General features: G+C 71.0%; 97 protein-coding genes and 4 pseudogenes (2 of these 101 cut by a window edge). 70 read left to right on the top strand and 31 right to left on the bottom strand.

The window, feature by feature from the left end; all coding sequences use genetic code 11:
* Positions 1–996, top strand: the final stretch of a protein-coding gene (locus tag ACWGKJ_RS22360) for a [protein-PII] uridylyltransferase (RefSeq protein ID WP_453315800.1). The gene continues 1467 nt to the left of window position 1, outside the view; only the last 996 of its 2463 coding nucleotides appear in the window; the start codon falls outside the window, past its left edge; its stop codon occupies positions 994–996.
* A 180-nt stretch (positions 997–1176) separates the two neighbouring features.
* Positions 1177–2721, top strand: coding sequence for a signal recognition particle protein (gene ffh, locus ACWGKJ_RS22355; RefSeq protein ID WP_385021710.1), 1545 nt, complete (start codon positions 1177–1179; stop codon positions 2719–2721).
* Positions 2722–2836: 115 nt separating this feature from the next.
* Here ffh and ACWGKJ_RS22350 read toward each other — a convergent pair whose 3' ends face one another.
* The 3 genes from ACWGKJ_RS22350 to ACWGKJ_RS22340 form a co-directional block, all read right to left on the bottom strand.
* On the bottom strand, positions 2837–3697 hold the full coding sequence (locus ACWGKJ_RS22350; protein ID WP_385021713.1) for a methyltransferase domain-containing protein: 861 nt from the start codon (positions 3695–3697) through the stop codon (positions 2837–2839).
* 398 nt (positions 3698–4095) lie between these two features.
* Entirely contained in the window at positions 4096–4500 is a 405-nt protein-coding gene (locus tag ACWGKJ_RS22345) for a hypothetical protein (RefSeq protein WP_385021716.1), read from the bottom strand.
* Entirely contained in the window at positions 4487–4681 is a 195-nt protein-coding gene (locus ACWGKJ_RS22340; RefSeq protein WP_385021719.1) for a helix-turn-helix transcriptional regulator, read from the bottom strand. The genes ACWGKJ_RS22345 and ACWGKJ_RS22340 overlap by 14 nt, the downstream gene beginning before the upstream one ends.
* Positions 4682–5192: 511 nt before the next feature.
* On the opposite strand from ACWGKJ_RS22340, the gene ACWGKJ_RS22335 reads away from it, so the two are divergent.
* The 17 genes from ACWGKJ_RS22335 to ACWGKJ_RS22255 all read left to right on the top strand — a co-directional run bounded on the left by ACWGKJ_RS22335 (position 5193) and on the right by ACWGKJ_RS22255 (position 18109).
* Positions 5193–5786, top strand: a complete 594-nt coding sequence (locus ACWGKJ_RS22335; RefSeq protein ID WP_164265902.1) for a hypothetical protein — start codon at positions 5193–5195, stop codon at positions 5784–5786.
* A gap of 163 nt (positions 5787–5949) precedes the next feature.
* Positions 5950–6396 (top strand): 30S ribosomal protein S16, encoded by a 447-nt coding sequence (gene rpsP, locus ACWGKJ_RS22330; RefSeq protein WP_385021722.1) that lies wholly within the window; start codon positions 5950–5952, stop codon positions 6394–6396.
* A gap of 2 nt (positions 6397–6398) precedes the next feature.
* A complete protein-coding gene (locus ACWGKJ_RS22325; protein ID WP_164265900.1) occupies positions 6399–6638 on the top strand; it encodes an RNA-binding protein in 240 nt (79 codons plus the stop codon).
* Between the two features lie 138 nt (positions 6639–6776).
* A complete protein-coding gene (gene rimM / locus ACWGKJ_RS22320; RefSeq protein WP_385021725.1) occupies positions 6777–7322 on the top strand; it encodes a ribosome maturation factor RimM in 546 nt (181 codons plus the stop codon).
* The gene (trmD, locus tag ACWGKJ_RS22315) at positions 7322–8143 is read left to right on the top strand and encodes a tRNA (guanosine(37)-N1)-methyltransferase TrmD (RefSeq protein WP_385021728.1); all 822 of its coding nucleotides are present in this window, start codon (positions 7322–7324) and stop codon (positions 8141–8143) included. The genes rimM and trmD overlap by 1 nt, the downstream gene beginning before the upstream one ends.
* Before the next feature lie 131 nt (positions 8144–8274).
* On the top strand, positions 8275–8625 hold the full coding sequence (rplS, locus tag ACWGKJ_RS22310) for a 50S ribosomal protein L19 (protein WP_385021731.1): 351 nt from the start codon (positions 8275–8277) through the stop codon (positions 8623–8625).
* A 33-nt stretch (positions 8626–8658) separates the two neighbouring features.
* Positions 8659–9426, top strand: coding sequence for a signal peptidase I (lepB, locus tag ACWGKJ_RS22305; RefSeq protein WP_385021734.1), 768 nt, complete (start codon positions 8659–8661; stop codon positions 9424–9426).
* Complete coding sequence (gene lepB / locus ACWGKJ_RS22300) at positions 9419–10486, top strand: signal peptidase I (protein WP_385021737.1); 1068 nt, start codon at positions 9419–9421, stop codon at positions 10484–10486. Before lepB (ACWGKJ_RS22305) ends, lepB (ACWGKJ_RS22300) begins: the two co-directional genes overlap by 8 nt.
* The gene (lepB, locus tag ACWGKJ_RS22295) at positions 10401–11411 is read left to right on the top strand and encodes a signal peptidase I (RefSeq protein ID WP_385021766.1); all 1011 of its coding nucleotides are present in this window, start codon (positions 10401–10403) and stop codon (positions 11409–11411) included. The genes lepB (ACWGKJ_RS22300) and lepB (ACWGKJ_RS22295) overlap by 86 nt, the downstream gene beginning before the upstream one ends.
* Positions 11412–11456: 45 nt before the next feature.
* Positions 11457–12206 (top strand): signal peptidase I, encoded by a 750-nt coding sequence (gene lepB, locus ACWGKJ_RS22290; protein ID WP_385021741.1) that lies wholly within the window; start codon positions 11457–11459, stop codon positions 12204–12206.
* Positions 12196–12684, top strand: coding sequence for an NUDIX hydrolase (locus tag ACWGKJ_RS22285; protein ID WP_385021744.1), 489 nt, complete (start codon positions 12196–12198; stop codon positions 12682–12684). Before lepB (ACWGKJ_RS22290) ends, ACWGKJ_RS22285 begins: the two co-directional genes overlap by 11 nt.
* Positions 12685–12739: 55 nt before the next feature.
* Positions 12740–13048, top strand: a complete 309-nt coding sequence (locus ACWGKJ_RS22280) for a DUF2469 domain-containing protein (RefSeq protein WP_003965949.1) — start codon at positions 12740–12742, stop codon at positions 13046–13048.
* Between the two features lie 231 nt (positions 13049–13279).
* Entirely contained in the window at positions 13280–13639 is a 360-nt protein-coding gene (locus ACWGKJ_RS22275; RefSeq protein ID WP_385021747.1) for a YraN family protein, read from the top strand.
* Positions 13639–15261 (top strand): YifB family Mg chelatase-like AAA ATPase, encoded by a 1623-nt coding sequence (locus ACWGKJ_RS22270; RefSeq protein WP_385021750.1) that lies wholly within the window; start codon positions 13639–13641, stop codon positions 15259–15261. Before ACWGKJ_RS22275 ends, ACWGKJ_RS22270 begins: the two co-directional genes overlap by 1 nt.
* Positions 15258–16433, top strand: a complete 1176-nt coding sequence (gene dprA / locus ACWGKJ_RS22265; RefSeq protein WP_385021753.1) for a DNA-processing protein DprA — start codon at positions 15258–15260, stop codon at positions 16431–16433. The genes ACWGKJ_RS22270 and dprA overlap by 4 nt, the downstream gene beginning before the upstream one ends.
* A 208-nt stretch (positions 16434–16641) precedes the next feature.
* On the top strand, positions 16642–17478 hold the full coding sequence (gene whiG / locus ACWGKJ_RS22260) for an RNA polymerase sigma factor WhiG (protein WP_356832688.1): 837 nt from the start codon (positions 16642–16644) through the stop codon (positions 17476–17478).
* A gap of 73 nt (positions 17479–17551) precedes the next feature.
* Positions 17552–18109, top strand: a complete 558-nt coding sequence (locus ACWGKJ_RS22255) for a TetR/AcrR family transcriptional regulator (RefSeq protein ID WP_385021769.1) — start codon at positions 17552–17554, stop codon at positions 18107–18109.
* Positions 18110–18495: 386 nt separating this feature from the next.
* Here ACWGKJ_RS22255 and ACWGKJ_RS22250 read toward each other — a convergent pair.
* Positions 18496–19149, bottom strand: a pseudogene (locus tag ACWGKJ_RS22250) (M23 family metallopeptidase); the annotation flags it as partial.
* A gap of 276 nt (positions 19150–19425) precedes the next feature.
* On the opposite strand from ACWGKJ_RS22250, the gene rpsB reads away from it, so the two are divergent.
* From rpsB to ACWGKJ_RS22205, 9 genes are all read left to right on the top strand, one after another.
* Positions 19426–20361 (top strand): 30S ribosomal protein S2, encoded by a 936-nt coding sequence (gene rpsB, locus ACWGKJ_RS22245; RefSeq protein WP_453315799.1) that lies wholly within the window; start codon positions 19426–19428, stop codon positions 20359–20361.
* A gap of 93 nt (positions 20362–20454) precedes the next feature.
* A complete protein-coding gene (gene tsf, locus ACWGKJ_RS22240) occupies positions 20455–21291 on the top strand; it encodes a translation elongation factor Ts (protein ID WP_385029745.1) in 837 nt (278 codons plus the stop codon).
* A gap of 157 nt (positions 21292–21448) precedes the next feature.
* Complete coding sequence (gene pyrH, locus ACWGKJ_RS22235) at positions 21449–22231, top strand: UMP kinase (RefSeq protein WP_385029742.1); 783 nt, start codon at positions 21449–21451, stop codon at positions 22229–22231.
* A 167-nt stretch (positions 22232–22398) separates the two neighbouring features.
* Positions 22399–22956, top strand: coding sequence for a ribosome recycling factor (gene frr / locus ACWGKJ_RS22230; RefSeq protein WP_164266826.1), 558 nt, complete (start codon positions 22399–22401; stop codon positions 22954–22956).
* Complete coding sequence (locus ACWGKJ_RS22225) at positions 22956–24056, top strand: phosphatidate cytidylyltransferase (protein ID WP_385029739.1); 1101 nt, start codon at positions 22956–22958, stop codon at positions 24054–24056. Before frr ends, ACWGKJ_RS22225 begins: the two co-directional genes overlap by 1 nt.
* 102 nt (positions 24057–24158) lie before the next feature.
* A complete protein-coding gene (rlmN, locus tag ACWGKJ_RS22220; RefSeq protein ID WP_385029736.1) occupies positions 24159–25265 on the top strand; it encodes a 23S rRNA (adenine(2503)-C(2))-methyltransferase RlmN in 1107 nt (368 codons plus the stop codon).
* Positions 25266–25594: 329 nt separating this feature from the next.
* On the top strand, positions 25595–26674 hold the full coding sequence (locus tag ACWGKJ_RS22215) for a thiamine ABC transporter substrate-binding protein (RefSeq protein ID WP_385029754.1): 1080 nt from the start codon (positions 25595–25597) through the stop codon (positions 26672–26674).
* 71 nt (positions 26675–26745) lie between these two features.
* Positions 26746–28359 (top strand): ABC transporter permease, encoded by a 1614-nt coding sequence (locus ACWGKJ_RS22210; protein WP_385029751.1) that lies wholly within the window; start codon positions 26746–26748, stop codon positions 28357–28359.
* Positions 28359–29384: an ABC transporter ATP-binding protein gene (locus tag ACWGKJ_RS22205; protein WP_385029733.1), complete on the top strand. Its 1026-nt coding sequence runs from the start codon at positions 28359–28361 to the stop codon at positions 29382–29384. Before ACWGKJ_RS22210 ends, ACWGKJ_RS22205 begins: the two co-directional genes overlap by 1 nt.
* A 30-nt stretch (positions 29385–29414) precedes the next feature.
* On the opposite strand, the gene ACWGKJ_RS22200 is transcribed toward ACWGKJ_RS22205, so the two are convergent.
* The 5 genes from ACWGKJ_RS22200 to ACWGKJ_RS22180 all read right to left on the bottom strand — a co-directional run bounded on the left by ACWGKJ_RS22200 (position 29415) and on the right by ACWGKJ_RS22180 (position 34410).
* The gene (locus ACWGKJ_RS22200; RefSeq protein ID WP_385029730.1) at positions 29415–30521 is read right to left on the bottom strand and encodes an LOG family protein; all 1107 of its coding nucleotides are present in this window, start codon (positions 30519–30521) and stop codon (positions 29415–29417) included.
* Between the two features lie 26 nt (positions 30522–30547).
* Positions 30548–31675, bottom strand: coding sequence for a hypothetical protein (locus tag ACWGKJ_RS22195; RefSeq protein WP_385029727.1), 1128 nt, complete (start codon positions 31673–31675; stop codon positions 30548–30550).
* The gene (locus tag ACWGKJ_RS22190) at positions 31657–32394 is read right to left on the bottom strand and encodes an ABC transporter ATP-binding protein (protein ID WP_385029724.1); all 738 of its coding nucleotides are present in this window, start codon (positions 32392–32394) and stop codon (positions 31657–31659) included. The genes ACWGKJ_RS22195 and ACWGKJ_RS22190 overlap by 19 nt, the downstream gene beginning before the upstream one ends.
* 148 nt (positions 32395–32542) lie before the next feature.
* Entirely contained in the window at positions 32543–33904 is a 1362-nt protein-coding gene (locus ACWGKJ_RS22185; RefSeq protein WP_385029721.1) for an aspartate aminotransferase family protein, read from the bottom strand.
* A 2-nt stretch (positions 33905–33906) separates the two neighbouring features.
* On the bottom strand, positions 33907–34410 hold the full coding sequence (locus ACWGKJ_RS22180) for an Lrp/AsnC family transcriptional regulator (protein WP_385029718.1): 504 nt from the start codon (positions 34408–34410) through the stop codon (positions 33907–33909).
* A 211-nt stretch (positions 34411–34621) separates the two neighbouring features.
* Between ACWGKJ_RS22180 and ACWGKJ_RS22175 the strand changes: the two genes are divergently transcribed.
* The 3 genes from ACWGKJ_RS22175 to ACWGKJ_RS22165 all read left to right on the top strand — a co-directional run bounded on the left by ACWGKJ_RS22175 (position 34622) and on the right by ACWGKJ_RS22165 (position 39099).
* Positions 34622–36061 carry a gamma-aminobutyraldehyde dehydrogenase gene (locus ACWGKJ_RS22175; RefSeq protein WP_385029715.1) on the top strand — a complete coding sequence of 480 codons (1440 nt, stop codon included), beginning with the start codon at positions 34622–34624 and terminating at the stop codon, positions 36059–36061.
* A gap of 242 nt (positions 36062–36303) precedes the next feature.
* A complete protein-coding gene (locus tag ACWGKJ_RS22170; protein ID WP_385029712.1) occupies positions 36304–37482 on the top strand; it encodes an ABC transporter substrate-binding protein in 1179 nt (392 codons plus the stop codon).
* Between the two features lie 630 nt (positions 37483–38112).
* Entirely contained in the window at positions 38113–39099 is a 987-nt protein-coding gene (locus ACWGKJ_RS22165; protein WP_385029709.1) for a TauD/TfdA dioxygenase family protein, read from the top strand.
* A 112-nt stretch (positions 39100–39211) separates the two neighbouring features.
* Here the strand turns inward: ACWGKJ_RS22165 and ACWGKJ_RS22160 are convergent.
* From ACWGKJ_RS22160 to ACWGKJ_RS22150, 3 genes and pseudogenes are all read right to left on the bottom strand, one after another.
* Positions 39212–41005, bottom strand: a pseudogene (locus ACWGKJ_RS22160) (ABC transporter permease/substrate binding protein); the annotation flags it as partial.
* 418 nt (positions 41006–41423) lie between these two features.
* The gene (locus tag ACWGKJ_RS22155) at positions 41424–42119 is read right to left on the bottom strand and encodes a glycerophosphodiester phosphodiesterase (RefSeq protein WP_385029703.1); all 696 of its coding nucleotides are present in this window, start codon (positions 42117–42119) and stop codon (positions 41424–41426) included.
* Positions 42120–42153: 34 nt separating this feature from the next.
* Positions 42154–43179, bottom strand: a complete 1026-nt coding sequence (locus tag ACWGKJ_RS22150) for an adenosine deaminase (protein WP_385029700.1) — start codon at positions 43177–43179, stop codon at positions 42154–42156.
* Positions 43180–43336: 157 nt separating this feature from the next.
* Between ACWGKJ_RS22150 and ACWGKJ_RS22145 the strand changes: the two genes are divergently transcribed.
* Complete coding sequence (locus tag ACWGKJ_RS22145) at positions 43337–44251, top strand: DUF4190 domain-containing protein (protein ID WP_385029697.1); 915 nt, start codon at positions 43337–43339, stop codon at positions 44249–44251.
* A 94-nt stretch (positions 44252–44345) separates the two neighbouring features.
* On the opposite strand, the gene ACWGKJ_RS22140 is transcribed toward ACWGKJ_RS22145, so the two are convergent.
* Positions 44346–44906, bottom strand: coding sequence for an NADAR family protein (locus ACWGKJ_RS22140; RefSeq protein ID WP_385029694.1), 561 nt, complete (start codon positions 44904–44906; stop codon positions 44346–44348).
* A 176-nt stretch (positions 44907–45082) separates the two neighbouring features.
* On the opposite strand from ACWGKJ_RS22140, the gene ACWGKJ_RS22135 reads away from it, so the two are divergent.
* From ACWGKJ_RS22135 to ACWGKJ_RS22100, 8 genes and pseudogenes are all read left to right on the top strand, one after another.
* Positions 45083–46588, top strand: a complete 1506-nt coding sequence (locus ACWGKJ_RS22135) for a gamma-aminobutyraldehyde dehydrogenase (protein WP_385029748.1) — start codon at positions 45083–45085, stop codon at positions 46586–46588.
* A gap of 18 nt (positions 46589–46606) precedes the next feature.
* Positions 46607–47854 (top strand): polyamine ABC transporter substrate-binding protein, encoded by a 1248-nt coding sequence (locus ACWGKJ_RS22130; RefSeq protein ID WP_385029691.1) that lies wholly within the window; start codon positions 46607–46609, stop codon positions 47852–47854.
* Positions 47855–47955: 101 nt separating this feature from the next.
* The gene (locus tag ACWGKJ_RS22125; RefSeq protein ID WP_385029688.1) at positions 47956–49107 is read left to right on the top strand and encodes an ABC transporter ATP-binding protein; all 1152 of its coding nucleotides are present in this window, start codon (positions 47956–47958) and stop codon (positions 49105–49107) included.
* Positions 49104–50036 carry an ABC transporter permease gene (locus ACWGKJ_RS22120; protein ID WP_385029685.1) on the top strand — a complete coding sequence of 311 codons (933 nt, stop codon included), beginning with the start codon at positions 49104–49106 and terminating at the stop codon, positions 50034–50036. The genes ACWGKJ_RS22125 and ACWGKJ_RS22120 overlap by 4 nt, the downstream gene beginning before the upstream one ends.
* The gene (locus tag ACWGKJ_RS22115; RefSeq protein ID WP_385029682.1) at positions 50036–50845 is read left to right on the top strand and encodes an ABC transporter permease; all 810 of its coding nucleotides are present in this window, start codon (positions 50036–50038) and stop codon (positions 50843–50845) included. The genes ACWGKJ_RS22120 and ACWGKJ_RS22115 overlap by 1 nt, the downstream gene beginning before the upstream one ends.
* Before the next feature lie 77 nt (positions 50846–50922).
* Positions 50923–52353, top strand: a complete 1431-nt coding sequence (locus ACWGKJ_RS22110) for an NAD(P)/FAD-dependent oxidoreductase (RefSeq protein WP_385029679.1) — start codon at positions 50923–50925, stop codon at positions 52351–52353.
* A gap of 186 nt (positions 52354–52539) precedes the next feature.
* On the top strand, positions 52540–53007 hold the full coding sequence (locus tag ACWGKJ_RS22105; RefSeq protein WP_385029676.1) for a bifunctional DNA primase/polymerase: 468 nt from the start codon (positions 52540–52542) through the stop codon (positions 53005–53007).
* A gap of 212 nt (positions 53008–53219) precedes the next feature.
* Positions 53220–54245 (top strand): annotated as a pseudogene (locus ACWGKJ_RS22100) (chitinase); the annotation flags it as partial.
* Here the strand turns inward: ACWGKJ_RS22100 and ACWGKJ_RS22095 are convergent.
* Positions 54196–54777: a phosphatase PAP2 family protein gene (locus ACWGKJ_RS22095; protein WP_453315798.1), complete on the bottom strand. Its 582-nt coding sequence runs from the start codon at positions 54775–54777 to the stop codon at positions 54196–54198. The pseudogene ACWGKJ_RS22100 and the gene ACWGKJ_RS22095 overlap by 50 nt on opposite strands.
* A 342-nt stretch (positions 54778–55119) precedes the next feature.
* Positions 55120–56451: a 4-aminobutyrate--2-oxoglutarate transaminase gene (gene gabT / locus ACWGKJ_RS22090; protein WP_385033594.1), complete on the bottom strand. Its 1332-nt coding sequence runs from the start codon at positions 56449–56451 to the stop codon at positions 55120–55122.
* Between the two features lie 247 nt (positions 56452–56698).
* Here gabT and ACWGKJ_RS22085 point away from each other — a divergent pair, with 247 nt between their 5' ends.
* From ACWGKJ_RS22085 to ACWGKJ_RS22035, 11 genes are all read left to right on the top strand, one after another.
* Positions 56699–59077 (top strand): type IV secretory system conjugative DNA transfer family protein, encoded by a 2379-nt coding sequence (locus tag ACWGKJ_RS22085; protein WP_385033591.1) that lies wholly within the window; start codon positions 56699–56701, stop codon positions 59075–59077.
* A gap of 103 nt (positions 59078–59180) precedes the next feature.
* Positions 59181–60767 carry a PucR family transcriptional regulator gene (locus ACWGKJ_RS22080; protein ID WP_385033588.1) on the top strand — a complete coding sequence of 529 codons (1587 nt, stop codon included), beginning with the start codon at positions 59181–59183 and terminating at the stop codon, positions 60765–60767.
* A 246-nt stretch (positions 60768–61013) separates the two neighbouring features.
* A complete protein-coding gene (locus tag ACWGKJ_RS22075) occupies positions 61014–62459 on the top strand; it encodes an aldehyde dehydrogenase family protein (RefSeq protein ID WP_385033585.1) in 1446 nt (481 codons plus the stop codon).
* A gap of 198 nt (positions 62460–62657) precedes the next feature.
* Entirely contained in the window at positions 62658–64595 is a 1938-nt protein-coding gene (locus ACWGKJ_RS22070) for an acyl-CoA dehydrogenase family protein (RefSeq protein WP_385033582.1), read from the top strand.
* A 144-nt stretch (positions 64596–64739) separates the two neighbouring features.
* Positions 64740–66002, top strand: a complete 1263-nt coding sequence (gene aroA / locus ACWGKJ_RS22065; RefSeq protein ID WP_385032743.1) for a 3-phosphoshikimate 1-carboxyvinyltransferase — start codon at positions 64740–64742, stop codon at positions 66000–66002.
* A 109-nt stretch (positions 66003–66111) separates the two neighbouring features.
* Positions 66112–67371, top strand: coding sequence for a 1-deoxy-D-xylulose-5-phosphate reductoisomerase (dxr, locus tag ACWGKJ_RS22060; protein WP_385032746.1), 1260 nt, complete (start codon positions 66112–66114; stop codon positions 67369–67371).
* Positions 67368–68672, top strand: a complete 1305-nt coding sequence (locus tag ACWGKJ_RS22055; RefSeq protein ID WP_385032749.1) for a M50 family metallopeptidase — start codon at positions 67368–67370, stop codon at positions 68670–68672. Before dxr ends, ACWGKJ_RS22055 begins: the two co-directional genes overlap by 4 nt.
* 184 nt (positions 68673–68856) lie before the next feature.
* Positions 68857–70011 carry a flavodoxin-dependent (E)-4-hydroxy-3-methylbut-2-enyl-diphosphate synthase gene (gene ispG, locus ACWGKJ_RS22050; protein WP_385032752.1) on the top strand — a complete coding sequence of 385 codons (1155 nt, stop codon included), beginning with the start codon at positions 68857–68859 and terminating at the stop codon, positions 70009–70011.
* Between the two features lie 348 nt (positions 70012–70359).
* Complete coding sequence (locus ACWGKJ_RS22045; protein WP_385032755.1) at positions 70360–71205, top strand: GNAT family N-acetyltransferase; 846 nt, start codon at positions 70360–70362, stop codon at positions 71203–71205.
* Positions 71206–71235: 30 nt separating this feature from the next.
* Complete coding sequence (locus tag ACWGKJ_RS22040) at positions 71236–71787, top strand: GNAT family N-acetyltransferase (RefSeq protein ID WP_385032758.1); 552 nt, start codon at positions 71236–71238, stop codon at positions 71785–71787.
* A gap of 101 nt (positions 71788–71888) precedes the next feature.
* Positions 71889–73583: a proline--tRNA ligase gene (locus ACWGKJ_RS22035; RefSeq protein WP_385032761.1), complete on the top strand. Its 1695-nt coding sequence runs from the start codon at positions 71889–71891 to the stop codon at positions 73581–73583.
* Between the two features lie 136 nt (positions 73584–73719).
* On the opposite strand, the gene ACWGKJ_RS22030 is transcribed toward ACWGKJ_RS22035, so the two are convergent.
* The 3 genes from ACWGKJ_RS22030 to ACWGKJ_RS22020 are packed head-to-tail and all read right to left on the bottom strand — an operon-like array spanning position 73720 to position 75589.
* Positions 73720–74622, bottom strand: a complete 903-nt coding sequence (locus tag ACWGKJ_RS22030) for an aminoglycoside phosphotransferase family protein (RefSeq protein WP_385032764.1) — start codon at positions 74620–74622, stop codon at positions 73720–73722.
* Positions 74619–75071 carry a ferritin-like domain-containing protein gene (locus ACWGKJ_RS22025; RefSeq protein WP_385032767.1) on the bottom strand — a complete coding sequence of 151 codons (453 nt, stop codon included), beginning with the start codon at positions 75069–75071 and terminating at the stop codon, positions 74619–74621. Before ACWGKJ_RS22025 ends, ACWGKJ_RS22030 begins: the two co-directional genes overlap by 4 nt.
* Positions 75071–75589 carry a hypothetical protein gene (locus ACWGKJ_RS22020; protein WP_385032770.1) on the bottom strand — a complete coding sequence of 173 codons (519 nt, stop codon included), beginning with the start codon at positions 75587–75589 and terminating at the stop codon, positions 75071–75073. The genes ACWGKJ_RS22025 and ACWGKJ_RS22020 overlap by 1 nt, the downstream gene beginning before the upstream one ends.
* Before the next feature lie 181 nt (positions 75590–75770).
* Between ACWGKJ_RS22020 and rimP the strand changes: the two genes are divergently transcribed.
* From rimP to ACWGKJ_RS21975, 9 genes are all read left to right on the top strand, one after another.
* Positions 75771–76268, top strand: coding sequence for a ribosome maturation factor RimP (gene rimP, locus ACWGKJ_RS22015; protein WP_385032773.1), 498 nt, complete (start codon positions 75771–75773; stop codon positions 76266–76268).
* 2 nt (positions 76269–76270) lie between these two features.
* Entirely contained in the window at positions 76271–77284 is a 1014-nt protein-coding gene (gene nusA, locus ACWGKJ_RS22010) for a transcription termination factor NusA (protein WP_385032776.1), read from the top strand.
* A gap of 163 nt (positions 77285–77447) precedes the next feature.
* Positions 77448–77681 carry a YlxR family protein gene (locus ACWGKJ_RS22005; protein ID WP_385032779.1) on the top strand — a complete coding sequence of 78 codons (234 nt, stop codon included), beginning with the start codon at positions 77448–77450 and terminating at the stop codon, positions 77679–77681.
* A gap of 147 nt (positions 77682–77828) precedes the next feature.
* A complete protein-coding gene (gene infB, locus ACWGKJ_RS22000; RefSeq protein ID WP_385032782.1) occupies positions 77829–80921 on the top strand; it encodes a translation initiation factor IF-2 in 3093 nt (1030 codons plus the stop codon).
* 176 nt (positions 80922–81097) lie between these two features.
* Positions 81098–81394: a DUF503 domain-containing protein gene (locus tag ACWGKJ_RS21995; RefSeq protein ID WP_453315797.1), complete on the top strand. Its 297-nt coding sequence runs from the start codon at positions 81098–81100 to the stop codon at positions 81392–81394.
* 26 nt (positions 81395–81420) lie between these two features.
* Positions 81421–81900 carry a 30S ribosome-binding factor RbfA gene (gene rbfA, locus ACWGKJ_RS21990; RefSeq protein ID WP_453315796.1) on the top strand — a complete coding sequence of 160 codons (480 nt, stop codon included), beginning with the start codon at positions 81421–81423 and terminating at the stop codon, positions 81898–81900.
* The gene (gene truB, locus ACWGKJ_RS21985; RefSeq protein WP_453315795.1) at positions 81897–82796 is read left to right on the top strand and encodes a tRNA pseudouridine(55) synthase TruB; all 900 of its coding nucleotides are present in this window, start codon (positions 81897–81899) and stop codon (positions 82794–82796) included. The genes rbfA and truB overlap by 4 nt, the downstream gene beginning before the upstream one ends.
* 204 nt (positions 82797–83000) lie before the next feature.
* Positions 83001–86687 (top strand): serine protease, encoded by a 3687-nt coding sequence (locus ACWGKJ_RS21980; protein WP_385029932.1) that lies wholly within the window; start codon positions 83001–83003, stop codon positions 86685–86687.
* 48 nt (positions 86688–86735) lie between these two features.
* Positions 86736–87689 carry a bifunctional riboflavin kinase/FAD synthetase gene (locus ACWGKJ_RS21975; RefSeq protein ID WP_385029935.1) on the top strand — a complete coding sequence of 318 codons (954 nt, stop codon included), beginning with the start codon at positions 86736–86738 and terminating at the stop codon, positions 87687–87689.
* 32 nt (positions 87690–87721) lie between these two features.
* Here the strand turns inward: ACWGKJ_RS21975 and ACWGKJ_RS21970 are convergent, their stop codons facing one another.
* A complete protein-coding gene (locus ACWGKJ_RS21970; protein WP_385029938.1) occupies positions 87722–88687 on the bottom strand; it encodes an ArsR/SmtB family transcription factor in 966 nt (321 codons plus the stop codon).
* A gap of 59 nt (positions 88688–88746) precedes the next feature.
* Between ACWGKJ_RS21970 and ACWGKJ_RS21965 the strand changes: the two genes are divergently transcribed.
* Positions 88747–89934 carry an MFS transporter gene (locus ACWGKJ_RS21965; RefSeq protein WP_385029941.1) on the top strand — a complete coding sequence of 396 codons (1188 nt, stop codon included), beginning with the start codon at positions 88747–88749 and terminating at the stop codon, positions 89932–89934.
* 162 nt (positions 89935–90096) lie between these two features.
* On the opposite strand, the gene ACWGKJ_RS21960 is transcribed toward ACWGKJ_RS21965, so the two are convergent.
* On the bottom strand, positions 90097–91026 hold the full coding sequence (locus ACWGKJ_RS21960) for a helix-turn-helix transcriptional regulator (RefSeq protein ID WP_385029944.1): 930 nt from the start codon (positions 91024–91026) through the stop codon (positions 90097–90099).
* A gap of 169 nt (positions 91027–91195) precedes the next feature.
* Here ACWGKJ_RS21960 and ACWGKJ_RS21955 point away from each other — a divergent pair, with 169 nt between their 5' ends.
* Positions 91196–91888, top strand: a complete 693-nt coding sequence (locus ACWGKJ_RS21955) for an SDR family oxidoreductase (RefSeq protein WP_385029947.1) — start codon at positions 91196–91198, stop codon at positions 91886–91888.
* Between the two features lie 32 nt (positions 91889–91920).
* On the opposite strand, the gene ACWGKJ_RS21950 is transcribed toward ACWGKJ_RS21955, so the two are convergent.
* The 9 genes and pseudogenes from ACWGKJ_RS21950 to ctaD form a co-directional block, all read right to left on the bottom strand.
* Positions 91921–92928 (bottom strand): oligopeptide/dipeptide ABC transporter ATP-binding protein, encoded by a 1008-nt coding sequence (locus tag ACWGKJ_RS21950; RefSeq protein ID WP_385029950.1) that lies wholly within the window; start codon positions 92926–92928, stop codon positions 91921–91923.
* Entirely contained in the window at positions 92925–94010 is a 1086-nt protein-coding gene (locus ACWGKJ_RS21945) for an ABC transporter ATP-binding protein (RefSeq protein WP_385029997.1), read from the bottom strand. The genes ACWGKJ_RS21950 and ACWGKJ_RS21945 overlap by 4 nt, the downstream gene beginning before the upstream one ends.
* Complete coding sequence (locus ACWGKJ_RS21940; RefSeq protein ID WP_385029953.1) at positions 93956–94861, bottom strand: ABC transporter permease; 906 nt, start codon at positions 94859–94861, stop codon at positions 93956–93958. The genes ACWGKJ_RS21945 and ACWGKJ_RS21940 overlap by 55 nt, the downstream gene beginning before the upstream one ends.
* Positions 94858–95928, bottom strand: coding sequence for an ABC transporter permease (locus ACWGKJ_RS21935; protein WP_385029956.1), 1071 nt, complete (start codon positions 95926–95928; stop codon positions 94858–94860). The genes ACWGKJ_RS21940 and ACWGKJ_RS21935 overlap by 4 nt, the downstream gene beginning before the upstream one ends.
* Before the next feature lie 3 nt (positions 95929–95931).
* Positions 95932–97818 (bottom strand): ABC transporter substrate-binding protein, encoded by a 1887-nt coding sequence (locus ACWGKJ_RS21930; protein ID WP_385029959.1) that lies wholly within the window; start codon positions 97816–97818, stop codon positions 95932–95934.
* Between the two features lie 177 nt (positions 97819–97995).
* Positions 97996–101481: an SCO5717 family growth-regulating ATPase gene (locus tag ACWGKJ_RS21925; RefSeq protein WP_385029962.1), complete on the bottom strand. Its 3486-nt coding sequence runs from the start codon at positions 101479–101481 to the stop codon at positions 97996–97998.
* A 310-nt stretch (positions 101482–101791) separates the two neighbouring features.
* Entirely contained in the window at positions 101792–102115 is a 324-nt protein-coding gene (locus ACWGKJ_RS21920; protein WP_385029965.1) for a DUF397 domain-containing protein, read from the bottom strand.
* Positions 102116–102234: 119 nt separating this feature from the next.
* A complete protein-coding gene (locus ACWGKJ_RS21915; RefSeq protein WP_385029968.1) occupies positions 102235–102576 on the bottom strand; it encodes a hypothetical protein in 342 nt (113 codons plus the stop codon).
* 81 nt (positions 102577–102657) lie between these two features.
* A pseudogene (ctaD, locus tag ACWGKJ_RS21910) lies at positions 102658–104316 on the bottom strand (aa3-type cytochrome oxidase subunit I); the annotation flags it as partial.
* A gap of 405 nt (positions 104317–104721) precedes the next feature.
* On the opposite strand from ctaD, the gene rpsO reads away from it, so the two are divergent.
* From rpsO to ACWGKJ_RS21885, 5 genes are all read left to right on the top strand, one after another.
* Positions 104722–105012: a 30S ribosomal protein S15 gene (rpsO, locus tag ACWGKJ_RS21905; protein ID WP_250297433.1), complete on the top strand. Its 291-nt coding sequence runs from the start codon at positions 104722–104724 to the stop codon at positions 105010–105012.
* 332 nt (positions 105013–105344) lie between these two features.
* On the top strand, positions 105345–107561 hold the full coding sequence (locus tag ACWGKJ_RS21900) for a polyribonucleotide nucleotidyltransferase (RefSeq protein WP_385030000.1): 2217 nt from the start codon (positions 105345–105347) through the stop codon (positions 107559–107561).
* A gap of 112 nt (positions 107562–107673) precedes the next feature.
* On the top strand, positions 107674–108984 hold the full coding sequence (locus tag ACWGKJ_RS21895; protein ID WP_385029975.1) for a M16 family metallopeptidase: 1311 nt from the start codon (positions 107674–107676) through the stop codon (positions 108982–108984).
* 87 nt (positions 108985–109071) lie between these two features.
* The gene (gene dapB, locus ACWGKJ_RS21890; RefSeq protein WP_385029977.1) at positions 109072–109827 is read left to right on the top strand and encodes a 4-hydroxy-tetrahydrodipicolinate reductase; all 756 of its coding nucleotides are present in this window, start codon (positions 109072–109074) and stop codon (positions 109825–109827) included.
* Between the two features lie 4 nt (positions 109828–109831).
* Complete coding sequence (locus tag ACWGKJ_RS21885) at positions 109832–110284, top strand: tetratricopeptide repeat protein (protein WP_385029980.1); 453 nt, start codon at positions 109832–109834, stop codon at positions 110282–110284.
* Between the two features lie 53 nt (positions 110285–110337).
* Here ACWGKJ_RS21885 and ACWGKJ_RS21880 read toward each other — a convergent pair whose 3' ends face one another.
* Together ACWGKJ_RS21880 and ACWGKJ_RS21875 are read right to left on the bottom strand one after the other, a co-directional pair.
* Complete coding sequence (locus ACWGKJ_RS21880) at positions 110338–110898, bottom strand: hypothetical protein (RefSeq protein WP_385029983.1); 561 nt, start codon at positions 110896–110898, stop codon at positions 110338–110340.
* A gap of 93 nt (positions 110899–110991) precedes the next feature.
* Entirely contained in the window at positions 110992–111231 is a 240-nt protein-coding gene (locus ACWGKJ_RS21875) for a hypothetical protein (RefSeq protein ID WP_385029986.1), read from the bottom strand.
* Between the two features lie 196 nt (positions 111232–111427).
* Here ACWGKJ_RS21875 and thyX point away from each other — a divergent pair, with 196 nt between their 5' ends.
* The 3 genes from thyX to ACWGKJ_RS21860 form a co-directional block, all read left to right on the top strand.
* Positions 111428–112168 carry an FAD-dependent thymidylate synthase gene (gene thyX / locus ACWGKJ_RS21870; RefSeq protein ID WP_385029988.1) on the top strand — a complete coding sequence of 247 codons (741 nt, stop codon included), beginning with the start codon at positions 111428–111430 and terminating at the stop codon, positions 112166–112168.
* Between the two features lie 178 nt (positions 112169–112346).
* Positions 112347–113246: a 4-hydroxy-tetrahydrodipicolinate synthase gene (gene dapA / locus ACWGKJ_RS21865; RefSeq protein WP_385029991.1), complete on the top strand. Its 900-nt coding sequence runs from the start codon at positions 112347–112349 to the stop codon at positions 113244–113246.
* A 108-nt stretch (positions 113247–113354) separates the two neighbouring features.
* Positions 113355–114622: the 5' portion of a ribonuclease J gene (locus ACWGKJ_RS21860; protein ID WP_385029994.1), read on the top strand. 418 nt of this gene lie beyond the right edge of the window; the window shows 1268 of its 1686 coding nt (coding positions 1–1268); its start codon is at positions 113355–113357; its stop codon lies beyond the right edge, outside the window.

Here is a 114622-nt window from a genome sequence, read left to right as displayed (position 1 = left end):
ATGGCCGCCCGGATCGGCTTCGATGCCGCCGACACCGAGGTGCTCGCCACGCTCGTACGCCACCATCTGCTGCTGGCCGAGACGGCCACCCGGCGCGACCTGGACGACCCGGCGACCGTGCGCGCGGTCGCCGCGGCGGTGAAGTCCGCCGCCACCCTGGAGCTGCTGCACGCGCTGACCGAGGCGGACGCACTGGCGACCGGCCCCGCGGCCTGGTCGTCCTGGCGGGCCTCGCTCGTGGCAGAGCTGGTCGCACGGGCCGCCGCGGTCCTGGCGGGGGAGGAACCCGAGGAACCGGAGACCGGAGCGCCGGGCGCCGAGCACGAACGGCTGGCCGTCGAGGCCCTGCGCACCGGCGGTCCCGCGCTGGCCCTGCACACCAGGGCCGAGGAGCCGCAGGAGGACGGCGCACCGGAGCCGGTGGGCGCGGAGCTGCTCATCGCGCTCCGCGACCGGCCCGGCGTCCTGCCCGCCGTCGCCGGGGTCCTGGCGCTGCACCGGCTGACCGTACGCGCGGCCGATCTGCGCACCGTCGAGCCGCCCGCCGGCCCCGACGACGGCCGGTCGGCGGTGCTGCTGCTGACCTGGCGGGTGGCGGCCGAGTACGGGTCGCTGCCGCAGGCCGCCCGGCTGCGCGCCGATCTCGTACGGGCGCTGGACGGCTCACTCGACGTACGCGCCAGACTGGCCGAACGCGAGGCGGCCCACCCGCGCCGCCGCGGCATCCAGGCCCCGCCGCCCAGCGTGAGGGTGGCCCCGGCGGGGTCCCGGCTGGCCACGGTGATCGAGGTCCGCGCCCAGGATGCCCCGGGCCTGCTGTACCGGATCGGCCGGGTACTGGAGGCGGCCGGGGTGACGGTGCGCAGCGCACATGTCTCCACGCTGGGGGCGAGCGCGGTGGACGCGTTCTATGTGACGGGACCCGACGGGGGCCCGCTCGGGGCGGACGCCGCGGCCGGTCTTGCCCGGGAGGTGGAGGCCGGGCTGCGGAAGTGAGCGGCGGGGCGGCGGCAGCCACGGTGGCCCCGGTCCACCCGCTGGTCACCCTGGTCCCGCCCCGGTTCCGCCCCCTGCTCAGGACCCCGGTCGGGGGCAGGGGCAGACCCGACCCGCCGCGTCCGGATACCCTGGGGTCCAACCGTCCCCCCGCCCCCGACCCGAGGATCCGCGACCGCCGTGTTCGATACCCTCTCCGACCGCCTTGCCGCGACTTTCAAGAACCTCCGGGGCAAAGGGCGCCTCAGCGAGGCGGACATCGATGCCACCGCGCGCGAAATCCGTATCGCCCTGCTTGAGGCCGATGTCGCGCTGCCCGTCGTCCGTGCCTTCATCAAGCAGATCAAGGAGCGCGCGGCCGGCGCCGAGGTCTCCCAGGCGCTGAACCCGGCCCAGCAGGTCATCAAGATCGTCAACGAGGAGCTCATCGGCATCCTCGGTGGCGAGACCCGCCGCCTCCGCTTCGCCAAGCAGCCGCCGACCGTGATCATGCTCGCGGGCCTCCAGGGCGCGGGCAAGACGACCCTCGCCGGGAAGCTCGGCCTCTGGCTCAAGGGCCAGGGCCACACCCCGCTGCTGGTCGCCTGTGACCTCCAGCGTCCCAACGCCGTCAACCAGCTGAGCGTGGTCGCCGAGCGCGCCGGCGTCGCCGTGTACGCCCCCGAGCCGGGCAACGGCGTCGGCGACCCGGTGAAGGTCGCACAGGACTCGATCGAGTTCGCCAAGTCCAAGCAGTACGACGTCGTCGTGGTCGACACCGCGGGCCGTCTGGGCATCGACCAGGAGCTGATGCAGCAGGCCGCGGACATCCGCGACGCCGTCAGCCCCGACGAGGTCCTCTTCGTGGTCGACGCGATGATCGGCCAGGACGCGGTCAACACCGCCGAGGCCTTCCGCGACGGCGTCGGCTTCGACGGTGTGGTGCTCTCCAAGCTCGACGGTGACGCACGCGGTGGTGCGGCGCTCTCCATCGCGCATGTCACCGGCCGGCAGATCATGTTCGCCTCCAACGGCGAGAAGCTGGACGAGTTCGACACGTTCCACCCGGACCGCATGGCGTCCCGGATCCTCGGCATGGGCGACATGCTCAGCCTGATCGAGAAGGCCGAGCAGACCTTCAGCCAGGCCGAGGCCGAGCAGATGGCCTCCAAGCTGGCGAGCAGCAAGGGCGGCAAGGACTTCACGCTCGACGACTTCCTGGCTCAGATGGAGCAGGTCAGGAAGATGGGCAGCATCTCCAAGCTGCTCGGCATGCTGCCCGGCATGGGACAGATGAAGGACCAGATCAACAACATCGACGAGCGGGACGTGGACCGCACCGCCGCGATCATCAAGTCGATGACCCCGGCCGAGCGCCAGGACCCGACGATCATCAACGGCTCGCGCCGGGCCCGGGTGGCCAAGGGCTCGGGTGTCGAGGTCAGCGCCGTGAAGAGCCTGGTCGAGCGGTTCTTCGAGGCACGCAAGATGATGTCGCGGATGGCCCAGGGCGGCGGCATGCCGGGGATGCCGGGGATGCCGGGCATGGGTGGCGGCCCCGGCCGCCAGAAGAAGCAGCAGAAGCAGGCCAAGGGCAAGCGCAAGAGCGGTAACCCGATGAAGCGCAAGGCGGAGGAGCAGGCCGCCGCGGCCCGCCGGGAGCAGGGGAGCGCGCCGGGCCTGCCGTCCGGTGAGGATGCGAAGAACTTCGAACTCCCCGACGAGTTCAAGAAGTTCATGGGCTGACCCGTCCCGGACGCCGAAGCGGCCCGTACTTCCCGGACATCCGGGGGCACGGGCCGCTTCCGCGTGGTGCGACGGTGGTGGGGCGGCTACGGGGAGGTGCCCCGGCGTCCGGTGGTCAGGCGGTCCGGGCGACCACGTAACGGAAGATGTTCGGCAGCCACACCGTGCCGTCGCGCCGCAGATGGGGGTGGAGCGCCTCGGCGACCTCCTTCTTCACCTGGTCCTGGCCGGTCGCCCGTATCGCCGCGTCGAACAGCCCGGTCGACAGCAGCCCGCGTACCGCGCTCCGGATGTCCGCGTAGCCGAACGGGCAGGCCACCCGGCCCGATCCGTCGAGCTTCAGCCCGGCACGCGCCGCCACCTCCTCCAGATCGTCCCTCCGCGGCCTGCGCACGGCATCGGCCAGTCGGGTGGCGACCCGCAGGACGCCCGCCGCCGCGCAGCGCTCGGGCGGCCCCCAGCCGGTCAGCACCACCGCACTGCCGCGCTCCATCAGCGGCACCGCGTCCTCGACGGCCGGCACCGGCCCGTCCGGGTCGTCCGTGACGCCGCCCATCGGCTCGAAGGCGGTCAGCAGGTTGTACGGCGCCGCCATGCCGCCGGAAGCGTCGGCGGGGCTGCCGTGCACCAGCCGGGCCCGCCCGCGCGGGGCGCCCGGCGCGGCATCGGTGCTGTTCGTGCTGTCGGGGCCTTCGGGCAGCAGCCGCTCGCGGGCCAGCGCGATGCGCTCGGCGTGCGTGTCCACACCGGTGACGCTCGCGCCGCGGGCGGCGGCCATGAGCAGGGCGAGCCCCGAGCCGCAGCCGATACCGAGCAGCCGGGTGGCGCTGCCCGCGTCAAGGCGCTTGTAGACCGCTTCGTAGAGCGGCACCAGCATCCGTTCCTGGATCTCGGCCCAGTCGCGGGCGCGTGCGACCGCTTCCTCCGGGGAAGTCGCAGCCACGGACCGGTGGTTCCGGACGAGTGTTGATGACATCGAAGCGCCCCAATTCGCCGAGAGATCAGTTGTGCCCTGTGTGCCAAACCCCCGTGCAGATGTGCGCGCACTGTCCCGTTGCCAGAGAACTCCGCATCCGCGCGCAAGTCCAGGGGTGGCGAGGCAATGCTTGCGTTCCCGGAATATGCGGTCCGGCCGTGCGCCTCCGGGCGAGCGGATGCGGCAGGAGCCGGACGCCCGCATCAAGGCGGCGGGCCCTCGGAACGCCTGCGTCCACGCCCCGCTCCCGGCCCCCAGTCTTACCCGACTCGCGCGCTCGGGCATGTCGGGAGATCCGTGCCACCGGGCGCCCCGTTGAGCCGGACGGGTGATCCCGGCGAGGGGCCGACGGGCACGGCGGGGCAGAGGAACGCGCTCGGCTCCGGGCCGGTCCCGCCTCAGGTCTGCCGGCGGAGGATGGCGACGAACGTGATGTACGAGAGGGCGGCGGTCGCCAGCAGCCAGTAGTACGGATCACCGCTCCGCCCGGAGGCCAGGTCACCGATGAACGCGCAGAGGTTCCCCAGGGTCAGCACCACGCCCGTGCCCGCCCAGGCGCGCCGGCCGATCAGGGCGAAGCGCTCGTCGGGCTCCTCGGTGAGGCCCCGGTAGGTCTCGCTCCGGCGGCGCAGCACGACCAGGACAAGGCTGCACACCGCCATCACCCCGAAGACCGCCAGGCCGACTCCGAGGTGGCCACCGACGGTGGCGGTCACCAGGCAGACCACTCCGATCCCGAGGAAGAAGGCGGGGATCGACCCCTTCGCCGGGGCTCTGTCCATCCGCTGGTCACCTGTCGACATGGAACATCTCCTCAACGCTGACTTCGAAGAACCTGGCCAGGGAGATGGCGAGCGGCAAGGACGGTGTGTACCGCTCGGTCTCGATGGCGTTGACCGTCTGACGCGAGACCCCGAGGGCCGTGCCCAACTGCCCCTGGGAGAGCCCTCGTGACGACCGCAGTGCTCTGACCGTGTTTCTCACCTGTCAAGCTTACTTGTCACCCATCGGCGAATGTCAAGCCTGCTTTACACGCATACCGGGCCGGTCGATCGTGCGAGCCATCCGCGGTTCCGTCCCGCGTGGCCGGGCCGGTGCCGGACCCGTGCGGTGCTCCCGGTACGGTCGCTGTGGCGGGCCGCGTGTACGGGCGGCGGCCCGGATCCGGCCGGACCGCGGTGCTTGTGTACGGCGGCCGGCGTGAACGGCGGCAGGTGGGAACGGTGGCCGCCGATGACCGGCCGATCCGGCCGTCGAATCGGCCGAAACGCCCCTTGCGCGGCGGCCGGTGCGATGCGGCAGGCGCGGTACCCCTGGCTACGCGCCGGGGCGCACGCGACCCTACGTACCACCTTGGTGCGAGCTGTGAGGCTTCTCCGCAGATCAGCGCACCCGCCCTCGTCCGGACGCATCAAGGGCAACTGACGGGTACGTGCAAATTATTTGGGATGCCCCGGAATAGGAACACAGCGGTACCCCGGCTCGTTGTCACGACGTGAGCACGACACCAACTGTCCTCGCCGCAGAGCTGGCGCAGGCGTGGGCCGACATTCAGCGGTACCACCCCGAGCTGCCGGATCTAGCCGCGCCCGAGTCCCTGATCGGTGAGTCCTCGTCCGCCTGCGGCGCTGAACTCTCCTTCGAGCGACTGCTCCATGAGGCAGTCCACGGCATCGCCGCAGCGCGAGGTGTCCGCGACACCTCGCGCGCCGGCCGCTACCACAACCGCAGGTTCCTGGCGATCGCCGAGGAGATGGGCCTCGACCACCCCGAGGAGCCGCACCCCAGCAGCGGCTTCTCGCTGGTCTCGCTCAACCCCGAGGCGAAGCGCCGTTACCGGCAGACGGCCGAACGGCTGCAGCGTGCGCTCAAGGCGCACACCGCGGCGACGGCCGCCGACACCAAACGCTCCTTCCGCGGGCCTGCCGCCCGGCACGGTTCATCCGGTGGCGGGGTGCGGGTGAAGGCGGTCTGCGACTGCGGCCGCAACGTCCGGGTCGTCCCGTCCGTACTGGCCCAGGCGCCCATCGTCTGCGGTGGCTGCGGAAAGGCGTTCCGTATCCCGGAAGTGGTGGCCGCGGCCGGCTGACCCGGGGTCCCGCAACGTATGGCACAATGGCTAGCTGTACTCGACAGCCGCACAGGAACCCTCTCGTCCTCCGGCTGACGCGTCCATCGGGCACCCGAGTACCGCAACCCCACGTGGCATCTCGTTGTGCCCAACCACGTCAAGACCAGGAGACACCACTTCCGTGGCAGTCAAGATCAAGCTGAAGCGTCTGGGCAAGATCCGTTCGCCTCACTACCGCATCGTCGTCGCCGACTCCCGTACCCGCCGTGACGGCCGGGCCATCGAGGAGATCGGCCTGTACCACCCGGTGCAGAACCCCTCGCGCATCGAGGTCAACTCGGAGCGTGCGCAGTACTGGCTGTCCGTCGGCGCCCAGCCGACCGAGCCGGTCATGGCGATCCTGAAGCTCACCGGTGACTGGCAGGCGCACAAGGGCCTCCCGGCCCCCGCGCCGCTCCAGCAGCCGGAGCCGAAGGCCGACAAGCGCGCCGCGTTCGAGGCGTTCGCCAAGTCGATCGAGGGCGACGAGCCGAAGGGTGAGGCCATCACCCCGAAGGCGAAGAAGGCCGACAAGAAGGCGGACGAGGCGGCTCCGGCTGCTGACTCCACCGAGTCGACCGAGGCCTGAGCATGCTCGAGGAGGCTCTCGAGCACCTCGTGAAGGGCATCGTCGACAACCCCGACGACGTACAGGTCGCTTCACGCAACCTCCGTCGCGGGCAGGTGCTGGAGGTCCGGGTGCACCCCGACGACCTCGGTAAGGTGATCGGCCGCAACGGCCGCACCGCGCGCGCCCTGCGCACCATCGTGGGCGCCATCGGCGGCCGTGGCATCCGGGTCGACCTCGTCGACGTGGACCAGGTCCGCTGAGCAGTAGCTGAACACCGGCTCGGGCCGGGGAGGGCTGAGAAGCCGTCCCCGGCCTTTGTCGTCCGCGGTGAGCGCGGCAACACTTGGACCACCCCGGCCGGCAGGACCGGCAGGAACCAGCGGAATGAGGAGCGAAGCGTGCAACTGGTAGTCGCACGGATCGGGCGCGCCCACGGGATCAAGGGCGAAGTCACCGTGGAGGTGCGCACGGACGAGCCCGAGCTGCGGCTCGGACCCGGTGCGGTACTCGCCACCGACCCCGCGGCCACCGGGCCGCTGACCATCGAGACCGGCCGGGTGCACAGCGGCAGGCTGCTGCTGCGCTTCGCGGGGGTCACGGACCGGACGGCCGCCGAGGCGCTCCGCAACACCCTGCTGATCGCAGACGTCGACCCGCGGGAGACCCCCGAGGACCCCGAGGAGTTCTACGACCACCAGCTGATGGACCTCGACGTGGTGCTGGCGGACGGCACCGAGGTCGGCCGGATCACCGAGATCACCCACCTGCCCTCGCAGGACCTCTTCATCGTGGAGCGGCCCGACGGCAGCGAGGTCATGATCCCGTTCGTCGAGGAGATCGTCACCTCGATCGACCTGGATGAGCAGCGGGCCGTCATCGACCCGCCGCCCGGCCTGATCGACGAGAGCCGGGCCGAGATCGCCGGCGCCCGGGACGACGACTGATGCGGCTCGACGTCGTCACGATCTTCCCCGAGTACCTCGAACCGCTGAACGTCTCGCTGGTCGGCAAGGCACGCGCCCGCGGCCGGCTCGGTGTCCACGTACACGACCTGCGCGACTGGACGTACGACCGGCACAACACGGTCGACGACACCCCCTACGGCGGCGGCCCCGGCATGGTCATGAAGACCGAGCCCTGGGGTGAGGCGCTGGACGAGGTCCTGGCCACCGGTTACGAGGCGGGTGCGTCCGGCCCGGTCCTGGTCGTGCCCACCCCGAGCGGCCGCCCCTTCACCCAGCAGGTCGCGGTCGAACTCTCCGAGCGCCCCTGGCTGGTCTTCACACCCGCCAGGTACGAGGGCATCGACCGGCGGGTGGTCGACGAGTACGCGACCCGGATGCCGGTGTACGAGGTCTCCATCGGGGACTACGTCCTGGCGGGCGGGGAGGCCGCCGTCCTGGTGATCACGGAAGCCGTCGCCCGGCTGCTGCCCGGCGTGCTCGGCAACGCCGAGTCGCACCGCGACGACTCCTTCGCCACCGGCGCGATGGCCGACCTCCTGGAGGGGCCGGTCTACACCAAGCCGCCCGAGTGGCGCGGCCGGTCCATCCCGGACGTCCTGCTCAGCGGCCACCACGGCAGGATCGCCCGCTGGCGCCGGGACGAGGCGTTCCGTCGCACGGACCTCAACAGGCCGGATCTGCTGGAGCGCAGCGACCCGGCGTCCTTCGGCAAGAAGGACCGCGAAATGCTCTCGATCCTGGGCTGGAAGCAGGGGCCCGGAGGGCGATTTGGGCGAGAGCACGAGGACGTGGAAGAATAGGCCGCTGCTGTACGTCCGGCGTGCGCCCCTGCCACAGGGGGAACGACGACCGTCCGACGCGATCAGCTCTCGAAACTCATCACGATGATTCCGTCGATGACCTGTGGCATCGGCGAAGAAAGCAGAAGATCATGTCCAGCCTGCTCAACAGCGTCAACACCGCTTCGCTCCGGTCCGACCTGCCGGCCTTCCGCGCCGGTGACACGGTCAACGTCCACGTCCGCGTCATCGAGGGCACCCGCTCGCGTATCCAGCAGTTCAAGGGTGTCGTCATCCGCCGCCAGGGCGCGGGCGTCAGCGAGACCTTCACGGTCCGCAAGGTCTCGTTCTCGGTCGGCGTCGAGCGTACCTTCCCGGTGCACAGCCCGATCTTCGAGAAGATCGAGCTCGTCACCCGCGGTGACGTCCGTCGCGCCAAGCTGTACTACCTCCGTGAGCTGCGCGGCAAGGCCGCGAAGATCAAGGAGAAGCGCGACCACTGAGTCCACAGGGCGGCCGGATAAGCTCTGGCCCCGATGGACACCGAAGCACAGCAGACAGAGCGCGACGGCTCACCCGAACCGGACACGTCCGGCGAGGAGCAGCGGTCGCGCTCTGTGCGTCTCGCCGCGCTGATCGAGGGGCCCTGGCGCAAGGCCGGGCTGCTGGCCCTCGTCTGTGTGGCGTTCCTGCTGCTGCTGAGTACGTATGTGATGCAGCCGTTCCTCATCCCCAGCGGCTCCATGGAGCCCACCCTCCAGGTCGGGGACCGGGTGCTGGTGGACAAGCTGGCGTACCGGTTCGGCGGTGAGCCCCGGCGCGGGGACGTCGTGGTCTTCGACGGCACCGGCTCCTTCGTACGGGAGGCACCCGCGCAGAACCCCGTGACCCGGGTGGCGCGCGGCGCGGCCTCCGCGCTGGGGTTCGCGGCGCCCGCCGGTACCGACTACGTCAAGCGTGTGGTGGGGGTGGGCGGCGACCATGTGGTCTGCTGCGACAAGCGGGGGCGTATCGAGGTGAACGGGCGGCCGGTGGACGAGACGTATGTGTATCCCGGCAACCCTCCGTCCCAGGTGCCCTTCGACATCGTGGTGCCCGCCGGAACCCTCTGGGTGATGGGCGACCACCGCTCACGCTCCAGCGACTCCCGCGACCACCTCGGGGATCCCGGGGGAGGGATGGTACCGGTGGAGCAGGTGATCGGCCGGGCCCGCTGGATCGGCTGGCCGTTCAGCCGCTGGACCGCGCTGGAGAGGTCCGGGGCCTTCGCCCGGGTACCGGCGTCCGGCGGCGGCCATGGGTAACCGGGGAAGGGCACGAGGCGGCGGGCCGACGGGCGAACGGCCGGCGTCGGCCGGCGGCCCCACCGGTGCACGGTCCCTGCCCACCAGGGCCGAGCGGCGCAGACTCGCGCGCAAGGTCCAGCGGCGGCGGCGCAGATCCACAGCGCGTGAGATACCCGTTCTGATCATCGTGGCGATCGTGATCGCGCTGGTGCTCAAGACGTTCCTGGTGCAGGCGTTCGTCATCCCGTCGGGTTCGATGGAGGAGACGATCCGGATCGGTGACCGGGTACTGGTGGACAAGCTGACGCCGTGGTTCGGCTCGAAACCGCAGCGCGGCGACGTCGTGGTCTTCAAGGACCCCGGCCACTGGCTGCCGCCCGAGGAGACCAGGACGGAGAGCTCGCCGTTTCTCGTCAGACAGCTCAAGACCGGCCTGACCTTCATCGGACTGCTCCCTTCGGACAATGAACAGGACCTGATCAAGCGGGTCATCGGGGTGGGCGGGGACACCGTCAAGTGCTGCGACAAGGACGGCAGGGTCACCGTCAACGGCACCCCGCTGAACGAGCCGTATCTCCATCCGGGGAATCCGCCGTCCCAGCTGAAGTTCGATGTGAAGGTCCCGCCCGGGCGGCTCTTCGTGATGGGGGACCACCGGTCCAACTCGGCGGATTCGCGGTACCACATGGACGGTCCCTACCAGGGGACTGTGCCGGTGAGCGGGGTGGTGGGACGGGCGGTCGTCATCGCCTGGCCGCTGGGGCACTGGAGCCGGCTCAAGGAGCCCGCGGCCTTCGGGTCGGTGGCGTCCGCTCCGGACCAGGGCGGTCCGGACCGGGCCGGTTCCGGTCGGCGGAGTCTCGCCGCTCAGGATCGGCACGTAAACTTCCCGCTCCCGACTCCTGCGGAACTTCCGCTCGTTATGGGAGTGGTGGGCCTGCGTCTCCCCGGAGGCAGGCGACGGCACGGAGTGAGGAGTGGATGTGGGGGACGTGGCGGTCGGCGCGCGATCCGGACACGAAGAGCCAGAGGACCGGCCAGGGCCGCCCGTTGGTGGCGAGGGAACCGAAACCTCTGACAGCGGGTGGCCGGACGGGTCCGACAGGGCCGGTGGCCAGTACAGGGCACCGGGCCCGCAGAACGGTCCGGGTGGACCGGGCGGCCCCGGCGGCCCGGACGGCCTCGACGGGGAAGGCGAGGACGGCGGGAGCACCCGGGACAAGGCGCCCAAGAAGCAGCGCTCCTTCTGGAAGGAGCTGCCGCTCCTCATCGGAATCGCGCTGGTCCTGGCCCTGTTGATCAAGACATTCCTGGTCCAGGCGTTCTCGATCCCCTCGGACTCGATGCAGGACACGCTGCAGCGCGGGGACCGGGTGCTGGTGGACAAGCTGACACCGTGGTTCGGCTCGGAGCCGGAGCGGGGTGACGTCGTGGTGTTCCACGATCCGGGCGGCTGGCTCGAAGGCGAACCGACGCCCACCCCGAACGTGGCGCAGAAGTTCCTGAGCTTCATCGGCCTGATGCCGTCGGCGGAGGAGAAGGACCTGATCAAGCGGGTCATCGCGGTCGGCGGGGACACGGTCTCCTGCAAGAAGGGCGGCCCGGTCGTCGTCAACGGCAAGGCGCTGTCCGAGAAGTCGTACATCTACCCCGGCAACACCCCGTGCGACGACCAGCCGTTCGGGCCGATCCATGTGCCCAAGGGCCGGATCTGGGTGATGGGCGACCACCGGCAGGACTCGCTCGACTCCCGCTACCACCAGCAGCTGCCCGGTGGGGGCACGGTCTCCGACAAGGAGGTCGTCGGACGGGCCTTCGTCGTGGCCTGGCCGGTCAACCGGTGGGCGTGGCTGGGTGTTCCGAGCACCTTCGACCAGAAGGGCATCAACGCCGCCGGCTCACTCGCTCCCGGCGCGCTCGGGCTCGCGGGAGCGCTGCCGCTGGTGATCAGGCGCAGGCGCAGGCTGACCCGTGACGGTACCGCTGACGGTACTGCCGGGTAAGGTGCCCTCCCAGATCGTCGATCTCCGATATGGGGGAGCGCTGGGATGAGCGGAACAGTACGTACGAGTGGCGGCGGTGGCCGGCTCGGCAGTGCGCTGTCGGGTCTGGCCGTGGCCCTCGGCTGCGTGCTCTTTCTCGGAGGGTTCGCCTGGGGTGCGGTGGAGTACAAGCCGTACACCGTACCGACCGACTCGATGACCCCGACCGTGCAGGTGGGGGACCGGGTGCTGGCACAGCGAATAGACAGCAGCGCGGTGCGCCGCGGGGACGTGGTGGTCTTCAAGGATCCCGCCTGGGGCGATATGCCGATGCTGAAGCGGGTGGTGGGAGTCGGCGGCGACGAGGTCGCCTGCTGCGACTCCAGGGGCCGGCTCACGGTGAACGGCAAGGGGATCAACGAGCCGTATCTGAAGGCCGATTCGTTCTCCGGGGGCCGGGCATCCGCGACCGCCTTCACCGTGAAGGTGCCCGAGGGCCGGCTCTTCCTCCTCGGTGACGAGCGCACCAACTCGATGGACTCCCGTGTCCACCTCCAGGACGCCGACCACGGCTCGGTACCGCGCTCGACGGTGTCCGCGCGGGTGGACGCCATCGCCTGGCCGCTGAGCGGCGGGACCATCGAACGCCCGAAGGGTTTCGCGGCGCTGCCCGGCGGGGTCTCGCAGCCCGGACCGCTGAAACTGGTGGTGGCGGCTGTGCTGGCCGGGATCGTGCTGATCCTGGGCGGTTGCGTCTACGGACCGGTCGCCCGGCGGCGGGGCCGCAGCCGGAAGGTGACCGCCGATGTCGGCTGAGCTGCGCAGGGTCGCACGCGTCATCCTGCTCGATCCGGCCGACCGGGTGCTGCTGATGCACGGGTTCGAGCCGGATGATCCGACACGCACCTGGTGGTTCACGCCCGGCGGGGGCGTCGAGGCGGGGGAGACCGACGAGGAGGCCGCGCTCCGCGAGGTACGGGAGGAGACCGGCATCGACACGGTCGAACTCGGCCCTGTGCTGTGGACGAGGGTGTGCTCCTTCCCGTTCGACGGGCGGCGGTGGAACCAGGACGAACAGTATTTTCTGGGTCGAACCACTCGGACGGCGACCGCCATGGACGGGCTGACCCCGCTGGAGCAGCGGAGTGTCGCGGGGCTGAGGTGGTGGACTTCCGCCGAACTGTCCGCGACGCGTGAGACGGTGTACCCGACCAGGCTCGCCGGGCTGCTGCGCACGCTGCTCGACGAGGGTCCCCCGGCTGCACCGGTGGTCCTGGCCCCGGAAATCGTCTAGGGGCGCAGGCGGGCGGCGCACAATAGGGGGACGCACGGCTGAAGGGGAACATGCCATGAGCGCCGAGGACCTCGAGAAGTACGAGACCGAGATGGAGCTGAAGCTCTACCGGGAGTACCGCGACGTTGTCGGCCTGTTCAAATATGTGATCGAGACCGAGCGGCGCTTCTACCTCACCAACGACTACGAGATGCAGGTGCACTCAGTACAGGGCGAGGTCTTTTTCGAGGTGTCCATGGCTGATGCCTGGGTCTGGGACATGTACAGGCCGGCCAGGTTCGTCAAGCAGGTACGCGTACTGACCTTCAAGGATGTGAACATCGAGGAGCTCAACAAGAGCGATCTCGAACTTCCGGGTGGCTGAGGTCGTCCCGGTCGGCTGACTTCTTGTGAGTGGCTGAGCTCTTGCCGGCCGACTGAGCTTCTGCCAGGCCGCTGGGCTCTTGCAGGTACCCGCGTCTGTGCGGGTGCCTGCGCTTTTATGCGTGGCCGCGGCTCTTCCGGGTGACCGGGTTTTCCACAACCGGCGAGTAGTCCACCAAGATCCACACGGTGGCGGCCCGGACGGCAGAGTCGGTGCCGGAGGTGGTGCCGGATGAACGCACGGGGGGCACTCGGGCGGTACGGCGAGGAACTGGCGGCAAGGACGCTGGCCGGGTCCGGAATGACCGTCGTCGAGCGGAACTGGCGGTGCAGGTCGGGCGAGATCGACATCGTGGCGCGCGACGGCGACGCGCTGGTCGTCTGTGAGGTGAAGACCCGCAGAGAAGGCGCCTTCGAGCATCCGATGGCCGCGGTCACCCCGGTCAAGGCCGACCGGCTCAGACGTCTCGCCGAGCGCTGGCTCGCGGCGAACGGCGGGCCGCCGCCCGGCGGGGTGCGGATCGATCTCATCGGCGTGGTGCTGCCCAGGCGCGGTGCGCCGCTGGTCGAGCACGCACGGGGGGTGGCCTGATGGGTTTCGCCCGTGCGTGTTCGGTCGCGCTGGTCGGCGTGGACGGTGTGGTGGTGGAGGTCCAGGCGGACCTCGAACCGGGAATCGCCGCCTTCACGCTGGTGGGGCTGCCGGACAAGAGCCTGGTCGAGAGCCGGGACCGGGTCAGGGCCGCCGTGGTGAACTCGGGCGCGGAGTGGCCCCAGAAGAAACTCACGGTGGGGCTGAGCCCCGCATCGGTACCGAAGAGCGGCAGTGGCTTCGATCTGGCCGTCGCCTGCGCCGTCCTGGGGGCCGCCGAGCGCGTCGACCCGAGGGAGATCGCCGACCTGGTGCTCATCGGGGAGCTGGGGCTCGACGGCCGGGTCAGACCGGTGCGCGGCATTCTGCCCGCCGTGCTGGCGGCGGCCGAAGCGGGATACCGCCGGGTCGTGGTCCCCGAGCAGACCGCGGGGGAGGCGTCACTCGTGCCGGGCGTCTCGGTGCTCGGGGTGCGGAGTCTGCGGCAGCTCATCGCGGTGCTGAGCGGTGAGCCGGTCCCCGACGAGGCGCCCGCCGCACAGGGGCGGCCGGACTCGATGCTGGCCGGTCTGATGGTGCCGGGCGCCGGGGCCGGCACCGGGCTCGCCCTGGGCGGGGGGACCGGTGCGGGGGCCGACCTCGCGGACGTGGCGGGGCAGCCCGCCGCCAGAAAGGCGCTGGAGGTCGCCGCGGCCGGGGCCCACCATCTGCTGCTGCACGGGCCTCCGGGCGCGGGCAAGACCATGCTGGCCGAGCGGCTTCCCGCGATCCTGCCACCGCTGAGCAGACACGAGTCGCTGGAGGTGACCGCGGTCCACTCGGTGGCCGGCATCCTCCCGCCGGGCGAGCCACTGATCGGCACCGCTCCGTACTGCGCGCCGCACCACTCCGCGACCATGCAGTCGCTGATCGGCGGCGGCAACGGCCTGCCCCGGCCGGGAGCCGTGTCCCTGGCCCACCGCGGTGTGCTCTTTCTCGACGAGGCACCCGAATTCTCCGTCCGGGTCCTCGACGCGCTGCGCCAGCCGCTGGAGTCCGGGCACGTGGTCGTCGCGCGCAGCGCGGGGGTCGTGCGGCTGCCCGCGAGATTCCTGATGGTGCTGGCCGCCAACCCCTGCCCCTGCGGCAGGCACACGATGCACGGCTCGGGGTGCGAATGCCCGCCGTCGGCGGTCCGGCGCTACCAGGCCAGACTCTCCGGACCGCTCCTCGACCGGGTGGACCTCCGGGTCGAAGTGGAGCCGGTGCGCCGCTCCGACCTGATGGGACAGGGCGATGCGGGCGAATCGTCGGCGGCCGTTGCCGCACGGGTGCGGGAGGGCCGGGAACGGGCCGCGAAGCGGCTGGCCGGCACGGAGTGGAGCACCAACAGCGAGGTGCCCGGCCATGAGCTGAGGACCCGCTGGACGGCCGCGCCCGGAGCGCTCGCGGTGGCCGAGCGTGAGATGGAGCGCGGGCTGCTCACCGCCCGCGGTCTCGACAGGGTGCTGAGGGTGGCCTGGACGGTCGCCGATCTGGCCGGCCGGGACCGGCCCGGCGCCCAGGATGTCGGGCTCGCTCTCCAACTGCGTACCGGCGTGGACCGGGGGGCGCTGCTCGCCGCCGGGAAGGACCACGGATGAGTACGGGTGCGGGGCCGGGCGGTGACGAGCGGCTGGCACGGGCCGCGCTGACCCGGGTCCTTGAGCCGGGCGACGAGCCGGGCGGACGGTGGCTGCGCGAACTGGGCGCCGTGGAACTGTGGCGGCGGCTGCGTACCGTGGCGGGCGGCGGGGATGCCGTCTTCCCCGGTATGAGCGCCAGGCGGCTCGCCGGATACCGGTTGCGGGCGGCGGCGGCGCGGCCGGATCAGGACCTGCGGGACGCGGACGCGGGGGGCGGACGGTTCGTCTGCCCGGGGGACCAGGAGTGGCCGGGACAGCTCGACGACCTGGGGGACGCGCGGCCGATCGGGCTCTGGGTGCGGGGACGGCCCCAGCTGAGGATATGGGCGCTGCGATCCGTCGCCGTGGTCGGCGCCCGTGCCTGTACGGCCTACGGCGCGCATATGGCGGCCGCACTGGGCTCGGGCCTCGCCGAGCTCGGCTGGGTCGTGGTGTCGGGCGCCGCGTTCGGTGTCGACGGGGCCGCTCATCGCGGCGCGCTCGCCGCGGGCGGGGCCACCATCGCGGTGCTGGCCTGCGGAGTCGACACGGTCTACCCGCGCGGTCACGCCGAGCTGATCGGGCGGATCGCGGAACAGGGGCTGCTCATCGGCGAGTTGCCACCGGGGGACCATCCCACGCCCAGCCGCTTCATCCTCCGCAACCGGGTGATCGCCGCCCTCACCCGGGGGACCGTGGTCGTCGAGGCCGAGTACCGCAGCGGCTCACTGGCCACCGCGCGCAGCGCCCAGAAGCTGGGCCGCTACACGATGGGGGTCCCCGGGCCGGTCACCAGCGGGCTCTCGGCCGGGGTGCACGAGTTGCTGCGCGGCGGCGGCGTCCTGGTCACGGATGCGGCCGAAGTCGCCGAGCTGGTAGGGAACATCGGCGATCTGGCACCCGGCAGACACGGCCCCGTCCTGCCCAGGGACCTGCTCGGTCCGGCCGCCGCCCGGGTGTTGGAGGCACTTCCGGGCCATGGCGTGACGGACGCACGCGAGGTGGCCCGTGAGGCGGGGACGACCGCCGACGAAGCGCTCGCCAGGCTGTACGAACTCCACTCGTTGGGGTTCGTTGAACGGCGAAGTGAAGGATGGCAGTTGGTGCCGGGGGCGCCACAGATCGCAGGCGCCCGGCGAGGCGATGCTTGACCTGGGGCAATCGGGTGAAAAGGTGATGTCCCAGCCTCGGCGGGGGCCTTCCGGCATCACCTCCGGGACACCGCCCGCGTGAGGGCGTCGCACAGGTGCCATGACGCACTCATTGCGCCCTGCAATGCTTCAGTCACGCTACGCTCACAAGGAATCCGGCTCAAAACAAGTCCTACGCAGGTCCCAGCAGAACGGCTCAAGGCAACGAATGCCCCAGCACACGTCCGGTTCCGACCGCGCGGCAGCGCCACCGGCGGCACGTGGCCATATCCGGCCCCCCGCGCCGTCGTCGCTCGATGAGCTGTGGCGGTCGTACAAGTCGACGGGCGACAAGCGGCTGCGCGAGCAGCTGATCCTGCACTATTCGCCCCTGGTCAAGTACGTCGCCGGCCGGGTCAGCGTGGGGCTGCCGCCCAACGTCGAGCAGGCCGACTTCGTCTCCTCCGGTGTCTTCGGACTGATCGACGCCATCGAGAAGTTCGACATCGAGCGGTCCATCAAGTTCGAGACCTACGCGATCACGCGGATCCGCGGCGCGATGATCGACGAACTCCGCGCGCTCGACTGGATCCCCCGCTCGGTCCGGCAGAAGGCCCGCGCTGTCGAGCGTGCCTACGCCACGCTGGAGGCCCAGCTGCGCCGCACGCCCTCCGAGGCCGAGGTCGCGGCCGAGATGGGCATCGCGGTGGAGGAACTGCACGCCGTGTTCAGCCAGTTGTCACTGGCCAACGTGGTGGCCCTGGACGAGCTCCTGCACGTCGGCGGTGAGGGCGGCGACAGGCTGAGCCTGATGGACACCCTGGAGGACACCGCGGCGGACAACCCGGTCGAGCTGGCCGAGGGCCGCGAGCTGCGCCGGCTGCTGGCCCGTGCCATCAACACTCTCCCGGACCGGGAGAAGACCGTGGTCACGCTCTACTACTACGAGGGCCTGACCCTGGCCGAGATCGGCCATGTCCTCGGAGTCACCGAGAGCCGGGTCAGCCAGATCCACACCAAATCCGTCCTGCAGCTGCGCGCCAAGCTCTCGGACGTCGGACGCTGATCCCGCAGGCGAATCGTCCCTGCCCGGAGTGGGTCCGTAAAGTGACCCCGTGCCCAGGATTCGAGCGGCCTCCGTGGCCGAACACCGAACCATGCAGCGCGGCGCCCTGCTGGACGCCGCCCGCACCCTCCTCTCCGAAGGCGGTACGGAGGCGCTGACCTTCCCCGCCCTCGCCGAGCGCACCGGACTCGCGCGCTCCTCCGTGTACGAGTACTTCCGCTCACGCGCCGCCGTGGTGGAAGAGCTCTGCGCCGTCGACTTCCCGGTCTGGGCTGCGGAGATCGAGTCCGCGATGGAGCGGGCTCCTGACCCCGCGGGCAAGGTCGAGGCGTATGTCCGCCAGCAGCTCGCCCTGGTCGGGGACCAGCGGCACCGGGCCGTGGTGGCCATCTCCGCGGGGGAACTCGACGCGGGCGCCCGGGAGAAGATCCGTGCCGCGCACGGCGGTCTCATCGCGATGATCGTCGAGGCGCTCGAAGCCCTGCGTCACGAGCACCCGAGGCTCGCGGCGATGCTGCTCCAGGGGGTGGTGGACGCGGCGGTGCGGCGTATCGAGGCGGGTTCGTCCGAGGACCCCGCCGTGGTGGCCGACGCTGCCGTCGCGATGGCACTGGGCGGCGTCCGGGGCTGAGCCCCACCGGTCCCGGACTTGTGCCGTCCCCGGGCCGCCGTCGTCGCCGGGGCCCCTGTGACGGACCCCTGTGGTCTCCGGGAGCTGTCGCCTACCGGGCGCGCTGTGGTCCCCGGGCGGGCTGCGATCTCCGGGCGCGCCGTGGTCCCCGGGCGGGCTGCGATCCCCGGGCTTGCTGAGGTCTCTGGGAGGGCTCCGATCTTCGGACTCGCTGTGGTCCGCGGGCTCCCCGTGATCTCCGGGCTCCCTCTGATCTCCGGGATCCCGAACACCGGCAGCAGTCTGGACGGTCCCCGGTGCAGCAGTCCGGGTGGGAGCAGCGACAGCGGGTTCAGATAGTGGTCACCGTGCAGCAGTCCCCAGTGGAGGCAGCCCGACGGGCAGTGGGACGGTCCGCTCTCCCGTACGGCGACCGGCCGGCCTGCGGTGACCTCGTCCCCTTTCCGGACGAGCGCCCGGACCGGTTCGTACGTCGTGCGCAGGGACGTGCCCGACACCGCGAGGGTGAGCACCCCTTGCCCCGCCACCCGCCCCGCGAACGTGATCCGGCCGGAAGCGGCGGCCAGGACCGGTGTGCCGGCGGGGGCGGCCAGATCGACCCCGCGGTGGCCCGGCCCGTAAGGAGAGGCGGGAGGATCCCAGCCGTGGACGATCCGCGGGCGGCCTGCCAACGGCCAGCTGCGGTCGCCGTGGTCGGCGGCCGGTAAGGGCGCGGGCCTCGGCGCCGGCTCGGTGAGCGCCGCCGTGACCGTGGTCGTGGCCGTGGTTCTCGCCGACAACGGCGACGACGGCGACTGCGACGGCGTGGACGGCCGTGAGTACACGGCGCTCGAATGCCAGGAGGGCACCGCGGCCGAGTACCCGGAGCACAACGCCGGGACGGCGGCCGACAGCAGTACGCACACCACCGCGAACAACCCGGCCAGCCATGTGTTCCGGCCCTGGCGTCTCACGTTCGGGGCGTTACGGTCCGGGCAGAAGCGGTGCAGGGCGTTCGGCCGGCGGGCGCCGTGGCCCGGGGCGGTCTCGTTCAGGCGCATGGGGAAACCGTCCCCCGTCGCACGGATCCGCGGGGATCATGGCCGGTATCTGTGGACCACCAGGCGGTTGTGGATATCGCCGTCACCCGGCGCTCACCGGGTCCCGTACACTTCTGGTGGCGATCCGGGTCACCGGGTCGACTTCGCACGCCCCCCATCACCCCATCAGCGGTCGATGGACGCGCCTCTCGGTCCCTCGTGGCACGGCGCGTGTGGGCGTCAGGCGCGACAGCAAACCTGCGGTCGCGACAACCGAGTACATCAAGGAGTACGGCCATGGCCGTCGTCACGATGCGGGAGCTGCTGGAGAGCGGCGTCCACTTCGGTCACCAGACCCGTCGTTGGAACCCGAAGATGAAGCGCTTCATCTTCACGGAGCGCAACGGCATCTACATCATCGACCTGCTCCAGTCGCTGTCGTACATCGACCGCGCCTACGAGTTCGTCAAGGAGACCGTCGCGCACGGCGGCTCCATCATGTTCGTGGGTACCAAGAAGCAGGCCCAGGAGGCCATCGCCGAGCAGGCGACGCGCGTGGGCATGCCCTACGTCAACCAGCGCTGGCTCGGCGGCATGCTGACCAACTTCTCCACCGTCTACAAGCGCCTTCAGCGTCTGAAGGAGCTTGAGCAGATCGACTTCGAGGACGTGGCCGCCTCCGGCCTCACCAAGAAGGAGCTCCTGGTCCTCTCGCGCGAGAAGGCCAAGCTGGAGAAGACCCTCGGTGGTATCCGCGAGATGCAGAAGGTGCCCAGCGCCGTCTGGATCGTCGACACCAAGAAGGAGCACATCGCCGTCGGTGAGGCGCGCAAGCTCCACATCCCGGTCGTCGCGATCCTCGACACCAACTGCGACCCCGACGAGGTCGACTACAAGATCCCGGGCAACGACGACGCGATCCGCTCCGTCACCCTGCTCACCCGCGTGATCGCCGACGCCGCCGCCGAGGGCCTCATCGCCCGCTCCGGCGCTGCGACCGGCGACCAGAAGCCGGGCGAGAAGGCCGCCGCCGAGCCGCTCGCCGAGTGGGAGCGTGACCTGCTCGACGGTGAGAAGAAGGACGGCGCCGAGGTCGTCCAGACCTCTGCCGAGACCGAGAAGGTCGCGGACGCCGAGGCTCCGGTCGCCGAGGCCGCCACCGAGGCCCCGGCCGCTGAGGCCCCTGCCGCCGAGGCGCCCGCCGCTCCGGCCGCGGACGCCGAGCAGGCCTGACCCTCACCGGTCCGGTAGTCGACGGCGGAGGCCTCCGGGCCTCCGCCGTCCACCCGTAAGATCTTTCAGACTTCGAGAGAGAATTTCACGATCATGGCGAACTACACCGCCGCTGACGTCAAGAAGCTCCGCGAGCTCACCGGCGCCGGCATGATGGACTGCAAGAAGGCGCTCGACGAGGCCGACGGCAGCGTCGACAAGGCCGTCGAGGCGCTCCGTATCAAGGGCCAGAAGGGCGTCGCCAAGCGCGAGGGCCGCTCCGCCGAGAACGGCGCCGTCGTCTCCCTCATCGCCGACGACAACACCTCCGGTGTCCTGGTCGAGCTGAAGTGCGAGACGGACTTCGTCGCCAAGGGTGACAAGTTCCAGGCCGTCGCCAACGCGCTCGCCGCTCACGTCGCCGCGACCTCCCCGGCCGACATCGCGACGCTCCTCGCGTCCGAGATCGAGGCCGGCAAGACCGTGCAGGCGTTCGTCGACGAGGCCAACGCCAACCTCGGCGAGAAGATCGTCCTGGACCGCTTCGCGCAGTTCTCCGGCGTCTACGTCACCTCGTACATGCACCGCACCATGCCCGACCTGCCCCCGCAGATCGGTGTCCTGGTCGAGCTGGACAAGGCCGACGCCGAGCTCGCCCGCGGCCTCGCGCAGCACATCGCCGCCTTCGCGCCGAAGTACCTGGACCGCGAGGACGTCCCGGCCGAGGTCGTGGAGGCCGAGCGCCGCGTCGCCGAGGAGACCACGCGCGCCGAGGGCAAGCCCGAGGCCGCCCTCCCGAAGATCGTCGAAGGCCGGGTCAACGGCTTCTTCAAGGAGGCCACGCTCCTGGGCCAGCCGTACGCGCTGGACAACAAGAAGTCCGTCCAGAAGGTTCTGGACGAGGCCGGTGTCACCCTGAAGCGCTTCTCGCGCATCAAGGTCGGCATCTGAGTCTGTACGCGATCCACCGAAGACCCCGATAGGGTCTGACGCAGCCGCCCGGGTCCGCGCCGGACGGCCGCAGATCTGACGAGGAGGCCATTGCCGCACAGGGAACCGCAAGGACCCCCGGCAATGGCCTTCTTCGTATGCGCACGAGGAGATCTCCATGGAACAGGCCGACAGGAACGCCGGCAAAGCCGACGACGGCAGTACCGGCGACGGCAAGAGGCACGGCCGCTTCATGCTGAAGCTGTCGGGTGAGGCCTTCGCCGGCGGCGGCGGCCTCGGCGTCGACCCCGACGTCGTGCACGCCATCGCCCGCGAGATCGCGGCGGTCGTCAGGGACGGCGCCGAGATCGCCGTCGTCATCGGCGGCGGCAACTTCTTCCGCGGCGCCGAACTCCAGCAGCGCGGCATGGACCGGGCACGCTCCGACTACATGGGCATGCTCGGTACGGTCATGAACTGCCTCGCCCTCCAGGACTTCCTGGAGAAGGAGGGCATCGACTCCCGCGTCCAGACCGCCATCACCATGGGGCAGGTCGCGGAGCCGTACATCCCGCTGCGCGCCGTCCGCCACCTGGAGAAGGGACGCGTCGTCATCTTCGGTGCGGGCATGGGCATGCCGTACTTCTCCACCGACACGACCGCGGCGCAGCGTGCCCTGGAGATCGACGCCGAGGCGCTGCTCATGGGCAAGAACGGGGTGGACGGGGTCTATGACTCCGACCCGAAGAAGAACCCCGACGCGGTGAAGTACGACGCGCTGGAGTACAGCGAGGTACTGAACCGCAACCTCAAGGTCGCCGACGCTACGGCCATCACCCTCTGCCGTGACAACAGCCTGCCGATCCTCGTCTTCGAGCTGCTGGCCTCGGGCAATATCGCGCGGGCCGTCAAGGGTGAGAAGATCGGGACTCTTGTGAACGACCAGGGCACCCGGGCCTGAGAACCGGGGACTGGCCGCTCAGGAGAGCCGAGGGGCCACGCGGTCACGAGGCCGAGAGGCCAACAGGACCGACAAGAACCTGCCGGTCGGACACCGGTCAGGGCAAGACGCGGGTTTACTCCAGGGCCTGAGAACGCGGGCCCACTCAAGACATGCAGGAGCAAGTGGTGATCGAAGAGACCCTCCTCGAGGCCGAGGAGAAGATGGAGAAGGCCGTCGTGGTCGCCAAGGAGGACTTCGCCGCGATCCGCACCGGCCGTGCGCACCCGGCGATGTTCAACAAGATCGTGGCGGAGTACTACGGCGCGCTGACCCCGATCAACCAGCTCGCCTCGTTCTCCGTGCCGGAGGCCCGGATGGCTGTGGTGACCCCGTTCGACAAGACCTCGCTGCGCAACATCGAGCAGGCGATCCGCGACTCGGACCTCGGCGTCAACCCGAGCAACGACGGCAATATCATCCGGGTGACGTTCCCCGAGCTGACCGGTGAGCGCCGCAAGGAGTACATCAAGGTCGCCCGGACCAAGGCCGAGGACTCCAAGATCTCGATCCGCTCCGTCCGCCGCAAGGCCAAGGAGACGATCGACAAGATGATCAAGGACGGCGAGGTCGGCGAGGACGAGGGCCGCCGTGCCGAGAAGGAGCTCGACGACACCACCGCGAAGTACGTCGCGCAGGTGGACGAGCTGCTCAAGCACAAGGAAGCCGAGCTGCTCGAGGTCTGATGAACGACTCTTCCTGGGGTGCCCCGCAGAGCGGCCACCCCGTCGGGGAATGGCGACCCGCCCCCGACCAGGGCGCTGTCCCGGCGGGTCCCGCGTACGGCGAGCATGAAGTTGAGCAGACTCGGCCCATGCCCATCGTGCCCGACGCAGGCGGAGAAGCCGAGGACGGCGGCCGTGGCCCCCACGGCCCCGCCGACCACTTCCGGGGGGCCGCTCGCCCGAGTGGCCCCCCGGTCCGTGACGAGATGCCGCAGGAGCCCATGCCAGCCCCGCCGCCTCCGCAGAAGAAGAAGGCCGGCCGCGATCTGCGTTCGGCGATAGGGGTCGGTCTCGGTCTCGGCGTGGTGGTGATCGCCTCCCTCTTCATCTGGAAGGCCGCCTTCGTCATCGTGATCGCCGTCGCGGTGGTCGTCGGCCTCTGGGAGCTCACCTCCCGGCTCGGTGAGCGCAAGGGCATCAAGGCGCCGCTGGTCCCGCTCGCGGTGGGCGGCGCCGCCATGGTCGTCGCCGGGTACGCGTGGGGCACCGAGGGCGCCTGGATCGCCATGGCGCTCACGGCGCTCGCCGTCCTGGTCTGGCGGATGGCCGAGGCGCCCGACGGCTACCTCAGGGATGTCACGGCCGGTGTGTTCGCCGCGTTCTACGTGCCGTTCCTCGCGACCTTCGTGGCGCTGCTGCTCACCGCCGACGACGGGCCGTGGCGGGTGCTGACGTTCCTGGTGCTGACCGTGGTCAGTGATACGGGTGCGTACGCGATCGGCTGGCGCTTCGGCAAGCACAAGCTCGCACCGCGCATCAGCCCGGGAAAGACCCGCGAGGGCCTGTTCGGAGCGGTCAGCTTCGCGATGGTGGCGGGCGCCCTCTGTATGCACTTCCTGATCGACGACGGGCAGTGGTGGCAGGGTCTGCTGCTCGGCCTCGCCGTCGCGGCCAGCGCCACCCTGGGCGACCTGGGCGAGTCCATGATCAAGAGGGATCTCGGGATCAAGGACATGGGCACACTGCTGCCCGGCCACGGCGGGATCATGGACCGGCTGGACTCCCTGCTCCCCACCGCGCCCGTCGTCTGGCTGCTGCTGGTGCTCTTCGTCGGGTCCTGAGACCGGAGAGCTACCCGTCCGACCTGCGTCTTCACCGGAGGGAGGGCCGTCGTCCACAGGGCGGCGGGCCCTCCCTCCGGTGTCTGCGACACTGGATGGACCATGCCTAAGCCCGGAGAACTCACTTTCGTCGCGCCCCGCGGAGCCAAGAAGCCCCCGCGCCACCTCGCCGACCTCACGCCAGCCGAGCGCAAGGACGCCGTGGCCGAGACCGGCGAGAAGCCGTTCCGTGCCAAGCAGCTGTCGCAGCACTACTTCGCGCGGTACGCCCACGACCCCGCCGAGTGGACCGACATCCCGGCCGCCTCGCGCGAGAAGCTGCGGGAGGCGCTGCTCCCCGACCTGATGAGCGTGGTGCGTCACATCAGCTGTGACAACGACACCACCCGTAAGACGCTCTGGAAGCTGCATGACGGCACGCTGGTCGAGTCGGTGCTGATGCGCTACCCGGACCGGGTCACGATGTGTATCTCCTCGCAGGCCGGCTGCGGTATGAACTGCCCCTTCTGCGCCACCGGCCAGGCCGGTCTCGACCGCAATCTCTCGACGGCCGAGATCGTGCACCAGATCGTCGACGGCATGCGCGCGCTGCGTGACGGCGAGGTGCCCGGCGGGCCCGCGCGGCTCTCCAACATCGTCTTCATGGGGATGGGCGAGCCCCTCGCCAACTACAAGCGGGTGGTCGGCTCGATCCGGCGGCTGACCGACCCCGAGCCGGACGGCCTCGGGCTGTCGCAGCGCGGGATCACCGTGTCCACGGTCGGCCTGGTGCCCGCGATGCTGCGCTTCGCCGACGAGGGCTTCAAGTGCCGCCTCGCGGTCTCGCTGCACGCCCCGGACGACGAGCTGCGCGACACCCTCGTCCCGGTGAACACCCGGTGGAAGGTCCGTGAGGTGCTGGACGCGGCGTGGGAGTACGCGGCGAAGTCCGGCCGCCGGGTCTCCATCGAGTACGCGCTCATCCGCGACATCAACGACCACGCCTGGCGCGGCGACCGGCTGGGACGGCTGCTCAAGGGGAAGCCGGTCCATGTCAATCTGATCCCGCTCAACCCGACACCGGGCTCCAAGTGGACCGCCTCCAGGCCGGAGGACGAGAAGGCGTTCGTCGCGGCCATCGCCGCCCACGGGGTTCCCGTGACCGTACGGGACACCCGCGGCCAGGAGATCGACGGAGCGTGCGGGCAGCTGGCGGCCGCCGAGCGGTAGCGCCCGGCCCGGTCACGGTCACCGCCCGGTCGCCGAGCGGTAGTGCCCGTGGCGCCGAGGGAGGGGCCGTGTAACGTGGGCGGCACATTTTCATATTCCGACAGGGGAGCGCCACAGCGCTGAGAGTGCGGCCACGCCGCAGACCCTCTGGACCTTGCCCGGGTCATTCCGGGTAGGAAGTTCGGTCACTACTCAAGCTGTTCAGCCCTGCCCGCTTCCCGTGGGCAGGGCCGCGTCTCTTCCTGGATGTCCCATCCCAGGAGGAATCAGTGAGCACCACCAAGCGGGCGCGTGAGTCCGGCAGAACGCCGAGCACCCGAAAGCCCGGCATCACCAGGCCGGCCGCGACCGCGCTGGCCGCCGCGCTGGGCGTCACGGCGCTCGCCGCCTGCGGGAGTTCCGGCGACTCCGGTTCGGACGCCGGGAGTTCGAAGGTCGTGACGCTCGTCAGCCATGACTCCTTCGCCGCGTCTCCCGCCGTACTCAAGGAGTTCACCAAGGAGACCGGCTACACCGTCCACGTCCTCAAGAGCGGGGACGCCGGTGCCGCGCTCAACCAGGAGATCCTGAGCAAGGGCTCCCCGCGCGGCGACGTCTTCTTCGGCGTCGACAACACCCTGCTGTCCCGGGCCCTGAGCAACGGCCTCTTCACGCCGTACCGGGCCAAGGGCCTGGACCAGGTCGAGCCCGCCGCCCAGCTCGACGCCGGAAAGCACCGGGTCACGCCCATCGACAGCGGCGACCTCTGCGTCAACTACGACAAGAAGTACTTCGCGGACCACGGCATCGCCCCGCCCCACAGCTTCGACGACCTGATCAAGCCCCAGTACAAGAACCTCCTCGTCACCGAGAACGTGGCCACCTCCTCACCCGGGCTCGGCTTCATGCTCGGCACGGTCGCCCGGTACGGCAACGACGGCTGGCAGGCGTACTGGAAGAAGCTCAAGGCCAACGGCGTCAAGGTCGACGACGGCTGGGAGCAGGCGTACAACAACGACTTCTCCGGCTCGGCCGGCGGCAGAAAGGCCAAGGGCGACCGGCCGCTCGTCGTCTCGTACGCGTCGAGCCCGCCCGCCGAGGTGCTGTACGCCAAGCCGCAGCCGAAGACCGCCCCGACCGGCGTGGCCACCGCCACCTGCTTCCGGCAGACCGAGTTCGCCGGGCTCCTCGACGGCGCGAGGAACGCGGCGGGCGGCAAGGCGCTGATCGACTTCCTCATCAGCAAAAAGTTCCAGGAGGACATGCCGCTCAACATGTTCGTTGACCCGGTGGTGAACGGGGCGAAGGAGCCCGCGGTCTTCACGCGGTTCGGCGCGAAGGTCGGCCACCCCGAGACGGTCGCACCGGGCACAATCGCCAAGAACCGTGATCAGTGGGTCAAGTCGTGGTCCTCGATCGTCCTGAAGTAGCCACCCCGCCGCACGCCGGGCCGTCCGCGCGGGGGACGGCCCGGCGCGGGACCGCGGTGCGGCTCGCGCTGATGGCCGTGCCCGCCGCCTTCTTCGCGGTCTTCTTCGCCTACCCGGTGGCAGCAATCGTCGGCCGGGGCCTCAGGGCGGGCGGCTCGTGGCAGCTGGGGCGGTTCGGTGAGGTCCTCGACCGGCCCGACATCCTGCACGTCCTGTGGTTCACCACCTGGCAGGCGTGCGCGTCGACCGGGCTGACGCTGCTGATCGCGCTCCCCGGCGCCTATGTCTTCGCCCGCTTCGACTTCCCCGGCAAGCAGCTGCTGCGCGCGGTGGCGACGGTGCCGTTCGTGCTGCCCACCGTCGTCGTCGGGACGGCCTTCCTCGCGCTGCTCGGCCGCGGCGGGTTGCTCGACCAGCTGTGGGGCGTACGCCTGGACACCACCGTCTGGGCGATCCTGCTCGCGCACGTCTTCTTCAACTACGCGGTGGTCGTACGGACCGTGGGCGGCCTCTGGTCGCAGCTCGACCCGCGCCAGGAGGAGGCCGCGCGGGTGCTCGGCGCCTCCCGGTTCGCCGCCTGGCGGCGGGTGACTCTGCCCGCACTGACGCCCGCCCTCGCGGCGGCCTCGCTGATGGTCTTCCTCTTCACCTTCACCTCCTTCGGTGTGGTGCAGATCCTCGGCGGACCCACCTTCTCCACGCTGGAGGTGGAGATCTACCGGGAGACCGCCGAACTGCTCGACCTGCCGACGGCCGCCGTGCTGACCCTGGTGCAGTTCGCCGCGGTCGGGGCGATCCTCGCGCTGCACGCCTGGACCGTGCGGCGCCGGGAGAGCGCGCTGAGCCTCGTCGACCCGGCGCTCACCTCGCGCCGTCCGGCGGGCACGGGCCAGTGGACGCTGGTCGGCGGGGTGCTCGCGGTGATCGCCGTACTGATCCTGCTGCCCCTGGGGGTACTGGTCGCGCGCTCGCTCGACGGGCCCGGGGGGTACGGCTTCGCTTTCTACCGGGCGCTCCAGTCGCAGGGGGCGAGCGGTGGAACGTTTCCGGTCCCGCCCCTCGAAGCGGTCTGGAACTCCGTGCGGTACGCCGTGGTCGCGACCGGGATCGCCCTGGTTGTCGGCGGACTCGCGGCCGCCGCGCTCACCCGGCGGGCCGGCCGGCTGGTACGCGGGTTCGACGCCCTGCTGATGCTTCCCCTCGGGGTCTCCGCGGTCACCGTCGGCTTCGGGTTTTTGATCACCCTCGACAGGCCGCCGCTCGATCTGCGCTCGTCCTGGCTCCTGGTGCCGCTCGCGCAGGCGCTGGTGGGGGTGCCCTTCGTCGTACGCACGATGCTGCCGGTGCTGCGCGCCGTGGACGGGCGGCTACGGGAGGCGGCTGCGGTGCTCGGGGCCTCGCCGCTGCGGGCCTGGCGCGAGGTGGACCTGCCGCTGGTGCGCAGGGCGCTGCTGGTCGCCGCCGGGTTCGCGTTCGCCGTCTCGCTGGGGGAGTTCGGGGCGACCGTCTTCATCGCGAGGCCCGACAACCCGACGCTCCCGGTCGCGGTGGCGCGGCTGCTCGGGCGGGCAGGTGAGCTCAACTACGGGCAGGCGATGGCCCTTTCCACGATCCTGATGCTGGTGTGCGCCGTATCGCTGCTGGTGCTCGAACGCGTCCGTACCGACCGCTCTGGAGAGTTCTGATGCTGCAACTGGACGGTGTGACGGTCCGCTTCGGGCAGCGGACGGCGCTGGACGCGGTGGACCTGTCGGTCGCCGAGCACGAGACGGTCTGTGTGCTCGGGCCGAGCGGGAGCGGCAAGTCGACGCTGCTGCGGGTGGTGGCGGGGCTGCAGCCCGCTTCCGCCGGGCGGGTGCTGCTCGACGGCGCCGAGCAGGGCGGGGTGCCGGCGCACCGGCGCGGAGTGGGTCTGATGTTCCAGGACCACCAGCTCTTCCCGCAGCGTGATGTGGCGGGCAATGTGGCCTTCGGGCTGCGGATGCGGTCCGTTCCCCGGGCCGAACAGGCGCACCGGGTCGAGGAGTTGCTGGAGCTGGTCGGGCTGCCCGGTGCGGGGCGGCGCGCGGTGGGCGCGCTCTCCGGCGGCGAGCAGCAGCGCGTCGCGCTCGCCCGCGCGCTGGCCCCGCGCCCGAAACTGCTGATGCTCGACGAGCCGCTCGGCCAGCTCGACCGCAGTCTGCGCGAACGTCTCGTCGTCGAACTGCGCGCTCTCTTCGGCCGGTTGGGTACGACGGTGCTCGCCGTCACCCACGACCAGGGTGAGGCGTTCGCGCTGGCCGACCGGGTCGTGGTGATGCGGGACGGGCGGATCGCCCAGACCGGGACCCCGCTGGAGGTCTGGCAGCGGCCGGCCTCGGAGTTCGTGGCACGGTTCCTCGGCTTCGACAACGTGGTGCCCGCGACGGTCACCGGCCGGGCTGCCGACACCCCCTGGGGCAGGATCCCGGTGCCGGACGGCTCGGCGCAGGGGGAGGGCCTGCTGCTGGTGCGGCCCGCGGGGGTGCGGCTCGCGGCGCCGCAGGAGGGGCTGCGCTGCACGGTGGAGGCGCGCACGTTCCGGGGCAGTCATGTGGCCGTACGGCTGCGCCCGGAGCACGGGCCGCAACTGGAGGCCGAGTGTCCGCTGCTGACGGCGCCGGACGCGGGCGAGGCGGTGGGGGCGGTCTTCCAGGAGGCCGATGTGGTGCTGCTGACCGCGGAGGAGTGAGGGCGGCCCCCGGAGCCCGGCCCGGGTCCGTCAGAAGCCCATCCGGGCCAGTGCGTCGGGCGCCTCGTCGACCGTGTCGACCAGGGCGATACGTGACTCCATCGGCCGGCCCTTGGCCAGCGCCCTGAGCAGCGGCCAGGCAGGCAGGTCCTCGGTCCAGTGGGCGCGGTCCACCAGGACCATCGGGGCCGGTCCGCCGTGCGAGCCGTAGTAGTTCGGGGTCGCGTTGTCGAAGATCTCCTGGACGGTCCCGGCGGCACCGGGCAGGAAGACCACGCCCGCGGTCGAGCGGGCCAGCAGCCCGTCCTCGCGGGTGGCGTTGGCGAAGTACTTGGCGATGTGCCCGGCGAAGGCGTTCGGCGGCTCATGGCCGTAGAACCAGGTGGGGATACCGACGGAGTCCCCGCCGTCCGGCCAGCGTCCGCGCACCTCGAAGGCCGCGTCCGCCCAGTCGGAGACGGACGGGTCGAACGACGGTGTCTTGCCGAGGAGTTCGAGCGCCTCGTCCAGCATCCCGTCGCGGAAGGGCGCCGCGTACGCACCGAGGTTGGCGGCCTCCATGGCGCCGGGCCCGCCCCCGGTGGCGACGGTCAGACCGGAGCGGGCGAGCGTACGGCCCAGCCGCGCCGCCCCCGCGTACCCGGCCGTGCCGCGGGCCATGGCGTGACCGCCCATGACGCCCACCACCCGTGCGCCGTCGAGGTGTTCGTCCAGCGCGTCCGACATTGCGTCGTCATGGAGGGAGCGCAGCATCGAGGCGAATATGTCGCCGTCGTTCCCGGTCCGCCGGAACCAGGCGTACGCGCGGGCGTCCGGGGTGGCGTCGTAACCGCCGTCGTCCAGGCCCGCGAACAGCTCGTCCGCCGAGTACAGCAGCCCGCGGTACGGGGCGAAGGGCAGACCGGGGACGGTCGGGAAGACGAGTGCGCCGGCCGCGCCCACCGCGGATTCGGCCTCGGGCGCCATAGGGCAGCCGAGGAAGACCGCGCCCGCCGTGTCCGCGGTGAGCAGTGTCTCCGTACGGCCCGTCAGGTCGACGGCCTGAACGCGGTAACCGCCGAGCGGCCCCCGGGCAGCGGCCCGGTGGAACGCGTCCAGGGTCTCGATCTCGCGGTCACGCTCAGGTGTGGTGGGCATCCGGTCATCGTAGGGGTGCGGCCCTCTCACCCGGACAGGGGTGTCGCGGCGAGCACCGCGACACCCCAGGTCACCGGGGCGAACGCCACCAGCAGGGCGGCCACGCGCAGCACGGCGGCCGACCGTGCCAGCCCCGCGGGGGCGAAGCCGCGCACCAGCGCGGCGGTCGTCGCCGCGCGGTCCTGACGGGCCTCGACCGTGACGCTGAGCAGCGTGGCCGCCGAGCAGGCCACCACGAGCGAGGCGGCCAGCAGGGGCAGCGGACCGGCGAACCGGGAGCCCGCGCCGTGCAGTGAGACGGCGACGGCCCCCGATGCCACCGCGCAGCACACCCCGAGCGGCCGGCCGATCCGGGCCGAATCGGCCTGGAGCACCCGGCCCGCGAGGAGGCGTACGGCCCCGGGCCGTACGGACTGCAGAACCCGCCCGCACAGATGGGCCAGCGCGGGAGCCGTGACGGCCAGCCCCAGCGCGGTCAGGGACCAGCCGGCCGCCACTACCGCGTGGCCGCTGCCGAAGCGGCCAGGGACCGGCAGCGCCGCACCGCCGGACCTGGCCCTTCCGTACGCCTCGGCCGCCAGGCCCGCCAGGATCAGCAGGGTCCCCCCGGTGAGCCCCCGCGGGCCTGAGCCCTCGGGCACCGGCCTGCGCCGCCGCACCGCGCAGGCGCTGCTCACCGCGGCGGCGACCGGGACCGCGGCCAGCAGGAGCAGAGCCGCGGGCAGCGGAAGCGGGCCGCCTGCCCCCGGCACCCGGGGGGCGGCTCCGTGGAACCGCACCTCACCGGCGCCGTGCCGCAGATGTGAGAAGAGGAGCAGCGCCACCGCGCTGCCCAGTGCGCAGGTCAGCGCTGCCGACACCGCGGACAGGACGGCGCGCCCGGCCGTCCCGAGCCCGGCGGCCGCTGCCCCGCGACTCGGGCGGATGCCCGGATCGGTACGGGCCACCGCCGCCGCGAGACGCACCGTCGCCGCCAGCGGGACCAGGCACCCCAGCAGCCGCAGCCCCGCTCCGGCCGTGCGCGCCGGGTGCCCCACCGCGTAACCGAGCGCACAGAGCAGCAGCAGCCCCACACCGGCCGACGCCACGGCGACCAGCAGTCTGCGCAGCAGGATGAGGGGTCCGGAACCGCGGGCTAGACGGAGAGCGAGCACGCGGAGCGCCCCTCGTCGCCGATGGCACCCGGGCCGTCGAGTGAGGCGGTGAGCCGGCCGTCCCTGAGCATGACCGTGCGGTCGGCGCAGGCGGCGACCTCGGGGTCATGGGTGGCGAGCACGACGGTGATCCCGTGCGAACGGGCCGCCGCGACGAGCGTGCGCAGCAGCCGGATGCCCTCCGCTCCCCGCAGCACGGCCGTGGGCTCGTCGGCGAAGAGCACCGCGGGCCCGGCCGCCAGCGCGCGGGCGACGGCGACCCGCTGGCGCTGCACCTGGAGCAGGGCGTGCGGGCGCTTGCCGGTGTACGCGCCCAGGTCGAGCCGCTCCAGCCACTGGACAGCCGTGTGCTTGGCGGCGCGGTGCGGAGCACCGGTCAGCAGCAGCGGCAGGGCCGTGTTCTCCCAGGCCGTCAGTTCGGGTACGAGCAGGGGCTCGGGGTCGATCCAGCTGAACCGGGAGACCCGCAGCCGCTCGCGTGCCACCCGGCCCAGGGTGTGCACGGGGCTGCTGTTGAACCACACCTCGCCCTGCTGGGGAACGAGCTGGCCCGACAGGCAGCGCAGCAGCGTGGTCTTGCCGCTGCCGCGCGGGCCGAGCACCGCGAGGATCTCCGCGTCGCGCACGCCGAGCGAGACACCGGCGAGCGCGGGCGAGCCGCTGTGGGAGTAGTGCGCGGAGCGCGCCCAGAGCACGTCGTTGTCCGGTGGGGCCACCATGGCGAGCACACCTCGGTTCGGTTCCGATGGGTCACTGGGCACCGTAGGGACTCGGGACCTTGGTGCGCGGACAGCACGCGGCCCGGCCGCACCCGTGTCCACTCGTACGGGTGCGGCCGGGCCGCGTCGCTGCTGGGCAGGGGTGCGGTCAGATCTTGGCCCAGGCCTCGGTGAGGACCCCGCGCAGGATCGACTCGATCTCGTCGAACGTCGACTGGTCGGAGATCAGCGGCGGCGCGAGCTGGACGACCGGGTCGCCGCGGTCGTCGGCCCGGCAGTACAGACCGGCCTCGAAGAGGCCCTTGGAGACCGCGTTGTAGAGGATGCGCTCGGTCTCGTCCTCGTTGAAGGTCTCCTTGGTCGCCTTGTCCTTGACCAGTTCGATGCCGTAGAAGAAGCCGTTGCCCCGGACATCGCCGACGATCGGCAGGTCGGTCAGCTTCCGCAGCGTCGAGTAGAAGGCGCCCTCGTTGTCGAGGACGTGCTGGTTGAGGCCCTCGCGCTCGAAGATGTCGAGGTTGGCGATGCCGACAGCGGCGGAGACCGGGTGGCCGCCGAAGGTGTAGCCGTGCAGGAAGGTGTTGCCGTCGCGGTAGAACGGCTCGGCCAGCCGGTCGGAGACGATGCAGGCGCCTATCGGGGAGTAGCCCGACGTCATGCCCTTGGCGCAGGTGATCATGTCCGGCACGTAGTCGAACTTGTCGCACGCGAACATCGTGCCGAGTCGGCCGAAGGCGCAGATGACCTCGTCCGAGACGAGCAGCACGTTGTACTTGTCGCAGATCTCGCGCACGCGCTGGAAGTAGCCGGGCGGCGGCGGGAAGCAGCCGCCGGCGTTCTGCACCGGCTCCAGGAAGACGGCGGCGACCGTCTCGGGGCCCTCGAAGAGGATCTCCTGCTCGATCTGGTCGGCGGCCCAGCGGCCGAAGGCCTCCGGGTCGTCGCCGTGGATCGGGGCGCGGTAGATGTTGGTGTTGGGGACCTTGTGCGCACCGGGCACCAGCGGCTCGAAGGGGGCCTTGAGGCCCGGAAGGCCGGTGATGGACAGGGCACCGGCCGGGGTGCCGTGGTAGGCCACCGCGCGGGAGATGACCTTGTACTTCTGGTGGTTGCCGGTGAGCTTGTGGTACTGCTTCGCCAGCTTCCAGGCGGTCTCGACGGCCTCGCCGCCGCCCGTGGTGAAGAAGACCTTGTTGAGGTCGCCGGGCGCGTAGTTCGCGAGCCGCTCGGCCAGCTCGACGGCCTTCGGGTGGGCGTACGACCAGATCGGGAAGAAGGCCAGCTCCTGGGCCTGCTTGTAGGCGGTCTCGGCCAGCTCGTGGCGGCCGTGGCCGGCGTTGACCACGAACAGGCCGGAGAGACCGTCGAGGTAGCGCTTGCCCTTGTCGTCGTAGATGTAGGTGCCCTCGCCACGCACGATGGTGGGAACGGGCGCGTTCTCGTACGACGACATGTCCGTGAAGTGCATCCACAGGTGGTCGTACGCGGTCTGGCTCAGGTCCTTGGTCATGACTATCGGGTGCCCCACTGGTAGGTCTGTTTCTTCAGCTTGAGGTAGACGAAGCTCTCGGTCGCCCGCACCCCCGGAAGCGCGCGGATCCGTTTGTTGATCAGGTCGAGCAGGTGGTCGTCGTCCTCGCAGACGACCTCCACCATCAGGTCGAAGGAGCCCGCGGTCATCACCACGTAGTCGACCTCGTTCATGGTGGCCAGCGCGTCGGCGACCGGGTCGAGATCGCCCTCGACCGTGATGCCGACCATGGCCTGGCGCCGGAACCCCACGGTGAGCGGGTCGGTGACGGCGACGATCTGCATGACGCCCTGGTCCTGGAGTTTCTGCACCCGCTGGCGGACGGCCGCCTCGGAGAGGCCGACGGCCTTCCCGATAGCGGCGTACGGCCGCCTGCCGTCCTGCTGGAGCTGTTCGATGATCGCCAGGGAGACGGCGTCGATCGGGGGGGTGCCGTTCCCGTTTCTGGAATCTGCGCTGCGACTGGCCACGCCCACACTGTGCATGAGGTCTCGCCCGTCATGCAAGCCCGGAGCGATGTAATTCGTTGTCGAAAGCTATTTTGGGAACTGAATCCGAAGTTCCGGGTGGCTGGGTATGTCGAAAGCGTCGGCTTTGCGATTAGGGTGGTGTCTCACCCATCGGGACATCCGCCGGGCATCACCGGGCACCGTCCGTCGGGACATATCCATCGGGCATCGGAGAGGGAGAACCACTGTGACCACCGAGCTGCGCCGGCTGCGTAACTACATCAACGGGGAGTTCAGGGACGCCGCTGACGGCCGGACCATCGACGTGGTCAACCCGGCCACGGGCGAGGCGTACGCGACATCGCCGCTCTCCGGGGAGGCCGACGTCGACGCCGCCATGGAGGCCGCGGCCGCGGCGTTCCCCGCGTGGCGCGACGCGACGCCGTCCGAACGCCAGCGCGTGCTGCTGAAGATCGCCGACGCCTTCGAGGAGCGGGCCGAGGACCTGATCGCGGCCGAGAGCGAGAACACCGGCAAGCCCCTCGGGCTGACCCGTACCGAGGAAATCCCGCCGATGGTGGACCAGATCCGCTTCTTCGCGGGCGCCGCACGGCTCCTGGAGGGACGCTCGGCCGGTGAGTACATGGAGGGGCTGACCTCCATCGTGCGCCGCGAGCCGGTCGGTGTCTGCGCCCAGGTCGCGCCGTGGAACTACCCGATGATGATGGCCGTCTGGAAGTTCGCCCCGGCGCTCGCCGCGGGCAACACCGTCGTCCTCAAGCCCTCCGACACCACGCCCGCCTCCACGGTCCTGATGGCCGAGATCATCGGGGCCGTCGCACCCAAGGGCGTCTTCAACGTCGTCTGCGGCGACCGCGACACCGGCCGGGCGATGGTCGAGCACAAGGTGCCGGCGATGGCGTCCATCACCGGATCCGTACGGGCCGGGATGCAGGTCGCCGAGTCCGCGGCCAAGGACATCAAGCGGGTCCATCTGGAGCTGGGCGGCAAGGCCCCCGTCGTCGTCTTCGAGGACGCGGACATCGCGAAGGCCGTCGAGGACATCTCGGTCGCCGGGTACTTCAACGCCGGGCAGGACTGTACGGCGGCGACCCGGGTGCTGGTCCACGCCTCGGTCCACGACGAGTTCGTGACGGCGCTCGCCAAGGCGGCCGACGACACGAAGACCGGGCAGCCGGACGACGAGGACGTGCTGTACGGGCCGCTCAACAACGCCAACCAGCTGGCCCAGGTCAGCGGCTTCATCGACCGGCTCCCAGCACACGCCAAGGTCGAGGCGGGCGGCCACCGGGTCGGCGACCGGGGGTACTTCTACGCCCCGACCGTCGTGTCCGGCCTCAAGCAGGACGACGAGATCATCCAGCAGGAGGTCTTCGGACCGGTCATCACCGTCCAGCCCTTCCAGGACGAGGCGGAGGCCCTCGCGCACGCCAACGGCGTGGAGTACGCGCTGGCTTCGTCGGTGTGGACCAAGGACCACGCCCGTGCCATGCGGATGTCCAAGAACCTCGACTTCGGCTGTGTGTGGATCAACACCCACATCCCGCTCGTCGCCGAGATGCCGCACGGCGGATTCAAGAAGTCCGGCTACGGCAAGGACCTCTCGGCCTACGGCTTCGAGGACTACACGCGGGTCAAGCACGTGATGACCTCGCTGGACGGCTGAACACCCGGGCGCCCGGCGCCCGTTCAGGCCGCTTGCTCCGGCAGCTGCCCGCCGCCGCACCACTGCTGTTCGGCCGCTGGTCCACCGCTGTTCCGCCGCCCCCGTACGGTCCGCCGTACGGGGGCGGCGCACGTCCGGGCACCCCGTGGACGCCAGGCCCCGACAAGGTGTCGCGGCCGGGGCCGGTGCTCCGTACGCAGCGTCCATTGCCCGCCGCCGCCCGCGGAGGTGAGGGTGGGCGCATGGCAGATCTTGGTGTTTCCCGGCGCTCCCTCCTCCGTGGTTCCGGCGCGGTGGGCGCGCTGGCCGCGCTCACCGGATGCGGGGTCCCCGCGGCGTATGTGAAGCCGGGGGAGCGGGCGGGGCGCGACAGGTCGGCGCAGGACAGCAGCCTGGTCTTCGCCAACTGGCCGCTCTACATCGACACCGACGACCACAACCCCTCGAAGCGGCCCACGCTCGACACCTTCCAGAAGCGGTCCGGGATCAAGGTCAAGTACACCGAGGAGATCAACGACAACGACGAGTTCTTCGGGAAGATCAGCCCCGCGCTGATGAACCACCAGGAGACCGGCCGGGACCTGATCGTCATCAGCGACTGGATGGCCGCCCGGTTCGTCCGGCTCGGCTGGGTCGAGGAGATGGACCGGGCCAAGCAGCCCAACGTCGCCCGCTACCTGGACCCGCAGCTCCGCTCGCCCGCCTTCGACAAGGGGCGCAAGCAGAGCGTCCCCTGGCAGTCCGGGATCACCGGTATCGCGTACAACCGGCGCAAGGTCGGCCACGAGATCAAGCACCTGAGTGATCTCTGGGCCCCCGACCTGCGCGGCAAGGTGACCCTGCTCTCCGGTCTCGACGAGGCGTTCGCCCTGCTCATGCAGGGCAACGGCACCGACATCACCCGCTGGACCGCCAAGGACTTCGACGCCATGTGCGACCAGGTCGAGAAGCTCGTACGGGAGAAGCAGATCCGCCGCTTCACCGGCAACGACTACATCAAGGACCTGTCCACCGGCGATGTGCTCGCCTGCCAGGCGTACTCCGGTGATGTGATCCAGCTCCAGGCCGACAGCCCGGACATCGAGTTCGTCGTGCCCGAGGAGGGCGGCGAGCTGTGGGCCGAGTCGATGATGATCCCCAACCTCGCCCGCCACAAGGCCAACGCGGAGAAGCTGATCGACTACTACTACGAGCCCGCGGTGGCGGCGAAGCTGGCGGCCTGGGTCAACTACGTCTGCCCGGTGCCCGCCGCACGCGAGGTGCTTGCCTCGTCGAAGGAGAAGGAACTGGCGGACCTCGCCGATGACCCGCTGATCTTCCCCGACGACCGGATGCGCCGGCGCCTCGCCATCGCCCGCGACATCACATCGGCGGAACGGGTCGAGTACGCGAAGCGCTGGAACCGGATCGTGGGGCTGTAGGCGGGGCCGCGGTGGGTCGCGACCAGGGTCCCCGGCCGGCCGGCCGGTCGGCTCGGTCACGGCCGTCGGGTGGCCGGGCTGTCGTCACGGCAGTTCCGGGCGTCGTGCCGGGGTGGTGGCGACCGCGGTGTCCGGAAGCGGGTCGTGCCAGGGGCGGTCTTGACCGCATGGACGGAGGCCACCCACAATGCGCGCATGACCCTGCACTCGCTGACCACCGTCGCCCTGCGGATGACGGAGCCTCGCGGCGAGTGTGCTCCGCGGTCCGCCACCTGTCTGTGCCGCCGCGGCCGTATCGGCTCGCCGCCCGGACGGGACGGCGTTCACTCGCGCTGAGCGGTCGTCAGCCGCTCGGCCACTTCCCGGAATGAAGCCGGGACCGGAACGCCGGTGTTGTCTCTCCCCGGTCTCTCGCGATCCGTGGACGACCCGCCCTGCCCCGCACCGGCAGGCACCCGGTGCGAACGCCCATGAGCCACCTCGTCGCCCGCCGCCCTCACCGCACCGCACCGCCAGAAGCCTCGGCCCAGAAGCCCTCGGCCGTTGTCGCGGGCCCCGCCGTTTCTCCGGGTACCCGGGACCCGCTCGCCGGGGCCCCTGGCGGTTCGCCTTCCCGCAAGGAGGAACCGTATGACCACCACCATCCCCCAAGTGACCGCCGGGCCCGGCGCCGCCACGACCACCGGCCGGCCCGCCGCCACCCCGCCTGTCCTGCGTGAGGCACGCATCCCGCAGGACGGCCTGTACGAGGGGGACCGCGTCCTGGAACGGCTGCCGGCCGGCGCGACGGCGCACCCGTACACCCTCTTCGACGTCGTCCCGCAGGCCCGCACGATCGGCGCCGAGATCCACGGAGTGGACCTCTCGCAGCCGCTGGAGCCCGCGCTGCGCGAAGAGTTGAACCGTGCCCTGCTGGAGTGGAAGGTGCTCTTCTTCCGAGGCCAGGACCTCACGTCGGCCGCCCAGCGCGATTTCGCACGCAACTGGGGCGAGCTTGAGGTCAACCCGCTGCTGGCCAGGGGAGACAGCGAAGACGTCGTGCGCTTCGACAAGGCGGCGGGCGCACCGAGGACCTTCGAGAACGTGTGGCACACGGATGTCACCTTCCGTGAACGCCCGGCGCTCGGTGCCGTCCTGCAACTGCGCGAGGTGCCTCCGCTGGGGGGAGACACCCTGTGGGCCGACATGGCTGCCGCGTACGACAACCTGCCGCAGGAGGTGAAGGACCGCATCGACGGGGCGAGCGCCGTCCACGACTTCATCCCCGGCTTCGCACGCTTCTACCGGCCCGAGCAGCTCGCCCCCCACCAGGAAGCGTTCCCGCCGGTCGAGCACCCGGTCGTGCGCACGCACCCGGAGTCGGGACGGCGGATGCTCTTCGTCAACACCTCATTTACGACCCGGATCGTCGGTTTCGACCGGGCGGAGAGCGACCGTCTGCTGCGCTTCCTGTTCCAGCAGGCGCATATACCCGAGTACCAGGTGCGCTTCCGCTGGCAGCCGGGCGACATAGCCTTCTGGGACAACCGGGCCACCCAGCACTACGCCGTGAACGACTACGCCTCGCACCGGCGGGTCGCCGAGCGGGTCGCCATCGCGGGAGACCGCCCGTTCTGAGCGGACGGCTGCTGCCGGGGGCGGGCGCGGCACGGCGCCCGCCCCCGGCGGGGATGTACGACCAAGTGGCCTGCCCCGGTTCGTTACCGCAGGCTCCGGGTCAGGAGGAGAGCGGCGCCATCTTGTCGACTATGCCCGGATTCTTGGCGATCCACTTCTCCACGGCTTTCTCCTCATGGCCGGTGCCCTCGTCCTGGATGGCTGCCTCCAGGTCCGCGAGTTGCGCGTCCGACATATGCATGTGCTTGAGCCAGCCGTAGAACTCGGGGAACTTCTTCGGGAAGGACTTGTGGCCGAGCGAGCGGATCTGGTTGACATCGCCCCACAGCTTCTTCGGGTCCTTGAGCTTGGTCAACTTGTACTTGCTGTAGGCCCAGTGGGGTGACCACAGGACGACCGCGACCGGCTCGTGCTTCTTCAACGCCCTCTGGAGTTCCAGGATCATGCTGGGGGAGCTGCCGTCGGTGACCTTGTACTCCTTGTCGAGCCCGTATCCGGGAAGCACCTTGTTCTTGAGCATGTTCATCTGGCCGGTCCCGGGCTCGATGCCGATGATCCTGCCGCCGAACTCCTTCGACCTTCCCTTGAGGTCTGCCATCGTGTGGATGCCCTTGACGTAGCTGGGCACCGTCACTTCCAACGTGGTCTTGTCGTACCACGGGCCGATGTCGACCAGGTTGTCCTTGTATTTGTCCCAGTACTGCTTCTGAGCGTTCGGCAGCCAGGCATCGAACTCCACGTCGACCTGGCCGCCGGCCATCGCGGTGAACATCGACCCGACGTCGTACTGGTGAATGCTGGGCTTGTAGCCGCGCCGCTCCAGGATGTTCTTCCACAGGTACGTCATGGCCACGTCCTCGTCCCACGGGAAGAAGCCGATGTCGGGAGCCGCGCCGGCGTCCTTCCCCAGGTCCTTCTCCTTCACCCCTGGGTGGCCGTCGTCCGAGCCGGAGAACTGCAGCCCGCCGGCGACGAGCGCGAGGACCAGCACACCGATGCCCGCGAATGTCGTGCTGGGCCTCCACCGCAGGGCATGGCCCGACCTGACAGCGGCAGCCTTCGCCAGCGCACGGCGGCCGAGAGGCGAGACGCGCTGGTTGAGCGCACCGGTCATGCGGTCGAGATACATGGCGAGGATGACCACCGCGAGGCCGGCCTCGAAGCCGAGGCCGATGTCCACCGAGCTGATGGCCTGGAAGACGACGGTGCCCAGACCGTCGGCGCCGACCATGCCCGCGATGACCACCATGGACAGGGCGAGCATGATGATCTGGTTGATGCCGGCCATGATGGTCGGCAGGGCCAGTGGCAGCTGTACGCGCAGCAGAATGGAGCGCGGGGTGGCTCCGAACGCCGACGCGGCCTCCACCAGTTCCTCGTCCACCTGCCGGATACCGAGTTCGGTCATCCGTACGCCCGGCGGCATCGCGAAGATGACCGTGGCGACGATGCCGGGCACCACGCCCACCCCGAAGAAGGTGATGCCGGGAACCAGGTAGACAAAGGCCGGCATCGTCTGCATGAAGTCGAGAACCGGGCGGAGGGCCGCGCTCACCGACTTGTTACGGGCCGCCCAGACGCCGAGCGGGACGGCTATCACCATGGTGATCGTGACTGCCACGACGAGAAGCGACAGCGTCTGCATCGCCTGTTCCCACAACTCGATCGAGTCGACCAGGAAGAAAGCCGCGAACGTGAGGACGGCCGCCACCGTGCCCCGCAACCACCAGGCGATCAGGGCGAGGATCGCCGCCATCATCAGCGCGTCGGGGCCGGAGAGGACGAAGTACACGCCGTTGTACATGCCTTGGCCGACGGAGTGCAGGAAGTCGAAGAGCCAGGGCAGCCGGTCTTCCAGGAAGTTGACGGCGCTGTTGACGCCGGCGCCTATGGGGAGTCTAATCACGGCTCTCCGCCTTCCGCAGGCCCTGACGGTCCGTTCCGGCGGCGCCGGACTCAGCTGCGGTTCGCCCGGCCCTCCCGGTGACGCCGTACCTGCATCGGTGTTCTGTTGTCAGCCTGGTCACGTGTGCCTTTCGCGTTGGCCTGAGGCCTGGCGAAAGAGACATAGCACCGCCGGGCCCCTTGGTGGTGCGACGTACGGGCGCGCGGCACATGGCCATGGCAGCGCCCCAGTCGGGCGGATATGCGTCCTGGCAGCCGGTCTCGACATGCTGCCGTGCGATCCGCGCGGCTGCCCGGAGGGCGTCCGCGCCCGGACAAGGTGGTTCGGGCTGCGGCTACCCCGTGCCCCGGAAGGTAAACGGCGGATTTTCGCAGCCGGACCGCCACGCCCTTGGGCTCCCGCCGGTCCCCGTATCGGATCAGCGTCCGGGGCGCGTCCGGCGGCGGAGTGTGCGCAGGGCGTCGACGCGGTTGGTGGTGATCGAGTCGGCGCCGATGCCGATCAGCCGGCGCATCGACCGCCTGGTGTCGGGGGTCCAGGCCGAGACCAGCAGCCCGTCCCGGTGGACGCGGTCGCAGAGCTCCTGACTCAGCAGCCCGAAGCGGTAGTTGAGCCAGCGCGGCTTCACCGTGTCGAGCAGGGCGGGCCGCGGGGGTGCGAGCGTCGTCCAGGTCATGGCGATCTCGGCGGCCGGGTCGGTCTCGCGCACGGCCAGCATGGTGGTGGGCCCCGCGCAGTAGTACGTACGGTCGCCCGCGCCGCACTCGTGGACCACGCCGACGACCGTGCGCACCGCCTCCGTGGTGGCGCCCGGGAGATCGATCATGACGCGGTGGCCGCCGGTGGCCGCGAGCGCTTCCCTGAGCGTCGGGACCCCGCCGTTCGTCAGTCCGCGCAGCTCGTCCGCCGTGATCAGCCCGAGCGGCCGGTCGTGGCCCCACAGCCGCTCCAGGGTCGCGTCGTGCAGTAGTACGGGCACGCCGTCCCGGGTCAGCCTGACGTCGATCTCCACCGCGTCGGCGCCCCGTTCCAGTGCGGAGCGGACGGAGGGCAGGGTGTTCTCGCGGAACAGATAGGGGTCGCCGCGATGGCCCACGGCAGTGACGGTACGCATGGGCCCCATCCTTGCCGACCGCCGGAGGGTGCGGCTACCTGGCGGTCCACTCCGCGGTGTAGGTGTCGATCTCCGCGGCCAGCTTCGCCTTGCCCGGTGCGTCGAGGAACGACGCGTCCACGGCGTTCTTCGCGAGTTCTGCGACGCCGCGCTCGTCCAGCCCGAGCAGGCGGGCCGCGACCAGGTACTCGTTGTTGAGGTCGGTGCCGAACATCGGCGGGTCGTCGCTGTTGATGGTCACCGGCACCCCCGCCTCCACCATCTCCCTGAGCGGGTGTTCGTCGAGGGTGCGGACGGCCCGGGTCGCGATGTTGGAGGTCGGGCAGACCTCCAGGGGGATGCGCTGTTCTGCCAGGTGGGCCAGGAGCTTCGGGTCCTGGACCGAGGTGGTGCCATGGCCGATGCGCTCGGCGCCCAGGTGGTGCAGCGCGTCCCAGACGGTCTCGGGTCCTGTCGTCTCACCGGCGTGCGGCACCGAGTGCAGCCCGGCCGCGCGGGCCCGGTCGAAGTAGGGCTTGAACTGCGGGCGGGCCACGCCGATCTCGGGGCCGCCGAGCCCGAAGGAGACAAGACCCTCGGGGCGCAGGTCCAGGGCGAGCCGGGTCGTCTCGGCCGCCGACTCCAGTCCGGCCTCGCCGGGGATGTCGAAGCACCAGCGCAGCACGGTGCCCAGCTCGGCCTCGGCCGCCTTGCGGGCGTCCTCGATCGCCTCCATGAAGCCCTGTTCGGGAATGCCGCGGCGGGTGGAGGAGAAGGGGGTGATGGTGAGTTCCGCGTACCGGATGTTCTGGCGTGCCATGTCGCGCGCGACCTCGAACGTCAGCAGCCGTACGTCCTCGGGGGTGCGGATGAGGTCCACCACGGAGAGATAGACCTGGATGAAGTGTCCGAAGTCCGTGAAGGTGAAGTAGTCGGCGAGTGCTTCGGGGTCCGTCGGGACCATCGAGTCCGGGTGGTGCGCGGCGAGTTCGGCGACGATACGGGGTGACGCCGACCCGACATGGTGCACATGGAGCTCGGCCTTGGGGAGCCCTGCAATGAACGGGTGCAGATCGGTCATCGGGGTCCTCCGGGGTACGGCGAGCTCTGCTGGTCGGGGAACATCGTAGGCCGGGACCGGGGCCGGGCACACAGGCGCCGGTGGCGGGGCGGACGCTGGCTGCGGTGACACCGGTGCCTCGGCATTAGCATGACGAGCCGAGGATGGGGGAGGCCCAATGTCAGACAACGCACCACACCCTTCGGGGGACCCCGAGCCGCCGAGCGACCCCTGGGCGCCGCCCGGTCGGAAGGTGCCGCTGGACAAGCAGCCGGGCGGGCAGGCGGACCGGCCGCGGACGCCCGGGGCGGTGCACGACCAGCAGACGGTCACGGCGGTCCCGGCCGCGGGCACCGGGCAGCCCGGTCCCGTACCGGCGGATCCGGGGCAGCAGACACCCGGCCCGCACATCCCGGGGCAGCAGGGCCCCGCGCAGGACGGCGCCGGGCAGCACAGTGTCGGTCAGCACAATGCCGCTCAGCACAACGCTGCCCAGCACAGCTCCGGGGTGCCGGGGCCGGGTGCAGGCCCTCACGGGTCCGTGCCTCCGGGCTTCGCGCCTCCCGGGTATCCGCCCCCGGGAGCCGTACCGCCGCCGCCCATCGGACCGAACGGCCCGGGGCCGCAGGGCTCCGGGCCGGGTGCCCCCGGTACATACGGCTACCCGTCCTATCCCGGTGCGGCCCCCGGCCCGCAGGGGAACGCCGCCTACGGCTACCCGGGTTACGGCGGAGGGCAGGGCGGCTGGAACACCCTGCAGCCGGCGCCCGCCAACGGCTTCGGGGTGGCGGCGCTGGTGCTCGGCATCCTCAGCGTCGTCATCTTCTGCGCCTGGGGTCTGGGCGTCATCCTGGGGACGCTCGCCCTGATCTTCGGCATCCTCGGCCGCAAGCGGGCCAACCGGGGCCAGGCCAACAACGGCGGGATGGCGCTCGCCGGGATCATCCTCGGGCCCATCGGCATCGTGTTCAGCCTCATCTTTCTCAGCCTGATGATCTGGGGCCTCGCACACACCCACCACTCCACCCCCGATTACGGCACCGATGACGGCGACACCTACCCCAGCTCACTGATCGTCGGCGCCGGTCACTGAGACGCGGTCGGCAGCCTTCTGCCCCGGGCGGCCGTACGCGCCCGGGGCAGGGCGGGGCAGGGAGGGACCGGGACCGGGCAGCCGCGCCCCGTTCTCAGCCCGCCGCAACGGCCGTACGCAGCCGCTCCCTCGCGTCCATCAGCGCGAAGCCCAGAAGATTGAGCCCGCGCCAGCGCTCCGGCTGCCCGGCGCGCTCGTCGTCCGCCGCGAGCCCGATCCCCCATACCCGGTCCATCGGGCTGGCCTCCACCAGCACCCGCTCCCCGGTAGCCAGCAGATAGCGGCGCAGCGCCGGATCCGCCGCGAACTTGTGCACGCTGCCCGCGACCACGATCCCGTACCGCTCGCGCTCCCATATCGCGTCGTCGAAACCGCGCACGAGCCGCCCCGCCTTCTTGGCGAGCGCCGGATTCGCCGCCGAGAGCGCGGCCCGCTCCGCCTCCGCGTCCCCGAAGAGCCGCGCCTTGGCGGCCATCATCCAGTGCTCGGCCGTGGCGTACCGCACGCCGTCGACCACGAACGGTGACGGCCACCACTGGCTCAGACAGCTCGGTCCGATGCTGCCGTCCCGCCGCGGGCTGTGCCCCCAGAAGTGCAGGAACTTGATCCGCTCCCCCTGACCGGCCCGCCTGGCCAGCGCGTTGATTCGCTCCATGCACGGGAGTCTGGCAGCCGCCACTGACACTCCGTCGTGGATTTCCCGGCCCACGCGACACATGGTCGACCGATTCCGTTGCGTAACCAAAAGGAAACAACGGAATCACTTGTTGATGAACTATGGCTCTGCCAGGATCGGCACTCAATTCGAGCTTGAGCTACGGAGAGAGCACGATGGTCAACAGCTTCCAGGTGCGGGACCGTTTCGCGGGCGGCGCACAGTACATCGGCGGGCAGCTGCGCCCCGGTACGTCAGGGCGGACCCAGGACGTCGTGAACCCCGCCACCGGTGAGGTGGTCTTCAGCTACGCCCTCGCGGGCACCGCCGATGTCGACGCCGCGGTCGCGGCGGCCCGCGCGGCCTTCCCCGGCTGGGCCGGGGCCACCCCCGCCGAGCGCTCCGACGCACTCCACCGCTTCGCCGCCGTGCTCGCCGAGCGCGCCGGTGAGTTCGCGTACGCGGAGTCCCTCCAGTGTGGCAAGCCGGTCAGGCTGAGCCGTGAGTTCGACGTACCGGGCACCGTCGACAACGCCTCCTTCTTCGCGGGCGCCGCCCGCCACCTCCAGGGCCAGTCGGCCGGTGAGTACAGCGGGGACCACACCTCCTACGTACGCCGTGAGCCGATCGGCGTGGTCGGCTCCATCGCCCCCTGGAACTACCCGCTCCAGATGGCCGCCTGGAAGGTCCTGCCTGCCATCGCCGCGGGCAACACCATCGTGCTGAAGCCCGCCGAGATCACCCCGCTGACCTCCCTGATGTTCGCGCAGGCCGCGACCGATGCGGGCATCCCCGACGGGGTCGTCAACATCGTCAACGGCCTCGGCGCGGTGGCGGGCGAGCATCTGGTCGGCCACCCGGACGTGGTCATGACCTCCTTCACCGGATCGACGCCGGTCGGCAAGCGCGTCGCCGAGGTCGCCACCGCGACCGTCAAGCGGATCCACCTCGAACTCGGCGGCAAGGCCCCCTTCCTCGTCTTCGACGACGCCGACCTCGAAGCCGCCGTGCAGGGCGCCGTCGCGGGCTCGCTCATCAACACCGGCCAGGACTGCACGGCCGCCACCCGTGCCTATGTCCAGCGCCCGCTGTACGACGCCTTCGTGCAGGGCGTCGCCGACCTGATGGGCACCGTCCGGCTCGGCGACCCCTTCGACGAGTCGACCGACCTGGGCCCGCTGATCAGCCACGCCCAGCGCGACCGGGTCGCGGCCTTCGTGGACCGCGCCAGGGACACCGCCCGGGTGGTCACCGGTGGTGCGGCGCCCGCGAACGACGGCGCCTACTACCTCCCGACCCTGATCGCCGACGCCGCCCAGGACAGCGAGATCGCCCAGGCCGAGATCTTCGGCCCGGTCCTGGTCGTGCTGCCCTTCGACTCCGACGACGAAGGCATCGCCCTGGCCAACGACACCCCCTACGGACTCGCCTCCTCCGCCTGGACCCGGGACGTCTTCCGGGCCGGCCGGGCGACCCGCGAGATCCAGGCCGGCTGTGTGTGGGTCAACGACCACATCCCGATCATCAGCGAGATGCCGCACGGCGGTTACAAGGCAAGCGGCTTCGGCAAGGACATGTCCGTGTACTCGTTCGAGGAGTACACACAGGTCAAGCACGTCATGTACGACAACACAGCGGTGGCCCGCAAGGACTGGCACCGCACGATCTTCGGGGACCGATAAAGAAAGGGCACCGAGCCCATGGAGCACTTCGAGCCCGACCGTCTCTCCCCGGCCCAGCTGGCCGCCGCGCGCCGCACCCTCGCCGCGCGCGGCGGACCCGTCGCCCGCAGGTCGCTGCTGCGCGCCACCGGAGGCGGCGCCCTCGCACTCGGCGGCCTGGCCGCTCTCACCGGCTGCGGCATCCCCGCGGCCAAGCGCGACGGCGCGGCCCCGGCCTCCACCGACCACTCGGCAGCCGAGAAGGTGATCGACTTCTCCAACTGGACCGAGTACGTGGATGTCACCGACGACGGGAAGCACCGGCCCACCCTGGAGGCGTTCACCAGGCGCACCGGGATCAAGGTCAAGTACACCGAGGACATCAACGACAACGTCGAGTTCTTCGGCAAGATCAAGCCGCAGCTCGCGGCCGGCCAGGACACCGGACGGGACATCATCATCCTCACCGACTGGCTGGCCGCCCGGCTGATCCGGTTCGGCTGGGTGGAACGGCTGGACTCGTCGCTGCTCCCGCACGCGTACGCGAACCTCTCCGCACAGTTCCGTTCCCCCGACTGGGACCCGGGCCGCGCCTACTCGTACCCCTGGGCCGGCGTCCCCACCGTCATCGCCTACAACACGAAGGCGACCGGCGGCCGCAAGGTCGACTCCGTCACGCAACTGCTCGACGACCCGCGGCTCAAGGGGCGGGTGGGCTTCCTCTCGGAGATGCGCGACTCGGTCGGGATGACGCTGCTCGACATGGGCAAGGACCCGGCGAAGGTCACCGACGCCGACTACGACGCCGCGATCGGCCGCCTCCAGAAGGGCGTCGACAGCAAGCAGATACGCCGCTTCACCGGCAACGACTACATCAGTGACCTGGACAAGGGCGACATCGCCGCCTGTGTCGCCTGGGGCGGTGACATCACCCAGCTCCAGAACGACAACCCGCACGTCAAGTACGTCATCCCCGCGGCCGGTTACATGACGTCCAGCGACAACATGATGATCCCGGCGAAGGCCCGGCACCCCTCCAACGCCGAGCGCCTGATGGACTACTACTACGAGCCGGCCGTCGCCGCGAAGCTCACCGCGTACACCAACTACCTCTCCCCGGTGGACGGCATCCGCCCGGAGCTCGCGAAGATCGACCCCAAGCTCGCGGCCAGCCCGCTGATCCTCCCCGACAAGGAGATGGCCGCACGGTCGCACGCCTTCCGCTCGCTCACCAGCAAGGAGGAGACGGCGTACGAGGAGAAGTTCGCCCGGCTCATCGGGTCCTGACCCGGCCCCGCGACCGTCCCGCGCCCGTTCCCAGCGTTCCCCCTCAGCCCGACCCCCTTCCGCACTCCCTCTGTTCCCACGAACCCCCCGGGACCGTATCCATGACACAGACGAATGAAGGCGGCGACGTCCGTCTCGCCGGGATCAGCAAGACCTACGGGTCCTTCACCGCGGTGCACCCGCTGGACCTGACCGTCCCGCAGGGCTCCTTCTTCGCGCTCCTCGGCGCGTCCGGCTGCGGCAAGACCACCACCCTGCGGATGATCGCCGGCCTGGAGGACCCCACGACCGGCACCGTACGGCTCGGTGACCGGGACGTCACCGACCTGCCCCCGTACAAACGCCCCGTCAACACGGTCTTCCAGTCGTACGCGCTCTTCCCGCACCTCGACGTGACCGAGAACATCGCCTTCGGGCTGCGCAGGCGCGGCATCAAGTCCGTCAAGAAGCAGGTCGGCGACATGCTCGACCTCGTCCAGCTCGGCGACTTCGCGCACCGCAGACCGCACCAGCTCTCCGGCGGCCAGCAGCAGCGCGTCGCCGTCGCCAGGGCGCTCATCAACCACCCCCAGGTGCTGCTGCTCGACGAGCCGCTCGGCGCCCTCGACCTCAAGCTGCGCCGTCAGATGCAGCTGGAGCTCAAGCGCATCCAGACCGAGGTCGGCATCACCTTCGTCCATGTCACCCACGACCAGGAGGAGGCCATGACTATGGCCGACACCGTCGCGGTCATGAACGGCGGCCGGGTCGAGCAGCTGGGCGCCCCCGCCGAGCTCTACGAGAACCCGCACACCACCTTCGTCGCGAACTTCCTCGGCACCTCCAACCTCATCGGGGCCGAGGTCGTCGAAGCCGGCTCCGACATCACCGTCCTGGCCTCCGGGGCCAAGCTCCGGCTGCCCGCCGACCGGTGTACGGCCGCCACCCGCAGCGGTGGCAGGCTGCTCGTCGGCGTACGCCCCGAGAAGATCGCCCTGGTGCACGCGGACGACGCCGCGGAGATAGCCGAGGGGCGCAACCGCGTCACCGGCCGCATAGCCGACTCCAGCTTCATCGGGGTCTCCACGCAGTACGTCATCGACAGCCCCGTCTGCGCCGGCCTGGAGGTCTACGTACAGAACATCGAGCGCGACGCACGGCTCTCCCCGGGCGCGGACGTCGTCCTGCACTGGAACCCCGCGCACTCGTTCGGACTCGGCGCGGACCAGGCGGTCGACGCGGGTAAGCCGACCGGGACCGAGGAGGCCGCGTGAGCGTCACCGAGGCCCCGCCCGCCGAGACCCCGGCGGCAGAGGCGGGCGCCGTACGCAGGCCCCCGGTCCGCAAGCGGCTCGTACCGTACTGGCTGCTGCTCCCCGGCATCATCTGGCTGCTGGTCTTCTTCGCCCTGCCGATGATCTACCAGGCCTCGACCTCCGTGCAGACCGGTTCGCTGGAGGACGGCTTCCAGGTCACCTGGCACTTCCAGACGTACTGGGACGCGCTGCACGAGTACTACCCGCAGTTCATCCGCTCCCTGCTGTACGCGGGCACGGCGACGGTCCTGTGTCTGCTGCTCGGCTATCCGCTCTCGTACCTCATCGCCTTCAAGGCGGGCCGCTGGCGCAATCTGGTGCTGATCCTGGTCATCGCGCCGTTCTTCACCAGCTTCCTGATCCGTACCCTCGCCTGGAAGACGATCCTCGCCGACGGCGGCCCGGTCGTGGGGGCCCTGAACACCCTGCACATCCTGGACGTGACCAGCTGGCTCGGCTGGACCGACGGCAGCCGGGTGCTGGCCACCCCGATGGCCGTGGTCTGCGGACTCACCTACAACTTCCTGCCGTTCATGATCCTGCCGCTCTACACCTCGCTGGAGCGGATCGACGGACGGCTGCACGAAGCGGCGGGCGACCTCTACGCCACCCCGGCCACCACCTTCCGCAAGGTCACCTTCCCGCTCTCCATGCCGGGGGTCGTCTCCGGCACCCTGCTCACCTTCATCCCGGCGGCCGGTGACTACGTCAACTCCGAACTGCTCGGCTCGACCGACACCAAGATGGTCGGCAGCGTCATCCAGTCGCAGTTCCTGCGGGTGCTCGACTATCCGACGGCGGCCGCGCTCTCCTTCATCCTCATGGCGATCGTGCTGATCATGGTCACCGTCTACATCCGCCGAGCCGGCACGGAGGACCTGGTCTGATGCTGAGGAACCCGACGCGCCGGCTCCGCCGCCACCTCGTGACCATCGCGGGCCTGCTCACGCTCGCCTATCTGATCCTGCCCAACGTCGTCGTGATGGTCTTCTCCTTCAACAAGCCCAACGGGCGTTTCAACATCACCTGGCAGCGGTTCTCGCTGGACGCCTGGAAGGACCCCTGCGGGGTCGCCGACATGTGCGGCTCGCTCAACCTCTCGCTGGAGATCGCCGTCTGGGCGACCATCGGCTCCACCGTGCTCGGCACGATGATCGCCTTCGCGCTGGTGCGCTACCGGTTCCGGGCGCGCGGCGCGATCAACTCGCTGATCTTCCTGCCGATGGCGATGCCCGAGGTCGTGATGGCCGCATCACTGCTCACCCTGTTCCTCAACATGGGTGCCCAGCTGGGCTTCTGGACCATCCTGATCGCGCACATCATGTTCTGCCTGAGCTTCGTCGTCACCGCCGTCAAGGCCCGGGTGATGTCCATGGACCCCCGCCTTGAGGAAGCCGCGCGCGATCTCTACGCGAGCCCGGTGCAGACCTTCCTGCGGGTCACCCTGCCGATCGCCTCACCCGGGATCGCGGCGGGCGCCCTGCTCGCCTTCGCGCTCTCCTTCGACGACTTCATCATCACCAACTTCAACGCGGGGTCGACCGTGACCTTCCCCATGTACGTCTGGGGATCGGCGCAGCGCGGTACCCCTGTACAGATCAACGTCATCGGCACGGCGATGTTCGTCATCGCGGTGCTGGTGGTACTCGGCGGCCAGCTCATCAGCAGCCGCCGGAAGAACAGCGCACCGCGCTGAGCAGGACGTACGTACTGAGCCGGACGTACGTACTGAGCAGGACCTCGCACCGAGCAGGACCCGAAGGAGTGGAACCCATGGCCCCAGCTGCCATGACCCGTGCCCGTGCCGCATCACTCGCCGCATCGCTCGCCGACGCCGAGCCGGTGTCGTTCTGGCTGGAGGATCCCGGCAAGCCGGCTGTCCTGCCCGCCCTCACCGGGGACGTCAGCTGTGACCTGCTCGTCGTCGGCGGCGGCTACAGCGGACTGTGGACCGCGCTGCTCGCCAAGGAGCGCGACCCCGGCCTCGATGTCGTCCTCGTCGAGGGCCATGAGGTGGGCTGGGCCGCCTCCGGCCGCAACGGCGGGTTCTGCGCCGCGTCCCTGACCCATGGACTGGCCAACGGACTCGAACGCTGGCCGGACGAGATCAGGCAGCTGGAGCGGCTGGGCGCGCGCAACCTCGACGCCATCGAGGAGGCCGTCGCCCGGTACGGGATCGACTGCGACTTCGAACGGACCGGTGAGATCGACGTCGCCACCCGGCCCCACCAGGCCGACGAACTGCGCGACTGGCACCGGGAGACCACCGAACTCGGCTTCGAGGGGCTGGACTTCCTCGACCAGGACGCCCTGCGCGCCGAGGTGGACTCACCGACCTTCCTCGCCGGGCTCTGGGACCGGCGGGGCGTCGCGATGCTGCACCCGGCCAAGCTGGCCTGGGGGCTCAAGCGGGCCTGCCTGGGACTCGGGGTGCGGATGTACGAGCGCACCCGCGCCCTGGACCTGGCGCGCTCGGGGCCGGGCATGGCCGTCCGCACCCCGTACGGCAGGGTCTTCGCCCGTCAGGTGGCGCTGGGCACCAATATCTTCCCCTCGCTGGTCAGGCGGGTGCGGTCGTACACCGTGCCGGTCTACGACTACGCGCTGATGACGGAGCCGCTCACCGATGAGCAGCTGGCGTCGGTCGGCTGGCGGGGCCGGCAGGGACTCGGGGACAGCGCCAACCAGTTCCACTACTTCCGGCTCACCGCCGACCACCGCATCCTGTGGGGCGGCTACGACGCGATCTATCCGTACGGCGGCAGGCTCAGCGCCGGACTGGACCAGCGCCCCGCCACCTATCTGACCCTCGCCGAGCACTTCTTCACCTGCTTCCCGCAGCTGGAGGGGGTCCGCTTCAGCCACGCGTGGGGCGGTGCGATCGACACCTGCTCGCGGTTCTCGGCCTTCTTCGGTACGGCGCACGGCGGCCGGGTCGCCTATGCGGCCGGCTTCACCGGTCTCGGCGTCGGCGCCACCCGCTTCGGCGGCGATGTGATGCTCGATCTGCTCTCGGGCGCCGAGACGGAGCGCACCCGTCTGGAGATGGTGCGGAGCAAGCCGCTGCCGTTCCCGCCGGAACCCTTCGCCTGGGCCGGTATCGGGCTGACCAAGTGGTCGCTCGCGCGGGCCGACGAGAACGGCGGCCGGCGGAATCTCTGGCTGAGGTCGATGGACCGGCTGGGGCTCGGCTTCGACTCCTGATCCGGGACCGCACCGGACCGGCCGCCCCTGCCTGGCCGCACCGGACCGGCCGCGACTTGCCCGGTGCGGCCGGACTGTGACCCAGCTCACTCCTGCCGGATGCCCGAACCCGCGTCATGAAGTGCCCCGCCCCCGCTCTCTCCCCGTGCACGCAGGATTTCCGCGTACACGAATGGAGGCCGGGCGATGGCAGGCTCGGGGGCAAGGAACGCAGTGGAGTGGCTCGCTTCGGTTTCGCCGGATCCCGGCGCGTGCAGGCGGGCGTGGGAGCGCGATCCCCACGGGGTGGCGCTCCTGCCCGCCGGAGTGCGCTGGGACGTGCTCATCGTCCCGGGGGAGCTGGGCTATCCGGCCCTGGACGTGCTGTGCCGGCTCATCGACCGGCCGGGGCCGGTCCTCGCGGACTTCGGTGAGGCCAGGATGGGCTTCTTCGTACCGCCGGGGACGGCCGGACGCTGGATCGGCACGGGCGTACGGGGCGCCGGCCGCGGTACCTGGATCGTGGTGCCGGGTCCGGGCCGGGGGGCCGGCGGGGTGCGCTGGCTCGTTCCGCCCGACGCCGAGGGGACGCTCACCGATCCGGCAGTCCTCGAACTGGCGCTGCACGAGGCCGCGGCGCTGCGGGCGGGCGACATTGGTGACGGACTGGTCTGAACCACCGCCGGGGAGGGGTGGGGCGATGTGTGAAGCCTTGACAGTCTTATTGGTCTGGACCATGTTGGGCCGCGCTCCACCCTCCAATCCCCCCATGTCCGGAGGCAGTTGTGAAACGCCCAAGACTTCTGGCCATGCTCGCCACGGCCGCGCTCGCGATGAGCGCACTCGCCGGCACCGCGCAGACCTCCCAGGCCGCCGCTCCGGCGGCGGGCGCGGCCCTGCCCGCGCACGCCCTGGTGGGCTATCTGCACTCCAGCTTCGCCAACGGCTCCGGCTACACCAAGCTGGCCGACGTCCCCGACTCCTGGGACGTGATCGACCTGGCCTTCGGTGAGCCGACATCCCCCACGTCCGGCGACATCCGCTTCAACCTCTGCCCCGTGTCCGAGTGCCCGGGTGTCGAGTCGGCCGACGCGTTCAAGGCCGAGATCAAGGCCAAGCAGGCGGCAGGCAAGAAGGTGCTGATCTCCATCGGCGGCCAGAACGGCCAGGTGCAGCTCACCACCACGGCCGCCCGTGACACCTTCGTCGCCTCCGTCTCGAAGATCATCGACGAGTACGGGCTCGACGGCCTGGACATCGACTTCGAGGGCCACTCGCTCTCGCTGGACACCGGTGACACGGACTTCCGGAACCCCACCACCCCGGTCGTCGTCAATCTGATCTCGGCGCTGAAGACGCTCAAGGCCAAGTACGGCGACAAGTTCGTCCTGACCATGGCGCCCGAGACCTTCTTCGTGCAGCTCGGCTACCAGTACTACGGATCCGGCCCGTTCGGCGGCCAGGACCCCCGCGCGGGCGCCTATCTGCCGGTGATCAACGCGCTGCGCGACGATCTGACGCTGCTGCACGTCCAGGACTACAACTCGGGCCCGATCATGGGACTCGACGACCAGTACCACACCATGGGCAGCGCCGACTTCCACATCGCCATGACCGACATGCTGCTCACCGGCTTCCCGGTCGCGGGCGACACCACGAAGATGTTCGCCCCGCTCCGCCCCGACCAGGTCGCCATCGGCCTGCCGGCCTCGGTCAACGCGGGCAACGGCTTCACCTCGGCCGCCGATGTGGACCAGGCGCTCAACTGCCTGACGAGGAAGACCGACTGCGGCTCCTACACCCCGCACGGCAGCTGGCCGGGCCTGCGCGGACTGATGGCCTGGTCCGTCAACTGGGACCTGTTCAGCAATCAGGAGTTCGCGAAGAGCTTCGACGCATACAGCTGGCAGTGACCAGCAGCAGCGCCCCGCACAGCAGCCAGGCGCCCAGCACGTCGAGCGGCCAGTGGTAGCCGTGCAGGAGAAGGCCGGTGCCCGTCGCCACCGTCAGGATTACGGCGACGGGCACCGGCCAGTTCCGCCGGACGTACGGCATGAGGAGCAGCGCGGCCCCTCCGTACGCCACCATCGCGGTGGCCGAGTGGCCCGAGGGGAAGTACCCGGTCGACGGGTCGAGGGGCCCCGGGCGCGCCGTCCAGAGCTTCAGCGGCACCACCAGGGCCGGCACCGCGGCCATCGCGGCCGCGGCGACCAGGACGTCCCGGCGGCTGCCCCGCCACAGGGCGTACGCCATCGCCACCACCAGGACCGGAAGCGCGACCTCCGTGTTGCCCAGGTCGGAGAGAGCGCCGCTGAGCCACCCCGGGCCCGTGCCGACGAGGGGGTGGTCGAGGCGCACATCCAGCCGCAGCAGCGGTCCGTGGGCCAGGACCTGCCAGGTGATCAGGGCGAAGAGGAGAAGACAGCCGAGCGCGGAGAACAGCACGCGCCGCAGTGGGGAGAGAGAAGCCGGCCGCCCGGGAACAGGGGGGGTAGTTCCGGGGCGGCCGCCTGGACCGGTGTGCCGCGCGCCCCGGGGGGTGTGGGGCGAGCGGCCATCCGATCGGTGAGGAGACCCGGAGCCCGAAGCTCCGGTGGTGTGCGCGAAGGCACGACCAGGCGCGAGCTGGGGAGGCCCTTGCCTGGGGTCGCTCACAGTCATCCGTGAGCGAGGTGTTTCTCTCATCTGTCAGAACCGTACGGCAGAGGGACGGGGGCCGACAGCTGGAACCGCATCCCGCCATCGGCCCCGCACACGTTCTTCACATGCCCCGACCGTTGCGGGAGGTCATACCCCTGCGAAGGCCTGCTCCAGCAGGTCCAGGCCCTCGTTCAGCAGGTCCTCGCCGATGACCAGCGGGGGCAGGAAGCGCAGCACGTTGCCGTAGGTGCCACAGGTCAGGACCAGCAGCCCCACCGCGTGGCACGCCTTGGCCAGAGCCGCGGTCGCCTCCGGGTTGGGGTCCTTGCCGCCAGGCTTGACCAGCTCGACCGCGATCATCGCGCCGCGGCCCCGGACGTCGCCGACGATGTCGTACTTCTCCTGGATGGCGGTCAGCCGGGCCTTCATGATCTCTTCGATGCGCCGGGCCCTGGCGTTGAGGTCCAGCTCCTTCATCGTCTCGATCGAGCCGAGTGCGCCGGCGCAGGCCACCGGGTTGCCGCCGTAGGTGCCGCCGAGACCGCCGGAGTGCGCGGCGTCCATGATCTCGGCGCGCCCGGTCACCGCGGAGAGCGGCAGACCGCCGGCGATGCCCTTGGCGGTGGTGATCAGGTCGGGCACGATGCCCTCGTCCTCACACGCGAACCACTGGCCCGTGCGGCAGAAGCCGGACTGGATCTCGTCGGCCACGAAGACGATGCCGTTGTCCTTGGCGAACCGTGCGATGGCGGGCAGGAAGCCCTTGGCGGGCTCGATGAAGCCGCCCTCGCCGAGGACCGGCTCGATGATGACGGCGGCGACGTTCTCCGCGCCGATCTGCTTGTTGATCATGTCGATGGCCTGGGCGGACGCCTCGGCGCCCGCGTTCTCCGGGCCGCTCGGCCAGCGGTAGCCGTACGCCACCGGCACCCGGTAGACCTCGGGCGCGAACGGTCCGAAGCCGTTCTTGTACGGCATGTTCTTCGAGGTCAGTGCCATCGTCAGGTTGGTGCGGCCGTGGTAGCCGTGGTCGAAGACCACGACGGCCTGGCGCTTGGTGTACGCACGGGCGATCTTCACGGCGTTCTCGACGGCCTCGGCGCCGGAGTTGAAGAGCGCCGACTTCTTGGCGTGGTCGCCCGGGGTCAGCTCGGCGAGCTGCTCACAGACCTCGACGTACCCCTCGTACGGGGTCACCATGAAACAGCTGTGGGTGAACTCGGCGAGCTGCGCGGACGCCCGGCGCACGACGGCCTCGGCTGACGCGCCCACGGAGGTCACGGCGATGCCGGAACCGAAGTCGATGAGGCGGTTGCCGTCGACGTCCTCGACGATGCCGCCGCCCGCCCGGGTGGTGAAGACCGGCAGCACGGAGCCGACACCCGCGGCGACCGTGGCATTGCGGCGGGCCTGGAGTTCCAGCGACTTCGGGCCGGGGATGGCGGTGACGACGCGGCGCTCCTGCGGAACAGCGGTCATGGGGGGCTCCTGTGGGACGAAATCGGACGCTTCCTCTCACAGCAGGCTAGGGGCGCGTCCAAGGGCTGGGCATGCTCCGTTCGGTAGTGGTCCGGGTGTGTCCTTGTCCGCGACGGACATAGCAGCGTGATGACGCCCGGCAGCGGGCACGTGGCACTAGATTGAGGCGGCGCACCGCGCACAGGGCAGAAGGCGCACCGCACAGGGCAGACACAGCGCAGACCTGGCTGGTCAGGGGGCAGGGGTCATGGACACCGAAGGCACGTACGACGCACGCTCCACCCGGGGGGCCGGACCCGTCCCGCACCCCGCGGGGCGGCCGGCCGTTCCGCCCCCGCCCGGCTACGCACCCACGACAGGCCCGGTGCTCACCGACTGGCTGGCCGCCCCGCGCCACCGGGAGGGGCCCGGCGTCTGGGCGTACGGCCATGTGGAGCGCCCCCCGGAGTCCGAGCAGGTGCCCGGCCGCACCGTGCTCAGCGGCGCGGTCATCTCGCTGCTGGCCTGCGTCCTGGTCTGGTCGCTCTGGAACAACGGCTACATCCCTTACTGGCGCGTGCCGTTGGAGCTCTTCACGCCGGGGGACTGGTGGAGCCGCCAGCGGATGGGCGAACCGGCACCGCGCGGCGCCGAGAACGCGCTGGAGGTCTACCGCTTCCTGATCGCGGGCGCCCTCCTCTACGGCTTCGGCCGGCTCGGGAACTGGCGCGGGGCCTTCGAGCACGCCGTCCAGGGCCGCTCAGCGCGCGCCCGCGCGACAGCGGCCGCCGCCCTCGCCCTCCTCGTCTGGATCTTCGTCTGGACGAACACCCTGCCGGGGCTCGACATGGTCTTCCTGCTGCTGCCGTCGTCCTGGCTGACCGGTGGCGGCGACCGCGTCGTGGCGGCGACCGTGGTCTACACGCTGTACGGCCTGATCACGCTGGCCGTGGTCTGGCCCTTCGCCCGGCTGGGCCGCTGGCGCACCCTGCTGCGCCCCGGGCAGCTGCCGCAGCAGCGTGCCCCGCAGGAACAGGCACAGACACGGGCGAGGGCCGGTGCGGCCCAGGAGCCCCCGGTGCCCGGCCCGGCCGACTGGCCCGAGCTGCGCGCCCAGGGCCTGACCGAGCTTGCCGACCGGCTCTCCGACGAGGTGCGCTCCGGGCGGATGAACGACGTGGACTACACCCGGATCCGGCGTGCCTGGCGCTCCGTCCAGGCCGACCCGGCCCGCCTCGGCTCCTTCACCGAAGCGGTGCGCAGGTCCGGCGCCGCCGCCTGTGTGCACCCCTCGGGCGCCCGCGACCTGCCGCTGCGCGCGGCCCGGCACGACCTCCTCGTACGCCAGGTCAGGCTCGGCACGGTCGCCCCGGGGGAGCGCAACCCGTACGCCAGGCGCGGCAGTTCCCTCGCGCTCGAACCGGAGCTGCTCGGCACCTCGCTGCTGGCCGTCGGACCGCCCGGCGCGGGCAAGACCCGGCACCTGGTGCGGCCGGTGGTGGAGTCCCTCGCCCTCCAGGCGCTCGCGGGCCAGGCCGCCGTGATCGCCGTCGCACCGGCCGGCACCCAGCTCGGCCCCGACGAGGCGTACGACGTCGTGGTCAAGCCCGGCGACCCCGCGTCCGTCCATGACTTCGACCTCTACGGCGGGGCGACCGACCCCGACGAGGCCGCCGCCGTACTCGCCGAGGCGTTCACCGGCGATCTCCCGGAGGTCGACAGCAGGCGCGCGGCCACCGCGCTGGCTCAGCTGCTCGGCCCCTATCTGGCGGCCCACGGCCGCTTTCCCTCGGTGCCCGACCTGCGGGAGCTGCTCGACGGCGTGCCGGCCGCGCTCGCCACCCTGCGGGAGGCGCTCGACGCGGGCGGGCACTTCGGCCTGCAGCGCGAACTCGACGCCCGCGCACGGCAGTCCGGGACGCCGGGCGACCCGGGACCGGCGCTCGCCGACCGCGTCGCCTCCCTCGACCGCCCCGCCTTCGCCGGGTTCTTCGACACATCGGGGACATCGAGGCCCTTCTCGCTGCGCTCGCTGGAACACCCCGTACGCGTCAGGATCGACCTCCCGGAACGTGCGCATGCCGAGGCGTCCCGGGTCCTCGCCCGGCTCGTACTCGCCCAGTTCACCGCGAGCGCCGCGGCCCGCGCCGACCGTTCGCTCTTCGCCTGTCTGGTCCTCGACGACGCCACCCGCACCGTCACACCGGACTCGGTCCGCGCCATCCAGCGGCTGCGCTCCGCGCACGCCGGAGCGGTCCTCACGCTGCGCAGCCTGAGCGACGTACCGGACGAGCTGCACACCGCGCTGCTCGGCGCGGTCGGCTGCCGGATGGCGTTCTCCGGGGTGACCACCTGGGAGGGCAGGTCCTTCGCCGAGGCGTGGGGCACCGAATGGGTGGAGACCAGGGATGTCACCCAGCGCACCGTCTTCGCCGACCAGCCGCTGACCCGGGCCATCCACTCCTTCCGCAAACTCGTCACGGGCAAGGCCGTCACCACGGACGCCGTCACCGTGCGGCGGGTCGAGCGCGAGCGCTGGTCCGCCTCCGACCTGGCCCATTCGGTGCCCGCGGGCCATGCGGTGCTCTCGCTGACGACCGTGCGCGGGGAGCACGCACCCCCTCTTCTGGTGGATCTGGGGGGCTGATCCGGCGCGGGGACCCGTACGCCCTGGCAGAATCGGTGGAGCCGTTCATACGGGACGGCACAGTTCTCACTCGTTCTTCAGCAGAAGGCCCTACGGTCCCCCCATGCCGCCCACCCTTGCCTCACTCGTCCACCACTCCACGCTCAAGCTGACCGTGCGTGCGGGGGAGGGCCGTCTTGAGACGCCGGTGCGCTGGGCCCACGTCAGCGAGCTGGCCGACCCCGTCCCGTACATGGAGGGCGGCGAACTCCTCCTCATCACCGCGATGACCCTGGACACCGAGGACCAGGAGGCGATGCGGCGGTACGTACGGAGGCTCGCCAAGGCCGGAGTCGTCGGGCTCGGCTTCGCCGTCGGGGTCCACTACGACGACATCCCGCCCGCGCTGGTCGCCGCCGCCGACGAGGAGGGCCTGCCGCTCCTGGAGGTGCCCCGGCGCACCCCGTTCCTCGCCATCAGCAAGGCGGTGTCGGCCGCCATCGCCGCTGACCAGTACCGCTCGGTCACCGCGGGGTTCGAGGCCCAGCGCGAGCTGACCCGGGCCGCGCTGAGCGGCGACGGCCCCGGCGACCTCGTGGCACGCCTCGCCTCCCATGTCAGCGGGTGGGCCGCCCTCTACGACGCGGCGGGCGCCGTCGTGTCGGCCGCCCCCGAGTGGGCCGCGCGCCGGGCCGCCCGGCTCACCCCTGACGTGGCCAGACTGGGGGAGCGCCCGGCGCCCGCGAGCGCCGTCGTCGGCGGCTCCGACGACCGGGTGGAGCTCCAGTCCCTCGGCACCGGGCGCCGCCCGCACGGCGCGCTGGCCGTCGGCACGGCCGCACCGCTGGGCACCGCCGAGCGGTACGCGGTGCACTCGGCCATCGCCCTGCTCACCCTGACCACCGAGCGCTCCCGGGCCCTGCGGGCGGCCGAGGACCGGCTGGGCGCGGCCGTGCTGCGGATGCTGCTCGCCGGGGAACCGGACCACGCCAGGGCCGTCGCGGGCGACCTCTACAACGGCCTGCTCGACGCCCCGTACCGGCTGCTCATCGCCGAGGGCACCCCCGCGGCCCTCCAGGAGCTGTCCGAGACGCTGGAGGCCGGGGCCTCCCGCGCGGGCGAGATGGTGCTCGTCGTCCCCGAGGGCGAGCGGCTCGTCGTGCTCGCCACCGACGGCGGGGCCGCGGTCACGGCCTGCACGGCGTACGCCCAGCGGATCGAGGCCCGCCAGGCTCCCGCCGAGCCACTGGTCCCGGGCGGTGCCACGGGCGCGGCGGCCGACGACGACCAGGTCGTCATCGGCCAGTCGGCGCCGGCCGGCACCATCGCCGCCGCCTCCGCCTACCGCCAGGCCGAACAGGCCCTCTCGGTCGCCCGCCGCCGCGGCCGGGTCCTGGTCGAACACGAGGAACTCGCCACCGGATCCGTGGTGCCGCTGCTCGCCGACGACGCGGTACGGGCCTTCGCCGACGGGATGCTGCGTCCGCTGCACGAGCACGACCAGACCGGCCGCGGCGACCTGGTGGCGTCGCTGCGCGCCTGGCTCGCCCACCACGGCCAGTGGGACGCGGCCGCCGCCGACCTGGGGGTCCACCGGCACACCCTGCGGTACCGGATGCGGCGGGTTGAGGAGATCCTCGGGCGGTCCCTGGACGATCCGGACGTACGGATGGAGCTCTGGCTGGCACTGAAGGCCACCAGCATGCCGTGACCGGGACCGCCATCTGCGGCTCACCTCGGGAAGCCGACCGGTCCCCGTGGCCTCCGCCCGCGCCCGAGCCGACCGGCTCCCGTGGCCTCCGCCCCATGCCGTGGCCGGGACTGCCGCCCGCGGCCCCCGCTCCACGACATTCCGGCACCCCCGTGGCCCGTACCACTCCACGTCGGCCAAACACAGCGGCGCATCCGACCCCTACCGTGGAAAACACCAACCACCACCACGGAAGGGCCGGAACACATGACCTCCACCCACGCCTTCTGGCTCGCCGGCCGCCGGGCCACCGGCGATGACACCTTCGATGTCACCTCCCCCTGGGACGGCCGGCTCGTCGGTACGGTCGCCGTCCCGACCGACGCGCAGGTCGAGGAGGCCGTCGCCGCCGCGCACGCCGTCCGCGACGAGTTCGCGGCGACGCCCGCCCATGTACGCGCCGCCGCCCTGGACCATGTGTCCCGGCGTCTTGTCGAGCGTACGGAGGAGATCGCCCAGCTGATCACCGCCGAGAACGGCAAGCCCATCAAGTGGGCCCGCGGCGAAGTCGGCCGCGCCGTATCGGTGTTCCGGTTCGCGGCGGAGGAGGCCCGCCGCTACAACGGCGGCGAGGCACAGCGCCTCGACACCGACGCGGGCGGCGCCGGCCGCCTCGCGCTGACCCGCCGCTTCCCGCGCGGCGCGGTCCTGGGCGTCGCGCCGTTCAACTTCCCGCTGAACCTCTGCGCCCACAAGATCGCTCCGGCCATCGCGGTCGGCGCGCCGATCATCCTCAAGCCCGCGCCTGCGACCCCGCTCTCCGGGCTCGTCCTCGGCGAGCTGCTCGCCGAGACCGAGCTGCCCGTGGGCTCCTGGTCGGTCCTGCCGGTCGCCAACGACAAGATGCCCGCCCTCGTCCAGGACGAGCGGCTCCCGGTCATCTCGTTCACCGGCTCCGACAAGGTCGGCTTCGCGATCATGGACTCGGTCCCGCGCAAGCACATCACCCTGGAACTCGGCGGGAACGGCGCGGCCGTCGTCCTCGCCGACTACGCCTCCGAGAAGGATCTCGACTGGGCCGCCGCGCGCATCGCGACCTTCTCGAACTACCAGGCGGGCCAGTCCTGCATCTCGGTCCAGCGGGTGATCGCGGACGCCTCGGTGTACGACCGGCTCGTCCCGAAGATCGTCGACGCGGTGGCCCAGCAGTCCACCGGCGACCCCGCAGACGCGGCCACCGACGTCGGCCCGCTGGTCAGCGAGGACGCGGCCAAGCGGGTCGAGACCTGGGTCGACGAGGCGGTACGGGCGGGTGCCAAGCTGCTCGCGGGCGGCAGCCGGGAGGGCGCGAGCTACTCGCCGACCGTGCTCGCCGACGTCCCCGCGGACACCACCGTCGCCTGCGAGGAGGTCTTCGGCCCGGTGCTGACCCTCACCAGGGCCGACGGTGAGGCGGAGGCGTTCGCCGCCGTCAACGACTCCAAGTACGGGCTCCAGGCGGGCGTGTTCACCCACGACGTGCAGACGGCGTTCCGCGCCCACAGCGCCCTGGAGGTCGGCGGTGTGATCGTCGGCGACGTCCCCTCGTACCGCGCGGACCAGATGCCGTACGGCGGTGCCAAGCAGTCCGGCGTGGGCCGTGAGGGTGTCCGCTTCGCGATGGAGGACTACACCTACGAGCGGGTCATGGTCCTCACGGGCCTCGCCCTCTGACCCGGCCAGGCCCACCGGACGGCCTCCGTCCGGCCTGACCCGATCGGACGCACCCCGTCCCCGCCCGGCCACCCCTCAGGCACCCGAGGGGTGGCCGCTGTGCGGGGAATGGGGTAGATACGGACGAGTAGCGATGACTGGCCCGCCCGGCTGCGGGCAGGTGTGTCCACCCGACATCCGCGGTGAGGAGTACCCCTCATGACCGCACCACTCGACAAGCCCAGGGTCACCGAGCGCGAGGCGCGCCAGGTCGCCGAGGCCGCCCGTGAACAGGACTGGCGGAAACCGAGCTTCGCCAAGGAGCTCTTCCTCGGCCGCTTCCGGCTCGATCTGATCCATCCCCATCCGCTGCCCGACCCCGAGGCCGCCCGGCGCGGCGAGGCCTTCCTCGCGAAGCTGCGCACCTTCTGCGAGACCCGGATCGACGGCGCGCTGATCGAGCGCGAGGCCCGGATCCCCGACGAGACGGTCAACGGGCTCAAGGAGCTCGGCGCGCTCGGTATGAAGATCGACACCAAGTACGGCGGCCTCGGTCTCACCCAGGTCTACTACAACAGGGCGCTCTCGCTGGTGGGTTCGGCCAGCCCGGCGGTCGGCGCGCTGCTCTCGGCCCACCAGTCGATCGGGGTGCCGCAGCCGCTGAAGCAGTTCGGCACCCAGGAGCAGAAGGACGCCTTCCTGCCCCGGCTGGCCCGTACCGACATCTCGGCCTTCCTGCTCACCGAGCCGGACGTCGGCTCCGACCCGGCCCGGCTGGCCACGTCGGCGGTCAGGGACGGCGACTCGTACGTACTCGACGGGGTGAAGCTCTGGACCACCAACGGTGTCGTCGCCGACCTGCTCGTCGTGATGGCCCGGGTGCCGAAGACCGATGAGGGCAAGGGCGGGATCACCGCCTTCATCGTCGAGGCCGACTCACCGGGCATCACCGTCGAGAACCGCAACGCCTTCATGGGGCTGCGCGGCCTGGAGAACGGGGTCACCCGGTTCCACCAGGTCAGGGTCCCCGCGGCGAACCGTATCGGCCCCGAGGGCGCCGGCCTCAAGATCGCGCTCACCACTCTCAACACGGGCCGGCTCTCGCTGCCGGCGATGTGCGTCGGCGCGGGCAAGTGGTGTCTGAAAATCGCCCGTGAGTGGTCGGCCGAGCGGGAGCAGTGGGGCAGGCCCGTCGGCCGGCACGAAGCGGTCGGGGCCAAGATCTCCTTCATCGCCGCGACCACCTTCGCCATCGAAGCGGTCGTGGACCTCTCCTCGCAGATGGCCGACGAGGACCGCAACGACATCCGGATCGAGGCGGCGCTCGCCAAGCTGTACGGATCCGAGATGGGGTGGCTGATCGCGGACGAGCTGGTCCAGATCCGCGGCGGACGCGGCTTCGAGACGGCCGAATCCCTCGCGGCCCGTGGCGAACGGCCGGTCCCCGCCGAGCAGTTGCTCAGGGACATGCGCATCAACCGGATCTTCGAGGGCTCCACGGAGATCATGCATCTGCTGATCGCCCGGGAGGCCGTCGACGCCCATCTCTCCGTCGCCGGCGGCCTGATCGACCCCGACACCTCGCTGACGGACAAGGCGAAGGCGGGGGCGCAGGCCTCCGCGTTCTACGCCCGCTGGCTCCCGAAGCTCGTCGCGGGCCCCGGCCAACTGCCCGGCAGCTATGCCGCCTTCCACCCGGCAGGCCACCCCGACCTCTCCGTCCATCTGCGCCAGGTCGAGCGCTACGCCCGCAAGCTGGCCCGCTCGACCTTCTACGCCATGTCGCGCTGGCAGGGGAAGATGGAGACGAAGCAGGGCTTCCTCGGCCGGATCGTCGACATCGGCGCCGAGCTCTTCGCGATGAGCGCGGCGTGTGTACGGGCGGAGCTGCTGCGGGCCTCCGGCGACCACGGCCGGGAGGCGTACCAGCTGGCCGACGCCTTCTGCCGGCAGGCACGTCTGCGGGTCGACGAGCTCTTCGGGCGGCTCTGGGCGAACACCGACGAACTGGACCGCAAGGTCGTGTCCGGTGTGCTCTCCGGGACGTACAGCTGGCTGGAGGAGGGCATCGTCGACGCCTCGGGCGAAGGCCCCTGGATCGCGGAAGCGGCCCCCGGACCCTCCGCCGCCGAGAACGTCCACCGCCGCATCCGCTGAACCGGGCGGCGCGGACCCGGGCCCGGGTCTGCACGGCGGGCACAGGGCGGTCCACGGGCGCACCGTGGACCGCCCTGTCCCGGTCGCGGCCGGATCGTGGACCGTCCAGGCCCCGGTCGCGGGCGCACGGCAGAATGTCCGCCCGTGACCGTGACCGAAATCCCCGGCTCCAAGTCCGTGACCGCGCGCGCCCTCTTCCTGGCCGCCGCGGCCGACGGCACCACCACGCTCCGGCGCCCTCTCGTCTCCGACGACACCGAGGGGTTCGCCGAGGGCCTGACCCGGCTCGGATACGCGGTGGAACGCGGCCCGGACGCCTGGCGGGTCGAAGGGCGCCCGGCCGGGCCGGGGGTGGCCGAGGCCGACGTCTACTGCCGGGACGGCGCCACCACCGCCCGCTTCCTGCCCGCCCTCGCCGCCGCGGGCAGGGGAGAGTTCCCGGGTTCCCCGGGCAGCGGCGGAGGCACCTACCGCTTCGACGCCTCGGCCCAGATGCGCCGCCGCCCGCTGGCCCCGCTCACCCGCGCACTCCAGGAGCTGGGCGTCGACCTCCGCCACGAGGGCGCGGATGGCCACCACCCGCTGCGGATCGTCGCGCGCGGCATCGAGGGCGGCGAACTGACCCTCGACGCGGGCCAGTCGTCGCAGTACCTCACCGCGCTGCTCATGCTCGGCCCGCTCACCCGCACGGGGCTGCGTATCACCGTCACGGACCTCGTCTCCGCCCCGTACATCGGCATCACGCTCGCGATGATGCGCAGCTTCGGCGTCACGGTGGCCCGCGAGGGCAACGTGTTCACGGTGCCGTCCGGCGGCTACCGCGCCACCGAGTACGCCATCGAGCCCGACGCCTCCACGGCGAGCTACTTCTTCGCGGCGGCCGCCGTCACCGGACAGACGGTCACCGTCCCCGGCCTCGGCGCGGGCGCGCTCCAGGGCGATCTGCGCTTCGTCGAGGTGCTCGGCAGGATGGGCGCCGACATCCGTACGACCGCGAGCGGCACCACGGTCACCGGCCCCGGCACCCTCGGCGGACTCACCGTGAACATGCGCGACATCTCCGACACCATGCCGACCCTGGCCGCGATCGCCCCGTATGCGTCGGGCCCGGTCAGGATCGAGGACGTCGGCAACACCCGGGTGAAGGAGTGCGACCGGCTTGAGGCGTGTGCGGAGAACCTCCGGGCGCTCGGGGTCGAGGCCGCCACCGGCCCCGACTGGATCGAGATCCGGCCGGGCGCGCCGGAGCCGGCCCTGATCCGTACCCACGGCGACCACCGCATCGTGATGTCCTTCGCGGTCACCGGCCTGCGCACGCCCGGCATCACCTTCGACGACCCCGGCTGCGTCCGGAAGACCTTCCCCGGCTTCCACGAGGCGTTCGCGGAGCTGCGGCGTTCGTGGTGAAGTGCCCGCCGGGAAACCGCCGCCGTACGCACACGGCGACGCCGCCCGGACACCCCGCACACACCCGAACCGGGGCTCACTGTCCTGACGCCCGCCTTATGCGGCAACAATGGGGGGCATGAGCGACAGCCCAGCCACCCTCGCCGACCCGCACACCGTCTTCGACCCCGTCGAAGGACGCCGGGACATCGTCGTCCTCGGCTCGACCGGGTCCATCGGCACCCAGGCCATCGACCTGGTGCTGCGCAACCCCGACCGCTTCCGGGTGACGGCGCTCTCCGCCGCCGGCGGGCGGGTCGCCCTGCTCGCCGAGCAGGCGCGCCGACTCGGTGTCCGTACCGTCGCTGTCGCCCGAGCGGACGCCGTGCCCGCACTGCGCGAGGCGCTGGGCGCGCAGTACGGCTCCGAACCGCTCCCGGAGATCCTGGCCGGGCCGGAGGCCGCCACCGAAATCGCCGCGTCCGACTGCCACACGGTGCTCAACGGCATCACCGGCTCCATCGGCCTCGCCCCCACCCTCGCCGCACTGACCGCGGGGCGCACCCTCGCCCTTGCCAACAAGGAGTCGCTGATCGTCGGCGGCCCGCTGGTGAAGGCGCTGGCCAAGCCCGCCCAGATCATCCCGGTCGACTCCGAGCACGCCGCGCTCTTCCAGGCGCTGGCGTCGGGCAAGCGCGCCGATGTGCGCAAGCTGGTCGTCACCGCGTCCGGCGGGCCCTTCCGGGGCCGTACCAGGGCCGAACTGGCCGATGTCACCCCGGAGGCCGCGCTGGCGCACCCGACCTGGGCGATGGGCCCGGTCATCACGGTGAACTCGGCGACCCTGGTCAACAAGGGCCTGGAGGTCATCGAGGCGCATCTGCTCTACGACGTCCCGTTCGACCGTATCGAGGTCGTCGTGCACCCCCAGTCGTACGTCCACTCCATGGTCGAGTTCACCGACGGCTCGACCATCGCCCAGGCCACGCCGCCCGATATGAGCGGACCGATCGCCGTCGGCATCGGCTGGCCGCAGCGGATCCCGGACGCGGCCCCCGCGTTCGACTGGACGAAGGCGTCCAGCTGGGAGTTCTTCCCGCTGGACACCGAGGCCTTCCCGTCCGTCGGGCTGGCCAGGCACGTCGGGGCGCTGGGCGGCACGGCCCCCGCCGTCTTCAACGCGGCGAACGAGGAGAGCGTCGACGCCTTCCTGGCCGGAAAGCTGCCCTTCAACGGGATTATGGATACGGTCACCGCAGTCGTGGCCGAACATGGCGAGCCCGGTGCGGGAACTTCTCTGACGGTCGCGGACGTCCTGCAGGCGGAGACCTGGGCACGCGCCCGGGCCCGTGAACTCGCCCGGAAGGCCACAGCGGAGGCTCGCGTATGACCACGATCGTGATGACGGTCATCGGCATCGTCATTTTTGTCTTCGGGCTGCTCTTCTCCATCGCCTGGCACGAGCTGGGCCACCTCTCGACGGCGAAGCTCTTCGGTATCCGCGTCCCGCAGTACATGGTCGGCTTCGGCCCGACCATCTGGTCACGGAAGAAGGGCGACACGGAGTACGGGTTCAAGGCGATCCCGGCCGGCGGCTACATCCGCATGATCGGCATGTTCCCGCCGGGTCCGGACGGCAGGATCGAGTCCCGGTCCACCTCGCCGTGGCGCTCCATGGTCGAGGACGCCAGGTCGGCGGCGTTCGAGGAGCTGGAGGAGGGCGACGAGGAGCGGCTGTTCTACACCCGCAAGCCGTGGAAGCGCGTCATCGTGATGTTCGCCGGTCCCTTCATGAACCTGGTCCTCGCGGTGGTGATCTTCGTCGGGGTCGCGATGTCCTTCGGCTTCGAGACACAGACCACGCAGGTGGCGGGCGTGCAGAAGTGCGTGATCTCGCAGAGCGAGAAGCGCCAGACCTGCGAGAAGGGCGACCCGGTCTCACCGGCCAGGGCCGCGGGCCTGAAGACGGGCGACAAGATCGTCGCATTCGACGGCGCGAAGGTCTCCACCTGGGGCGATCTGTCGGACCACATCCGCGACACCATCGGCCCGGCCACCCTCACCGTGGTACGCGACGGCAAGCAGCAGACCCTGCACGCCGACCTCGCCAAGAACATGGTGGCCCGCAAGGACTCCAACGGGGACGTGGTCCCCGGCAAGTTCGTCCCGGCCGGCTATCTCGGCTTCGCCGCGCAGACCGAGATCAAACCGCTGTCGTTCGGCGCGTCGGTGGGCCGGATGGGCGACATGGTGGAGAACGGCGTCGACTCGATCGTCGCGCTGCCGTCCAAGATCCCGGACCTGTGGAACGCCGCCTTCGACGGCGGTCAGCGCAAGGCCGACTCGCCGGTCGGCGTGGTCGGTGCCGCCCGGATCGGCGGCGAGGTCATGACCCTGCACGTGCCCGCGCAGAACCAGCTGGCGATGATGCTGTTCCTGCTGGCCGGGTTCAATCTGTCGCTCTTCCTCTTCAACATGCTTCCGCTGCTGCCCCTGGACGGCGGCCATATCGCGGGAGCCCTGTGGGAGGCGCTGCGGCGCAATCTGGCCAAGGTCTTCAAGCGGCCCGACCCCGGCCCGTTCGACGTCGCGAAGCTGATGCCGGTGGCGTACGTCGTCGCGGGGGTCTTCGTCTGCTTCACCCTGCTCGTCCTGGTCGCCGACATCGTGAACCCCGTCAAAATCACCTGAGAGGCCCTGGGAAACGCCGCAAGACACGGCGCTGCGACGGCCGCACACCCCCGGTGTGCGGCCGCTCACCTTTGGGTGGTTTACGGGCGCGGGTGTTCGTGTGCTGCCCCGCGTGACGTAATCTCGGTGGCCGAAGCCCGTTGATTCCGGGACCTCGATCCACACCCTTGGGGATGCACTGCGCATGACTGCGATTTCTCTCGGAATGCCGGACGTTCCGACCAAGCTCGCCGACCGGAGGATCAGCCGCAGGATTCAGGTCGGCTCGGTGGCCGTCGGAGGAGACGCACCCGTCTCGGTGCAGTCGATGACCACGACCCGGACCTCGGACATCGGGGCGACGCTTCAGCAGATCGCGGAGCTGACGGCCTCGGGCTGCCAGATCGTACGGGTGGCGTGCCCGACGCAGGACGACGCGGACGCGCTGGCGACGATCGCGAAGAAGTCGCAGATTCCGGTCATCGCCGATATCCACTTCCAGCCGAAGTACGTCTTCGCGGCCATCGACGCCGGATGTGCGGCGGTGCGGGTGAATCCGGGCAACATCAAGCAGTTCGACGACAAGGTGAAGGAGATCGCGCTCGCGGCCTCCGCCGCCGGGACACCGATCCGGATCGGCGTGAACGCGGGCTCGCTGGACGCGCGGCTGCTGAAGAAGTACGGCAAGGCGACGCCCGAGGCGCTGGTCGAGTCCGCGCTGTGGGAGGCCTCGCTCTTCGAGGAGCACGGTTTCCGCGACATCAAGATCTCGGTCAAGCACAACGACCCGGTGGTCATGGTCAACGCCTACCGGCAGCTGGCCGCGCAGTCCGACTACCCGCTGCACCTGGGTGTCACCGAGGCCGGCCCCGCCTTCCAGGGGACCATCAAGTCCGCCGTGGCCTTCGGCGCGCTGCTCAGCGAGGGCATCGGCGACACGATCCGGGTCTCGCTCTCGGCGCCGCCCGCCGAGGAGGTCAAGGTCGGCATCCAGATCCTGGAGTCGCTCAACCTCAGGCAGCGCCGCCTGGAGATCGTCTCGTGCCCCTCCTGCGGCCGGGCCCAGGTCGATGTGTACAAGCTGGCCGACCAGGTCACCGCCGGTCTTGAGGGCATGGAGGTCCCACTGCGCGTCGCCGTGATGGGCTGTGTCGTCAACGGTCCCGGCGAGGCGCGCGAGGCCGACCTGGGCGTGGCGTCCGGGAACGGCAAGGGCCAGATCTTCGTGAAGGGCGAGGTCATCAAGACCGTGCCCGAGTCGAAGATCGTCGAGACCCTCATCGAAGAGGCCATGAAGATCGCCGAGCAGATGGAACGCGACGGCATCGCCTCCGGCGAGCCCGCGGTGTCCGTCAGCTGAGTGCTCCGTAGCTCAGTGCTCCATAGCTGGGTCCTGCATAGCCGAGTGCTCCGTCATAGCTGAGTGCTCGTCGGCTGGACCGCTCCGGCGGCGCGTGGGACAAGGCCCTGTGCACAACGGTGCAACCCCTGAGGGAGCCCCGGGGACAGGGCCTTCTCCCGCGCGAGCGGTGCTGCGAACCATCTCCGGGTACAGTTCGGAGACCAGCAGACCGTGTGACTCCGCCCCCGAGGGGCTTCTCGCGGTGACGCATCGGCCATCCCCGGCCGATGCCGGACAGGCGCGCTGCAACGCTAGCAAGAAGCGCGATGCCGTGACATGCCCCGAAGGAGCGTTGGAGCGACCCTTGTGTTGACGCAGACCACCACCCGGGTCCTCGAACCCGGCGAACTCGACGCGGCGCTCGAAATCCTGCACAGCGACCCCGTCGTCAACGCCTTCGTGACCTCCCGCGTCCAGGTCGCCGGACTCGACCCCTGGCGGCTCGGCGGCGAGATGTGGGGCTGGTACACCGGGGGCAGGCTCCGCTCGCTCTGCTACTCGGGCGCCAACCTCGTCCCCATCTGCGCGGGCCCCGAAGCCGTACGCGCCTTCGCCGAACGCGCCCGCCGGGCCGGCCGCCGCTGCTCCTCCATCGTGGGACCCGCCGAGTCCACCGCGCTGCTCTGGCAGCTCCTCGAACCGAGCTGGGGCCCCGCGCGCGACGTCCGCGCCCACCAGCCGCTGATGCTCACCGATGAGCCGTCGCCCGACATCACGCCCGACCCGCTGGTCCGCCGGATCCGCAAGGACGAGCTGGAAGTGATCATGCCCGCGTGTGTGGCCATGTTCACCGAGGAGGTCGGTGTCTCGCCGATGGCGGGGGACGGCGGGCTTCTCTACCAGGCGCGCGTCGCCGAACTGGTCGGCTCCGGCCGCTCGTTCGCCCGCATCGAGAACGGCCAGGTCGTGTTCAAGGCCGAGATCGGTGCCGCCACCGCGCTGGCCTGCCAGATCCAGGGAGTCTGGGTCGCCCCCGAGTTCCGCGGCCGCGGCCTCTCCGAGACGGGCATGGCGGCCGTCCTGCGCTACGCGCTCGCCGATGTCGCCCCCGTGGTCAGCCTGTACGTCAACGACTTCAACGCCGCGGCCCGCGCCTCCTACCGCCGGGTCGGCTTCCGTGAGGTCGGGTCGTTCATGAGCGTCCTGTTCTGACACCGCAGCTGTGGGGCTAGGGTGCCGACCATGGATGACGCAGCGGTCGGACCGGTCGATCTCGCCGGACGAGTGGACGAGGCGCTGGCCGTACAGGCCGTCGCGTTCGGCCTCAGCGAGGCCGAGGTCGCCGTACGCCGCCACATCGTGCTGCGCCATCTGCAGAACCCGGGCGCCCGCGCCCTCGGTGCGACCGCACCCGACGGCCGGCTCGTCGGCTTCGTGTACGGGATGCCCAACAGCCGCGCCCACTGGTGGTCCACGGTCGTCGAGCCGTATCTGCGCGCCACCGGCTCCGACTTCTGGCTCGACGACTCCTTCGTCATCACCGAACTGCACGTCCACCCCGGCTTCCAGGGCCGGGGCACCGGCCGCGCACTGATCACCGGGATCACCGACGGCGCCGCCGAACCCCGGTCGATCCTCTCGGCCATCGACCGCGAGTCCCCGGCCCGCGGTCTCTACCGCTCCCTGGGGTACACGGACCTCGCACGGCAGGTCCACTTCCCCAGCGCGGGAATGCCGTACGCCGTGATGGGCGCCCCGCTCCCGCTGCTGCGCCCGCGACCGCCCGGGCAATAACCGATTTCCGCCCGCCCGCCGGACACGGTTAACCTCCTGACATCACCGACGGGGGTCCGGGGGGCGTCCCCCGGAAAACACAGCCAAGCAGGAGAGTCACCATGGCCCAGGTCCAGCGCATGTCCCGGTTGATGGTCAAGACCTTGCGCGACGACCCGGCGGACGCGGAGACGCTCAGCCACAAGCTCCTGGTCCGCGCCGGTTACGTACGCCGCAACGCGGCCGGGATCTGGACCTGGCTGCCGCTGGGCAAGAAGGTCCTCGACAACGTCTCCCGCGTGGTGCGCGAGGAGATGGACGGCATCGGCGCGCAGGAGGTCCTGCTCCCCGCCCTGCTGCCCAAGGAGCCCTACGAGGCGTCCGGCCGCTGGGAGGAGTACGGCGACCTCCTCTTCCGCCTCAAGGACCGCAAGGGCGCCGACTACCTCCTCGGCCCCACCCACGAGGAGATCTTCACCCAGACCGTCAAGGACCAGTGCACGTCCTACAAGGACCTGCCGGTGATGCTCTACCAGATCCAGACGAAGTACCGGGACGAGGCGCGTCCGCGCTCCGGCGTGCTGCGCGGCCGTGAGTTCCAGATGAAGGACTCGTACTCCTTCGACACCACGGACGAGGGCCTGGCCGAGTCCTACCGGCTGCACCGCGAGGCGTACATCCGGATCTTCGAGCGCCTCGGTCTCGACCACCGGATCGTCTCCGCCGTCTCCGGCGCGATGGGCGGCTCGGCCTCCGAGGAGTTCCTGGCCCCGGCCGCCGCAGGCGAGGACACCTTCGTGGACTGCCCGAACTGCGACTACGCGGCCAACACCGAGGCGGTCACCTTCAAGGCCCCCGCGGCGGACGGCACGGAACACGGCCCTGCCGAGGAGCTGGACACACCCGACACCCCGACGATCGAGACGCTGGCCGCGCACCTGGGGGTGCCCGCTTCCGCCACCCTGAAGAACCTGCTGGTCAAGGTCGACGGTGAGATCGTCGCCGTCGGCGTGCCCGGCCACCGCGAGGTCGACCTCGGCAAGCTGGGCGAACACCTGGCCCCCGCCGTGGTCGAGCTGGTCACCGCCGAGGACTTCGAGGGCCGCCCGGACCTGGTGCGCGGCTATGTCGGCCCGCAGGGCCTCGAAAAGGTCCGCTACATCGCCGATCCGCGGGTCGCGGCCGGTACGGCCTGGATCACCGGCGCCAACAAGCCCGGCAAGCACACGCGCGACGTCGTCGCCGGACGTGACTTCGAGGTGGACGACTACCTCGACGTGGTGGTCGTCGAGCCCGGCGACCCCTGCCCCGCCTGCGGCACCGGCCTCAAGCTGGACCGCGCGATCGAGATCGGCCACATCTTCCAGCTGGGCCGCAAGTACGCGGACACCTTCCAGCTCGATGTGCTGGGCCAGCAGGGCAAGCCGGTCCGGGTCACGATGGGCTCGTACGGCATCGGCGTCTCGCGTGCCGTCGCCGCGCTCGCCGAGCAGTCCGCCGACGACAAGGGGCTGTGCTGGAACAAGGAGGTCGCACCGGCCGATGTGCACGTGGTCGCCGCGGGCAAGGCGCTCCAGACCGAACTGGCCCTGGACGTCGCCGAGAAGCTGGCCTCGGCCGGTGTGCGGGTGCTGGTCGACGACCGCGCCGGGGTCTCTCCCGGAGTGAAGTTCACCGACTCCGAGCTGATCGGCGTCCCGCAGATCCTGGTCGCGGGCCGCCGGGCGGCGGACGGCGTCCTGGAACTCAAGGACCGGCGCACGGGCGAGCGCGAGGAGCTCACGGTCGCCGAGGCGCTCACCCGGCTGGCCGGCTGACCGGCTGACCGGCTGCCCCGGTCGGCCTCCCATGGCGGCCGGCCGGGGCACACGCGCCGGTCCTGCGCTCCGGCAGACACGCGTACGGGCCGGGCGGGCCGGGGGAGCGGAAGCACTCCCCGCCCGCCCGTACGCGTCAGAGCCAGCCCGCGAACTCCAGCAGCAGCTCCCCGTCCTGCCGCCGTCCGGCCGCGATCGCCCGCACCCCCGACTCGACCGCCCGGAACAGGGTCCAGCCGTGCAGCCGCGCGTGCTCGACCTCCAGCGAGTCCGCCAGCCGGTTCACCCGCCGCCGTACCGTGGAGGGGCCCACGGCCGCCGCGACCAGATCGTCCACCCGGTCGCGCACCAGCCGGGCCAGGTCGTAGGCGCGCTCACCGACCACCGGATCCGGACCCACCGCGAGCCAGGGGGCCCGCTCACCCGCGAGCACCTTGCTCTGGCGGAAGTTGCCGTGCAGCAGCACGCTCTCCGGAGCCGAGACGAGCAGCTCGTCACGGGCCCCTAGCGCCGCGTCGACCAGCGGGACCACCAGCGGCTCTGCCTTCGCGCGCATCGCCGCGGCCTGCCGGGCGGTCCGCTCGGCCACCGTCTCGAAACCGTGCCCGTCCGGCGGCGTCACCCAGAGCTTGCGCACCGTCCCCGCGGCTTCGAGCAACGCCTTGGCCTCCGGGAGCGAGTGCAGCGAGACCTCCGGGTGCAGACGCTCCAGGAGCAGCGCGGTGTCACCGGGGGCCGCGTCGTCGAGCAGCCGCACGGCGCCCCACCCGCTCCAGTGCGCCAGCGCGGCCCGCTCCAGATCGGGCCGGGCGAAGGGCGGGGCCAGCTTGAGCACCGCATGCTCGCCGCCGGAGCGGCGCACCAGCACGATCAGGGCGCTCCTGCCGCCCGGGGCCTGCACCCGTTCGGCGGTCAACTCCCGTACGCCGATGGCCCCTTGCATATCAGTCTGAATCCCGCTGAACCAGTCGGCGGCCGCGGCGTCCCCGTACGTCTCGCCGAGCGCCCTGACAAGCCGCTGCGGCGGTTCGAAAGTCATGCGTGCGTGGTTCCCTTTCCGGCGCTTGTCGGGGCCCGCTCGGCGAGCCCCGGAAAGGCTACGCTGCCGTCGCCGCGCCACCGCGCAGCGCGCACCGCGGCCTCCCGCAGCGCCAGCGCCGCCTCGTGGCGCAGCGGCCCCCGCGCGGCCCGCACCAGGTCGGAGTAGACATCGGCCACCCGGTCCTCCAGCACCGCGGCCAGCCGGACCGCGTCGGCCTGTTCCGCCACGTCGAAGGGCAGCGCATAGGCGGCCGACGCCGCGACCGGCTTGCCGCCCAGATCGCGCACGGTGCGGACCAGCGCGTCACGCCTGGCCCGGTGGGCGTCGTACGCCTGGTGCGCCTCGGCCCTGCGCGCCGCGGAGACCCGGCCGCCGACGACGCCGTACCCGTACACGGCCGCGTGCTCGGCCGCCAGCGCGGCCTGCGCCGCTTCGCGTGCGCTCATCAGTGGTCCCCCCGGGTCAGCAGATACGCGTGGACGGCGGACGCCGCCGCGAGCGAGGCCAGCAGTCGCGCCAGCTCGGGCGGGGCATCGGCGAGTGCCGCGGTATGGGCGTCGGTGGCACGCCGCTCGGCCGCCGCCAGTGCCTTCAGGGCGGCCCCGAGGTCCGCCGGCACCGCGGGCGGCGCGGGCGCGGGGGAGGCCTTGCGGGTCGGCACGGGCGCCGGGGACGGCGCGGGCGCCGCCAGCGCCTTGACATGCAGCGCCACGGTGTCCCGCAGCGGGGCCGCCAGCTTCTCCGTCGCCGCGTCCCGGTGCTGGGCGAGCACCGCGTCGTACAGGGCGAGCAGAGCGCCGCTGGTCCGCGCGGAGCGCTGCCGCAGAACCGTTCCGGCGCTGAGGGCCGCCGCTCCCTGTGTACGGTGGGCGTCGGACCGGTCCGAACAGCCGGTCAGGAGTGCGGCACCGGCAGCCGCCGTCGCGCCCAGTACACCCCTGCGTGTGGTCCCCGTGCCCAGCACGTGTCTCTCCCTCGGCCCGAAGTGATCACCGCAGGCGAGCGTACCTTCGGGTCAACACAGCGAGGACGGCAACACCCCTGGCGACCGGATACCCTTTGATCTGACACGCGACGATCAGACACGCGGCGATCGAGAAACACGCCGATCCCACAACAGCACACGCGGCCGAGGAGTCACCCGGATGAGCACCACCCAGAGCGAGAGGCTGCGCGGGCTGCTGGAACCGCTCGTCGCCGCCAAGGACCTGGAACTGGAAGAGGTCGAAGTCTCCCGGGCCGGCCGGCGTGGCGTGCTGAGGATCACCGTGGACTCCGAGGACGGCGTCGAGCTGGACACCTGCGCCGAGCTGAGCCGGGCCGTCTCCGAGAAGCTCGACGAGAGCGATGTGATGGGCGACGGCGAGTACGTACTCGAAGTCACCTCACCGGGGGCCGACCGCCCGCTGACGGAACACCGCCACTACGTACGGGCCACCGGCCGGCTGGCCAGGCTGACGCTGACCGGGGGCGACGAGCTGGTCGCGCGCATCCTCGCGGTGGACACCGACGGCCTCGACCTCGAAGTACCGGGCGTGAAGGGGCGCAAGCCCACCGCCCGCCGGGTCGGGTTCGCCGAGATCGCCAGGGCGCGCGTCGAGCTGGAATTCAACCGCAAGGACAAGAAGGAAGAGGAGGCGTAGCCATGGACATCGACGTAAAGCTTCTGAAGGGCTTGGCGAAGGAGAAGGAGATCTCCTTCGACCTGCTGGTCGAGGCGATCGAGTCGGCCCTCCTCATCGCCTACCACCGCACCGAGGGAAGCCGCCGTCTCGCCCGCGTGCGTCTCGACCACGACAACGGTCATGTGACGGTCTGGGCGAAGGAGGACCCGGCCGACCTCGAAGAGGGCCAGGAGGCCCGGGAGTTCGACGACACCCCGTCCGACTTCGGCCGGATCGCCGCGACCACCGCCAAGCAGGTCATCCTGCAGCGGCTGCGGGACGCGGAGGACGACCTGACCTTCGGCGAGTACGCCGGGCGCGAGGGCGATGTCGTCGCCGGCGTCGTCCAGCAGGGCAAGGACCCGCGGAACGTACTGGTCGACATCGGCAAGCTGGAGGCCATCCTGCCGGTGCAGGAGCAGGTGCCCGGCGAGACCTACTCGCACGGGCTGCGGCTGCGCACCTATGTGGTCCGGGTGGCCAAGGGGGTCCGCGGCCCGTCCGTGACCCTCTCGCGCACCCACCCCAACCTGGTGAAGAAGCTCTTCGCGCTGGAGGTCCCGGAGATCGCGGACGGCTCGGTCGTCATCGAGGCCATCGCCCGCGAGGCCGGCCACCGCAGCAAGATCGCCGTGCGCTCGACCCGGTCGGGGCTCAACCCGAAGGGCGCCTGCATCGGTCCGATGGGCAGCCGGGTGCGCAACGTCATGGCCGAGCTGCTCGGCGAGAAGATCGACATCGTGGACTGGTCGGACGACCCGGCCGAGCTGGTGGCCAGTGCCCTCTCACCGGCCCGGGTCAGCAAGGTCGAGATCGTCGACCTCGCCGCCCGGTCGGCGCGGGTCACGGTCCCCGACTACCAGCTCTCGCTGGCCATCGGCAAGGAGGGGCAGAACGCCCGCCTCGCCGCCCGGCTCACCGGCTGGCGCATCGACATCCGCCCGGACACCGAGCCGGACAGCGGCCCGTCCGACAGCCGGGCCCAGCAGGACTGAGGCCGGTCCCGGCCGGGCGCCGGGACCGTATCCGCACGATTCCGGAGAACTTCCGGACAACATCCGTTCGATTCCTGCCCCCATCGGGTGGGGTCGTTACGGGGAGGTAGACTTGAACGCGTCTGGCCGGACAGTCGACCGAGCGTGCCCCGAGCGAACCTGCGTGGGATGCCGGAAGCGGACGGCCAAGAGCGAACTGCTGCGCATCGTCGTGGTCGGGGGCCAATGCGTCCCCGATCCGCGCGGTACGCTGCCCGGCCGGGGTGCGTATCTGCACCCCGCCTCGGTCTGCCTCGACCTGGCGGTCCGCCGCCGGGCGTTCTCCAGGGCCTTCAAGGTCAGGGGTCCGCTCGACAGCGCGGAGCTGACCCAGTATGTCGGGCAGGCAGCACCGTAATAAGTGAACGGCACGGGTCCCCGTGCGGTCAGGTACCTCGCGAGTTGGAAGTAGGTCGAGATTGCGATGAGCACTCGATGAGTACGCGATGAGTACGCCCATGAAGTAGCGACGGTCCGGCGGTAACCCGGACCTAAAAGGAGCGAAGTGGCTAAGGTCCGGGTATACGAACTCGCCAAGGAGTTCGGAGTTGAGAGCAAGGTCGTCATGGCCAAGCTCCAAGAACTCGGTGAATTCGTACGTTCGGCGTCCTCGACGATCGAGGCGCCGGTCGTGCGCAAGTTGACTGACGCTTTGCAGGGGCCCGGCGGCAACGCCGGCAAGTCCGCTGCCAAGCCTGGCGCGCCCCGCAAGGCAGCGCCCTCCCCCGCACCCCGTGCGGGTTCCACTCCCGCGGCGCCGTCTCCGGCCGCCGCGGCCCGTCCCGCTGCCCCGAAGCCCGGCGCCCCGGCCCCCAAGCCGGCCGCCGCCGAGGCTCCGCAGAGCAGCGCTCCCAGCACGCCGTCGGCGCCGTCTCCGGCCGCCCCCGGACCGCGCCCCGGCCCCAAGCCCGCGGCCAGGCCCGGTCCTGCGGCTCCGGTTCCCGCGGCCGAGTTCTCGGCGCCCGCACCGGCCCAGCCGGCGACGCCGCAGACCCCGCGCCCCTCGGGCGCCACCCCGGGTCCCCGTCCCACCAACGCCCGTCCGGCCCCGTCCGGCGGTCAGCGTGACGGTGGCCGCGGCGGCGAGCGTCCGGCACGGCCGGCCGGCCAGGGCGCCCCGCGTCCCGGCGGCAACCGTCCGTCCGGTCCCCGTCCGGGCAACAACCCGTTCACCTCCGGTGGCTCCACCGGTATGGCCCGCCCGCAGGCACCCCGTCCCGGTGGCGCCCCGCGTCCCGGCGGCGGCCAGGACCGCCCCGGCGGCCCGCGCCCGCAGGGTGGTCCCGGTGGCGCTCCGCGTCCCCAGGGCCAGGGCGGCGCCCGTCCCAGCCCCGGTGGCATGCCCCGTCCGCAGGGCGGCGCTCCGCGCCCCGGCGGCGGTCCCGGCGGTAACCGTCCCAACCCCGGCATGATGCCGCAGCGTCCCGCTGCCAGCCCCCGTCCCGGTGGCGGTCCCGGCGGTGGCGGCCGTGGTCCCGGCGGCGCCGGCCGTCCCGGCGGCGGTGCCCGTCCGGGCGGCGGCGGCTTCGCCGGACGTCCGGCAGGTCCCGGCGGCGGCCGTCCCGGCGGCGGTGGCTTCGGCGGCCGTCCCGGCGGTGGCGCTCCCGGTGGTGGCTTCGGCGGCCGTCCCGGTTTCTCGGGCCGTCCCGGCGGCCCCGGTGGCCGTGGTGGCACACAGGGCGCCTTCGGCCGTCCCGGCGGGCCTGCCCGCCGCGGCCGCAAGTCGAAGCGGCAGAGGCGCCAGGAGTACGAGGCCATGCAGGCCCCGTCGGTGGGCGGTGTCATGCTGCCCCGCGGCAACGGACAGGCCGTCCGGCTGTCGCGCGGTGCCTCCCTCACCGACTTCGCGGAGAAGATCAACGCCAACCCGGCGTCGCTCGTCGCCGTGATGATGAACCTCGGCGAGATGGTCACGGCCACGCAGTCCGTCTCCGACGAGACGCTGAAGCTCCTCGCGGACGAGATGAACTACGTCCTGGAGATCGTCAGCCCGGAGGAGGAGGACCGCGAGCTGCTCGAGTCCTTCGACATCGAGTTCGGCGAGGACGAGGGCGGCGAAGAGGCCCTGGTCTCGCGTCCGCCGGTGGTGACCGTCATGGGTCACGTCGACCACGGTAAGACGCGCCTCCTCGACGCGATCCGCAAGACGAACGTCGTCGCGGGCGAGGCCGGCGGGATCACGCAGCACATCGGTGCGTACCAGGTCTCGTCCGAGGTCAACGGTGAAGAGCGCAGGATCACCTTCATCGACACCCCGGGTCACGAGGCGTTCACCGCCATGCGTGCCCGTGGTGCCAAGTCGACCGACATCGCGATCCTCGTGGTGGCGGCCAACGACGGTGTGATGCCCCAGACGATCGAGGCGCTGAACCACGCCAAGGCGGCCGAGGTGCCGATCGTGGTCGCGGTCAACAAGATCGACGTCGAGGGCGCCGACCCGACCAAGGTGCGCGGTCAGCTCACCGAGTTCGGTCTGGTGGCCGAGGAGTACGGCGGCGACACGATGTTCGTCGACATCTCCGCCAAGCAGGGCCTCAACATCGAGTCCCTCCTGGAGGCCGTCGTCCTCACCGCCGACGCCTCGCTCGACCTGCGGGCCAACCCGGAGCAGGACGCGCAGGGTATTGCGATCGAGTCCCACCTGGACAAGGGCCGCGGTGCCGTCTCGACCGTCCTGGTCCAGCGCGGCACGCTGCGCATCGGTGACACGATGGTCGTCGGCGACGCGTACGGCCGGGTCCGGGCGATGCTCGACGACAACGGCCAGAACGTCCAGGAAGCGGGTCCCTCGACCCCCGTCCTGGTCCTGGGTCTCACCAACGTCCCGGGTGCGGGCGACAACTTCCTGGTCGTCGACGAGGACCGTACGGCCCGTCAGATCGCCGAGAAGCGTGCCGCCCGTGAGCGCAACGCCAACTTCGCCCGCAAGGGCGTCCGGTTCTCCCTGGAGAACCTGGACGAGGCGCTCAAGGCCGGTCTGGTCCAGGAGCTCAACCTCATCATCAAGGGCGACGCGTCCGGTTCGGTGGAGGCTCTCGAGTCCTCGCTGCTCCAGCTCGACGTCGGCGAAGAGGTCGACATCCGGATCCTGCACCGCGGTGTGGGTGCGGTCACCGAGTCGGACATCAACCTGGCGACCGGCTCCGACGCCATCGTCATCGGCTTCAACGTGCGCGCCGCGGGGCGTGCCGAGCAGATGGCCGAGCGCGAAGGCGTGGACGTCCGGTACTACTCGGTCATCTACCAGGCGATCGAGGAGATCGAAGCGGCCCTCAAGGGCATGCTCAAGCCGGAGTACGAAGAGGTCGAGCTCGGCACGGCGGAGATCCGCGAGATCTTCCGCTCGTCCAAGCTGGGCAACATCGCCGGTGTGCTGGTCCGCTCCGGCGAGGTCAAGCGCAACACCAAGGCGCGCCTGCTGCGCGACGGCAAGGTCGTCGCGGAGAACCTCAACATCTCCGGTCTGCGCCGCTTCAAGGACGACGTCACCGAGATCCGCGAAGGGTTCGAGGGTGGTATCAACCTCGGCAACTTCAACGACATCAAGATCGACGACGTCATCGCGACGTACGAGATGCGCGAGAAGCCCCGCGGCTGATCCGTATCGCGGTTGATCCGCACCCCCGGGGCAGCAGCCCCGGAGGCGCGGTGGCCGGGGCCGCTCGGCGGAGTTATATCCGTCGAGCGGCCCCGGCCGTTGCGTGTACCGTTCTGGTGTCCCCGGCAAGCGGTTGCCGGGGCGCGACCCCGAACCGGCGGGACATCCGGACATGCATGTACGCAGGGACACTGTCCTTCGATCTCCTGCTCGGCGACGTACGGTCGCTGAAGGAGAAACGCTCCGTCGTCCGGCCCATCGTGGCCGAACTCCAGCGCAAGTTCGCGGTCAGCGCGGCCGAGGTCGGCGACCAGGATCTGTACCGCAGGGCCAGGATCGGCCTCGCGGTGGTGTCCGGCGGGACGGAGCACCTCACCGAAGTGCTCGACCGGTGCGAGCGGCTTGTGGCCGCCCGGCCCGAGGTGGAGCTGCTGTCCGTACGGCGGCGGCTGCACAGTGACGAAGACGATTGAGCAAGGATCGAGAAGGAGACGGACCAGTGGCCGACAACGCGCGGGCGAAGAAGCTGGCGGACCTCATCCAGGAGGTGGTCGCCGAGAAACTGCAGCGCGGCATCAAGGACCCCCGGCTGGGCACGCACGTGACCATCACGGACACCCGGGTCACCGGTGACCTGCGGGAGGCCACGGTCTTCTACACGGTCTACGGCGACGACGAGGAGCGGGCGAGCGCCGCGGCCGGTCTGGAGAGCGCCAAGGGCATCCTGCGCTCGGCGGTCGGCGCGGCGGCGGGGACGAAGTTCACCCCCACCCTCGCCTTCGTGGCGGACGCCCTGCCGGAGAACGCCAAGGCGATCGAGGACCTCCTCGACCGGGCCAGGGCGTCGGACGCCAAGGTGCGCGAGGCGTCGTCCGGCGCCACGTACGCCGGGGGAGCCGACCCGTACCGCAAGCCGGAGGACGAGGCCGACGAAGCCGCGGCGTCCGGCGACGACGACGGGGACAACACCTCCGCATGACACAGCAGAACACCGTGCCGGACGGCCTTGTCATCGTCGACAAGCCGTCCGGCTTCACTTCGCACGACGTCGTGGCCAAGATGCGCGGGATCGCGAAGACCCGACGGGTCGGTCACGCGGGCACCCTCGACCCGATGGCCACCGGCGTCCTCGTACTGGGGGTCGAGAAGGCCACCAAGATGCTCGGCCATCTCGCGCTGACCGAGAAGGAGTACCTCGGTACGATCCGGCTCGGCCAGAACACCGTCACCGACGACGCCGAGGGCGAGATCACCTCGTCCGCAGACGCGTCGGCGGTGACCCGTGAGGCCATCGACGCCGCGGTGGCGCAGCAGACCGGGGCCCTCATGCAGGTGCCGTCCAAAGTCAGCGCCATCAAGATCGACGGGAAGCGCTCCTACGCACGGGTGCGCGGCGGCGAGGAGTTCGACATCCCGGCCCGCCCGGTGACCGTCTCCTCGTTCCAGGTGTACGACGTGCGCCCGGCCGTCGCTGACGACGGCACGCCCGTCGTCGATCTGGTCGTCTCGGTGGTCTGCTCCTCCGGTACGTACATCCGGGCCATCGCCCGCGACCTCGGGGCCGCCACCGGGGTCGGCGGCCATCTGACGGCGCTGCGCAGGACCCGCGTCGGTCCGTACGGCCTGGACCGGGCCCGGACGCTGGACCAGCTCCAGGAGGAGCTGACGGTGATGCCGGCTGCGGACGCCGCCGCTGCCGCGTTCCCGCGCTGGGACGTGGACGAGCGGCGGGCCAGACTGCTGCTCAACGGTGTCCGGCTGGACATGCCCGGCTACCCCGCGGGGGCCGTGGCCGCCTTCGGCCCCGATGAGCGGCTCCTCGCGCTGGTCGAGGAGGAGAACGGCAGGGCGAAGAGCCTCGCCGTCTTCGGCTGACCCGCGCCGGGCCGCCCCTGGCCCACCGTGGAGCGGGCGGTTCCGCCCGCCCGCTCCACGGTCCCCCTCGCAGGGGGTCTCTCCATCGAGGCTCTGCGATTCACTCGTTCGGCCAGGCGCTCGGAGTGAATGCCAGGAGCGCGAGGGGGCGCTTTCGGCCGTTGACCTTCTCCCGGCGATCACCGCGCGCCTACGGTCGGATCCATGGGAAGCGGGGACCGGGAGACGCTGGTACGCATCTGCGATCCGGCGGGACGCCCGAGAGGCACCGGCTTCGTCGCCGATGACCGGGGCACGGTGGTGACCGGCCACGAGGTGATCGCCGGCCTCGAAGGAGCCGTGCTGCACGGTGCGGAGGGCCGGACGTGCCGGGCCGGCGCCGAGGCGTTCACCGCCCTGCCCGGACTGGGGCTGGCCCTGATCCACGGCGGGGACCTCGGCGTACCCCCGCTGCCGCTGGCTGTCCGCGACACGGTCGGGACCGGCACCTATGTACGGGTCGCCGCGCTCGGCTGGCGGGCCGCGCGTGTCCTGGGCGAGACCGCCGTGGAGTATCCGGCGGACGGCCGCGGCCACCGGCTCACCGCTCTGGAGCTGGCGCTCGGCACCCAGGGGAGCGACGCACTCCGCCCCGGCGGCGCCGCAGCGGGCGGGCCCGTCGTGGACGCGTCGACCGGCGCGGTGCTCGGGGTCATCGGCACCGCGTTCCGCGGTGACCGCCCGGCGGCCGGCTTCGCCGTTCCGCTGCGCGGCGCCCCGCTCGCCGCGCTGCTGCGGCGCAACGCGGCGACCGTCCCCGGACACGGCCGCGATCTCAACCTCGCGGGCGTCCTTGAGCTGACCGCCACATCGGTCGGCCCTTGCGGCTCGGCCGGGCTCTGGTACGAGCCGGTCGAGCGGCCCGGTATCGCCGGGGCGCTGGACGGCTTCGACGCGGGCAGCGGCCCTGTCCTCGGCCTGGTCGGCGCCCCCGGCACCGGCCGTACGACGGAACTGGCCGCCCTCGCGGCCCGCCGGGCCCGTGGCGCGGAGCCCGCCCCCACGGTGTGGCTGCGCGGGGCCGATCTGCGCGCCTGCGATGTCTCGGTCGCGGACGCGGTGGCCCGTACGGTCCGGGAGGCCGGGCGGATCGTCGGCGCCGACCGGAGCGGCGGACTGGACCGGGTCACCCCGGAGCGCGTAGCCGGCCTCGCCGCCGCGGCCGGGCAGCCCCTGCTCGTCCTGCTCGACGGTCCGGAGGAGATGGCGCCGCTGCCGGCCGGAGCGCTGCCGGAGTGGGCCGCGGCCACCACGCGCTGGCTGGGTGCGCACGGCGCGCAGATGGTGGTCGCCTGCCGCCCCGAGTACTGGGAGCAGGCGGCCGGACTCCTCGGCCCGAGGGGCGCGGAGTGCGTCAGGATCGGGGACCTGCCGCCCCGCGAGGCCGAGCGGGCCCGGCAGCGCTACGGCATCCCCGAGGGAATGCTCGCCCCGCAGGACGCCGGCCATCCGCTCACGCTGCGGATGCTCGCCGAGGTACGGGCCGCCGTCCCCGAGGGGCTGGACGGCAGGCCCGCCCGCGAGGACGTGTTCACCGCCTACCTGGACCTGCTCTGTCTGCGCACCGCCGTACGGATCGCGGCCACCCGGCGCCCCGCACCCCGGGGCACGGAGGTGCGCCGTCTGGCCGCCGCGGTCTCGGGCCGGGTGCACGAGGCGGCGCGGCGCTGTCTGGGGCCGGGGCAGGGGGAGCTGGACCGGGCCTCCTTCGAGGAGCTGTTCCCGTGGCGTACGGGGTGGGCGTCGGCCGTGCTGACCGAGGGCCTGCTGACCCCGGCAGGGGCCGGGTACCGCTTCGCGCACGGCGAGCTGGCCGACTGGGTGCAGGGCGAGCACCTCGATGTGGACGGCGCGCTCCACACGCTGGTGCACCGGAGTGCGGGGGAGCCCACCGCCGATGGGACCACCCGTCTCCCGGAGCGGGCGGACGCCGGGCCCCCGGCGCAGCGCCCACCGACCGTGCCCCGGCACCGGGCGGCGCCGGTGGTCCAGGCGCTGCTGCTGCTCGGACGCCGCCACGGCGCCCATGAACTGGGGCGCAGGCTCCGCGACTTGACCGAGGCGCTGGACCGGATGCAGGGCCGGCCCACCGGGCCGCGGGCGGCGCGGCCCGCGGAGGCGGGCCCCGGCGCGGAGCGGACGCCGACCGTGCCCCGGCAGGCGGGGTGCGCCCCATCGGAACGCCCGGCGCGCACCCTGGCCCCTTCCGCCCCCGGCCCGGCCACATCGGCTGCGACAGTCTGCGACGGACCGTCCGGGCCGCCGCACCGGACATCTTTCCCGGACGGGCCGCCGGTGTCCGCCGGGCCGCTCACCGACCCGGAGTGGTGGGCCGCGCGGCTGCTCGCGGACGTCCTGCTGCGCATCCCGGACGCCCGCCCCTACATCGGTGTACTGCGGCTCCTCGCCGACCGGATCACGCTGCTGTCCGTCCGGGCCGGCGGTCCGCGCGGGCTGGGCGGATTCCGTACCTTCGACAGTGTGTTCTGGGAGCGGCTGCGGATCGGCGAGAGCCAGCGGCTCGACCTGCTGCGGCGGCTGGTGCCCGCGGACGGGGTGCCCGGCGAGCGGACCGCCGACCGCTATCTGGACGCCGCAGCCCGGCGCCTCGCCGCCGAGCCCCGGACCGTACAGCCGCTGCTGTGCCGCTGGTTCGGCGACGAGCGGGTGCTGCCGTCCGACGACCACGCCGAACTGCGGCCCACCGTGGCCGGGGCCGCGCAGGCGCTGCTGTACACCCGGCGGGGGCTGGCCGTGGACGACCTCGCCGAGGCGCTCGTCGCCACCAGCCACCCCCGCGCCGACGAACTGCTCGCCGCGCTCGCCGAGGACGAGACGTCCGCGCTCTGCCGCGCCGTGGACCGCTGGGCGCACGACGACCGGCCCGAGCGCCGGGCCGCCGCCGCCCGCCAGGCCGCACGGGCCGCCGTGCACGCCGGAACCGGCCCCGACCGCGAGCTGCTGCGATATGCGGCGCTGGCCCTGCTCGCCCGCCCCGGTGACACGGCGCTGCACGGCCCCGCCCTGGCCCTGCTCATCGGCGACCCGCAGAGCCGCGCCCGTCATCTGCCGCGCGCCCTGGCCCTGTTCGAGTCCGGCGGGCCCCAACTGCCCGCCGCCGCGCTCGCCACCGCCCTGCCCACCCACCCGGGACCCGTGTTCGCCGCCTTCGAGGCCGCCCTTCGGGCACGGCCCGGCACGGCGGGCCCGGTGCTCAGCGCACTCGCCCAGGTCAGCGACCCCACCCCCGCCCGCCGGGCCGCCGCCCTCGTCCATGAGTACGTCGACCGCCACCCGGCCGGCGCGGTGCACGCGGCAGCGTTCGTCGACCGCCGCCTGGAGGACGGCCCGGCCGCCCGCGCTGTCCTCTTCCCGCTGGTCACCGGCTTGTTGCGAGGCCGCCCCAGCTCTGTACGCGCGGCCCTCGCCCCGGTGCTCGCCGCGCCCGGCGGCCAGGGCTCGCGTGCGATGCGGGCCGAGCTGCTCGACGTACTCCTGGAGTACGAGCGGTACGAGGCCAGGGACGGTACGGCCGTGCTGGAGGCCCTGGTGCGGGCCGCTGCCGACGGTGCGGGCCGCCGCGCCGGACCACGGACCCGCGATCTGGTCCACCGTGCGGGACTGCTGCTGGCCCGTACGCCCGACGGTGCGGCCCTCCTCGACCGGCTGCTGGCCGAACTGTGCGCCCGGACACCCCTCTTCGCGGGACAGCTCGCCGACTGGCTGGCCCGTGCACCGCAGGAGTGGGCCGTCGTCGCCGGCCCCGCCGCCCGGCTCGCGGCCGGGAAGCCGGCGGCCCCGATGCCGATGCACGCCGCGAGCGCCGGACATGGCAGTCTTAGACCTGCGTAACTGCAGGGCATTGATCATGTACACGGGTTCGGGCGAGGAGCGGTCTCAGTGCAGCGCTGGCGTGGCTTGGAGGACATTCCCCAGGACTGGGGACGCAGCGTCGTCACCATCGGGTCCTACGACGGGGTGCACCGCGGCCATCAGCTGATCATCGGGCGGGCCGTGGAGCGCGCGCGTGAGCTGGGCGTTCCCTCGGTGGTCGTCACCTTCGACCCGCACCCCAGCGAGGTCGTGCGCCCCGGCAGCCACCCCCCGCTGCTCGCCCCGCACCACCGGCGCGCCGAGCTGATGGCGGAGCTGGGTGTGGACGCCCAGCTGATCCTCCCCTTCACGGCCGAGTTCTCGAAGCTGTCGCCCGCCGACTTCATCGTGAAGGTCCTGGTCGACAAGTTGCACGCGCGCGCCGTCATCGAGGGCCCCAACTTCCGCTTCGGACACAAGGCGGCCGGAAACGTCGGCTTCCTCGCCGAGCTGGGCGCGACCTACGACTACGAGGTCGACATCGTGGACCTCTCGGTGAGCGGCGAGGCGGGCGGCGGCGAGCCGTTCTCCTCCACCCTGACCCGCCGTCTGGTCGCCGAGGGCGACATGACGGGCGCGGCCGAGATCCTGGGCCGCCCGCACCGCGTCGAGGGCGTGGTGGTCCGCGGCGCACAGCGCGGCCGGGAGCTGGGCTTCCCCACGGCGAACGTCGAGACGCTCCCGCACACCGCGATCCCGGTGGACGGCGTGTACGCGGGATGGCTGACCGCGGACGGCGAGCGGATGCCCGCGGCGATCTCGGTCGGCAGCAACCCCCAGTTCGACGGCAGCGAACGCACCGTGGAGGCGTACGCCATCGACCGCGTCGGCCTGGACCTGTACGGCATGCATGTCGCCGTGGACTTCCTCGCCTATGTGCGCGGCATGGAGAAGTTCGACACGATCGACGCGCTCCTGGTGGCCATGGCGGACGATGTGAAGCGCTGCCGGACCCTCATCGAGGCGTACGAGTCGCACTGACCGGCTGACGCCGCGGTGAGCACCAGGGATGCTCATGTCCCGGCCGCCACCAGCACGTTCCCTGCCGCCGTCCGGCAGTAGAGCACGGACCGCCCGGCCCGCCGTCTGAACACCAGTCCGGCTTCCAGCAGGATCCTGAGGTGGCGGCCCACCGAGCCCAGCGCCTGACCCGAGAGCGCGACCAGCTGGGTCGTGCTCTTCGGGGTGTCGAGCAGCAGCAGAACGCCCGCTCGGCCGGTGCCCAGCAGGCTGCCGAGCGCCCCGGGTGCGGGCGCCCGCGCCGGCTCCGAGAGCCCGCCCGTACAGGGGTAGACGGCGGCGAAGCGGTGCGGCCTCTCCCATGCGACCCAGCCGCTGCACCCGCTGGCCGGCGCGAACAGCAGCTGCGCCCCCGAGATCTCCTGCGGCTCATAGGCCCCGTGGTTGACCCTTAGCCGTCCTTCGCCCAGCCAGCGCATTCCCGGCCGGATGTCGTCGAGCGCCGCCGCCCAGCCGCCCTGGGTGAGCAGCCGGGTACGCGCCAGGATGTCCGCCTCGAAGAGGCGCCGCCGCCGGGCCCAGTACGGCAGGACGGTCTCCGTCCACACCCACTCCAGGAGGCCGGCCGCCCGGTCCGGCAGGTCGTCCCGGTGCAGGGCGGCGGGCAGCCGTCCGCCCGCGCCGAAGGCCAGGTCGTATCTGGCCTCGGCCGGCGGGGTCGCGCGTACCCCGGCCAGCTCGCGGTGGAAGTCCGACTCGTCCTCGGCCGGTGGGGTGGGCGACAGGAAGTCGGCGATCCAGTGCGGCCGCAGACCGGTCCGCACCAGCAGGCGGGTGACCGGATCCGCGGCCAGCAACTCCTCGTAGGCCGGGCGGTGCGCGGCCAGCCAGGACTGCTCACCGGGATGCCCGGTCCGACCCGACTCCAGCATCACCAGACAGGCGAAAGCCTCACTGAACTGCGAGATCACAAACCGGCTGCGGGCCAGTGTGTCCGCGTCGATGATCCAGAGCCCCATGTTTCGCCTCCCGGCGAAAGATTATTCGCAGCCGCCCGCGCACGGTCAGAATCCGGCGCATGCGCACCTACCGACAGCTCTTCGCGGCAAGGGAGTTCACCCCGCTCTTCGTCTCCGTCTCGCTCCTGTCCGTGGCCTCCACCGTCAGCGGTATCGCCCTCGCCTCGCTGGTCTTCTCCGCCACCCACTCGCCGCTGTTCGCCGCGCTGAGCATGTTCGGGGGCTCCTTCGCGCAGGTCATCGGCGCCGTGGCACTGCTCTCCGCCGCGGACCGGCTGCCGCCCCGGGCCGCCGAGACCGGCCTCGCCGCGATCGCCGGCGTGGGCACCGCCGTCCTCGCGCTGCCGGGGCTACCGCTCCCGGCCACCTTCGCGGTGCTGTTCGGGCTGGGCCTGACCGGTTCGGTGGGCGGCGGGGTGCGCTACGGGCTGCTCGCCGAGATCCTTCCCGGTGAGGCCTACGTCCTGGGGCGCTCGGCGCTGAACATGTCGGTCGGGGCCACACAGATCGCCGGGTTCGCGGTCGGCGGGGTGCTGGTCACCGCGCTCTCGCCGCGCGGCACACTGCTCGTCGCCGCCGCACTGGCCCTGACCGCGGCGGCCGTCGCGCTCGGCGGGCTGAGCAGCCGGCCGCCCCGGTCGGCGGGCCGCCCGTCGGTCCGGGAGACCTGGCGGGTCAACCGGCTGATCTGGTCGTCCGCGCAGCGCCGTTCCGTCTACCTCGCGCTCTGGGTGCCCAATGGGCTGATCGTCGGCTGCGAGTCGGTCTTCGTGCCCTACTCGCCCCGGCACGCGGGGCTGCTGCTCGCGGTCGCCGCGTGCGGGATGCTGGCAGGGGACATGGCGGCCGGCCGGCTCGTACCGCCGCGGTGGCGGCCCCGGCTCGCCCTCCCGCTGCTGCTCCTGCTCGCCACGCCCTACCTGGTCTTCGCGGCCCGGCCGGGGCTGCCGCTCGCGGTGACCGCCGTCGTGGCAGCCTCGGCCGGATACGCGTCGAGCCTGGTCCTGATGGAGCGTCTGGTGGAGCTGACGCCGGATGAGATCCAGGGCCAGTCGCTCGGCCTGCACACCTCGGGGATGCTCACCCTCCAGGGGGTGGGGGCCGCTCTCGCGGGCGCAGTGGCCCAGCACACATCGGCGGCGACAGCCATGGCGGTGATGGGCGCGGCGTCCCTCACCGTGTCAATGGCCCTGGTGCGGGGGCTGCGGGCCCCGGCGCGGGCGGCGCCGGTGCGGCCGGCCCCCTGACCGCACCGGCGCACCAGCTCGGTGGCCAGGCACGGGCAACTCAGCGATCGCAGCAGCCGTGGCGCAGGCGAAAGGTGAAGGGCCACGCGCAGGAGGTGCCGAAGAGAAGATCCGGGACAGCGGGGGTTCTCCGCTGGGCAGCCACCTCATGAACGGGTGAGGTCAGCGGGGCGGGCGGACCGGTTCCGAGGATGGGGGCTGCGGCGCTGTCCAACTGGCGAGAAGTCTGAGGCGGTCCTCCGAGGGGGTGCCCGGCTCGGCCGTGTAGACGGTCAGGTCGTGGACGGCCCGTTGAGGCAGGGGCAGGTTCAGGGAGCGGAAGGTCATCTCCAGGCGGCCGACTTCGGGATGGTCCAGCCGCTTGACGCCTTCGTGATGGATCCGGACGTCGTGACTGGCCCACATGGTGCGGAAGTCGGGGCTGAGCGTGGACAGTTCGCCGACGAGCTCACGCAGGGCCCGGTCGTGGGGTTCGCGTCCGGCTTCGGCGCGGAGCACCGCGACCGTGGCCCTCGCGCCTTCCTCCCAGTCGACGAAGTAGTCGGGGGAGCCGGGGTCGAGGAAGAAGTAACGGGGGAAATTGGCGCAGCCCCGCTCGCCGGTGGTGTCGCTGTCGAACATCGGTGAGTACAGCGCCCTGCACAGCGCGTTGCTCGCGACGATGTCCAGATGCCCGTTGCGTACGAAGGCGGGGGCCATGGTCATGGAGTCCACCATCCACTGGACGGAGGACGGGATCTCGACGTCCTTGCGGCGGTGCGACCTGCGGCGGGCCGGGCGAGCCGCTCTGGCCAGAGCGAGCAGGTAGGTGCGCTCGTCCTCATTGAGCCGCAACGCCTGCGCGACCGCTTCCAGCACGTCCTCGGAGACGCCGCTGATGTGGCCCTTCTCCAACCGCGTGTACCACTCGGTGCTCACACCGGCGAGGGCCGCGACCTCCTCGCGCCGGAGGCCCGGAACCCGGCGTCGTCGGCTGGTGGGCAGCCCGACCCGCTCCGGGGCGAGCTTGGCGCGCCGGCTGATGAGGAAGTCACGGATGTCCGAGCGGTTGTCCGTGCGACTCCCGGTGTGGTGTCCGGGCGTAGGTTCCATGCGCCCACCGTACCCACGGTCCGGCCGACAGAGAGAGGTTGTGTTTATACCCCCCATAAACGCGGCCTTGCCCGCCTTCGACGGCGCCGGTTTCGTGGGGTCGGCGGACGTGAACGGCGCTCCTTCCTCGCCGTCCGCCGACCCCCATCCACGCTTCAGGAGCATGACCATGACGAGCAAGACCGTACTGATCACCGGCGCGACCAGCGGTATCGGCGCCCACACCGCGCGGTTGCTCCTCGACCGCGGCCACCGCGTGGCCGTCACCGGCCGTAACGAGAGCAGGCTGAAGGCGTTCCTCGACGAGGCCGGTCACCCCGACCGTCTGCTGGGCCTGGTCGCGGACGCGGCGGACTGGCAGGCCACCGAGTCGGCCGTTACCCGTACCGTGGCGCATTTCGGTGTCCTTGACGCGGCGGTGGCCAACGCCGGATTCATGTCCGGTGACTCCATCGGGGCAGGCGACCCGACGCTGTGGTCGCCCATGGTCCTCACCAACGTCCTCGGTCCCGCGCTGCTGGCCCACGCCACCCTGCCCCACCTCGAAGCCACCGGCGGACGGCTGGTGCTCATCGGCAGCGTCGCCGGGCTGAAGAACTCTTCCGCCAATCTCTACTCGGCCACCAAGTGGGCCACCACCGGACTCGCCGAGAACCTGCGCCTGCACGCGACGACCCGCGGCATCGGTGTCACTCTCGTCAACCCCGGCATGATCGACACCCCCTTCTGGCAAGGCGCCGACGTTCCCCCCTTCGCCCTGCCTCCCCAGCCCATCGCCGAGGCCATCTGCTTCGCCCTCGACCAGCCGACGGGCGTCGACCTCAACACCCTGACCATCCGGCCCCTGGGCCAGCCCGTCTGACAGCGCTCGGTTGTCACACCACGCCGCTCGCCTCAGGACGCCGGTACCGGACCCGCCGTCTTCATCGCCGCCGCCCAGTGGCACGCCACCGCGTCATCGCCGCTGCCCGCGAGCACCGGAAGGTCCTCCGTACGGCAGGCGTCGGCGACCCCCGCCCGCTCGGCCTCGCCCGAGGCGAGGATGTGGCAGCGGGCGTGGAACCGGCACCCGGGCGGCACCCTGGACGGGTCCGGCGGCTCGCCCGTGAGCACCACCGGCTCCGTCGTGGCGTCCGGCATCACCGACAGCAGCGCCTGGGTGTAGGGGTGCTGGGGCGCCGTGAGGATCCGGTCCACGTCGCCCGTCTCCACGATCCGGCCGAGATACATCACGGCGACCCGGTCGGCGATGTTCCAGGCGAGTCCCAGGTCATGGGTGACGACCAGCGCCGACAGGCCCAGCTCGTCCCGCAGCCGCAGCAGCAGGGCGAGGATCTCACCGCGCACGGACGCGTCGAGCGACGCCACCGGCTCGTCCGCCACGATGAGTTCGGGATCGAGCACCAGCGCCCCCGCGATCACCACCCGCTGGCGCTGACCGCCCGACAGCTCGTGCGGATACTTCAGAAAGAACCGCTCGGGCGGCCGCAGCCCCGCCCGGGAGAGCGCCCCGGACACCGCGTCCCGCTCGTCACCCGTGAACCCGTGGATCCGCAGCCCCTCCGCCACCGCCTCGTACACGGTGTGCCGCGGGTTCAGCGAACCGCTCGGGTCCTGGAGCACCAGCTGGACGCGCTTGCGGTACGCCTTGAGTGCGCGGGCCGAGAGGTCCAGCGGCTCGCCCCCGAAGGCGACCTCGCCCGACGTCGGTTTCACGAGTCCGAGCAGCGCACGGGCGAGCGTCGACTTGCCGCACCCCGACTCGCCGACCAGGGCCACGATCTCGCCGGGCCGGATGTCGAGGTCCACGCCGTCGACGGCGCGCGCAGGGGAAGCCCCGCGCCGGCCGGGGAAGGCCACCTCAAGCGCGGTGGTGCTGAGCAGGGGAGGAGGGGTGGTCATGAGGTGCTCCTTGTTTCCTCGGCACCGGGCTCGGCGGCCGGACCGGCACTGGCGTCGGGTGCCGCGGCAGCGCCCGGCTCCACGAGCAGACAGGCCGCCTGCCGTCCCGGCCCGGCGTCCCGCAGCTCCTGCCCGGCGGTCGCGCACGCGTCCAGCGCCACCGGGCAGCGCGGATGGAACGTACAGCCCGAAGGCAGCGCCGCCGGGTCGGGCGGGTCACCGGGCAGCCCGCGCGGGGCGCGCCGGGAAACCGGGTCGCCGATGCGCGGGAAGGCCCCGGAGAGCGCGGCGCTGTACGGGTGCGCCGCGGCGGTGAAGACCTGCTGCGCCGGGCCCTCCTCAACGATCCGGCCCGCGTACATCACGGCGAGCCGGTCGCAGGTGTCGGCCAGCACCGCGAGGTCATGACTGATCATCAGCAGGCTGATGTCCTGGTCCGCGACCAGCTGCTCGATGAGCCGCAGGATCTGGGCCTGGATCATCACGTCGAGCGCGGTGGTCGGCTCGTCGGCGACGATCACCTGGGGGTCGCAGGCCAGCGCCATCGCGATCATCACGCGCTGCCGCTGCCCGCCGGACAGCTCGTGCGGATAGGCGTCGGCCCGCGCCGCGGGCAGCCCCACCTGCTCCAGCAGCCCCCGGGCCCGCCTGCGTGCCTCCGCCGGAGTCGCCTGACGGTGTACGAGCAGCGGCTCCGTGATCTGGTCGCCGATCCGGTGCACCGCGTTGAGGGAGTGCATCGCACCCTGGAAGACGATCGAGGCGCCCGCCCACCGGACGGCCCGCAGCCGCCCCCACTTCATGGTGAGGACGTCCTCGCCGTCGAGCAGGATCTCGCCGCTCAGCTTCGCCGATGCGGGCAGCAGCCGCAGCAGCGCCAGCGCCAGCGTCGACTTCCCGCACCCGGACTCACCGGCGATCCCGAGCTTCTGCCCGGCGCCCACGGTCAGGTCCACCCCGCGCACCGCGGGCACGGCCGACGCCCCCGATCCATAGGTGACCTTCAGGTCCCTGATTTCGAGCAGGCTCAACGTCCCACCCCCAGCCTCGGGTTGAGCACGGCCTCCACGGCGCGGCCGCAGAGGGTGAAGGCGAGCGCGACGAGCGCGATGGCGATCCCGGGCGGCGCCAGATACCACCAGTGCCCCGAGGAGACCGCGCCCGCCTCGCGCGCGTCCTGGAGCATGCCGCCCCAGGAGATCACCGTCGGATCCCCGAGACCCAGGAAGGCCAGGGTCGCCTCGGTGAGGATCGCGTTGGAGATGCCCAGCGTCGTCTGGGCGAGCACCAGCGGCACCACATTGGGCAGCACGTGCCGGGTCATCACATGGCTGTGACCTCCGCCGAGCGCGCGGGCACGTTCGATGTACGGACGGGACTCCACGGCGATGGTCTGCGCGCGCACCAGCCGCGCGGTCGTCGGCCAGGAGGTGACGCCGATCGCCAGGATCACCGTCCAGACCGAGTGGTCGAGCACGGTGGCCAGCACGATCGCAAGCACCAGGGTCGGCATCACCAGGAACCAGTCGGTGATCCGCATCAGCACGGTCGCGAACCAGCCGCCGAAGTGCCCGGCGATGATCCCGACCAGGGTGCCGATGGCCACCGAGAGGGCCGCGGCCAGCAGCCCGACGGTCAGTGAGATCCGCGCCCCCCAGACCAGCAGCCCGAGCACGGAGCGCCCGAACTGGTCGGTGCCGAGCGGGAACCGCCCGCTGGGCGACTCCAGGGGCGAGCCCGGAGCCCGGGTCACACTGTGCACGTCACCGCCGACCAGCAGCGGCGCCGCCACGGCGATCAGCGCGATGAGGACCAGCCCCGCCAGCCCGATGACCCCGGCCCGGTGGGTGCGGTACTGCTGCCAGAAGCGGGCCACCGACGCACGCTTCCTGGCGCGGGCGAGCGAGCCCGCCGTCGGTTGTGCGGTCGTCATCGGCCCACCCTGGGATCGAGCAGCGGATAGAGCAGATCGGCGAGTACGTTCATCACGATCATGGCCCCCGCGAAGACCACGAAGAGGCCCTGCACCAGCGGAAGGTCCGGCACGCTGAGCGCCGAGTAGAACAGCCCGCCGACACCGGGCCAGGAGAAGACCGTCTCGACGAGGATCGAACCGGCGGCCACCTGGCCGAAGTTGATGAAGATCATGGTGACGGTCGGCAGCAGCGCGTTGGGCACCGCGTGACGGCGGCGTACGAGATCGTCCCGCAGCCCCTTGGCCCGCGCCGTCGTCAGATAGTCGCTGCCCATCTCGTCGAGGAGCGAGGAGCGCATGACGAGCAGCGTCTGCGCGTAACCCACCGCGACGAGCGTGATCACGGGTAGCACCATGTGGTGCGCGATGTCGGTGACGTACGCGAGACCGGACAGGCCGCCGGACTCCATACCGCCGGTCGGGAACATCCCGGGGATCGGCCCGACCCCCACCGAGAAGACGATGATCAGCAGCAGCCCGAGCCAGAACGACGGCACCGACCAGAGCGTCAGTGCCACACCGGTCGAGATCTTGTCGCCGAGCCGGCCGTTCCGCCAGGCGGAGCGGGTGCCCAGCCAGAGACCGAGCGCACAGTGGATGACCACGGCGACGCCCGTGAGCAGCAGCGTCGCGGGAAGCTTCTGAGCGATCAGATCGGTGACGGGGGCGTGGAACTGGTACGAAGTGCCGAGGTCCCCGGTGAGCGCCTTGGAGCAGTACTGCGTGAACTGCTGCCACACCGGCAGATCGAGCCCCAGCTGCTTGCGGAGCTCCAGGAGCTGGGCGTGGCTGACCGCACGCCCGTGCGTCATCGTACGGACCGGGTCGCCCGGAATGATCCGGAAGAGGAAGAAGCTGGTGACCAGAACGGCGAGCAGCGAGACGGCCGCGCCGCCCAGCTTGCCCGCCACATACAGCAGATACGCGGTCGCGTTGCGGGTGCGAGGGCCGGACGGCCCGGTCTTGACCTCGACCGGGCCGTCCGCCGCACCCTCCGCGAGCGGAGTGGTGCTAGCAGCGCTCATGGGTTATTCACGGTCTTCCGCTGTGGAACGGCGGCGCAGGGCGACAAAGCCTCCGAGCCCGATCACGACGACAGCCGCCACGATGCCGATGACGAGCCCCGTCGAGGAACCCGACGACTTCGAGGCGCTGTGGTCGGCCGGGACCGCCGACCACCAGCTCCAGTAGCCGTCCTGGCCCCAGATGTTTCCCGCCGCCAGGGGCATCGTGTCGATGGACTTGATCTGGTCGGTACGGTATGCCTCGACCGCGTTCGGGTATGCCATGACATTCATGTACCCGGTGTCGTACAGCCGTGATTCCATCTGCTTGACCAGATCAGCCCGTTTGGCGGTGTCGTACTCCTGGGCCTGCCGGGCGTACAGGCTGTCGTACTTCTTGTCGCAGATGAAGGTGTCGGTGGAACCGGTGTCCTTCGGGGTGCTGGGCCGCGCCGCGCAGGTGTGGATGGACAGTACGTAGTCCGGGTCGGGGTTGACCGAGTAGCCGTCGAAGGCCAGGTCGTACTGGCCGGCCAGCTCGGGGTCGGTGACGTTGTCGACGCACGACATCGTGAGGCCGATGCCCAGCTTCCCGTACCACTCCTTCATGTACTGGCCGACGGCCTTGTCCTCCGGGGCGGTGGCATGGCAGAGCAGCCGGAGGTTCAGGGGCTTGCCGTCCTTGCCGACCCGCTTGCCCGCGCCGTTCTTCCGGTAGCCCGCCTCGTCGAGGAGCTTGGCCGCTCTGGCCGGGTCGTAGCTGATCTGCTGGCTCGCCGACGGCTTCCAGACGTAGTCCTTGAAGCGCGGCGGGATGTATCCGGCGCCCTGGACGGCGTGTCCCTGGAAGACCTTGTCGACGATGGTCCGGGTGTCGGTGGCGGCGAACAGAGCCTGGCGTACCCGCCTGTCCTGGAGCGCCGGGTTGCCGTTGCCGAACTTCGTCCCGTCCTTGGCCTGGGCGCCCGGGTTGACGGCGAGTGAGTAGAAGCGCCGGCCCGGGGCGTCGTTGACCTTGATGTTCTTCTCGGACTTCAGGGCTGCCGCCTGGGCCGGGGTGAGGCCCTGGACGAAGGAGACCTCGCCCTTCTCCAGGGCCGCCACGGCCGCGTCGTTGTCCTTGTAGTACTTGAGGTCCAGCTCGTCGAACTTGGGGGCGCCCCGCCAGAAGGTCTTGTTCGGCTTGAACTTCAGATACTGGTCGACCTTGTAGTCGGTGAGGATGAACGGACCGTTGCCGACGACCGGGAACTTCTTGTCGTTGTTGAACTTCGAGAAGTCCTTGACACTCTCCCAGACGTGCTTGGGCACGATCGGTACGTCGAGCGCGGTCATCGTCGCCTGAGGCTTCTTCAGCTGGACGACCAGGGTCTGCGGGTCGGGCGCCGTCACCTTCTTGAAGTTCGCGGTGAAGTTGCCGTTGGCGGTGGCCGCCGCCGGGTCCGTCATCATCTTGTTGAACGTCCACGCCGCGTCGTCGGCGGTGGCCTGCCGGCCGTCCGACCACGTGGAGTTCTTCCGGATGGTGAAGGTCCAGGTCAGCTTGGAGGCCGACGGCTTCCACGAAGTGGCGAGACCGGGGACGGTGTGGCCGTCCTTGACGTCATAGTTCGTCAGGTAGTCGTACATCAGGCGCAGCGCCGTGGTGGAGACCAGGCGCTGGGCGAGGAACGGACTCATCGAGTCGACGCTCTGGTTGACGGCGATGGTGAGGACCTTCTTGCCGCCGGAGCCCTGGTCGGCTCCGGATGCGGAAGGTGCCTTGGCCGTGGCGGCGTGGGCCTGTTGGGGGGCCGGGTTCAGCGGGGTCGCGGCGGCGGCCGCCAGGGCGAGGGCGGTCGCGCCGGTGGCCAGAAGCAGACGGGAACGGGAACGGTGCCGGATTGTGCCGGTCGGAACTCTTCTGTCCATGGGCGTTGACCTCGCGTCAGGGTGAATCATGGAGTCGCCAGCTGGTGAAGCGAAGGTTTATCAGCGGTGGTTTAGACATGTCAACGGTCGTCAAGACCGCGCCTGGTCTGCGCAAATGGCTGAAGGCCCGCACCGTTCGCACGGTGCGGGCCTTCAATGGTCTATACCCTTATGGCCTTACTGCCGGGAGGCCGGCGGTGCCTGCGGGGGCGGCTGCTGCGGCCATCCGGCGGGTGGCACAAAGCCTCCCGGCTCCGGCTGACCGGGCTGACCTGGGTCTCCCGGCTGCTGCGACGGAGGCTGTGGCTGCCCCGGCTGCTGCGGCCAGGGCTGCCCCGGCGCCACCGGCTGTCCGTGCTGTGCCGGCTGGCCCTGCTGCCCCTGCCCGGGGTGGCCCTGGCTGTGCAGGCCCTGGCCCTCGGGGTCCGCGGGGCCGGGCTGGGCGGGGTGCTGCCAGCCCTGCTGCTGCGGCGGATAGGGCTGCCGGCCGTCGCCGTAGGGCTGCTGCGCCCCTTGCGGACCCTGGGGGGCCTGAGGCGTCCGGGGTGCGTACGGCTGCTGCACGCCGGGCATCGGCGGCGGCATGTGCGGAGGCGCGCTCTGGCCGTTGCCGGTCCACAACCCCTGGGCCTGCTGGGCGCGTTGGAAGTCCTCGGCGACCAGGGCTGAGAGGTTGAAGTACGCCTCGCGGGTCTTCGGCCGCATCATGTCCAGGTCGACCTCGGCACCCGCCGACAGATGCTCGTCGAACGGTACGACGACGACGGCGCGGCACCGGGTCTCGAAGTGCTGCACGATGTCGTCGACCTTGATCATCTTGCCGGTCTCGCGGACCCCGGAGATCACCGTGAGCGAGCGCCCCACCAGCTCCGCATAGCCGTGCGCCGAGAGCCAGTCGAGCGTGGTGCTCGCGCTGGACGCGCCGTCGACGGACGGGGTGGAGACGATGATCAGCTGGTCGGCGAGGTCGAGCACGCCCCGCATCGCGCTGTAGAGCAGACCCGTACCGGAGTCGGTCAGGATCACCGGGTACTGCTTGCCCAGGACGTCGATCGCCCGGCGGTAGTCCTCGTCGTTGAACGTGGTGGAGACGGCGGGGTCCACGTCGTTGGCGATGATCTCCAGACCGGAGGGCGCCTGCGAGGTGAACCGCCGGATGTCCATGTACGAGTTGAGATACGGGATCGCCTGGACCAGGTCACGGATGGTGGCCCCGGTCTCCCGCCGTACCCGCCTGCCGAGCGTTCCGGCGTCCGGGTTGGCGTCGATCGCCAGGATCTTGTCCTGCCGTTCGGTCGCCAGCGTGGCACCCAGCGCGGTCGTGGTGGTGGTCTTGCCGACACCGCCCTTGAGGCTGATGACGGCGATCCGGTAGCAGGAGAGGACCGGTGTCCGGATGAGTTCGAGCTTGCGCTGCCGCTCGGCCTCCTCCTTCTTGCCGCCGAGCTTGAAGCGCGAGGCGCCGGCCGGGCCGCTGCGCGTGCTCTTCGTCTTCTGCTTGTTGCGGATCAGCCGGTCGGACGACAGCTCGACAGCGGCCGTGTACCCCAGCGGCGCACCGGGAACGGAACGCTCCCGCTGGTCGTGGGCGACGGGCTGCGGCCACCCCGTTCCGGTACGGGGATCGACCGGGGCGGCAGGCTGTTGCGGGTCCTGGGCCTGCGGGTTCTGGGCCCGCGGGTCCTGGGGCTGCTGGTTCTGCGCCTGCGGGTCCTGTGGCGCGGGAACTCCCGGGCCGCCGGTGGCGCCGGGCTGCGGGAAGCCGTAACCGGACGCGGGGTGCGGCGGCTGCTGCGGAGGCTGTCCGGGCTGGTGGGGCTGCGGGAATCCGTAACCGGCCTGCCCCTGCGGTGCGCCCTGCTGCTGCGGGAATCCGTAACCGCTCTGCGGCGGCTCGGGTGTCCGGGGAGCCTCTGGTGCCTGGGGCAACGGCTGCGGCGCGGATTCCGGCCGGTGCTGCTGGGGGAATCCGTAACCGGGCTGTGGCTGCTGCTCCGGCGCGGGCTGGTGGGGGGCCTGCTGGGGAAACCCGTAACCGGGCTGCGGCTGCTGCGGCGCGGGCCGGCCGGGGGCCTGGTGCGGGAATCCGTAACCGGCCTGCCCCTGCGGAACCTGACCCTGCGGAGGCTGAGCCGGGGGTGGTGTACCGGGCGTCTGCTGCTGCGGCTGGGAGGGGCGCGGGAAGCCGTAACCGCCACCCGGCGCACCGGCCGGCTGGGCGCCCTGCGCGGGCCAGGCCGCCGGGGGAGCGGCAGGATCGCCCGGCGGCGGGCCCTGCTGGGGCGTCCCGGGGTACGGCTGTGACTGGTCGGCGCTCGGTGTGCTCACCGGCCACTGGGAAGCGGGCGGCGGCGCAGCGGGCTGGAACGCGGGCGGCAGCGGCGGGAGTTCACCCTGCGGCTGCCCGGCAGGCGTGGGCGACCAGGGGCGGGCGGGCGCCGGAGGAGCATCCTGCGGCTCCGCGTCGTCCGGAGTGTGCGGAGGTACCGCGTCACTGGGCGTGGGTACGGCGTCGGACGGCTCGTCGGCAGACCCGGCCGCTGCTCCGGACCCGGCCACGGACCCGGAACCACTCCGGTCACCGGTGCCGCGCGGAGCTCCGGGTACGTCGAACGAGGCGGCGACATCCGCGAAGGCATCGGACCGATAGGAGCCGGGAGCCCCGGCCGGAGCCCCGGTCGGCGGTGCGGGCGTGCTCTTCTGCTCGGTGGCCGGAGAGGTCCCCGGCCGCTCCCGGGCGGCCTTCGCGGCTGCTTCGAGCTTCTCGAACTCGCGCTTCAGCGCGGCGGGGGAGAACTTCATGGTGGCTCCGCTCTCCACATCACCTCCGCCCAGCGCCTCGGCCGCCTTCTCGGGCTCGGCCTCCGGAGCAGCCGGTTCCGGCTCCGCCTTCCGCTCCGGTTCCGGCTCCGGAACGTCCGGCGCGAGGGGCGCGGACGGGGGCGCGGGCTCGGATACGGACGCGGGCTCAGCCTCCGTCTCGGTCTCCATCTCGGCCTCAGGCTCAGCCTCCGGCTCGGGCTTGGACTCGAACCGGCGCCTGGCCTCGGCGGCGGACTTCCCGACGGACTTCCCGACGGACTCCGCCACCGACCCCGAACCGGATCCCGGCCCGGCTTCCGCTCCGTCCTCCGCATCGGGGCCCGGCCCGTCTTCGGCATCCGATGCCGACCCGTACGAGAACCCGTACGGAGACATACGCTCCGTCCCGTACCCGGACTTCCGCTTCGGCTCAGGAGTCCCGCCCGATGCCTGCTCCTTGTCCCGCCCGGAGACCGCGTCCGCTTCGGGCGCCGCGCCGGTGCCCGGCCCAGCCGGTACAGCCGGTCCGGCCCCGGGCTCCGTCTCCGGGCGCGGCGTCGGGCTCCAGTTGGGCTGGAAGCCGCCGGTCAGTGGCAGCCCCGGCACAGCCGCGGGCCCGCCGACGGGACCGGTCGGCGGGGCCTGCGGCGGCGGAGGCGGCTGACGCACCGGCGGAGCGGCACCGGGCGGCGGCGCGGCCGGCGCTGCCTCCTGGGCCTGGGCGTCCGACGCGTTCTGCGTGTACCAGGCAGGAGGGGTGTAGTCGATGGTGAACTCACCCGTCCCGGCGGGATCCGCGTCGGACTGATCGTCGACGGGCGTGTTCGGTCCCCCGCGAATCTCGTCCCGATCGCTGTTCACAATGCCTCCCGCTGGTGTGCTCTAGCACCCTCGTGCCGTAGTGGATGGGGGGCGACCGTTGTCGTCCGATCCGCCTGGCTCTCCCCGTGAGGACGCGAGCAGCCCGCTTGCGGGATATGGCCCGCGCCCCCGTCCAGCCTAATCACCCTTCGTACCGGCACGGCATGACGGAGTGCGCCGGGCGACGTGACCTTTACGTCAAGAGGCGCCCGGAGAAGGACCAGTTGCGCCACCACACATCGGCCATAACGGAAGGAAGGTCCCCAAATCCCCCTGCCCACCCCTCCGTCCGGCGCCCCTGCGCCTGCGCCTACTCCGTGGCGCTCGTGAGCCCGCCGTTGTGCGGCGCGGGCTCCAGGTCGAATTCACCGTCCCGGGCGCCCAGCACGAAGGCGCGCCACTCCGCTTCCGTGTACCGCAGCACCGTTCCGTGGTCCAGGGAGGACCTCATGGCGACGGCGCCGTCCGGCAGATACGCGATCTCGACCCGCTCCTCGTGCTCCGAGGTGCCGGGCGCGCCCTGCCACTCGACACCGGAGATGTCGAGGGCGTAGAGCTCTTCCTTCTCGCGTTCCTTACGGTCCTTGTCCTGACGGTCCTTGTCCTGACGGTCCTTGTCCTGTGCGTCAGCCATGGCTGCCGAGTCCCTTCACCACGTACGAACGAGCTGAACGCCCAGCCTACTTGGCGGGACGGGCCCTGATCAGGGGTTCCGGACGACGTGGATCCGGCGTGATACAGGGCCCGGCGCGGTCACCGGCTGAGCAGGGTGATCGCCGTACAGGTGCCGCTCACCGCACCGACCGCCATCACCGTCAGCGACACACAGCGCCTCTTCAACTGCTCGTAGCGCGCCGTGTACTCGCCGCGCAGCTCGGCCGCCCGGTCGGAGATCCGCACCAGTACGGCCCGCGAGACGGCCACGCGGTCGGCCGCGTAGAGGCGTTCCACGTCCTCCCGCTGCGCGGTGGTCAGCCAGGGCAGCTGGCCGGCGAAGAGGGCCGCCTGCCGGCGGGCCTCGTCCATCTCCGCGCTCCACAGCAGATAGCCCTCGATCCGCACGAGACCGCGTGCGGTGTCCTCGTCGGCTGTCACGCCTCCTCCTCCGCCGTTCCTGCCACCGGGCTTTCCTTCCCCCCTCTGGGCTGCCGCCGCCGGACCAGCCACCGGCGCGGGCTACGCGTCCCCTGTGCCCGTACCCGTGCCCGTGCCAGTGCCGGTACCGGGGGAAGAGGCGCCCGCCGAGTGGCCCGCTGCTTCGAGGGCGTTGATCGCGGGGTAGTGGAGGTCGAAGGCCGGGGATTCGGAACGGATCCTCGGGAGGGTCGTGAAGTTGTGCCGGGGCGGCGGGCACGATGTCGCCCATTCGAGCGAGCGGCCGTAGCCCCACGGGTCGTCGACCAGGACCTTCCTGCCGTACTTGGCCGTCTTCCAGATGTTGTAGAAGAACGGCAGCAGCGAGAGCCCCAGCAGGAAGGAGCTGATGCTCGAAATGGTGTTCAGCGTGGTGAAGCCGTCAACGGCCAGGTAGTCCGCGTACCGCCGGGGCATACCCTCCGCGCCCAGCCAGTGCTGTACCAGGAACGTCCCGTGGAAGCCCACGAACAGCGTCCAGAAGTTGATCTTGCCAAGCCGCTCGTCCAGCATCTTGCCGGTGAACTTCGGCCACCAGTAGTAGAACCCGGCGAACATCGCGAAGACCACCGTCCCGAACACCACGTAGTGGAAGTGCGCGACCACGAAGTACGAGTCCGAGACATGGAAGTCCATCGGCGGGGAGGCCAGGATGACGCCGGTCAGGCCGCCGAAGAGGAACGTGACCAGAAAGCCGATCGCCCAGAGCATCGGTGTCTCGAACGACAGCGAGCCGTGCCACATCGTGCCGATCCAGTTGAAGAACTTCACCCCGGTCGGCACCGCGATCAGGAAGGTCATGAAGGAGAAGAACGGCAGCAGCACACCACCGGTGACATACATGTGGTGCGCCCACACCGTCACCGAGAGCCCCGCGATGGAGATCGTGGCCCCCACCAGACCGATGTAGCCGAAGACCGGCTTGCGGGAGAACACCGGAATGATCTCGGTGACGATCCCGAAGAACGGCAGCGCGATGATGTAGACCTCCGGATGCCCGAAGAACCAGAACAAGTGCTGCCACAGCAGGGCGCCGCCGTTGGCCGCGTCGAAGACATGGGCGCCGAACTTCCGGTCCGCCTCCAGCGCGAGCAGGGCGGCGGCCAGCACCGGGAAGGCGAGCAGCACGAGCACGGCGGTCAGCAGCGCGTTCCACACGAAGATCGGCATACGGAACATCGTCATGCCGGGGGCGCGCATGCAGATGATCGTGGTGATGAAGTTGACCGAGCCGAGGATCGTGCCGAAGCCCTGGAAGGCCAGACCCATGATCCACAGGTCCGCGCCGACTCCGGGGGAGCGGATCGTGCTGGTCAGCGGGGAGTACGCGAACCAGCCGAAGTCGGCGGCCCCGTCCGGGGTGAGGAAGGCGCCCATGACGATCAGCGCACCGAACAGATACAGCCAGTAGGCGAAGAGATTCAGCCGGGGGAACGCCACATCGGGCGCCCCGATCTGCAGTGGCATGATCCAGTTGGTGAAGCCGATGAACAGTGGCGTCGCGAACATCAGCAGCATGATCGTGCCGTGCATCGTGAAGGCCTGGTTGTACTGCTCGTTCGACACGATCTGGGTACCCGGCCGCGCCAGTTCCGCACGCATCAGGAGCGCCATCACGCCGCCGATGCAGAAGAAGGCGAACGATGTGACCAGATACATCGTGCCGATCGTTTTGTGATCGGTCGTGGTCGCCCAGCTGACGATGACGCTTCCCGGACGCCTGGGGCGTGGCGGTACCTCGCTGTCGTACTCGCCATCGGACGTGGGTGAATCCTCGGTGGCCCTCGTGGTCACTGTGGTGCTCCTGCTGCTGTGGTCGCGCCCCGACGGGCTGGACAGCACAGGAGCATGGCGCAGCTCACACCGAAGGGATCCGATGCGGTGTGGCGTGGCGCGCGGCATGAGCCGTTCGGGTGTACGGGAGGGGCCGGGGGTGACGGGCCGGCCGACTCGGAAAGGCTGATACGCTGTGTGACGGCCGTCTGTGTACGCGCCTCCGGATGCCCGGAGGCTGCGCCCAGCGGACCCCGCCTCCCGAGTTACGGAAGTTCCCCAGCGTATTCGACCTGGGGCACTCGGTGGCCTGAAGACTCACGAGGAGTACGCGTGTCGCTCGACGCCGCTACGAAGAAGCAGATCATGACCGAGTTCGGCCAGAAGGAAGGCGACACCGGTTCCCCCGAGGTCCAGGTCGCCATGCTCTCGCGCCGCATCTCGGACCTGACCGAGCACCTCAAGATGCACAAGCACGACCACCACTCCCGCCGGGGTCTGCTGATCCTCGTCGGCCAGCGTCGCCGCCTTCTCCAGTACCTGGCGAAGAAGGACATCCAGCGCTTCCGTGCGCTGGTCGACCGCCTCGGCATCCGCCGCGGTGCGGCCGGCGGCGCCAAGTAAGAACGTTGTGCGAGGGAGCGGGCCCCATTTCCTGGGGACCGCTCCCTTTGCCGTACGTGCTGCGGATGCTGTACGTGCGCGATCCGGGCCGCGCTCAGTAACCTGAGTGTGCATGCCGCCGCGGTGAGGAACACCGCGCGGCAGGAAACATCGCAGTACCGAACGAGGGGAAGCGCCCTCCAGCCGCCGCCGGTCCTCGGTAGTGGCGCCCGGGAAACATCACCCGGGTGCTTCGATCGAAGACCGGCCCCGCAACCATGGAGCGCTTCTCCGCCCCGTTCCCCGCCACACGGGCTGGGGGACGAAAGACGACGAGTATGGAGAAAACGCTAGTGGAGAACGAGACCCACTACGCCGAGGCCGTTATCGACAACGGAACCTTCGGCACCCGCACCATCCGCTTCGAGACGGGCCGCCTCGCCAAGCAGGCTGCCGGCTCCGCCGTGGCGTACCTGGACGACGACACCATGGTGCTGTCGGCCACCAGCGCGTCCAAGAAGCCCAAGGACCAGCTCGACTTCTTCCCCCTCACGGTGGACGTCGAGGAGCGGCAGTACGCGGCCGGCAAGATCCCCGGCTCCTTCTTCCGCCGCGAGGGACGCCCCTCCGAGGACGCGATCCTCACCTGCCGTCTGATCGACCGGCCGCTGCGCCCCTCCTTCAAGAAGGGCCTGCGCAACGAGATCCAGATCGTCGAGACGATCATGGCTCTCAACCCCGACCACCTGTACGACGTGGTCGCGATCAACGCCGCCTCCTGCTCCACGCAGCTGGCCGGCCTGCCCTTCTCCGGCCCGATCGGCGGCACCCGCGTCGCCCTGATCAAGGGCCAGTGGGTCGCCTTCCCGACCCACACCGAGCTTGAGGACGCCGTCTTCGACATGGTCGTCGCGGGCCGCGTGCTCGACGACGGCGACGTCGCGATCATGATGGTCGAGGCCGAGGCCACCGAGAAGACCATCCAGCTCGTCAAGGACGGCGCCGAGGCCCCGACCGAAGAGGTCGTCGCCGCCGGTCTCGAAGCCGCGAAGCCCTTCATCAAGGCGCTCTGCAAGGCCCAGTCCGACCTCGCCGCCAAGGCCGCCAAGCCCACCGGCGACTTCCCGGTCTTCCTCGACTACCAGGACGACGTCCTGGAGGCGCTCACCGCCGCGGTCAGGACCGAGCTCGCCAAGGCGCTCACCATCGCCGGCAAGCAGGAGCGCGAGGCCGAGCTGGACCGCGTCAAGGAGATCGCCGTCGAGAAGCTGCTCCCGAAGTTCGAGGGCCGCGAGAAGGAGATCTCCGGCGCGTACCGCGCGCTGACCAAGTCCGTCGTGCGCGAGCGCGTCATCAAGGACAAGGTCCGCATCGACGGCCGCGGCGTCACGGACATCCGTACGCTCGCCGCCGAGGTCGAGGCCATCCCGCGCGTGCACGGCTCGGCGCTCTTCGAGCGTGGCGAGACGCAGATCCTGGGCGTCACCACCCTCAACATGCTCCGCATGGAGCAGCAGCTGGACACCCTCTCCCCGGTGACCCGCAAGCGCTACATGCACAACTACAACTTCCCGCCGTACTCCGTCGGTGAGACCGGCCGCGTGGGCTCGCCCAAGCGCCGCGAGATCGGCCACGGAGCGCTCGCCGAGCGCGCCATCGTGCCGGTGCTGCCGACGCGCGAGGAGTTCCCGTACGCGATCCGCCAGGTCTCCGAGGCGCTGGGCTCCAACGGCTCGACGTCCATGGGCTCGGTCTGCGCCTCCACCATGTCTCTGCTGAACGCCGGTGTGCCCCTCAAGGCCGCCGTCGCCGGTATCGCCATGGGCCTCATCTCGCAGGAGATCGACGGCAAGACGCACTACGTCGCCCTCACCGACATCCTCGGTGCGGAGGACGCCTACGGCGACATGGACTTCAAGGTCGCCGGTACGAAGCAGTTCGTGACCGCGCTCCAGCTCGACACCAAGCTCGACGGCATCCCCGCCTCGGTCCTGGCCGCCGCGCTGAAGCAGGCCCGTGACGCGCGCCTCCACATCCTCGACGTGATGAACGAGGCCATCGACGTCCCGGACGAGATGTCCCCGAACGCCCCGCGGATCATCACCGTCAAGATCCCGGTGGACAAGATCGGTGAGGTCATCGGCCCCAAGGGCAAGATGATCAACCAGATCCAGGAGGACACCGGCGCCGACATCACGATCGAGGACGACGGCACCATCTACATCGGTGCCCAGCAGGGTTCGCAGGCCGAGGCCGCGCGCACCACGATCAACTCGATCGCCAACCCGACCATGCCGGAGGTCGGCGAGCGCTACCTGGGTACGGTCGTCAAGACCACCACCTTCGGTGCGTTCGTGTCGCTCATGCCGGGCAAGGACGGCCTGCTGCACATCTCGCAGATCCGCAAGCTCGCCGGCGGCAAGCGTGTGGAGAACGTCGAGGACGTGCTCGCGGTCGGCTCCAAGGTCCAGGTCGAGATCGGCGAGATCGACTCCCGCGGCAAGCTCTCCCTCGTCCCCGTCATCGAGGGCGAAGAAGTGGACGAGAAGAAGGACGACACCGAGAAGTGACGTCCCGCAGTTCCGTGACGACGGCCCGCACCTCCCCGGAGGCGCGGGCCGTCGCCCGTACCCAGAGCCACCTCACGGACGAGACGGCAGCAGTGCATCGAAGGACAGAAACGTGAGCAACGCCGGAGCACAGTCCAGCGACGCGGTCCGCAGGACCACCCTCCCCGGCGGTCTGCGCATCGTCACAGAGACCGTCCCCTCGGTACGCTCGGCGACCTTCGGGATCTGGGCGAACGTCGGATCCCGGGACGAGACGCCGTCACTCAACGGCGCCACCCACTACCTGGAACACCTCCTCTTCAAGGGCACGGGCAGGCGCAGCGCCCTCGACATCTCGGCCGAGATCGAAGCGGTCGGCGGCGAGATGAACGCCTTCACGGCGAAGGAGTACACCTGCTACTACGCACGGGTGCTCGACAGCGACCTGCCGCTCGCCATGGACGTCGTCTGCGACATGCTGACCGGCTCGCTGATCACCGACGAGGACGTCGAGGCCGAGCGCGGCGTCATCCTCGAAGAGATCGCGATGACCGAGGACGACCCCGGCGATGTCGTGCACGACCTCTTCGCCCAGACGATGTTCGGCGACACCCCCCTCGGCCGCCCGGTACTCGGCACGGTCGACACCGTCAACGGGCTCACCCGCAGCCAGATCGCCCGCTTCTACAAGAAGCACTACGACCCGACGCACCTCGTCGTGGCCGCCGCAGGCAACATCGACCACGACACGGTGGTACGCCAGGTCGGCGAGGCGTTCGAGCGCGCGGGCGCGCTGTCGCGTACCGACGCGGTCCCGGTGGACCCGCGCGCCGGCGCCCGCACCCTGCGCACCGCGGGCGGCTTCGACCTGCTGAACCGCAAGACCGAGCAGGCACACATCGTCCTCGGTATGCCGGGCCTGGCCAGGACCGACGAGCGCCGCTGGGCGCTCGGCGTGCTCAACACCGCACTCGGCGGCGGTATGAGCTCCCGCCTCTTCCAGGAGGTACGCGAGAAGCGCGGCCTCGCCTACAGCGTGTACTCGTACACCTCGGGCTTCGCCGACTGCGGGCTCTTCGGGGTCTACGCGGGCTGCCGCCCCAGCCAGGTCCACGACGTCCTGAAGATCTGCCGGGACGAACTCGGCCGCGCCGCCGGCGAAGGGGTGACCGACGAGGAGATCCACCGCGCGGTCGGCCAGCTCGCCGGCTCCACGGTGCTCGGCCTGGAGGACACCGGGGCGCTGATGAACCGCATCGGCAAGAGCGAACTGTGCTGGGGCACCCAGCTGTCCGTCGACGAGATGCTGGAGCGGATCACCGCGGTCACCCCGGACGACGTCCGCGCGGTCGCCCACGACATATTGGGACAGCGTCCCTCGCTGTCGGTGATCGGACCGCTGAAGGACAAGCAGGCCGACCGCCTCCACGAAGCGGTCTCCTGAACCGAACCGCCCGTGACCTGGGCCGAACCGTCTGTGAAACGCGTCAGCCATGACGTGTGAAGCGCGAGCGATGAAGGAAGAGCAAGCATGAGCAGCAAGCTGCGCGTCGCCGTCCTCGGCGCACGGGGCCGTATCGGCTCCGAAGCCGTACGGGCCGTCGACGCCGCCGACGACATGGAACTGGTCGCCGCACTCGGCCGCGGCGACGCGCTCGACGCCCTCACCGCGTCCGGCGCCCAGGTGGCCGTCGACCTGACGCACCCCGAATCGGTGATGGCGAACCTGGAATTCTGCGTACGCCACGGAATCCACGGCGTCGTCGGCACCACCGGCTGGACCGACGACCGCCTGACGCAGCTCCGCACCTGGCTCACCGCCTCCCCGGAGACCGGCGTCCTCATCGCCCCGAACTTCTCCATCGGGGCCGTGCTCACCATGACGTTCGCCCAGGCGGCAGCCCGCTTCTTCGAATCCGTCGAGGTCATCGAGCTGCACCACCCCAACAAGGCGGACGCCCCGTCCGGCACCGCGCAGCGCACCGCCCAGCTGATCGCCGCCGCCCGCGACAAGGCCGGCTGCGCCCCGCAGCCGGACGCGACGAGCACCGCGCTGGACGGCGCCCGCGGCGCCGGTGTCGACGGCGTCCCGGTGCACTCCGTACGGCTGCGCGGCCTCCTGGCCCACCAGGAGGTGCTGCTCGGCGGCGAGGGCGAGACGCTCACCATCCGCCACGACTCCCTGCACCACAGCAGCTTCATGCCGGGCATCCTGCTCGGCACGCGCCGCGTGGTGACCACCCCCGGCCTCACCTTCGGCCTGGAACACTTCCTCGATCTGGGCTGACCCGATGCGCGCAAAGATCACCTACCTCGTCACGGCCGCCGTCCTGGTCTTCTACTTCTTCCTGGTCGGCAGCCGGGGCGTGCTGCTCATCGAGAACGGCACGCTCCTCACGGTCACCTTCGGTGTGGCCGTGCTGATCCTGCCGCTGATCGGCGTCTGGTTCCTCTGGAAGAACACCCAGTTCGTCCGGCGGGCCAACCGGCTTGCCGCCGAACTGGACGCCGAGGGCGGCCTGCCCGTCGACGAGCTGGTCCGTACGCCCAGCGGCCGGATCGACCGCGAATCGGCCGACAAGGTCTTCGTCCGCCGCAAGGAGGAGACCGAGGACAGCCCGGACGACTGGCGCTGCTGGTTCCGCCTCGCGGTCGCCTACCAGGACGCCCGGGACACCCCGCGCGCCCGCAAGGCGATGCAGCGGGCCATCGCCCTGCACGCGGGCAGGCCCGCCAGTATCTGACGGGCCTGCGGGCCGCCGGGGTGGTGCACCGCCCCGGCCCGGCTCTGCCCTGATCAGCGGTGCCGGTACTCCGCACCCCACGCCTCGACCGTGTCCGCCGCCCGGTCGAAGGCCTCATGACGTGCCAGGAAGTCGGCACTGTGGTCGGTGAGCAGCGGCGGCAGCTGCTCACCACCCTGCTGTACGAGCAGGAGCGCCTCGCCCTGCACCGTGCGCGGCAGCCCGAGCCAGCGGACCGGCTGCTGCACGGTGCGTACGGCCGTCATCCGGCCCCAGGGAATGGTGGCCGTCCTGAAGAAGCCGACCCGCCGCACCCCGTGCCTGCTCACCCAGGCACCCATCCGCAGCAGCCGAAGGGCGCAGGCCACGACGACGAGACCGAGGACGAGGGTGACACCGGCACCCGACACCGCACCGGCGAAGGCGATGATCATCGCCGCCAGCAGGATGAACGACGCGAGCAGCAGAAACACCGCCGCCGCCCCGACCCGCCAGGGTCCGGGGCGGTAGGGGCGGCGCCACTGGTCGTGGTCGTCGTACGGCAGCGCGACATCACCGGCATTTTCGGCGGCTGCGTCGAACGCGCGGTCGGCCGTCAGGAAAGGCAGGGGCACGACTGATCCTCACTCACAAGCACGCTCGTTTGGCTGTGCCCGGTGAGGCTACCGATGAGATGATCGTCCGACCACCCCAGGGGTCCGGACGAGTCAGTGGTCGTGCGCCGCTTCGGACTGATGCGTCTGCGCGGGCGTCTGATCGGCTGCCAGAGCCGGCAGACCGAACAGGAGCGAGCCTGCGAGGCCCGCTACGACGGTCACTCCCACCAGCACACGGCCGGCGAGCTGGGAGAGGCTGGGGCGTTGACGGGGCGGCGGTTCGATGTTGCTACGGAAGCGGTCGGCGTCAGCGACGAATGCGAACGGGACGGCCTCTCGCCGGCGGAACATAGGGGCACTTCTCCTTGGATCACGAGACTTCCGGTTCCACTCTGGTTCCACCCATACAGACGTTCAAAGCCATCGATCGGTGCCCGATTTCCACGAATTCGCAGAACTTTTCTGCTGACGGTTCGTCGGTCCTGGCCACCGGCGCCGCGCCGTAGAGTGGGCGCCGCCCGAGCGATGCGATGGAAGGACCCCGCCGGTGAGTGACACCGCCACCCCAGACCCCAAGCCGAGCTTCCGCAGCGACGTCACCGTCGAACTGGTGAAGCACAGCGCCGGCGACTCCGATGTGCTGTGGGCGGCCCGAGTCTCCACGGCGGGCGAGCAGTCCCTCGAAGAGCTCCGGAAGGACCCGGAGCGCTCCAAGGGGCTCATCAACTACCTGATGCGGGACCGGCACGGCAGCCCCTTCGAGCACAACTCGATGACCTTCTTCATCAGCGCCCCGATCTTCGTGTTCCGTGAGTTCATGCGGCACCGGGTCGGCTGGTCGTACAACGAGGAATCGGGCCGCTACAGGGAGCTGCAGCCGGTCTTCTACGTACCGGGCGGGTCCCGCAAGCTGGTCCAGCAGGGCCGTCCCGGCAAGTACGAGTTCGTCGAGGGCACCGCGGCCCAGCAGGAGCTGACCGGCCGCGTCATGGAGGACTCCTACCGGCAGGCGTACGACGCCTACCAGGAGATGCTGGCCGCGGGCGTGGCCCGCGAGGTGGCCAGGGCGGTGCTCCCGGTCGGCCTGTTCTCCTCGATGTACGCGACGTGCAACGCCCGGTCACTGATGCACTTCCTCGGCCTGCGCACCCAGCACGAGCTGGCGCGGACGCCGTCCTTCCCGCAGCGGGAGATCGAGATGGTCGGCGAGCAGATGGAAGAGCACTGGAAGAGCCTCATGCCGCTGACCCATGCGGCCTTCAATGCCAACGGCCGAGTCGCCCCTTGAGGTACGGGTGTGCGACTGAGCCACGTGAGGTGTCCGGATTGCACGCTTTGGCTAAGTTCATCTAGGCTGATCAAACGGACCCGGCACTGCTTGAACCCCCGAGCAGGCAGTGCCGGGCTCCGTAGCTCCCGTCCCCCGAGGGGACGGGGCGTACTGAGCAGCGAGTAGCGTGGTACCCATGGCTCCGATCTCCACTCCGCAGACCCCCTTCGGGCGGGTCCTCACCGCTATGGTCACGCCCTTCACGGCGGACGGCGCGCTCGACATCGACGGCGCGCAGCGGCTTGCCACCCATCTGGTGGAAGCAGGCAACGACGGCCTGGTGGTCAACGGCACCACCGGCGAGTCCCCGACCACCAGCGACGCGGAGAAAAACGACCTCGTGCGGGCGGTACGGGAAGCGGTCGGAGACCGTGCTCACGTCATCGCGGGCGTAGGGACCAACGACACCCGGCACAGCCTGGAACTGGCCCGGGGTGCCGAGGCCGCCGGCGCGCACGGCCTGCTCGCCGTCACGCCGTACTACAACAAGCCCCCGCAGGAGGGCCTGCTCCGGCACTTCACCGCCATCGCGGACTCCACCGGGCTGCCCGTCATGCTGTACGACATCCCCGGCCGCAGCGGTGTGCCGATCAACACCGAGACCATCGTCCGGCTGGCCGAGCATCCGCGCATCGTGGCCAACAAGGACGCCAAGGGCGACCTCGGCCGTGCCAGCTGGGCCATCGCGCGCAGTGGCCTGGCCTGGTACTCCGGCGACGACATGCTGAACCTGCCGCTCTTCTCGGTGGGTGCCTGCGGATTCGTCTCGGTCGTCGGCCATCTCGTCACCCCGGAGCTGCGGTCCCTCCTGGAGGCATACCTCGCGGGCGACGTCCAGAAGGCGACGGAGATCCACCAGCGTCTGCTGCCGGTCTTCACCGGTATGTTCCGTACGCAGGGAGTGATCACGACGAAGGCCGCGCTGAGCCTCCAGGGCCTGCCCGCCGGACCGCTCCGGCTCCCCCTGGTGGAACTCGCCCCCGAGGAAACGGCTCAGCTCAAGATCGATCTTGCCGCCGGCGGGGTAGAACTTTAAACACAGACTTCACAACTGAATACGCAAGATCACTCTGACAACTGCAAGTGCACGAATCATGCGCGCCACGTGCCTCGGGTACGTGGCGTGTGTGGTGAGGAGAGTCTTTTGAGTCATCCGCATCCTGAACTCGGCGCACCGCCGAAGCTTCCGAAGAACGGCCTGCGGGTCACCCCGCTCGGCGGTCTCGGCGAGATCGGCCGGAACATGACGGTCTTCGAATACGGAGGCCGGCTGCTGATCGTCGACTGCGGCGTGCTCTTCCCCGAGGAGGAGCAGCCGGGCATCGACCTGATCCTGCCCGATTTCACCACCATCAAGGACCGCCTCGACGACGTCGAGGGCATCGTGCTCACCCACGGGCACGAGGACCACATCGGCGGTGTGCCCTATCTGCTCCGGCTGAAGCCGGACATCCCGCTGATCGGCTCCAAGCTGACGCTGGCCCTCATCGAGGCGAAGCTCCAGGAGCACCGGATCCGCCCGTACACCCTCGAAGTCTCCGAGGGCCGGCGCGAGCGCATCGGCGTCTTCGACTGCGAGTTCATCGCCGTCAACCACTCCATCCCCGATGCCCTCGCGGTCGCGATCCGCACCCCCGCGGGCATGGCCGTCGCCACCGGCGACTTCAAGATGGACCAGCTGCCGCTGGACGGCCGCCTCACCGACCTGCACGCCTTCGCGCGGCTGAGCGAGGAGGGCATCGACCTGCTGCTCTCCGACTCGACCAACGCGGAGGTGCCCGGCTTCGTACCGCCCGAGCGTGACATCTCCAACGTCCTGCGCACGGTCTTCGCGAACGCCCAGAAGCGCATCATCGTGGCGAGCTTCGCCAGCCATGTGCACCGCATCCAGCAGATCCTCGACGCGGCGCACGAGTACGGGCGGCGGGTCGCCTTCGTCGGCCGGTCGATGGTCAGGAACATGGGCATCGCCCGTGACCTGGGCTATCTGAGGGTGCCCGCGGGCCTGGTCGTCGACGTCAAGACACTCGACGACCTCCCGGACGACGAGGTCGTGCTGGTCTGCACCGGCTCGCAGGGCGAGCCGATGGCGGCCCTGTCCCGGATGGCCAACCGCGACCACCAGATCCGGATCGTCCAGGGCGACACGGTGATCCTGGCGTCGTCGCTCATCCCGGGCAACGAGAACGCGGTCTACCGCGTGATCAACGGACTCACCCGCTGGGGCGCCGACGTCGTCCACAAGGGCAACGCCAAGGTCCATGTCTCGGGCCACGCGTCGGCCGGCGAGCTGCTGTACTTCTACAACATCTGCCGTCCGAAGAACCTCATGCCGGTGCACGGCGAATGGCGCCATCTACGTGCCAACGCGGAGCTCGGCGCGAAGACGGGTGTCCCCAAGGACCACATCGT

Source organism: Streptomyces sp. NPDC054757 (assembly GCF_053612185.1).
This window is presented reverse-complemented; position numbering and strand designations above follow the sequence as displayed.

Excerpts from the sequence above, each read along its gene's own strand:
- trmD (WP_385021728.1), top strand. The coding sequence starts at position 7,322 with ATGCGGCTCGACGTCGTCACGATCTTCCCCGAGTACCTCGAACCGCTG.
- ACWGKJ_RS21995 (WP_453315797.1), top strand. The coding sequence starts at position 81,098 with ATGTACGCAGGGACACTGTCCTTCGATCTCCTGCTCGGCGACGTACGG.
- lepB (WP_385021737.1), top strand. The coding sequence starts at position 9,419 with ATGGGTAACCGGGGAAGGGCACGAGGCGGCGGGCCGACGGGCGAACGG.
- lepB (WP_385021741.1), top strand. The coding sequence starts at position 11,457 with ATGAGCGGAACAGTACGTACGAGTGGCGGCGGTGGCCGGCTCGGCAGT.
- truB (WP_453315795.1), top strand. The coding sequence starts at position 81,897 with ATGACACAGCAGAACACCGTGCCGGACGGCCTTGTCATCGTCGACAAG.
- ACWGKJ_RS22080 (WP_385033588.1), top strand. The coding sequence starts at position 59,181 with ATGCCGCCCACCCTTGCCTCACTCGTCCACCACTCCACGCTCAAGCTG.
- ACWGKJ_RS21970 (WP_385029938.1), bottom strand. The coding sequence starts at position 88,687 with ATGGGGCTCTGGATCATCGACGCGGACACACTGGCCCGCAGCCGGTTT.
- ACWGKJ_RS22140 (WP_385029694.1), bottom strand. The coding sequence starts at position 44,906 with ATGGAGCGAATCAACGCGCTGGCCAGGCGGGCCGGTCAGGGGGAGCGG.
- ACWGKJ_RS22150 (WP_385029700.1), bottom strand. The coding sequence starts at position 43,179 with ATGACCGATCTGCACCCGTTCATTGCAGGGCTCCCCAAGGCCGAGCTC.
- ACWGKJ_RS21965 (WP_385029941.1), top strand. The coding sequence starts at position 88,747 with ATGCGCACCTACCGACAGCTCTTCGCGGCAAGGGAGTTCACCCCGCTC.
- ACWGKJ_RS22115 (WP_385029682.1), top strand. The coding sequence starts at position 50,036 with ATGCTGAGGAACCCGACGCGCCGGCTCCGCCGCCACCTCGTGACCATC.
- ACWGKJ_RS22070 (WP_385033582.1), top strand. The coding sequence starts at position 62,658 with ATGACCGCACCACTCGACAAGCCCAGGGTCACCGAGCGCGAGGCGCGC.
- ACWGKJ_RS22165 (WP_385029709.1), top strand. The coding sequence starts at position 38,113 with ATGACCACCACCATCCCCCAAGTGACCGCCGGGCCCGGCGCCGCCACG.
- ACWGKJ_RS22275 (WP_385021747.1), top strand. The coding sequence starts at position 13,280 with ATGAACGCACGGGGGGCACTCGGGCGGTACGGCGAGGAACTGGCGGCA.
- lepB (WP_385021734.1), top strand. The coding sequence starts at position 8,659 with ATGGACACCGAAGCACAGCAGACAGAGCGCGACGGCTCACCCGAACCG.
- dxr (WP_385032746.1), top strand. The coding sequence starts at position 66,112 with ATGGGGGGCATGAGCGACAGCCCAGCCACCCTCGCCGACCCGCACACC.
- ACWGKJ_RS22200 (WP_385029730.1), bottom strand. The coding sequence starts at position 30,521 with ATGCCCACCACACCTGAGCGTGACCGCGAGATCGAGACCCTGGACGCG.
- ACWGKJ_RS22270 (WP_385021750.1), top strand. The coding sequence starts at position 13,639 with ATGGGTTTCGCCCGTGCGTGTTCGGTCGCGCTGGTCGGCGTGGACGGT.
- ACWGKJ_RS22180 (WP_385029718.1), bottom strand. The coding sequence starts at position 34,410 with ATGCACAGTGTGGGCGTGGCCAGTCGCAGCGCAGATTCCAGAAACGGG.
- ACWGKJ_RS22280 (WP_003965949.1), top strand. The coding sequence starts at position 12,740 with ATGAGCGCCGAGGACCTCGAGAAGTACGAGACCGAGATGGAGCTGAAG.
- ACWGKJ_RS22110 (WP_385029679.1), top strand. The coding sequence starts at position 50,923 with ATGGCCCCAGCTGCCATGACCCGTGCCCGTGCCGCATCACTCGCCGCA.
- ACWGKJ_RS22030 (WP_385032764.1), bottom strand. The coding sequence starts at position 74,622 with ATGACTTTCGAACCGCCGCAGCGGCTTGTCAGGGCGCTCGGCGAGACG.
- ACWGKJ_RS21960 (WP_385029944.1), bottom strand. The coding sequence starts at position 91,026 with ATGGAACCTACGCCCGGACACCACACCGGGAGTCGCACGGACAACCGC.
- ACWGKJ_RS21950 (WP_385029950.1), bottom strand. The coding sequence starts at position 92,928 with ATGACCACCCCTCCTCCCCTGCTCAGCACCACCGCGCTTGAGGTGGCC.
- dprA (WP_385021753.1), top strand. The coding sequence starts at position 15,258 with ATGAGTACGGGTGCGGGGCCGGGCGGTGACGAGCGGCTGGCACGGGCC.
- gabT (WP_385033594.1), bottom strand. The coding sequence starts at position 56,451 with ATGACCGCTGTTCCGCAGGAGCGCCGCGTCGTCACCGCCATCCCCGGC.
- ispG (WP_385032752.1), top strand. The coding sequence starts at position 68,857 with ATGACTGCGATTTCTCTCGGAATGCCGGACGTTCCGACCAAGCTCGCC.
- nusA (WP_385032776.1), top strand. The coding sequence starts at position 76,271 with ATGGACATCGACGTAAAGCTTCTGAAGGGCTTGGCGAAGGAGAAGGAG.
- ACWGKJ_RS22105 (WP_385029676.1), top strand. The coding sequence starts at position 52,540 with ATGGCAGGCTCGGGGGCAAGGAACGCAGTGGAGTGGCTCGCTTCGGTT.
- ACWGKJ_RS22085 (WP_385033591.1), top strand. The coding sequence starts at position 56,699 with ATGGACACCGAAGGCACGTACGACGCACGCTCCACCCGGGGGGCCGGA.
- ACWGKJ_RS22325 (WP_164265900.1), top strand. The coding sequence starts at position 6,399 with ATGCTCGAGGAGGCTCTCGAGCACCTCGTGAAGGGCATCGTCGACAAC.
- ACWGKJ_RS21940 (WP_385029953.1), bottom strand. The coding sequence starts at position 94,861 with ATGACGACCGCACAACCGACGGCGGGCTCGCTCGCCCGCGCCAGGAAG.
- whiG (WP_356832688.1), top strand. The coding sequence starts at position 16,642 with ATGCCCCAGCACACGTCCGGTTCCGACCGCGCGGCAGCGCCACCGGCG.
- ACWGKJ_RS22155 (WP_385029703.1), bottom strand. The coding sequence starts at position 42,119 with ATGCGTACCGTCACTGCCGTGGGCCATCGCGGCGACCCCTATCTGTTC.
- ACWGKJ_RS22225 (WP_385029739.1), top strand. The coding sequence starts at position 22,956 with ATGAACGACTCTTCCTGGGGTGCCCCGCAGAGCGGCCACCCCGTCGGG.
- rplS (WP_385021731.1), top strand. The coding sequence starts at position 8,275 with ATGTCCAGCCTGCTCAACAGCGTCAACACCGCTTCGCTCCGGTCCGAC.
- ACWGKJ_RS22210 (WP_385029751.1), top strand. The coding sequence starts at position 26,746 with ATGGCCGTGCCCGCCGCCTTCTTCGCGGTCTTCTTCGCCTACCCGGTG.
- ACWGKJ_RS22185 (WP_385029721.1), bottom strand. The coding sequence starts at position 33,904 with ATGACCAAGGACCTGAGCCAGACCGCGTACGACCACCTGTGGATGCAC.
- rpsB (WP_453315799.1), top strand. The coding sequence starts at position 19,426 with ATGGCCGTCGTCACGATGCGGGAGCTGCTGGAGAGCGGCGTCCACTTC.
- ACWGKJ_RS22170 (WP_385029712.1), top strand. The coding sequence starts at position 36,304 with ATGGCAGATCTTGGTGTTTCCCGGCGCTCCCTCCTCCGTGGTTCCGGC.
- ACWGKJ_RS21935 (WP_385029956.1), bottom strand. The coding sequence starts at position 95,928 with ATGAGCGCTGCTAGCACCACTCCGCTCGCGGAGGGTGCGGCGGACGGC.
- ACWGKJ_RS22055 (WP_385032749.1), top strand. The coding sequence starts at position 67,368 with ATGACCACGATCGTGATGACGGTCATCGGCATCGTCATTTTTGTCTTC.
- ACWGKJ_RS22040 (WP_385032758.1), top strand. The coding sequence starts at position 71,236 with ATGGATGACGCAGCGGTCGGACCGGTCGATCTCGCCGGACGAGTGGAC.
- tsf (WP_385029745.1), top strand. The coding sequence starts at position 20,455 with ATGGCGAACTACACCGCCGCTGACGTCAAGAAGCTCCGCGAGCTCACC.
- rlmN (WP_385029736.1), top strand. The coding sequence starts at position 24,159 with ATGCCTAAGCCCGGAGAACTCACTTTCGTCGCGCCCCGCGGAGCCAAG.
- ACWGKJ_RS21955 (WP_385029947.1), top strand. The coding sequence starts at position 91,196 with ATGACGAGCAAGACCGTACTGATCACCGGCGCGACCAGCGGTATCGGC.
- ACWGKJ_RS21920 (WP_385029965.1), bottom strand. The coding sequence starts at position 102,115 with ATGGCTGACGCACAGGACAAGGACCGTCAGGACAAGGACCGTCAGGAC.
- dapA (WP_385029991.1), top strand. The coding sequence starts at position 112,347 with ATGGCTCCGATCTCCACTCCGCAGACCCCCTTCGGGCGGGTCCTCACC.
- ACWGKJ_RS22145 (WP_385029697.1), top strand. The coding sequence starts at position 43,337 with ATGTCAGACAACGCACCACACCCTTCGGGGGACCCCGAGCCGCCGAGC.
- ACWGKJ_RS21885 (WP_385029980.1), top strand. The coding sequence starts at position 109,832 with ATGCGCGCAAAGATCACCTACCTCGTCACGGCCGCCGTCCTGGTCTTC.
- rimP (WP_385032773.1), top strand. The coding sequence starts at position 75,771 with ATGAGCACCACCCAGAGCGAGAGGCTGCGCGGGCTGCTGGAACCGCTC.
- ACWGKJ_RS22130 (WP_385029691.1), top strand. The coding sequence starts at position 46,607 with ATGGAGCACTTCGAGCCCGACCGTCTCTCCCCGGCCCAGCTGGCCGCC.
- ACWGKJ_RS21875 (WP_385029986.1), bottom strand. The coding sequence starts at position 111,231 with ATGTTCCGCCGGCGAGAGGCCGTCCCGTTCGCATTCGTCGCTGACGCC.
- dapB (WP_385029977.1), top strand. The coding sequence starts at position 109,072 with ATGAGCAGCAAGCTGCGCGTCGCCGTCCTCGGCGCACGGGGCCGTATC.
- ACWGKJ_RS21980 (WP_385029932.1), top strand. The coding sequence starts at position 83,001 with ATGGGAAGCGGGGACCGGGAGACGCTGGTACGCATCTGCGATCCGGCG.
- ACWGKJ_RS22205 (WP_385029733.1), top strand. The coding sequence starts at position 28,359 with ATGCTGCAACTGGACGGTGTGACGGTCCGCTTCGGGCAGCGGACGGCG.
- ACWGKJ_RS22125 (WP_385029688.1), top strand. The coding sequence starts at position 47,956 with ATGACACAGACGAATGAAGGCGGCGACGTCCGTCTCGCCGGGATCAGC.
- ACWGKJ_RS22345 (WP_385021716.1), bottom strand. The coding sequence starts at position 4,500 with ATGTCGACAGGTGACCAGCGGATGGACAGAGCCCCGGCGAAGGGGTCG.
- ACWGKJ_RS22025 (WP_385032767.1), bottom strand. The coding sequence starts at position 75,071 with ATGAGCGCACGCGAAGCGGCGCAGGCCGCGCTGGCGGCCGAGCACGCG.
- pyrH (WP_385029742.1), top strand. The coding sequence starts at position 21,449 with ATGGAACAGGCCGACAGGAACGCCGGCAAAGCCGACGACGGCAGTACC.
- ACWGKJ_RS22035 (WP_385032761.1), top strand. The coding sequence starts at position 71,889 with ATGGCCCAGGTCCAGCGCATGTCCCGGTTGATGGTCAAGACCTTGCGC.
- ACWGKJ_RS21930 (WP_385029959.1), bottom strand. The coding sequence starts at position 97,818 with ATGGACAGAAGAGTTCCGACCGGCACAATCCGGCACCGTTCCCGTTCC.
- ACWGKJ_RS22190 (WP_385029724.1), bottom strand. The coding sequence starts at position 32,394 with ATGGTGGCCCCACCGGACAACGACGTGCTCTGGGCGCGCTCCGCGCAC.
- ACWGKJ_RS22285 (WP_385021744.1), top strand. The coding sequence starts at position 12,196 with ATGTCGGCTGAGCTGCGCAGGGTCGCACGCGTCATCCTGCTCGATCCG.
- ACWGKJ_RS22135 (WP_385029748.1), top strand. The coding sequence starts at position 45,083 with ATGGTCAACAGCTTCCAGGTGCGGGACCGTTTCGCGGGCGGCGCACAG.
- ACWGKJ_RS22075 (WP_385033585.1), top strand. The coding sequence starts at position 61,014 with ATGACCTCCACCCACGCCTTCTGGCTCGCCGGCCGCCGGGCCACCGGC.
- ACWGKJ_RS22350 (WP_385021713.1), bottom strand. The coding sequence starts at position 3,697 with ATGTCATCAACACTCGTCCGGAACCACCGGTCCGTGGCTGCGACTTCC.